A 111,990-nucleotide genomic window follows, 5' to 3' on the forward strand; every position below is an offset into this window, starting at 1 on the left:
CCCCCCCCCCCCCCCCCCCCCCCCCCCCCCCCCCCCCCCCCCCCCCCCCCCCCCCCCCCCCCCCCCCCCCCCCCCCCCCCCCCCCCCCCCCCCCGGCCGCGCCCCGACGCGCGCACGCGCGAGACCCCCGGTATCGTGGATGCCACACCCATCAGGCACGCTCACACAGTGCCGCCCATATCGCTCGAGGAGTACCCCCATGGCCACCATTCCCGACAAGCCCGCCCTGGAAGGCCTCGAGCAGAAGTGGGACGCCGCGTGGCGTGAGCGCGGGACGTACGTGTTCGACCGCATCCGAGCCGCCGAGGCCGGTCGTCAGGGCGTGTACTCCGTGGACACTCCGCCGCCGACGGCATCCGGGAGCCTCCACATCGGTCACGTGTTCTCGTTCACGCACACCGACGTGAAGGTGCGCTTCGAGCGCATGCGCGGCAAGACCGTGTTCTATCCGATGGGCTGGGACGACAACGGCCTGCCGACCGAGCGCCGCGTGCAGAACTACTACGGCGTGCGCTGCGACCCCTCGCTCCCCTACGACGCCGCCTTCACTCCGCCGTTCGCGGGCGGCGACAACAAGAGCAGCAAGGCCGCCGACCAGGTGCCCATCAGCCGCCGCAACTTCATCGAGCTGTGCGAGCAGCTGACGGTCGAGGACGAGAAGCAGTTCGAAGACCTCTTCCGCGAGCTGGGCCTCAGCGTCGACTGGACCCAGACCTACCGCACCATCTCGGACGACTCGATCCGCACCAGCCAGCTGGCGTTCCTGCGCAACATCGAGCGCGGAGAGGCCTACCAGGCCCTCGCCCCGACGCTGTGGGACGTGGACTTCCGTTCCGCCATCGCGCAGGCCGAGCTCGAGGACCGCGACCAGCCGGCGGCCTACCACCGGGTGGGCTTCGCGAAGACCGACGGGTCGGGCGACGTGTTCATCGAGACCACCCGCCCCGAGCTGCTGCCCGCGTGCGTGGCGCTGGTGGCCAATCCCGACGACGAGCGGTACCAGCCGCTGTTCGGCACGACCGTGCGCACGCCGCTGTTCGACGTCGAGGTGCCGGTGCTCGCCCACCCCCTCGCGCAGAAGGACAAGGGTTCGGGCATCGCCATGATCTGCACCTTCGGCGATGTGACCGACATCATCTGGTGGCGCGAGCTCGACCTGCCGAACCGCACCATCATCGGCAAGGACGGCCGTATCGTCGCCGAGGCCCCCGATGTGATCGTGACGGATGCCGCGACGGCGGCGTACGGCGAACTCGCCGGCAAGACGGTGTTCAGCGCCAAGAAGCGCATCGTCGAACTGCTGCAGGAGATCGGCGCCATGGAGGGCGCCCCCAAGCCCTTCACGCACCCCGTGAAGTTCTTCGAGAAGGGCGACCGCCCGCTCGAGATCGTGTCGACGCGTCAGTGGTACATCCGCAACGGTGCGCGCGATGCCGAGTTGCGCGAGCGTCTGGTGGCCCTCGGCCGTCAGATGTCGTGGCATCCCGATTTCATGCGCGTGCGCTTCGAGAACTGGACCAACGGCCTGACCGGCGACTGGCTCGTGTCGCGCCAGCGCTTCTTCGGCGTGCCGATCCCGGTCTGGTACGGCCTCGACGACAGCGGTGAGCGCGACTACTCGCGTGTGCTGACGCCCGACCTCGCGTCGCTGCCGGTCGACCCGACGACAGACGTGCCCCCGGGCTACACCGAAGACCAGCGGGGCGTTCCCGGCGGCTTCGACGCCGAGCGCGACATCCTCGACACGTGGGCGACCTCGTCGCTCACCCCGCAGCTGGCCGGTGGGTGGCAGCGGGATGAGGAGCTGTGGAACCTCGTGTCGCCGTTCGACCTGCGTCCGCAGGGCCAGGACATCATCCGCACGTGGCTCTTCTCGACCATGCTGCGCAGCGCCCTCGAGGACGACCGCAGTCCGTGGACGGATGCCGCGATCTCGGGCTTCATCGTCGACCCCGACCGCAAGAAGATGTCGAAGTCGAAGGGCAACGTGGTCACGCCCGCCGACATCCTGAAGCAGCACGGCTCGGACGCCGTGCGGTACTGGTCGGCCTCGAGCCGCCTGGGCACCGACGCGGCCTTCGACCCGCAGAACCCGACGCAGGTCAAGATCGGTCGGCGCCTGGCGATCAAGCTTCTGAACGCGGCCAAGTTCGTGCTGTCCTTCCCCGTCCCCGAGGGCGCCGAGGTCACTCATGCTCTCGATGCGTCGATGCTGGCGACCCTGGATGCCGTGGTGCGCGACGCCACCGCCGCGTTCGAGGCGTACGACCACGCGCGGGCGCTCGAGATCACCGAGTCGTTCTTCTGGACGTTCTGCGACGACTACCTCGAGTTGGTGAAGGAGCGGGCGTACGACCAGACCGACGTGGGCCAGGCGTCTGCCGCGCTCGCGCTGCGCACGGCCCTGTCGACGCTCGTGCGCCTCTTCGCCCCCGTCCTGTCGTTCGCATCTGAAGAGGTGTGGTCGTGGTTCGACGAGGGCTCGGTGCACACCGCCGCCTGGCCCGAGCCGCTCGGCATCGAGGGAGACCCCGCGGTGCTCACCGCCGTCAGCGCCGCGCTCATCGGCATCCGTCGTGCCAAGACCGAGGCCAAGGCCTCTCAGAAGACGCCGGTCACCTCGCTCACCGTGGCGGGCCCCCACGTCGAGGCGTTGCGCCTCGCCGAGGGCGACCTGCGCGCCGTGGGCCGGATCGAGGCGATCTCGTTCGCCCAGGCCGACACCACCACCGTCACCGACATCGTGTTCGCACCCCAGGAGGCCTGATGCAACTCGGAACCCGCTGGACCGCCCGCGAGCAGCCGCCGAAGGCTGTCCCCGAGGTCCTCCACGCTCAGATCGCCGCCGTCGAAGCAGCGCTGAACCCGGACGGCCTGAGTGCTCCGTCGCCGAAGTGGACGCTGACCTTCCTCGAGGGGCGTCCTGTCGCGGAGCTCGATACCGGGGTCATCGTGAGCCAGGACGCCTCGGGCGAGGTCGTCGTGCGCTACGACGACGACGCCGAGTTCGCCTGAGCCCGTCGGAGCCCTCGGTCCCGCGACGCGGGCGCCTGAGCCCGCCACCGTGCGAGGTCCCCGCGACGCGGGCGCCTGAGCCCGTCGAAGCCCTCGGCCCCCGCGACGCGGGCGCCTGAGCCCGCCGCTGCGCGAGGGTCCTTCGACAGGCTCGGGGACCATCGGCGTGCCTCCGCGCCGTGACCGCGGCAGGCCCGCCGCCTAGGCTGGACCGATGACGGATGCCCCCAATCCCCTCCTCGCCGCCCCCTCGCTCCCCTACGATCTGCCGCCGTACGGCAGCATCCGGGCGGAGCACTACCTCCCTGCCTTCCACGCGGCCTTCGCGGCCCACCGTGCCGAGGTCGACGCCATCACCGCTCAGACCGAGCCCGCGACGTTCGAGAACACCCTCGTCGCCCTCGAGCGCAGCGGAGAGCTGCTCGGTCGGGTCTCCCGCACGTTCTACACGGTGACGGGCGCCGACGGCACCGCCGAGATCCAGGCGATCGAGGCGCAGCTCGCCCCCCTCATGTCGGCGCACCGTGACGCCGTCCAGCTCGATGCCGCGCTGTTCGCGCGCATCGCCGCGGTGCACGATCAGCTCGACGATCTGGACCTGGATACCGAGAGCCGCTACCTGGTGGAACGTCATCACCGCGAAATGGCGCTGGCCGGCGCCGGTCTGGACGCCGCGCAGAAGCAGCGTCTGACCGACCTCAATCAACGGTTGTCGGTGTTGACCACCACGTTCGAAAAGAACCTGCTCGCCGATACGAACGACCTCGCCGTCGTGTTCGACGACGCCGGCGAGCTGGACGGGCTGAGCGACGGCGAGCTCTCGGCCGCCGCGCAGGCCGCGACCGGCCGCGGGCTCGACGGACGTTACGTCGTCGCCCTCACGCTCTACACCGGGCACCCGTACCTGTCATCGCTGACGAATCGCGAGAGCCGCCGACGGTTGCTCGAAGCCTCCCGCGCACGCGGTGCACGCGACAACGCCCACGACAATCGTCCGGTGCTGCGCGAGATCGTGCGCCTTCGCGCCGAGCGTGCGGCGCTGCTGGGGTACCCCTCGCACGCGGCCGCCGTGCTCGCCGACCAGACGGCCGGGTCGCCTGATGCGGTCGAGTCGCTCCTGCGCCGTCTGGCGGCGCCGGCCGCCGCCAACGCTCGAGACGAGCACGCTGCCCTGCAGCGGATCGCCGACGCGGACGGCATCCGCATCGAGGCCCACGACTGGGCGTTCTACACCGAGAAGGTCCGCGCCGAGAAGTACGACCTCGACCGCTCGGCACTGCGCCCGTGGTTCGAGGCGGAGCGGGTGCTGCGCGACGGCGTCTTCCACGCCGCGGAGCTGCTGTACGGCATCCGTGTGACCGAACGGCACGACCTGCAGGGCTATCACCCCGAGGTGCGCGTGTTCGAGGTGCACAACGCGGACGGCAGCGAACTGGGGTTGTTCCTGCTCGACCTGTACACGCGCGACACGAAGCGCGGCGGCGCGTGGATGAACTCGATCGTCACGCAGTCGGCCCTTCGCGGTACGGCTCCCGTCGTGGTCAACAACCTCAACGTGAACAAGCCCGCGCCCGGCACCCCGACGCTGCTGACGCTCGACGAGGTCACCACGCTCTTCCACGAGTTCGGACACGCCCTGCACGGCCTGTTCGCGACGGTCACCTACCCGCACTTCGCCGGGACGGCGGTGTACCGCGACTTCGTCGAGTTCCCCAGCCAGGTGAACGAGATGTGGATCCTCTGGCCCGAGATCCTCGCGCACTACGCGCGTCACATCGACACCGACGAGCCGCTGCCTGCCGAGGTCATCGACCGTCTGCACGCCTCCGAGGCGTTCAACCAGGGCTTCGCCACGAGCGAGTACCTGGCGGCATCCTGGATCGACCAGGCGTGGCACACGCTCTCGCTCGACGAGGCATCGGCCGATATCGATGTCGCGGCCTTCCAGGCGGCGGCCCTCGCGGACATCGGCCTCGACGACCCGGCCGTTCCGACCCGCTACGCCTCGACGTACTTCGCGCACGTGTTCTCGGGCGGCTACAGCGCGGGCTACTACTCCTACATCTGGAGCGAAGTGCTCGATGCCGACACGGTGGAATGGTTCGGAGAGAACGGCGGCCTCACCCGTGCGAACGGAGACCGGTTCCGCCACCGCCTGCTGGGCGTCGGCGGTGCCGGCGACCCCCTGGCCGCCTATCGCGATTTCCGGGGACGGGATGCCGAGATCCAGCCGCTGCTGGAGCGTCGAGGTCTCGCCCGCTGACGACACGGGCGGTGACGCGGCCCGGGGCCGGGTCACCGCCCGTGTGCGGACCGCGTGACCGCGGGCTCGACGTCCAGTCGGCGAGACCCGGCGTGACGCCACGCCGCGGCCCGACCGTGCCCAGGTGCGACGGGCGGACGGGTCAGGCGCTGCGGCGCTTCTGAGCCAGGACGATCGTGGGTGCGACGCGGTCCTCGACGGCGGCGCGGGTGATGACGACCTTGGCGATGTCGTCGGCCGAGGGCACGTCGAACATGATGGGTCCCAGGACGTCCTCGAGGATGGCCCGGAGTCCACGGGCTCCGGTCTTGCGGGCCACGGCGAGGTCGGCGATCGCGCGCAGCGCGTCCTCGTCGAACTCCAGCTGGACGCCGTCGAGCTCGAACATCCGCTGGTATTGCTTGACCAGCGCGTTGCGGGGGGCCGTGAGGATCTCCATCAGCGCGTCCTGGTCGAGCGGCGAGACGGATGCCACGACGGGCAGACGACCGATGAACTCGGGGATCAGACCGAACTTGTGCAGGTCTTCGGGAAGCGCCTCACTGAAGAGATCGGGGGCGTCCTCCTTGCGGTGCAGGGGGGCACCGAAGCCGACGCCGTGCTTGCCGACGCGCGCCGAGATGATCTCTTCGAGGCCCGCGAAGGCTCCCGCGACGATGAACAGCACGTTCGTCGTGTCGATCTGGATGAATTCCTGGTGCGGGTGCTTTCGCCCGCCCTGCGGCGGGACCGAGGCGACCGTGCCCTCGAGGATCTTCAGCAGGGCCTGCTGAACGCCCTCTCCCGACACATCGCGCGTGATCGAGGGGTTCTCGGCCTTGCGGGCGATCTTGTCGACCTCGTCGATGTAGATGATGCCCGTCTCGGCGCGCTTGACGTCGAAGTCGGCCGCCTGCAGCAGCTTCAGCAGGATGTTCTCGACGTCCTCGCCGACGTAGCCCGCCTCGGTCAGGGCCGTGGCATCCGCTACCGCGAAGGGGACGTTGAGGCGCTTCGCGAGGGTCTGCGCCAGATAGGTCTTGCCGCACCCGGTCGGGCCGAGCAGCAGAATGTTGCTCTTGGCGATGTCGATCTCTTCGGCGCGCGCCTCGGCCGGCTGGAGCGTGCCGTGCGACCGGACGCGCTTGTAGTGGTTGTAGACGGCGACGGCCAGGGCGCGCTTGGCGGGCTCCTGACCGACGACGTACTCCTCGAGGAACGAGAAGATCTCGCGGGGCTTGGGCAGGTCGAATTCGGCGACCTCGCCGGCCGAGGACTCGGCCATGCGCTCTTCGATGATCTCGTTGCACAGCTCGACGCACTCGTCGCAGATGTACACGCCGGGACCGGCGATCAGCTGCTGCACCTGCTTCTGGCTCTTGCCACAGAAGGAGCACTTGAACAGGTCGGCGCTCTCACCGATACGTGCCATGGCCGGATCCTCCCGTCACCCGGCCCCCGCCGGTGTGTGATCCGAGCCTAACCCGAGCCCGGGCGAACCGAGGGCATTTGCGCTCTCGGCGGTGTCGTGCTCGCCCGCACCCCCGCGCGCGAGGTGCCAGGACCTGTCGCCTCGGAGCCGTCGGAAGCGACAGAAGGTGGCGCCTCGCGCGCGGCATGACGACGCCCCGCAGGCCGGAATGGTCTGCGGGGCGTCGAGGGTGATGCGTCAGGCGGTGAGAGCCGCCGGCTGGCGCTTGCGGGTCGTGAGGACCTGGTCGACGATGCCGTACTCCATCGCCTCGTGCGCCGAGAGGATCTTGTCGCGATCGATGTCCTTGTTGATCTTCGCGACGTCCTGGCCCGTGTGGCGGGCCATGGTCTCTTCGAGCCACGTGCGCATGCGCAGGATCTCCTGCGCCTGGATCTCGATGTCGGACGCCTGCCCGTGTCCGGCCTCGCCCATAGCGGGCTGGTGGATCAGGATGCGGGCGTTCGGCAGGGCCAGACGCTTGCCGGGCGCGCCGGCGGCGAGCAGGACGGATGCCGCGGACGCGGCCTGTCCGAGCACGACCGTCTGGATCTGCGGCGAGACGTACTGCATCGTGTCGTAGATCGCCGTCATGGCCGTGAACGAGCCACCGGGCGAGTTGATGTACATGATGATGTCGCGGTCGGGGTCCTGCGACTCGAGCACGAGCAGCTGGGCCATGACGTCGTCGGCCGAGGCGTCGTCGACCTGGACGCCCAGGAAGATGACGCGGTCCTCGAACAGCTTGTTGTACGGGTCCTGGCGCTTGTAGCCGTAGGCCGTGCGCTCCTCGAACTGGGGCAGGACGTAGCGGCTCGAGGGCATGTGCGCAGCTGCGCCGCCGAAGGTGGGGATGTTCATGATGGTGTCCTTTTCCTCTCGACTCAGGCCGCGGTTCCGCCGCCGCCGGTGACGTCGGTGGCGTGCTCGCGCATGTGGTCGACGAAGCCGTACTCGAGGGCCTCCTGCGCCGTGAACCAGCGGTCGCGATCGCCGTCGGCGTTGATCTGCTCGACGCTCTTGCCGGTCTGGTTCGCGGTGATCTCGGCGAGACGACGCTTCATGTCGAGGATGAGCTGCGCCTGCGTCTGGATGTCGCTCGACGTTCCCCCGAAGCCGCCGTGGGGCTGGTGCAGCAGCACGCGCGCGTTCGGCGTGATGTAGCGCTTGCCCTTGGTGCCGCTGGTCAGCAGCAGCTGACCCATCGACGCCGCCATGCCGATGCCGACGGTGACGATGTCGTTCGGCACGAACTGCATGGTGTCGTAGATCGCCATGCCGGCCGTGATCGAGCCGCCGGGCGAGTTGATGTAGAGGTAGATGTCCCTCTGCGGGTCTTCTGCCGCGAGCAGCAGGATCTTGGCGCAGATCTCGTTGGCGTTCTCGTCACGCACCTCCGAACCGAGCCAGATGATGCGGTCCTTCAGCAGCCTGTCGAAGACGCTCGTTGCCATAAGGGGTTCGGGCATGTGTGCTCCTCTTCCGGTGATCTGCAACGAATCTACCGGCGGGCTCCGACACCGGATGCCGTGTTCGCCGCGGGCGGATCAGTCGAGATGATCGGCGATTTCTCGCGCGTATCCGGTGACGGAACGGGTATAGCGGGGCAGATGGGGCGCGAGCGCCTGGAGGGCGATGGATGCCGCCCGCTCCGCCTGACCGCTCGAGACGAGTGCGAGGGCGTAGAACGCCGCCGCGGCGTCGTGCAGGGGTCCGCGCGGTTCGCGCTCGTACTCGATCCGCAGCATCTCCAGAGCCTCGTCCGTCTTGCCCAGGTTGCGGATCGTGCTGGCGAGCTGAATCGTCGCCTGCGTGCGGCGCTCGTCGTCGAGACCGACCGACAGGGCGTGGCGATAGAGCACCTCGGCCTCGTCCTCGTCCCCCGCCGAGTCGCGCGCTCCGGCGCGCTCGAACAGGGCGACGGGGTCGTCGGTGGGACGCTCGCCGGCGAGGTCGTCGATGCGGGCGATCACGTCGCGGGGATCGAGCGCGTCATCGGCCCAGACGGCATCCACTCTGTCCTGCCAGTCGTCCATGTGTCGCGTCTCTTGCTCCCCCCCTGTCGAGTGTCCAGGACACGCCGTTGACCGTCCGGACGTGCGGTGTGTCCTGGACACTCGACGGGGGTGGGGGTGGGGGGATGGGGAGCATCGGCATTTGGGGAAGACGAAGGGGGCGGATGCCGTGCACCCGCCCCCTTCGTCATGACTTACTCGCTCGCGGCGGTGTCGTCGGCCTTCTTCTTGGCGGGGGCGCGCTTCTTGGCGGGAGCCTTGGCGGGGGCCTCCTCAGCGGGAGCGTCGGCGTCGGCGGCCTTCTTCTTGGCGGGGGCGCGCTTCTTGGCGGGAGCCTTCGCGGGGGCCTCCTCCGCGGCGGGCGCGTCGTCGGCTGCGGGCACCTCGTCGGCGTCGTCGTCACCCTCGACGGGCTCTTCGCCCTCGACGGCGACGAAGCCGGTCAGGTCGACCGGCTTGCCGGCGGTGTCGACGACGGTGACCTTGCCGAGTGCGATCGCGAGGGCCTTGTTGCGGGCGACCTCTCCGACGAGCGCGGGGAGCTGGTTGCCCTGCTGCAGCGCGTTGACGAAGTCCTGGGGCGCCATGTTGTACTGCGCGGCGGACTGGATGAGGTACTGCGTCAGCTCGTCCTGCGACACCTGCACGTTGGCGTCTTCGGCGATCTTGTCGAGGACCATCTGCGTGCGGAACTGCTTCTCGCTCGCCTCGGTGACCTCGGCGCGGTGCTCGTCGTCCTCGAGGCGGTTCTCGCCCTCGAGGTGCTGGTGCACCTCGTCCTCGATGAGCTGCGGCGGAACGGGGATCTCGACGGCCTCGAGGAGTGCCTCGATGAACTTGTCGCGCGCGGCGGAACCCTGGGTGAAGACGGCCTGCTGCGACACGCGCTCGCTCAGCGACTCGCGCAGCTCGGCGATGGTGTCGAACTCGGATGCCATCTGCGCGAAGTCGTCGTCGGCGTCGGGCAGCTCGCGCTCCTTGACGGCCTTGATCGTGACCGTGACCTCGGCCTCTTCGCCGGCGTGCTCGCCGCCGACCAGCTTCGAGCGGAACGTGGTCTCTTCGTCGGCGGTGAGCGACTCGATGGCCTCGTCGATGCCCTCGAGGAGCTCGCCGGAACCGATCTCGTACGACACGCCCTCGGCGCGGTCGATCTCGTTGCCGTCGATGGTGGCGACCAGGTCGAGCTCGACGAAGTCACCCGTGGCGGCGGGACGGTCGACGGTCACGAGCGTGCCGAAGCGCGCGCGCAGACGGTCGAGCTCGGCGTCGATGCCGGCCTCGTCGGCCTCGGCGGCGTCGACGGTGACCGTGATCGAGTCGTAGGCGGGGAGGTCGAACTCGGGGCGCACGTCGACCTCGACATCGACGATCAGGTCGCCGGAGAAGTCCTTGAGCTCGGGGAGCTCGACGATCTCGGCGTTGGGTCGACCGATCACGCGCAGGTCGTTGGCCTCGACGGCCTGGCGGTAGAAGCCGTCCAGACCCTCGTTGACGGCGTGCTCGATGACGGCGCCGCGGCCCATGCGCTGGTCGATGATGGGGGCGGGAACCTTGCCCTTGCGGAAGCCGGGGATCTGCACGTCGCGGGCGATGTGCTCGTAGGCGTGGGCGATGCTCGGCTTGAGCTCGTCGGGCGAGACCGTGATGTGCAGCTTGACCCGGGTGGGGCTGAGCTTCTCGACGGTGCTGTTGACCATGCGGTTCGTTCTCCTCGTGTGGCCCGCGCGCACGCGGGGGCCGGCTAGGCCTGTGGTCTGTGGGGCCGTGACGTCGGGGCGACAGGATTTGAACCTGCGGCCTCCCGCTCCCAAAGCGGGCGCTCTACCAAGCTGAGCTACGCCCCGGGGCGGCGCGCGGAACGCGCCGACGAAACGACCGCTGAAAGTCTAGTCGATCGGCCTGGATGCGCCGATTTCTCCGGCGGAAGCGTGTCGAACCCGGCCCCGCCGCGTTCGCGAGGCGCTGTCGGGTGTCGTAGAGTAGGGGACGTCCGATGCTTCGCGGCCTCAAAACCGCGGAAATCCGGGGCTGTAGCTTAGTGGTAAAGCCTCTGTCTTCCAAACAGATGATGCGAGTTCGATTCTCGTCAGCCCCTCCACCTTTTGACCATGTCAGATCGTTCAACGATTCAGGCCGATTCCCCCGAGCAGCACGACCGCCGCGGCCACGACGGCGACCGCCGTCCAGATCGATGCGGCCTTCCAGCTCACGGCCGTCGCCGACCAGAGCGCGGTGAGTGTGAGGGCGCCCACGAGAATCCAGCCGGTGAGCGACGTCCACCAGACACCCACCCGACGCGCGTCCGGGGAGCCGGCCATGGTGCGTCCGAAGACCACGACCAGCGTCACGAACCCGGCCACCACCAACACGGCCCACGCGATCCCCACGACCCAGCCCCAGCCCTCCTCGCGCAGCTCGTCGGGTAGCGCGCGAGTGCCGATGGATTCGCGCACCGATGCGGGCAGTTCACGCTCGTCGGCGAGCGCGCTGAAACGCCGCGCGGTCGCCTCGTCGGCGTTCAGGCTCCACAGCATCACGATGTAGGCCCGCAGCTCATCCGCGGACGCCCCCTCGGTCAGGCCGACGGCGTAGCGGCCCGCTTGATCCCGGTGGCCGAGCCGGCGGTAGTGACCGACGAGCTCTTGCCGAGTCGCATCGTCCGCGGGATCGTCACGCAGTCGCGCCTTCCAGTCCCCCACCTCTTTTTTCCCCGCAGGTACCTCGAAAGACCTGTCGTCGGAGGTTTCGGAGGCCATCCCGCCATTATGGACGGGGATGACCGTCACATCCGGGTGGGCTGCGCCTCACCGTGACGCGCGGAGTGCGCGACGTAGATCTCGGCGTTGCGCAAGAGGCGCGAACGCTCCTCGGCGGTGAGCGCCCGACGCACCTTGGCGGGCACCCCCGCGACGAGCGAACCCTCGGGCACGACGGTGTTCTCCAGGACCACCGCTCCCCCGGCGATCAGGCATCCGGCGCCGATCTCGGCTCCTGAGAGGATGACGCAGCCCATCCCGACCAGCGAACCGTCGCCGATCGTGCACCCGTGCACGACCGCGTTGTGCCCCACCGAGACGTCGGCTCCGATGATCGCGGCGTGATCGGCATCCACGTGCACCGAGACGTTGTCCTGCAGGTTGCTGCGGGGTCCGATCGAGATCGCCGCGCTGTCGCCGCGGAGGACGGCGTTGTACCAGACGCTCGCGCCCATGCTCAGGGTGACGTCCCCCACGATCCGGGCTCCGGATGCCACGAACGCGGTCTCGTGCACGACGGGCGCCGCATCGGGCAGCGACAGGACAGCGGCGTCAGGGGCGATCGTCATGCGCCCGACGCTAGCGCTACCGACCGGCTACCGAGAACTACGGATCGCCGCCGAATCCGGTAGGGCGAGCGGGCGGATCGGTAGTGGCGAAGCCTCACCCGACTCCTATTTTCGGTTCACGAAGCCCGCACCCGCCGAGGAGGAACCATGTCGTTGTCGCCCAAGCCGACCACCCGGACACGAGCCACCCGTTCCGGGACCCGCCGACCCCGCGGACAGGCGAAAGCCATCGTGGCGATCGCTGCGGGCACCGCTTTGTTGCTGGGCGGAGCCGGCACGTATGCGTTCTGGTCGACGCAGACCGCCCTCGGGGCCGCGCCCGTCTCGTCGGGAGACCTGGATCTATCCCTCGGCGATGCGGAATGGACGCTCCAGGGTGTCCTCGGTCAGGCGCAGCCGGTCGCGGACGTCTCGGCGGTCCGTATCGTTCCGGGAGACGTGCTGACCCTGACCCAGGCGCTCGACGTCACGCTCATCGGCGACACGATCGAAGCGGACCTCGCGGCATCGCTCGGCGCGACGTTCGCTCAGGGGCTGGGCCAGTACCTCGACGTCGACCTCACCCTCGACAGTTTCGGGACCGAGGTGGACGAAACGACCTACCACCTCGTCGAGGCCGATATCACCGACCCCGACGGGACGCAGGCCGTCACGGCGACCCTGACCATCACCTTCGACCCGGCCACCGCCAACCGCGATGGCGTCAACAGCTCCGTCAACCTGGAGGACGTCGTCTTCACGCTGACGCAGACCGGCAACTGACCTCGCCCCGCCATGCCGAAGCGCGACAACGGCGTCTCGCGTCGCCTCCGCGGGGCGAGCGTGCTCGCGGCGGTCCTCGTCCTGGGGACGGGGACCGCTGCGGCGCACGCGTACTGGCAGCGAAGCGAGACCCTCGGACCCGGATCGGTCGACTCCGGCGACTTGAACGTCACCGCCGCGTGGCTCGGATCGCCCCCCGCGCCGGCTCCGCTGTATCCCGGACAGTTCCGCGACGTGACGCTGTTGGTGACAGAGACCGGGGCATCCGGAACGACGTTGCGATGGCGGCTCACACCCACTGTGACGCTCCCGATCTCGGCGACCGAGGCGACCTTCGTGCAGACGAGCGTCCACGTGCAGACCTGCGGAACCGGCCCCGTGATCCCGCCCGGCTCCTCCTACGCGCCCTCGGGTGGGTTTCTGCCCGGGGATGCGATCACCCTGTGCGTGCGGTTCACGTTGCGCGCCGATGCGCCGAGCGATCTCGACGATGTCGACCTCGACCCCTCCATCCTCCTCGCCGCCGAACAGGTGCTGTCATGAGGGGCGAAACGCGCCCTCGACGCACCGTGGTGATCGCGGTGCTCGCCGCCGCTGCCCTCGGAATCGTGCCGTCGTCGACTCCGGCTGCGGCGTCGTGGCAGGCATCGACGACGGCGCCCGCGTTCGCGCTGTCCACCGGACTCCTCGTCGCGCCCGTGACGAGATGCGATTCGATCTCCTCGCCCAGGGCCGCTCGCATCTCGTGGCCCCAGGTGGAGGGCGCGACCGCCTACCGCGTCGTCCTCGGCAACACGCAGAACGCGAATACGGCCGTTCTGGCCGAGAACCACCCGGGGCTGTCGTTCGATGTCACGGGCACGCTGTTGCTGACCCTCGTGTCCTCCGTTCTCGGGTCGCTGCTGCTCGGCGGCTCGGTGTACGTCGAGGTGCGAGCCAAGAACAACGCGTGGGTCTCGCCGGCCAGCAATCGACAGAACGTGGTCCTCGCGGGTTCTCTGCGCCAGGCTCTCAGTGGAGGCCTCAAATGCCAGGGAACCTGACCCTGCGCCGAGACCGTCGCACGCAGCCCGCGCCGGCACCTCCCCGCTCGAACGGGACCCGCGCTCGGGCGGTCGTGGGCACCGTCCTGCTCGCCTTCGTCTCGCTCTTCGCGCTGATCACGGTGATCATCCCCCTGCTCATGGGCGCACAGACTTACACGGTCCTGACCGGCAGCATGCAGCCGGGCATGCCCCCGGGGACGCTGATCGCCGTCCGTCAGACAGCGATCGACGACGTCCGCATCGGCGACGTCGTCACGTATCAGATCCGCTCCGGTGATCCGGCGGTCGTCACCCACCGCGTCGTCGGCGCGATCCGCTCCACCGGGGGTGAACGACTCCTCGTCACCCGGGGTGACGCCAACGACACCGATGACCCGCCCGTCCAGCGCGAACAGTTGCGAGGGACGGTCGTGCTCGCGGTGCCATACCTGGGGTATCCCGGTGTCCTCCTCGGCGGCCAGGAGCGCGGCGCCGTCGTCGCCGCGGTGGGGGTGGCCGTCGTGGGGTACGGTCTCGCGCTGTTGATCATCGACCTCCTGCGTTCGCGCCGCGGCCGCGGTGCTCCCGTCGCCGCGATCGCCCTCGCCGTCGCGCTGTCGGGCGGCCCGCTGCTCTGGCCACAACCCGCGGCGGCCGCGGAAGACCCTCCGACCCGCCTCCTGGTGAGCGACGACGGGGTCCGCTTCGTCGCCGGCGGCGAGATCAGCGTCTTCGACCCCGCGGATCGGATCGTCCCCGGCGCTGTGCAGCGCTCGACGCTGTGGATCCGCAACACCAGCACCGACCCCGCACGTGCCGCACTGCGTCTCGAGACCGCGCCGGAGACGGCCGATCGCGCCGACCGCGCCCTGGCGGACGCGATGCGATTGGTCGTGGCGACGGCATCCCTGCCCCCGGGAACCTCCTGGGTCAGCGACGTCATCCCGGCCGGTGGGACGCTGCGCGTCGAGATCGGATTGCAGATGGATGCCGCGGCCGACAACGCGTCGCGCCAGGGGGACGCCCTCGTGACGCCGGTGGTCCTGCTCACCGACGCGACCGCCGGGGGCGCGGGATCGGCCGGGGCGTCGACTGGTGTGCTGCCGTGGACCGGGCTGCGGGAAACCCCGCTCGGTGCCGTCGTCGCCGCCGCCGGAGCGATCGTCGCCGGTGGGCTCCTGCTGCGGACCCGGCGGAGTCGAAGAAGGTGAGGATTGCCTATTCACCAGGTATTTAGCCGAGCCTCAACTTGCTTGCGGAATGCGAGGGCGTGAGTACGGTTGCATTCAACAGACTTCGTTCGCTGCGAGAAGGAGCAGACATGAGCACCGTACACACCCCCGCCGCCACCACGGTCGACCCGACGATGGCCGCCGGCACCGCCCAGTTCCTCTCCCCCGTCGTGATCGGCCTCGAGGCCCTGGTCGTCAACGGCAAGCAGGCGCACTGGCACGTGCGCGGCTCGAACTTCATCGGCGTGCACGAGCTGCTCGACGCGGTCGTCGCGCACGCGCAGGAGTGGTCCGACCTGGCCGCCGAGCGCATCGTCGCCCTGGGTCTTCCCGTCGACTCTCGGCTGTCGACCGTCGCCGCCAAGGCCAAGGCCACCGAGGTGCCCGCCGGCTTCGCGCAGTCCGACGTGATCATCCGTGCCGTCATCGCCGACATCGACGCGGTGCTGGTCGACATCGAGGCGGCGATCGAGGGTCTCGACGAGATCGACATGTCGAGCCAGGACGTCGCGATCGAGATCAAGCGCGGACTCGACAAGGACCGCTGGTTCCTCTTCGCGCACCTCGCGGCCTGAGCACCTGGTTTTTCCAGAGGGGGCGGCGCTTCGGCGTCGCCCCCTCTTCGGTTCCCGCCCCGCGCGGGTCGCCAGGATCTGTCGCCTGAGCGTGCGGGGAGGCGACAGGTTGTGGCGGGTCACGCCGGCAGGAGCGGCAGCGATCAGGCCCCGTGCGTCACCCGGCCCGCGAGCAGCGTCGCCCGCACGGGCATGGACCTCAGCGCCCGCTCGTCGGCGGTCCGCGGATCGACACCGACGATGACGAGGTCGGCCACCGCGCCCGGCGCGATCTCGGCCGCGGCGGTCGACCCACCGGAGGTGGAGGCCGCGATGGCGGTGTCGATGTCGACCCGCTGGTGCGGTTGCCACGGCTCGCGCCCGTCCCGCGTGCGGAACACGGCCGATGCCATCGCGGCCCAGGGGTCCAGAGGCGCCACGGGTGCGTCGGAACCGAAGCGCAGGTTCGCGCCGCTGTCGGCCAGGGCCCGCAGGGGGTAGGGCTGTGCGGACTGCGCCGCCCAGATGGCATCCGTCATGTCGCGGTCGTCCAGGGCATGCTCGGGCTGCACGCTCGCCGCGACCCCGAGCCGGGCGAACCGCGGGATGTCCGCGTGGGCGACGAGCTGGGCGTGCTCGATCGTGCCCACCGCGCCCGTCCGCGCGTACGCATCGAGCGCGTGGCTGTTGGCGACGTCTCCGATCGCGTGGATCGCGCAGTCGAGTCCCGCTGCGGTCGCGCGTGTCATCATGTCGACGAGCTCCTCGGGAGGGACGGTCAGCAGCCCGTGATTGGTCGGGTCACCCGGGTAGGGGTGGCCGCACGCGGCTGTGCGGGTTCCGAGCGAGCCGTCGGTGATCGCCTTCAACGGCCCCACGCGGATGAGGCCGTCGCGCGCCCCGCGCACCGGTTCCCCCGTTCGCAGACCCTCGGCGATGGCACGGTCGAGGTGCTGCGGATAGGTGCCGTACGACACGCGCAGCGCGTCGAAGCCGCGCGCCGCACGGCGCTGCCACGGCTCGTCGTTCCACGTCATGTCGAGGTCGACCAGGCCGACGACCCCGCGCGACGCCGCGGCGCGGGCCATGCGTTCGACGGCCGCGTCCGCGGCATCCGGTGCCACCGCGTTCAAGCGACGGGAGATCTCGAACGCGTCCTCTTCGAGCAGCATCCCGGATGCCGTGGGCACGAACCCCTCACGACGGAAGGCCGCCGCGTTCATCCACACGCTGTGCACGTCCGCGTTCACGAGGTAGGTCGGCACCTCGCCCGTCGTGGCATCCAGGATCTCGAGAGTCGGCTCGTCGGGCCAGAGACCATCGCGGAATCCCACACCGACGCGGCGGCCGTCACTCACCGGTGCCACGGCCATGATCCGGGCGGCGTCGCGCGCGGTCGCGACCTCTCCGAGCGGCACGCGGTCGGCGGCGAGGGCCCACTGCAGTGCGTGCACGTGGTGGTCCCACAGGCCCGGCAGCAGCCATCCGCCCTCCGCTTCGAGGATCGCACCCGTCGGGCGCAGGTTGCCGGTGGGGGCGATGTCGGCGATGGATCCGTCGGCGATGACCAGGTCGACGGGTTCGGTGGTGGGCAGCAGCTCGCGCCCCGGTCCCGCCACCCGCACCGCCCGGACGAATCCGACGTGCTCGCCGATCACGGGCGCACCCGCGCGTCGGCCGCTCGCCGCATCTCGGTGGCGAGGGCGGGATTGTGCGGGTGGAGTCCGGCGATGATCGTCTCGACCACCTCGGGACTCCTGTTCTGGCTCAGCTTGCGCTTGGCGGTGACGCGGGTGGGCGTCAGCCGGAAGCCGACCGTCCCGCGCTCGAGACGTTCGACGAACGCGGTGTCGTTCGGCAGCGTGTACAGACCCCGCGCGTCTTCGTCCCGACCCTCGAACCGGTCGACCAATCGATCGAGCACGCGCAGGTTGTCGTCGGCGGAGAGGAGCTCCGGGATGCCGGACAGATGCGCCGACACGAAGTTCCACGTCGGCACGGCCGGCACGTCGCCGTACCACCGCGGCGTGATGTAGCCGTGGGGGCCCTGCACCACGACGAGTAACTCGCGCTGACCGAGACCGAGGATTGCGTCGTCGGGCTTGCCGACGTGTCCGACGATCGTGAGGTCATCGCGGGAGTCGTCGAGCATGACGGCGTAGTGCGAGGCGACGAGGCCGTCGTCGGTGTGGCTGACGAGCGTCACCCACGGGTTCAGGTCGATGAGACGACGGATCTCACCCACATCGGTCATCGCGAAGCTGGGGTTCTGGCGCACCGGATCAGCCTAGAACGCGGGCGGGTCCTGATCGCGTCGACAGGCTCGGCGACCGCCGCACGACGACGCACGCGTGCCCCGGGCCCGGCTCGAGGACCGGCACCTGCGCCTCACGCCTGACAGCGCGGGCACCAGTACAGCTTGCGACCCGCGGCCTCCTCCATCACGATCGCCGTCCCGCACACCCGACACGGCAGGCCCTCGCGGTGGTACACCCAGTGCCGGTCGGCGCGGCGCGCCATCGCGCGACGGTACGCCGCGGGATCGAGGTCGTCCATCGTCATCATCTGCCCGGTCTCGACGCCGATGGGCAGAAGCCTCGCCCAGTCGCGCCACATCCCCCGCACGACCTCTTCGGGCACGTCGCGGCCGGGGGTATGCGGGTTCTGCCGCGCGCGGAAGAGGATCTCGGCGCGGTAGACGTTGCCGATCCCGCCCAAGACCGCCTGGTCCATCAGCAGCAGGCCGATGGGTGTCGGCTTCTTCTTCACCGTGGCGGTGAAGCGTTCCTCGCCCTCGTCGAGATCGTCGACCAGCGGGTCGGGTCCGAGCTTGTCGATCGTCGCCTGCACCTCGTCGGGTGTCTGCAGCACGCACGCGGTCGGACCCCGCAGGTCCGCGCAGGTGGTCTCGGTCAGCAGACGCAGGCGCACCGCGCCCACCGGCGGCGGCGGCCACTCGGACTGCTCCTCGAGCCCGGTGGTCTGCTCCGACATGCGCACCCGGGAGCGCCGAGGCGCGCCGATCGAGCTCAGCGAGTTCTCGCCCGCGGCATCCATGATCGCCTCGTCGACGACGGTGCCGCGCTGGTTCGTCTGCCCCATGCGACCGTTCGACGACGCGATGGTGGCGTCGACCGACACGTCGCCCGAGAAGTCCCACGCGCCGTACATGCCCAGGTGCACGCGCAGCCACACATCGCCGTCGAAGCGCAGGAACATCTGCTTGGCCACCGCCCGTACCTCGACCGCGTCGCGCCCGTCGATGACCTCGGCCCCCTCGACGAAGCGGCCCTGGGGGCTGGATGCCGCGACTGCGCGGCCCACGATGTTCCGCTCGAACTGCCGGGCGATGCGGTGGACGGAATGCCCCTCGGGCATCAGCCTGCCTCTGGGTCGAACGAATCGCTGGCGTCGGTCATCGTGTTCTCGCCTCGACCAGCGCGGGGGTCGGGGAGCAGGACGCCGTCCTGCTCGAATGCGGCGAGCTGGCCGATCCGGCGCGCGTGGCGCTCCTCGCCCGAGAACGGTGTGGCGAGGAAGCGGTCGATGAAGGCCGCCGCCTCGTCGAACGTGTGCTGACGCGCACCGATCGAGATGACGTTGGCGTCGTTGTGCTCGCGGGCCAGCTCGGCGGTGGAGATGTTCCACACGAGTGCCGCGCGGACGCCGAGCACCTTGTTCGCGGCGATCTGCTCGCCGTTGCCCGAGCCGCCGAACACGACGCCGAGCGCCTCGACACCAGCGGCTTGATCGCGCACGACGGCCTGCGCCGCACGGATGCAGAACGCGGGGTAGTCGTCGAGCGGGTCGTACTCGGCCGGACCGTGATCGACGACCTCGTGCCCCTGCGAGGCGAGGTGATGCTGGATCTGAGTGGAGAATTCGAGACCGGCGTGGTCGGTGCCGAGGTGGATGCGCATGGGGCCAATCCTATTGAGGGCCGCCGACACGGCGGGCGAAGACGACGACGCCCCGTCGGCGCCCTCTTCTCGCTATGCTGCGGTCGACAACGTGGCGGCACGGTCTCGCTCTTCGCGGCCGTCCGCGGAGAAAGGCCCCTCGGTGATCGACACCAACAGTGAACCCTCCTCCCTCTCGACTGCACGGTGGGCGACGGTCGCCTCGCGCCTCGAAGAGAGGGACGCGATGCTCTCCTTCATCGGGCGGACCGTGTCCGTGCCGCTGATGGCGATGGATGCCGCGGTGATCCTCGCCTGCGCCGTGCTCGGCGTCACGGCGGCGGTGGCCGCTGTTGCCCTCCTGCAGTGGTTCGCCCTGGCGGGCGTCGCGGTCTACGCGGCCCTCCGGCTCGTGGGGGCACGACGAGAGGCGGACGCGTACGTCAGCCTGAGCACCGAACCGTCGCTGCCCGTCGCGGCCGCCGAGCGCGACGAGCTGCCGGTGGAGCTGACAGCCCCCTGCGACGCCCGCACTCTCGCCGAGCTCGATGCCGTCATCCGGGGGCTGCACCCTGCCGTGCGCCTGGGCATCCGGTCCTGGTTCGGTTTCGGCTTCTGGGTACTGGCCCTCAGGATGATGATCGCCTCGGTGCTCGCCGCAGCGTCCGCCACGACGACCGCGTTCGCCTCCGCGCTGCTCGCCACCGCAGCGGCATCCTGCGTTCCGGTCGCGGTCTGGGCCGTGGTCGGGTGGGCCAATCAGCGCAACATCGACGCGATGTTCGGCGAAGTCGACGCGGTGATCGAGGAGCGAGTCCTGCCGACAGGGAGCCTTCCCGACGATGCCGCCCTGCGTGTCGACGACGACGGCCGCGCCATCTTGCGCCCCGAACTCCTGACGAGGGGTTTCCGACCGCGCCGACGGACAGCGGTGCGTCCTTCGGTCGTGCCAACCCTCGTGATCACCGCCCTCGTGGTGCTCGGCGGCTACTGGCAGGTCACCGTCTGGGGACTCTGATCGACGACGACGCCGCCCGCGCCACGAGGGGGCGGGCGGCGTCGGGAGCCGTCAGGGGCGCAGACCTGCGGCGACGGGCTTGAAGCCGGCGCGGATGTTCTCGCAGCAACCGGGGCGGCAGACGTCGTACCAGGGCCCCAGGTCGGTCAGGTGCGGACGATCCGTCCGGGGGGTGCCCTTCAGACGCTCCTCGACCAGGTCGATCAAGCCCGACACGTACGCGGGATCGATGCCGGGAGTGGGGGTGCGCACGGCCTTGATCCCGGCTTCTTCGGCGGCTTCCATCGCCTCGGTGTCGAGGTCCCAGAGCACCTCCATGTGGTCGCTGACGAAGCCGAGCGGAACGATGACCACGGCCTCGGCGCCTCGGCCGGGCAGCTCGGCGATGACGTCGTTGACGTCGGGCTCGAGCCACGGCTGTGTGGGCGGGCCGGAGCGGGACTGGTAGACGAGCTCCCATTCCACGTCGGCGATGGCGGCGGCGACCTCGGCCATGACGAACGCGGCGACCGCCTTGTGCTGGGCAGCGTACGCGCCACCCTCTCCGAAGTCGACGTCGCGGGGGCCGGAGCGCTCGGCGTCGGCCGTGGGGATCGAGTGGGTGGAGAAGAGCACGCGGATCTTCTCGGGGGCGATGCCGTCGGCGACGTAGGACGACACGGCCTCGGTCACCCCCGTGACGAAGGTCGAGACGAAGCCGGGGTGGTCGAAGAATTGGCGGACCTTGTCGATCGTGACCGTCTCGCCCAGGCCCGTGGCCTCGAGCACGCGCGCGTAGTCCTCGCGGTACTGGCGGCAGCTCGAGAACGAGCTGTAGGCGCTGGTCGCGATCGCCAGCAGCGTCGTGTCACCCGCCTCGGCCGCCTCGGTCACCGCCTCTTCGAGGTAGGGCTCCCAGTTGCGGTTGCCCCAGTAGACGGGGAGGTTCAGTCCGCGGTGGGCGATCTCGGCCTCGAGAGCGGCTTTGAGCTCGCGGTTGTGCTGGTTGATCGGGCTCACGCCACCGAAGTGACGGTAGTGGTGGGCGACCTCTTCGAGGCGCTCGTCGGGGATGCCGCGTCCGCGCGTCACATTGCGCAGGAACGGGATGACGTCGTCCTGTCCCTCCGGTCCGCCGAAACCGGCGAGGAGGATGCCGTCGTAGGCCACGGGGGTCTCGACCCACTTGGGTCCGGACGCCGCCGCGGGCGAGGCGTAGAGGACGGTCTCAGGGCTGGTGTCCGTATCGGTCGTGCTCACGCACACATCTTCCCACTTGCGCACACAGCCTGGACGGGCGGTATCTCGACACTAGGCTTATGTGGTTGTCGTCGTCGCCGACGACGTCCGTCGTCATCCACGCCGGCTCGTCATCCGCGACGATCCCACCCTCATCCCCGGGAGAACGCCAGTGCCAGGAGAGAACCTGACCCGCATCGAGGCGCAGGAGCGCCGCGCGATCGTCGACACGCACGAGTACCACGTGCAGCTCGACCTGACCCGCGGAGACGAGGTGTTCTCCTCGCGCACGGTCGTCACCTTCGCCGCCACCGAGGGCGCGTCCACCTTCATCGACCTCATCGCTCGCGACGTGCACCGTGTCACGCTCAACGGTCGCCCTCTCGACCCGTCGGCGGTCTTCGCCGACTCGCGCATCGCGCTCGACGCCCTCGCGGCCGAGAACGAGCTCGTCGTCGAGGCGGACTGCGAGTACACGAACACCGGCGAGGGCCTGCACCGTTTCGTCGACCCCGTCGACGGCGAGGTGTACCTGTACTCCCAGTTCGAGGTGCCCGACTCGCGCCGCGTCTTCACCGTCTTCGAGCAGCCCGATCTCAAGGCGGCCTTCACCTTCTCCGTCACCGCGCCCGCGCGATGGAAGGTCGTCTCCAACTCCCCCACCCCCGAGCCGGTGCCCGTGTCCGACGACACCGCCCGTTGGGACTTCCCCGCGACCCCGCGGATCTCCTCGTACATCACCGCGCTCGTCGCCGGCCCCTACGAGGCCACGTACAGCGAGCTCACGAGCGCCGACGGCCGCGTCATCCCGCTCGGAGTCTTCGCCCGCAAGAGCCTGTGGCAGCACCTCGACGCCGACTACGTGTTCGACAAGACCCGCCAGGGCTTCGCGTACTTCGAGGAGAAGTTCGGCTTCCCCTATCCCTTCGCCAAGTACGACCAGCTCTTCGTCCCCGAGTTCAACGCGGGCGCGATGGAGAACGCCGGTGCGGTGACGTTCACCGAGACCTACGTGTTCCGCTCGAAGGTGACGGATGCCGTCAAGGAGCGCCGCGTCGTCACGATCCTGCACGAGCTCGCGCACATGTGGTTCGGCGACCTGGTGACCATGAAGTGGTGGAACGACCTCTGGCTGAACGAGTCGTTCGCGGAGTGGGCGTCGACGATCGCCACCGCCGAGGCCACCGAGTGGGAGGCCGCGTGGACGACCTTCAACGCGATGGAGAAGACCTGGGCCTACCGCCAAGACCAACTGCCCTCGACCCACCCGGTCGTCGCCGAGATCAACGACCTCGAAGACGTGCAGGTGAACTTCGACGGAATCACCTACGCCAAGGGCGGCTCGGTCCTGAAGCAGCTGGCCGCGTGGGTCGGCATCGAGCAGTTCTTCGCCGGCGTGGGTGCGTACTTCCAGAAGCACCAGTGGTCCAACACCGAGGTCGGGGACCTGCTCGCCGAGCTCGAGACCACCAGCGGACGCGACCTGGGCGACTGGGCGAAGAAGTGGCTCGAGACCGCGGGGGTCAACACCCTCACCCCGCTGATCGAAGAGGGGGCCGACGGCACCATCTCGCGTTTCGCGATCGTGCAGACCGCACCCAGCGACTACCCCACAATCCGTCCTCACCGCCTCGGTATCGGCTTCTACTCGCTCAACGACGCCGGAGCGCTCGAGCGCGTGCATCACGTCGAGCTCGACGTCGACGGTGACCGCACCGAGGTCGCCGAACTGCGCGGCATCCGTCGTCCCGACCTCGTGCTGCTCAACGACGACGACCTCGCCTACGCCAAGATCCGCCTCGACGAGCGTTCGCTCGCCACCGCGATCGCGCACCTGGGCGACATCTCCGACCCCCTCGCGCGCTCGCTCGTCTGGGGCGCAGCCTGGGATCAGACACGGGATGCCGAGGCCTCGGCCACGGACTACCTCGACCTCGTGCTGCGCAACATCGGCTCCGAGACCGAGTCGACGACCGTGCGCACGACGTTGGCGCAGCTGCAGCAGGCGGCCAACATGTACGTCGCCCCGGCGACCCGCGACGCCGCACGCGCCCGCGTGGCCGACGGCCTGTGGGAGCTCGCGCAGCACGCTGAGGCGGGCAGCGACAGCCAGCTGCAGTTCGTCACCGCGTTCGCGTCGGCGGCCTCCACCCCGGCGCACGCCGAGACGGTCAAGGCCCTGCGCGACGGGTCGCTGTCGCTCGACGGGCTCGAGATCGACACCGACCTGTCGTGGCAGCTGCTCGTCTCGCTCGCCGCGGCCGGTGTGGTCTCCGCCGCCGACATCGACGAGGCCCGGGCGGCCGACAACACGGCCAAGGGCGGCGAGTTCGCCGCGATGGCCCAGGCGTCGCTGCCCTCGCGCGAGACCAAGCAGCAGGCGTGGGACTCCCTCGTCCAGCGCTCCGACGCCCCGAACACGATCGTGCGCTCGACGGCCGCCGGCTTCACCAACCCGACCACCGTCGGCGTGCTGGCGGACTTCGTCGAGCCGTACTTCGAGATGCTGCTGCCGATCTGGGAATCGCGCAGCTACCAGATCGCCAACTACCTGATCGTCGGTCTCTACCCCGCTGCTCTGGCGAACACCGCGCTGCGCGATGCGACCCGGGCATGGCTGTCGGCGAACAAAGACGCCGCGCCCGCGCTGCGTCGCCTCGTCGGCGAGAACCTCGCCGGTGTCGAGCGCGCCCTGGCCGTGCAGGAGCGCGACGCGCAGTGATCCCGTCCCGATGACGGATGCCCTCTCCCCACCCGGGAGGGGGCATCCGTCGTCGGGAGACCTTTACGGCGATGGCGGGTGTTCAGCCGGCGCCGAGGCACCTCTCGTTAGTCTGAAACGGATGTCTGTCCTCGCCGAAGCCCCCGCACCCTCCCCGTCGCCGACCATCACGTCTCCCGCCGACCTGACCGACCCCGCCAACCTCGGGTGGCTGGGCGGTCAGCTGCTCAGTTTCGGCGGCACCATGCTGAAAGTCCTCGGCGTGATCGTCGGGATCGCCGTCGCCGCGTGGATCCTGCGCGTGATCATCCGCCGCGTGGTGGACCGCATCGTCAACGGCGCCAAGAGCAAGGCGCGTGTCGACGACACCCAGGCGCTCGATCGCTCGCCGCTCAGCGCGGTGCGTCTGGTGCAGAGGACCCGCACGCTCGGCACGATCCTGCAGAACATCGTCAACGTGGTGCTCGTCATCGTCGCCCTCGTCTGGGTGGCCTCGATCGTGGCGCCCGACGCTCTGGCATCCTTGACCCTGCTCACTGCGGCGGTCGGCGCCGGCCTGGGCTTCGGCGCCCAGAACATCGTCAAGGACGTCCTGAACGGCATCTTCATCGTCGCCGAGGATCAGATCGGCATCGGCGACGTCGTCGATCTGGGATTGGCGACGGGCATCGTGGAGTTCGTCAGCGTGCGCATCACGCACGTTCGCGACGTCAACGGCACGCTCTGGTACGTCCGCAACGGCGAGATCACACGCATCGGCAACATGTCGCAGGGGTGGTCGCGGGTCATCATCGACCTGGCCGTGCCCACCGACGCCGACATCGCCGACGTCGAGAAGGCGATGCTCGCGGCCGCCAAGACGATGGCGAAAGAGACCAAGTGGCGCTCCCGCATCCTCGAACAGCCCGAGATCTGGGGCCTGGAATCGATCAGCGGAGATGCCATCGTCATCCGTCTGGTCATGAAGACACGATCGAGCGCGAAGGACGACGTGGCCCGCGAGCTGCGCGCCCGTCTCAAGCGCGCCATCGACGACCTGGGCATCGCCTTGCCGCACCTCAACTCGATCGTGCTGACCGGGGCCGAGGGCGCGCAGAGCATCCGGGGGGCCAACCCCCCGCAGACGAAAGAGACGGTGCTGCCCGCCGGGGGCGAGCGCCCCGTGTGGCGACCGCGTCGTCGACCGAAGCCCTCGGCCCCGACGGCGTCCGAGTCGCCCGAGGACGAGCCCCTCGAGCCGGTGAAGAAGAAGCCCGTGCGGGACGCGGCCCCCACCACCACGGTCGATCTGCCCGGCGCCGACACCCCGAAACCCACTCCGCCCGCCGTCCGCGCCGACGAGGAGGACCGCTCATGAGCGAGCCGGTGAGTTTCTACGATCAGGTCGGCGGCATGGACACCTTCCGTCGCCTCGTCGACGCGTTCTACCGGGGCGTCGCCTCCGACGAGGTGCTCAAGCCCATGTACCCCGAAGAGGACCTGGGCCCCGCCGCCGAGCGGCTGACGCTCTTCCTCGCCCAGTACTGGGGTGGGCCGACCATCTACGGCGAGACGCGCGGACACCCCCGCCTGCGCATGCGGCACATGCCCTTCCACGTCGATCCCGATGCGCGCGACCGGTGGCTCTCGCACATGCGGGCCGCCGTCGACGAGATCGCGCTCCCGCCGGCGTTCGAGGCGCCCCTGTGGGACTACCTCGAGCGCGCGGCGTACGCGATGGTCAACACGTTCCAGCCGCGCGGGATCGGCCCGCAGCAGGATGGCCGGCCCGACACGGGGCTCCCCCTGCGTTCGGCGGAGTGAGCCGTCCCGGGCCGGCCGAGCTCAACGTCCCAGGAAGTCGCCGAACCCCGGGATGTCGAAGTTCGACAACTGCTCGCCGAACCCGCTGACCTGGTCGCCGACGCCCGACACCGCGTCCTGCGCACCCCCGGCCCACTCGCCGGCGGCTCCGAGGTCCACGCCCGAGGCGAGCGACTCCAGATCGACACCGGATGCCATCGCCTCCAGGTCCACTCCCTCGGCGAGTCCCGCGAAGTCCACGCCCATCTGACCGGCCTGGGCCAGCAACGGTCCGGCCACGGCGCTGACGACGGCCCCACCGGCCACGGCGGCCAGCAGACCGCCCGCCCCGACCACGCCGGCGCCGACGAGTCCGGTCCTGCCGGCTCGTGCGAACACCTGCGACAGCCGGCCGGGGCGCGCGGCCTCGGCCCGAGCCGCGGTCCGCGCCAGGTCGTCGGGAGCGTCGGAGCGCGGGCGCTCGTGCGCCGAGAACTCGGCATCCATCCGCTCCTTCACGTGCGCACGCTGCGCCGGAGTCAGGCGCGAGAAGGCCTCTCGGTGCATCTGCTCGACTCGGTCGGGGTCGGCCGTGCGCAGCAGGTAGTCGTAGCGGGCGATCGCCGCGCGGTCCTCGGCGGACACAGGGGTCCGGCCGGCGGCGGTCGGCGGGGTGTACCGGCCCGAGGAGGCGGGCGGGGCGAACCGGCCCGACGGCGCACCGGGGTGCCGCGGCGGGGCCGTCTCATCGCGACGGTCGCCGGTCACCGCGTCGGCGGCGGAGCGGACGACGTCGCGCCAATCGCGACCCCCGCCCGAGGGGTTCGCGCCCTTCGACGACGACGCCTTGTCGACGGCCTTGGATGCCAGGGAGATGAGACGGGACAGGTTGACCATGATGAGACCTCACGACGGGCGGCACGCGGCCGCGACGTCAAGGTCTCCTCCGCCCCGCGGGACCGGCGTACCCGGAGCCCAACCGTGGACTCGTACTGACGGATACGTCGCTTCGGGAGTACTCCCCTTGCTGGCCTCATCGTAGAAAGGCCACCTGTGCGTGCGCTGTACTAGCCGCCGGTCGTCCGCACGGCCGTGAGGCCCGAACGCACCGGGCCGCGCACCAGCACGTGCCCCCGGGCCAGGCTCACCCGCGTCCACGCCCCGCTGCGACGCACCGGCGCCTCTTCGGAGCCCGCGATGAAACCGAGGGCGAACGCGGCGAACGCCGTTCCCAGCGGCAGCCCGCCCAGGGCCTCGTCCGGCTGACCCCACACCTGCGCGCGGATGACGCGCACCACGTCCTCCCCCGCGTCGGACGGCAGAGCGTCGGCGACCGCCGCGACCCCGTACTGGGCTCGGGATGCCAGGACGGAGGCGTCGATGGCATCCGTCTGCTCCCATCCGGTTCGCGGAGGGGCGATGCCCGCCCACGCGGGCAGCGAGGCGACGTCCGGCAGGACCACTGCGGTGGCATCGTCCGGCGCGGGAAGGAGGGATGCCGCGTCGACCACCAGATCGCACTCGAGCTCGGGATCGATCGCCGACGCGCGCAGCCCCAGCACCGTCGGCGTCGTGTCGAGCAGACCCCGCGGGGCGAGGGGGGCGGCGGTCGACACCAGCACGCCCGCGTCGGCCCGGAGGCGGACGGCGCCGTCGCCGAGCCGGATGGCACGGGAGGCGAAGGTGAGCAGGTCGGCTGCCGCCTGCGGATCGGGGAACAACAGGCGCGCGGACACCCGCTCTAAACTAGCAAGCGGTGCGCGCTCGGCGTACCGGAACGGGAGTCCGCATGTCCGACGCCGTCGATCCTGTGGCGTCGCTGCTCGCGGTCCTCGACCTCCGCGACGCCGGGGCACGCACCACCGAGGACATCTTCACGGGGGTGTCGCAGCCGATGCCGTTCGGCCGTGTCTACGGGGGGCAGGTGCTCGCGCAGTCGATCGTCGCGGCGTCGCGGACGCTTCCGCCCGAGCGCACCGTGCACTCGATGCACGGGTACTTCCTGCGTCCGGGCGACCCGGCGGACGGCATCACCTTCTCGGTCGACCGCATCCACGACGGGCGATCGTTCTCGACGCGGCGTACGCAGGCCTTCCAGGGTGGGGTGCCCATCTTCTCGATGATCGCGTCGTTCCAGGACGACGATCCCGGCTTCGAGCACGCCGAGCCGATGCCCGAGGGCATTCCTCGGCCCGAAGAACTGACGCCGTTCGATCCCGACGGTCTGCACCCGCTCAGCCGGCGGATGTTCTCGGAGCGTCCGGTCGACGTGCTGCACGTGCCCTCGCCGGTGTACACCTCTGTCGAGGGGCCGCTCGTGCCCCGGCAAGCGGTGTGGATGCGGGTCAGCCGTCCTCTCCCCGACGACCCGGCCGTGCACCGCGCTGCCCTGGCCTACCTGAGCGACCTGACGATCCAAGAGACGATCCTGCGCGCCCACGGCGTCGCATGGAACGCCCCGGGGCTGAAGGTCGCGAGCCTGGACCACGCGATGTGGTGGCATCGCCCGGGACGCGTGGACGACTGGCTGCTCTACGTCCAGGAGTCGCCGAACGCCCGGGGCGGCCGCGGACTGTCGACGGGTCGTATCTACACGCGCACGGGCGTTCTGGTCGCCAGCGTCGCGCAAGAGGTCATGGTGCGGCTGCCCCGCGACTGATCACGGGATGCCGCTCACCTCGCGTACGGCTCAGCTGCGGGCGGTGCGGCGACGGTACTCGATGGGGTCGCCCACGTAGGGGGCCCAGGCGCGGCGCTCGGTGTCGCTCCAGCGGATCGGGCGGCCGCTCGCGGTGTCGACCAGCACGACCACCGCCGTCGCTCGCGCGTACAGCGTCGGCTCCACGTCGCCGACGGGGCTGAACACCTCGAAGCAGATGTCGGCACTGGAGCCGCCCATCGCGCCGATCCACATGCGCACGTCGAGCGGACGCTGGCTGTAGGGCACCGGGCGGAGGTACTCGATCTCTTGCCGGGCGATGAGCGTGGCGCGTTCGCCGCCGCTCTCGAGGACGCTCATGTCGAACACGGCGGTCGGCAGGGCCTCGCCGTCGTGGTCTCCCCGCCAGAACGCCCGGAGGCGCGCCTCTTCGAGCAGCTTGAGCATCGAGGTGTTGTTGACGTGGCCGAGCGCGTCGAGGTCGCCCCACCGCAGGTGGATGGGAACGTGCAGCCGCTCGGGCTCCGCTGCAGCGGAGCCCGAGCCGATGGTCGCGTCCGCGTCAGTCACGCGTGAGCTTGCGGTAGGTCGAGCGGGCGGGGTTGGCGGCATCCGCTCCGAGACGCTCCACCTTGTTCGCCTCGTAGGCCTCGAAGTTGCCCTCGAACCAGTGCCACTGGTCGGGGTTCTCGTCGGTTCCCTCGTAGGCGAGGATGTGCGTCGCGATGCGGTCGAGGAACCACCGGTCGTGCGTGATGACCACGGCGCAACCGGGGAATTCGAGCAGCGCGTTCTCGAGCGAGCTCAGCGTCTCGACGTCGAGGTCGTTGGTCGGCTCGTCGAGGAGCAGCAGGTTGCCGCCCTCCTTCAGCGTGAGGGCGAGGTTGAGGCGGTTGCGCTCTCCACCCGAGAGCACTCCGGCCTTCTTCTGCTGGTCGGGACCCTTGAAGCCGAACTTCGACACGTAGGCGCGTGAGGGGATCTCGGTCTTGCCGACCGTGATGATGTCGAGACCGTCGGACACGACCTCCCACAGCGTCTTCTCGGGATCGATGTTCGCGCGCGACTGGTCGACGTAGCTGATCTTGACGGTCTCGCCGATCTTCAGCGTGCCACCGTCGAGGGGCTCGAGACCGACGATCGTCTTGAACAGCGTGGTCTTTCCGACACCGTTGGGGCCGATGACGCCGACGATGCCGTTCGGGGGCAGGTTGAAGCTGAGGTTGCTGATCAGCGAGCGATCGCCGAAGCTCTTCTCGAGCTTCTTGGCGTCGATGACGATGCTGCCCAGGCGCGGACCGGCGGGGATCTGGATCTCGTCGAAGTCCAACTTGCGCGTGCGCTCGGCCTCGGCCGCCATCTCTTCGTAGCGGGCGAGGCGCGCCTTCGACTTGACCTGGCGCCCCTTCGCGTTCGAGCGGACCCACTCGAGCTCTTCCTTCAGGCGCTTGGCCAGCTTGGCGTCCTTCTTGCCCTGGACGTCGAGGCGCTGCCCCTTCTTCTCGAGGTAGGTCGAGTAGTTGCCCTCGTAGGGGTAGAGGTGGCCGCGGTCGACCTCGGCGATCCACTCCGCGACGTTGTCGAGGAAGTACCGGTCGTGGGTGATGGCGATGACGGCGCCCTTGTAGGCCTTGAGGTGCTGCTCGAGCCAGAGCACGCTCTCGGCGTCGAGGTGGTTGGTGGGCTCGTCGAGCAGCAGCAGGTCGGGCTTCTGCAGCAGCAGCTTGGCCAGGGCGACGCGTCGACGCTCACCACCCGAGAGCGGCACGACCGAGGCGTCGGCGGGAGGGGTGCGCAGGGCGTCCATCGCCTGCTCGAGCTGGGAGTCGAGATCCCATCCGTCGGCGGCGTCGATCTCTTCCTGCAACGTGCCCATCTCGGCCAACAGCGCGTCGAAGTCGGCGTCGGGGTCGGCCATCAGGGCCGAGATCTCGTTGAAACGGTCGAGCTTGGGCTTGATCGCGACGCCGTCCTGGATGTTCTCGAGGACGGTCTTGCTGTCGTCGAGTTCGGGCTCCTGCATCAGGATGCCGACGGTGAAGCCCGGGCTGAGCCGCGCCTCGCCGTTGGAGGGGTTGTCGAGTCCGGCCATGATCTTGAGGATCGTGGACTTACCGGCGCCGTTGGGACCGACCATGCCGATCTTCGCGCCGGGCAGGAACGACATCGTGACGTCGTCGAGGATCAGCTTGTCGCCCACGGCCTTGCGCGCGCGGACCATGGAGTAGATGTACTCAGCCACCGAGGTGTACCACCTTCGAGATTCGGGGATCGGGCCGTCTCGCACCGGGACGCACCGCCGGTGCCGCGGCGGGGTGCTGGTCGAGCGGAAGTCGAGTCGATCCTATCAACCGAGCCGTGCGGGCCCGCGAAGACGCCGCCTCGTTCGTCCGGCAGTCGCCCGTCCGGGCGCTCGCGAGACGAGGGGCCGCGGTCGTCACCAGTCGATCGGTCGGGTCTGTCCGATCAGGCAGCCGCCCGACGACAGCCCGGGCAGCACCGTCGTGACGGGGTCGCCGATCGAGGGCCCGACCTGTCCGACGAGGCAATCCTCCTCCAGGCGCACCGAGAACTCGATGCTCTCGGCGGCATTGCCGATCGTGGAGTAGTCGGCGGTGACCTGCATGGCCGTCTTGTCGAACCCGGCGGCGGCGAGGGCGTCGACGTAGGCCCGGCCGGACACCTGGTCCGGACCCGACCAGACCCCCGCGACGACCTGGGAGAAGAACGGGAGGTTGTCCTCAGCGCTGCCGTCGGGGACGAGCGCGGGAGCGGCGGGGCCGGCGGAAGAGGATGCCGCAGCGCTCGGCGACTGCACCTCCGGCGCCGGCTGGTCCGTCGATGCGGACGGTGCCGGGACCGGCGACTCGCTCGTGCAGCCGGCGAGGCCCAGAACGGCCGCGAGGGCGAGCACGGCGAGGGGACGACCGATGGCGCGAGTCACGGGTCGAGTCTACGAAACGCGACGGGCGGTCTCGAACCGGACCGGCGCGGAGCCGGTCGCCCCCACGGGACTGCTCAGAACGGGCCGTCCTCGGTCGGGGTCCCCGCGCCGACCTCGACGACGGGTCGGACGTGCTCGCCGTCCGCTGCGGTGTCGTCACCCGTGTCCCCCGCGGAGCGTGCGGACGACACCGCCGGCGCGCCCGGTACGGCCCATCCGTCCGTCCCGACGGTCGTCGGCTCGGCCGTGGGGTCCGAAGCCTCGGAATCGGAGCGGTCGCGCCCCTCGTCGCCGGCGCGGGCCGCCCGGGTGAACCGCGTCGTCCCCCACCGCAGATCGTGTCCGATCGCTTCGGCGACGACGTCGGCGCTCACGCCGCGCGCGGTCTCGTTCTCCCATTCGCGCAGCCGCAGCCGCCCGTTCAGGACGACCCGTTCGCCCTTGCGCAACGAGCGCAGCGCGTTGGCGCCGAGCTCGCCGAAGGCCGAGACGGAGTAGAAGCTGGTGTGCCCGTCGACCCACTCGCTGCGCTCCCGGTCGAATCGGCGCTCGCCCACGGCGAGACGGAATGCGGCGACGGGACCCCCGCCGCGCGTGGAGCGCTGTTCGAGTTCTCCGACGATGTTGCCCACGAGGCTGATGTGGTCGCTCATGTGTGTGTCCTCTCGATGTGATGTGTGCTCCGGCACCCGTGTGCCCGACGGATGCCGGAGCCACGCCCAGACTGACCGCCCGCGCCGAGCCGCACGGGCCCGTCGGACGAGATCGGGGGACGGTTCGCCGCTTCTGCGACATGGGGAGGAGGCCGGGTCGAAGCGGCCGCGGTCGATGTCGGAGGTCGGTCGTACGGTCGTCGCATGCACACCGCACTGTGGAACGACCCCGCACCGGCTCCGCGCTCGCTCGGATGGGGCGCGGCGACGCACGTCGCCGCGGGTCTGTGGCGCATCGCCGACCCGCGTGGGATCGTGGTGGGCCATATCCGCGCGATCTCGGCCGACGGCGGGTGGCGTTACGCCGCCGAACGATTCCACACCGCGTCCGGCGGCTTCCGTCGCCTCGGAGAGTTCTGGTCGTCCTCCGACGCCCTCGAGTGCCTGAGGTATGCGCGCTGAGGCCGGCTCACACCACCGTGGCGAAGTCGTCGCGGGCGGCCGCGGTCCCCCCGCCGCGCACGTCGTCCCAGGCCGCACGCAGGATCGCGACCGCGCGCTCGAGCGTCGCGGGCGGCGCGGTGAACGGCACCCGCAGGCGCCGGTCGTGTCCCCCTTCGACCGCGAAACGCGAGCCCGCCGACAGCGCGACGCCCCGCGCGCGGGCGTTCATGACCAGCGGAGTGCTCAACGGCTCGCCCAGCCCGACCCACAGCGACACACCGCCCGACACGTCCGGAACCTCCCACTCGGGCACGGCGGCGCGCAACGCCCGGACGACGGCGTCACGACCGGCGCGCAGCAGGTCGCCGCGCTGGCGGGCGATCTCATCCAGCCGCGGGACGAGCCGCATCGCGATGGCTTGCTCCAGCTCGGGCGTGCCCAGGTCGTGCACCGGTCGCCCGGCCGCGAGGCGCCGCACGATGTCGGGGGCGGCACGCACCCACCCGACGCGCAGCCCGCCCCATACGGTCTTGCCGAGCGATCCGATCCGGATGACGCGCTCGTCGTCGGGGAACGCCGCCGAACCACCCGCCCGGTCGATGTCGAGTTGCGCGGTGGTCTCGTCCAAGACGAGCAGGGTCCCCACCGCGCGGGCGGCCGTGACGAAGGCCTCGACCTCCGCCGCGGTCATCGTGCGCCCGGTCGGGTTGTGGAAGTCGGGCATCAGGTACGCGAGCGAGGGCACCGCCCGTGCGAAGCTCTGCTCGGCGCGAGTCAGATCCCACCCGGTGTCCGACGCCACCGGCACACCGATCAGCCGCGCGCCGACGCGGCGGAACGCGTCCGCGGCGTGCGGGTAGGTCGGCGTCTCGAGCAGCACTCGATCCGCCCGTCCGAGCAGGACGGATGCGATCAGGTGGATCGCACTCTGCGCGCCCGTCGTCACCAGCACCTGATCGGGCGATGTCGGCAGACCGCGGGCCCGGTAGTGCGCGGCGATCTCGGACCGCAGCCCCGCATCGCCCACCACGTCGTAACCGATCCGCGCCACGAGCGCCGGGGCCTCCTGCACGACCTCGGCGATCACGGCCGGCAGACCGGGCCAGGCCGCGGGGCTGGCCTGCTGCAGGTCGATCGCGGCGTCGTCGATCTCGTGGCGACCGGGGTCCGTGCGCCGCAGCGGCAGGGTGACGCTTCCGCTCCCGCGCAGACTCTCAATGTGACGCGTCTCGCGCAGACTGCGATAGGCGGCCGCCACCGTGGTGCGACTGAGCGACAGAGCCGCGGCGAGCTCGCGCTCCGCGGGCAGAGCGGTCGAGGGGGCGAGCCGGTTGTCGAGGCAGAGCAGACGGATGCCGTCGGCCAGAGCCTCGTAGGCGGATCCGCTCCCCCGCCATCCACCGAGGGCCGCGGCGAGGGCCCGGGCGGAGATTCGCGAGTCCATGGGTCCACATTAGGACAATTGGCATCCAGCCATACAGCCAATTAAGTGGTGGGATTGACGCATGCTTTCCCGCGTCACCCGTCTCCTGGTCGGTCTCGTGCTCTACGGCTTCGGTTGCGCGGTCACCGTCGCCGCCGGCCTCGGCGTCGACCCGTGGACCGTCTTCGCGCAGGGCGTCTCCCGCGTGAGCGGGATCGGCCTCGGCTGGATCACCAACCTCATCGGCCTGGGCGTGCTCCTGCTGTGGATCCCCCTGCGTCAGAAACCGGGGGTGGGCACCGTCGCCAACATTCTGCTGGTCGGAACGAGCCTGCAGCTCGCACTCGGCGTCCTCCCCCATCCCCAGGCGTTCTGGGCCCAGGCGCTCATGCTCGTGACGGGTGTGGTGCTGGTCGCCGTGGGCAGCGGCCTGTACATCGGCGCGCACTTCGGACCCGGCCCCCGCGACGGGTTGATGACCGGCCTCAACGCCCGCTTCGGTTGGCCGATCTGGGCGTGTCGGCTGACCGTCGAGGGCAGCGTGCTCATCCTCGGGTGGCTTCTCGGGGGAACGGTCGGCATCGGCACCGTCGTCTTCGCCCTCGGCATCGGTCCCCTGGTCCACGTCGCGCTTCCGCTGCTCGCCTCCCGACGCCCCGGCACGCAGAAGCCTCGCGTCGCCCGCGTGTGAGGCGCGCGTCGACATCGCGATCACGGATCGCGCCTCGACAGCGCGCAGACCGCGCCGACGGCCCCGCGTACGCGGGTCCGCCCGTCCGAACGACGTAGGACCCGCGTCAGCCGTCGGCCCCGGTCAGTGCTCCCGGAACTCCGGGCGATCGCTCCCGGGCTTCAGGTGCGCGTGCAGGGCGTTCTTGGCGATCTCCATCGAGGGGTACACCCCGAGTCGCTCGTCCTTGCCCGCCATGTGGACGCTGTAGCCCTCGGCATCCTTCTGGATCTTCCCGACGACGCCCACGGGTCCGTGGGCGACCCAGAGGCGGCGTGTCACCGTTTCCGACATGAGTGCTCCTTCGCTCTCGTTGGCCCGGAGATTACGCCCCCGCTCCCACCGCCGCCAGGGGCTGGTGCGGCGCCCAGCCGACGGTGGATATCCTGGGGAGGACCCCCAGTAGCTCAGTGGATAGAGCAGCGGCCTTCTAATCCGCCGGTCACACGTTCGAATCGTGTCTGGGGGACCGGGCCCCGCAGCCGGGCGATCACTAGGATGTGGGGATGGTAAACGCCTCCGAGAACGACCGGCTCGTCTGGATCGACTGCGAGATGACCGGGCTCGACCTCGCGGTCGACGAAATGGTCGAGATCGCCGTCGTCGTCACCGACTTCGAGTTGAACGTGCTCGACCCCGGTTTCCAGATCGTCATCAAGCCCGACGCGTCGGCCCTCGCGAACATGGGCGAGTTCGTCACCGATATGCACCGGTCCTCGGGACTGCTCGACGAGATCCCGAACGGGGTGAGCCTGGCGGATGCCGAGTTCCAGACCCTCGAGTACATCCAGCGTTTCGCTCCCGTCGAGGGCAGGGCGCCGCTGGCCGGCAACACCATCGGCACCGACCGTGCATTCCTGGCGAAGTACATGCCGCGTGTCGACCGGTGGCTGCACTACCGCAACGTCGACGTCTCGAGCATCAAGGAGCTCTCGCGCCGCTGGTACCCGCGCGCCTACTTCCAGGCTCCGGCCAAGAACGGCGGCCACCGCGCCCTCGCCGACATCCGCGAATCGATCCGCGAGCTGGCCTACTACCGAGCCGCGGTGTTCGTCCCCCAGCCCGGGCCCACGAGCGACGAGGCCAAGGCCGTGTCGGCGTCGGCCGTGTCGTCGTTCACCCTCGACGTGTGACATAATCTTTCAGTTGTCTTCTTCGGAAGACGCATGGTGGCTATAGCTCAGTTGGTAGAGCACCGCGTTGTGGTCGCGGGGGCCGCGGGTTCAAGTCCCGTTAGCCACCCCAGCATCGACGAAGGCCCGGAAGAGCACCGCTCACCGGGCCTTCGTCGTTCGAGACGGCCGTCCTGGCGCGCCGTAGAATCAGACCGGATGCCGCGCCCCGACACCGCGATCCATCACCGGCCCGAACACCCCGGGAGGCCCGTCATGACCGACGATATCGACGCGCCCCCGGTCCTGGGTCTGGATGCCGCCGCGTTCGAGCGACTCGTCGTCGACGAGCTGGATCGCCTTCCGGACGACATGGTCGACGGCCTCGACAACGTCGTCTTCGTCGTCGAGGACCGCCCCGAGGACGGCTCGCTCGATCTGCTCGGCCTCTACGACGGCTGGGCTCTCACCGAGCGGGAGCGCTACGGCGGCGTCGGGGAGCTGCCCGACCGCATCATCGTCTACCGCGAGCCGCACCTGGCGGTCTGCGCCGATGAGGGCGAGCTCCGTGACGAGATCCACACCACCCTGGTGCACGAGATCGCGCACTTCTACGGCATCGACGACGAGCGCCTGCACGAGCTGGGGTGGGCGTGATGGCGGGCACCGCCGCGCCCGACCTCGACCTCGATCTGGAGGGCCGGGTGCAGTCGTCGCCTCCGTCGGGGTGGCAGACGGTCGTGTGGAACGACCCCGTCAACCTCATGAGCTACGTCACCCACGTCTTCCGCTCCTACTTCGGATTCGACGCGGCCACGGCGCACCGGCTGATGCTCGCCGTCCATCACGACGGCCACGCGGTCGTCGCCCGCGGTCCGCGCGAGGTCATGGAGGCGCACACGCAGGCCATGCACGACTACGGCCTCTGGGCCACCGTCCGGAGGGACCCCGCGTGAGCGAACGTATCGTCGTCCTCGAGATCAGCGGACTCGAGGCGCTGCATCTGGCCGGGATCGTGGGCCAGTTCCGCGACCTGCTCGTCGACTCCCGCTCCGACAGCGACCCCGCGGTCCAGCGCCTGCTCCCCGACGCCTATCCCGACGATGCGGCCTCCAGCCGCGAGTTCCGGCGCCTCACCGGCGGCGATCTGCTGGGCCGGCGCGGTGAGGACGCCGAGACCGTCCTGCGCACGCTCGGTAGCGACGGCGGCGGCCCCGATCCCGAGAGCGACCCCGACGCCACCATCGCCGTGGCGCTCGGCGAGACCGAGGCCCTGGCGTGGATGCGGACCCTCGCGGCCGTTCGCCTCGTGCTGGCGGAGCGGCTCGGCATCCGCACCGATGACGACCACCAGCCCGAGGATCCGCGCTTCGGCGTCTACGACTGGATCGGCTACCGCCTCGACGGCCTCATGACGGCCCTCGACCGCGACTGAGCGCCGACGCGGCGGTCAGGGGACGCGGACGACGACCTGGGCAACGGATGCCGGGTCGTGCGCGGCGATGTGCGCATCCTCTTGGCGCGCCCAGCGCTCCCACTGCGGCCGGTAGGTGTCTCCGTCGCGGTCGAGCGCCCGCGTGCGCCGCGATACCGGGGGCGACTCGACCCAGACGGACACGTCGCACAGGCGTGCCACCTCGGGGGTGAGCAGCCCCGCCCCCTCGACGATCAGGGGGAGCGACGGATCGACGGCATGCGCCTCCGCGCGGGCATCGGCGTCCCAGTCCCACCGCTGCCACACGCCGAGCAGCCCTCGGGCATGCGGACGCAGGATCGTCTCGCACGCGTACTCCACGCCCGCGGTCAGACCGTCCCATCCCGGGTAGACGTCGTCGAGGGCGACCAGCTGGACGCGACCGGGGCCCGGCCAACTCGCCACGAGACGGCGCGCCAGCGAGGTCTTTCCCGCGCCGCTGCGCCCGTCCACGACCACCGCGGGGTTGGACGCGCCGACGGCCTCGACGCACGCCCGCACCGCCGCGACCGCGGCGGAGAGGGCGTCGTCGACCGGGTCCGCGTTACTTCTTGAGGGCGCGGATGACACGGCTGAGGGCGCGACCGGCGACCCACACGAACGGGATGCCGACCGCGAGCAGCGCCACGAGATTCGGGTCGAAGCGCAGGTCGTCGCCTCGGCGGATGTAGGCGCCGAGCGGGAGCGTGTACCCGCCGCCACCGCCGCCGCCGTTGCCCTGCTCGTCGGAACCGCCGCCGTAGCCGGCCCAGGTGAGGGCGACGGGGACGATGCGGACGCCGTCGACGTCCTGCTGCTCGCCGTATGCGGAGGTGACTCCGAAGCTCGTGGCCTGCTTGCCGAGTTCCAGTGCGATGTTGGGCATGGACCCGAGCGTACCGGCCCGCCCGGGTGCGGCCCAGGGGCGTTGCGCGCGGCGTCCGGCCGTGTCAGTGGTCGTACGAGGGTCGAGGGTTGGTGGGCAGCGCTCCCCCACCGCGCGAGGGTCCGAGCAGCGACCCGCGGGTGACCGCTCCGCGTCCGAATCGCGCCGCCGCCCCGTCGAGGGCCCCCTCGACGCGCCGCCATTCGGCATCGTCGTCCCACAGCGTGGCGGCCATCGCCGCCGGCTTCAGCTTCTCGCCCCGCACCCCGACCAGCCGCACCGCCTGGCGTCGGTCGATGGAGTCGAAGAGCTCGATCGCCGCGTCGCCGATGCGCTGGCCGACGGATGTGGGTTCCGGAAGCGTGCGCGAGCGGCTGAGCGTGGTGAAGTCGGAAAAGCGCACCTTGATCGAGATCGTCGACGCCTCGTACTGCTGCGTCCGCAGGCGCGCTCCGACGCGGTCGGCGAGGCGACGCAGTTCGACGTGCAGTGTGCGCGTGTCGGAGATGTCGGCGTGGAACGTCTCTTCGTGTCCGACGCTCTTCTCGCTGCGCCCGGTGTGCACCTCTCGCGCGTCGATCCCCCGCGAGAGGTGCCAGATGCGCTCGCCCATGGCAGAACCGAGCACCCGGTCGAGCGCGGGTCGCGGGGTGTCGAGGATGTCGGAGATGAGCCGGATGCCGCGGGACTCGAGCGCTTCGGCGGCCTTGGGGCCCACTCCCCACAGCGCGCGCACCGAACGCGGTCGGAGGAACGCCTCGGTGTCGGCCTCGGCCACGACGAGCAGCCCGTCGGGCTTGGAGATCGTGGACGCCATCTTGGCGACGTGCTTGGTCGCGGCGACCCCGATGCTGCAGGTGAGGCCGGTCTCCGCCTTCACCCGGGCCCTCAGGTCGCGGGCGATCGTGCCGGGGCTCCCCCACAACCGCCGGGCGCCGCGCACGTCGAGGAACGCCTCGTCGATCGACAACGGCTCGACCAGCGGCGTGACGTCGTGGAAGATCGCCATGACCTGCCGCGACATCTCGGTGTACCGGTGGTAGGGCGGATTGACCACGATCGCGGTCGGGCACAGTCGCAGCGCGATCGACACGGGCATGGCTGATCTGACCCCGTAGCGACGGGCCTCGTACGACGCGCTCGACACCACTCCCCGCCCCTCGGATCCGCCGATGATGAGGGGCTTGCCGGCGAGCGACGGATCGTCGAGCACGGCGACGGATGCGAAGAAGGCGTCCATGTCGACGTGGAGGATTCCGGTGCCCGTGTCATCGGCGTCGGGGCGCGAGACGAGGCGCCCCGTTCCGTCACCGCGTCCCATGGCATCCATTCTCCCCCGGACCACCGACATCGCGCGCGGTCGCCGGGCGCCGGACGGCGCACGCGACGCGGGCGGGATGAAACGCCGCTGCGCGCAGGAAGCGGAACGGATGCCACGGCCCGGCCCCGCGAGGGAGCCGGCGCCGCGGCATCCGGTGTCTTACAGGGCGGCGGCGCGCTCCAGCACGAGCTCGCGCACGCGCGCGGCGTCGGCCTGGCCCTTCATCGCCTTCATCACCGCGCCGATCACGGCCCCGGCGGCCTGGACCTTGCCATCGCGGATCTTCGCGAGCACGTCAGGCTGCGCGACCAGGGCCTCGTCGATGGCGGCGATGAGCGCACCGTCGTCCGAGACGACGGCGAGACCGCGGGCGTCGACGACCTCTTGCGGCGATCCCTCGCCGGCGATGACGCCCTCGAGAACCTGACGGGCGAGCTTGTCGGTGAGGGTTCCGGCATCCACCAGCTTCTGCAGCGCCGCGACGTTCTCGGGCGAGACGAGGTCGGCGGCGTCGCGGTCCTGCGCGTTGGCCACGCGCGTGATCTCGCCCGTCCACCACTTGCGCGCGGCGGCGGGTGCGGCGCCGGCGGCGATCGTGTCGGCGACCGCGTCGAGCAGCCCGCCGTTGGCGACGTCCTGGAACTCCAGATCGGTGAAGCCCCATTCCGCCCTGAGGCGGCGCCGACGCGCGGCGGGCGGCTCGGGCAGAGCGGCGCGCAGCTGCTCGATCAGCTCCGGCGCGGGCACGACCGGCAGCAGGTCGGGCTCGGGGAAGTACCGGTAGTCGTCGGCATCCGACTTGGGACGACCGGGAGAGGTGCGACCGGTGTCCTCGTGCCAGTGACGCGTCTCTTGCGTGATGGTCCCGCCCTTGGCGAGGATCGCGGCCTGACGCTGGATCTCGTAGCGCACCGCGCGTTCGACCGAACGCATCGAGTTCACGTTCTTGGTTTCGGTGCGGGTGCCCAGCTTCTCTTGACCGCGGGGGCGCAGCGAGACGTTGGCGTCGCAGCGCAGGTTGCCGCGCTCGAGACGTGCCTCCGAGATGCCGAGGGCCCGGACGATGTCGCGGATGGTCGCCACGTACGCCTTCGCCAGGGTGGGGGCGGAGTGCTCCGCTCCGAAGATCGGCTTGGTCACGATCTCGACCAGCGGCACACCCGCGCGGTTGTAGTCGACGAGCGAGTACTCCGCGCCCTGGATACGACCGGTCGCCCCACCCATGTGGGTGAGCTTTCCGGCGTCCTCCTCCATGTGCGCGCGCTCGATCGGGACGGTGACGATGGTGCCGTCCTCGAGTTCGACCTCGACGGAGCCCTCGAAGGCGATGGGCTCGTCGTACTGCGAGATCTGGTAGTTCTTGCCGAGGTCGGGATAGAAGTAGTTCTTCCGTGCGAACCGGCTCGACGGGGCGATCGAGCAGCCGAGGGCCAGGCCCAAGCTGATCGACGACCGGATCGCCTCGGCGTTGACCACCGGCAGCGCACCCGGCAGGCCCATGTCGACGGGCGCGACGAGCGTGTTCGGCTCGGCACCGTGGTGCGCCTCGTTCGCCGGGTTGGGTGCGGCCGAGAACATCTTGGTCGCGGTGTTCAGTTCGACGTGCACTTCGAAACCGAGCACGGGCTCGAACATCTCGAGCGCCTCGTCGAAGTCCATCAGGGCGTCTTTCGCCATCAGAGCGACGCTCCGTTCGTGAGAGAGGGGGCCTTGTCCAGCAGCGGAGCGCCCCACTGGTCCACGAGGAGCGCTTCGAGGGCCGCGCCGACGCGATACAGACGCGCGTCCTCGTGGGCGGGGGCGAGGAATTGGATGCCGACGGGCAGACCGTCCTCTTCGGCGAGACCGCTCGGCACCGAGATGCCGGGGACGCCCGCGAGGTTCGCGGGGATCGTCGTGACATCGTTGAGGTACATCTGCAGCGGATCGTCGATCTTCTCGCCGAGGCGGAACGCCGTCGTGGGCGCGGACGGCGTCGCGATGACGTCGACCTGGGCGAACGCGGCGTCGAAGTCCTGCTGGATGAGCGTGCGCACCTTCTGCGCGCTGCCGTAGTAGGCGTCGTAGTAGCCCGCCGACAGGGCGTAGGTGCCCAGGATGATGCGGCGCTTGACCTCGGGCCCGAAGCCCGCGTCGCGCGTGGCGGCCATGACGTTCTCGACGGTGGCGGCACCCTGCGGGTTCACGCGCATGCCGAAGCGCACCGAGTCGAACTTCGCGAGGTTGCTCGAGGCCTCGGCGGGCAGGATCAGGTAGTACGCGGCGACGCCGTACTCGAAGTGCGGGGCGCTGATCTCGACGACCTCGGCACCCTGCGCCTGCATCGCGACGAGCGACGCGCGGAACGAGTCCGACACGCCCCTCTGGAAGCCGCGGTCGTCGAGCTCGCGGATGACGCCCACCTTCAGACCCTTCAGCACCTCGCCGGTCGCACCCTCGCGGGCGGCGGCGGCGAACGAGGGCCATGCGTCGGACAGCGAGGTCGAGTCGTTGGCGTCGTGGCCGCCGATCACGTCGTGCAGCAGGCCGGCGTCCAGGACGGTGCGGGTGACGGGACCGACCTGGTCGAGGCTGGATGCCAGGGCGATCGCGCCGTAGCGGCTCACCCCGCCGTACGTGGGCTTGACGCCGACCGTCCCGGTGACGTGGGCGGGCTGGCGGATCGAACCGCCCGTGTCGGAGCCGAGGGCCAGGGGTGCCTCGAAGGCGGCGACGGCCGCGGCCGAACCGCCGCCGGATCCGCCGGGGATGCGGTCGAGGTCCCACGGGTTGCGCGTGGGACCGTAGGCCGAGAACTCGGTGGAGGAGCCCATCGCGAACTCGTCCATGTTCGTCTTGCCCAGCGGCACGAGGCCCGCGGCGCGCGAGCGCGCGACGACCGTCGCGTCGAAGGGCGACATGTACCCCTCGAGGATCTTCGACCCGCTGGTCGACGGCATGTCGGTGGTGACGAGCACGTCCTTGACGGCGAGAGGCACGCCGGCGAGCTCGTGCAGCTGCTCGCCCGCGGCGCGGCGGCGGTCGATGTCGGCCGCGGCCTCGAGCGCGTGGTCGCTGACGTGCAGGAACGCGTGCACGTCGCCGTCGACGGCGGCGATCCGGTCGAGGTGCGCCTGCGTCGCCTCGACGCTCGACACCTCGCCGGTCGCGAGAGCGGATGCCAGGTCGGCGGCCGTGAGGCGGGTGAGATCGGTCATCGTCCCTGCTCCTTCGCGGTGGCGGCGGGGGTGGGGCGGCTCATGCGGCTCACTGCTCTTCTCCGAGGATCGCGGTGACGCGGAAGCGTCCGTCGGCCTGGTCGGGCGCATTGGACAACGCCTGCTCGCGCGTCAGAGTGGGGCCGACGACGTCGGGGCGGAAGACGTTCTGCAGCGGGATGGGGTGGCTCGTGGCGACGACGTCGGGCGTGGCCACCTCGGAGACCTTCGCGATGTTGTCGACGATGGCGTCCAGCTGGCCGGTGAGGCTCTGGACCTCCTCGTCGCTCAGCTGGATCCGGGCGAGCACACCGAGATGGCGCACGAGATCGGGAGTGATTTCAGACACCCGCCAATCCTAGTTCGCTGCGCCCCTCGCGACCGTCCCCTCACCCGTCATCGGCGCCGTCGCCGCCTGTGGAGGGATCTGCGGGCCGCACTCCGCTCGGCCTAGGCTGACGGGGTGACGAGCTTCGAACCGCCGCGCCCCTGGACCTCGAGTTACGCCCCCGGGGTGCCGCACGACCTGGCCCCCGTGACCGGCTCCCTCGTCGACATCGTCGACGCCTCCACCCGCGACTATCCCGACGCCCCCGCGTTGCAGTTCTTCGGGCGCGAGACCACCTACGCCGAGCTGTCGGCCGACATCGCCCGCGTGGCCGGCGCGCTCGCCGCGCACGGTGTGCGGGCGGGGGATCCGGTGGCGCTCGTTCTGCCCAACTGCCCGCAGCACATCGTGGCCTTCTACGCCGTGCTGCGTCTGGGGGCGGTCGTGGTCGAGCACAACCCGCTCTACACGCCGCGCGAACTGCGCAAGCAGTTCGAGGACCACGGGGCCACGCACGCCATCGTGTGGAGCAAGGTGGTGGCCACGGTGCAGGAGTTCCCGGCCGACCTGCGCATGGACACGCTCGTCTCGGTCGACGTCACGCGAGCGATGCCCTGGGCCACGAGACTGGCCCTGCGGCTGCCGATCGCCAAGGCCCGTGAATCCCGTGCGGCGCTGCACGCCAAGACCCGGGATGCCGTGTCGTGGGACGACCTGCTCCGCCACGCCCCGTTGCCCGAGGCGCATCCGCGGCCGGCTTCCGACGACCTCGCGATCATCCAGTACACCAGCGGCACCACCGGCACCCCGAAGGGCGCGATGCTCACGCACGCGAACCTGCTGGCCAACGCCGCCCAGGCGCAGGCGTGGACGCCGCAGATCGTGCGCGGCGAGGGATGCGTCGTCTACGCGGTGCTGCCGATGTTCCACGCGTACGGCCTGACCCTCTGCCTCACCTTCGCCATGTCGATGGGCGCCCGACTGGTGCTCTTCCCCAAGTTCGACCCCGACCTCGTCCTCGCGGTCACCAAGAAGCACCCCGCGACGTTCCTCCCCCTCGTCCCGCCGATCGCCGACCGGCTGCTGAAGGCCGCGACCGATAAGGGTGTGTCGCTCGCGGGCACCGACATCGCCATCTCGGGTGCGATGGCGCTGCCGCACGAGCTCGTGGTGCCGTTCGAGCAGGCGACGGGCGGCTATCTCGTCGAGGGCTACGGCCTGAGCGAGTGCTCCCCCGTCCTGATGGCCAACCCGGTCGCCGACAACCGGGTGGCGGGGACGGTGGGACTGCCCCTGCCGGGCACCGAGTGCCGCGTCGTGGACCCCGAGGATCCCCGCACCGATGTCGAGCGCGGAGAACTCCTCGTCCGCGGTCCGCAGGTGTTCTCGGGCTACTACGGCAAGCCCGACGAGACCGACGCGGTGTTCGTCGACGGGTGGTTCCGCACGGGCGACATCGTCACGATCGACGACGACGGCTTCGTGCGCATCGTCGACCGCATCAAAGAACTCATCATCACGGGCGGTTTCAACGTCGCCCCGACCGAGGTCGAGAACGTGCTGCGTCAGCATCCCTCGGTGTCGGACGTCGCGGTCGTGGGGCTGCCCGACGCGCACGCCGGAGAGGTCGTCGTGGCCGCCGTGGTGCCGACCACGCCGGAAGAGTTCGACGCCGAGGCCGTGCGAGCCTTCGCGCGCGGCATCCTCACGCCGTACAAGGTCCCCAAGCGACTGGTCGTCGTCGACGATCTGCCGCGCTCGCTCATCGGCAAGGTGCTGCGCCGACAAGTGCGCGAGCGGTTGCTCGCGCACCGTTGACGGGTGCCGGGGTGCCGGACCGACGCCGGGGTACCGGACCGACGCCGGGGTGCCGGACCGACGCCGGGGTCCCGGACCGACGCCGTGGTGCCGGACCGGCGCCGGGGTGCCGGACCGACGCCGTCGGCCGTGCGCCCGCCCGGTCCGTCTGCGGACCGCCGCCGTGCCCGCCCCGGACCTGCTGTCGGACCGTCGGCGCCTTGGCCTCCGGACCGGGAAAGCGGTCCCGGGGCGCCCTCTCACGCCGACGGCGCGGGCTCGCCCTCGGCCGCGGCGTCAAGGGCCGCAGGGCCCTGCTCCACCAGCACCCGGAATTGCGCAGCGTCGAGAATACGCAGCCCCAGCTCTTCCGCCTTGGCAAGCTTCGAGCCCGCTCCCGGCCCCGCCGCGACGAAGTCCGTCTTCTTCGACACGCTCGATGCCGCCTTTCCCCCGGCGGAGATGATCGCCTCTTGAGCGCCCTCGCGCGTGTAGCCCTCGAGTGAGCCCGTCGCCACGATCGTCAGGCCGGCCAGCACTCCCCCCGCTGCCGCCGCCGCGCCCGGTCCGGGGTGACCCGGGATGGCGAAACGCACGCCCGCTGCGGTCCAGCGCTCGACGATCTCGACGTGCCAGTCGACGGCGAACCAGTCGATCACGGCGTCCGCGATGATGCCGCCGACGCCCTCGACGGCGGCGAGGTCTTCGCGCGAGGCGGCGCGGATGGCATCCAGCGACCCGAACCACTGCGCGAGGGCACGCGCGGCCACGGGGCCGACGTGCCGGATGTTCAGCGACACCAGCAGTCGCCACAGGTCTTTGGTCTTGGCCTTGTCGAGCTCGGCGACGAGTTTGGTCGCCTGCTCGGACGGGCGTACCTCGCGATAGTCCTTACGGATGCCGCGGCGCCGCCGCTCCGCCGGGTCGAGGTCCTCGCTGCCCGGCGGGTAGGTCGCGGGCCCCAGCTTCTGGAAGGGCGCGCGGCGGACCAGTTCTCCCGTGTCGGGGTCGACCTTGCGCTCGCCGGTCTCGGCGTCGCGCACGACGACCTGGATCGGCACGAGCTCGGCCACGGTCAGCTCGAACAGACCCGCCTCGGTGTCGAGGGGCGGGCGGTCGGGCACCTCGGGTTGGGTGAGCGCCGCCGCGGTGACCTCGCCGAGGGCCTCGACGTCGAGGGCGCCGCGGGATCCGATGTGCTCGACGCGCCCGCGCACCTGCGCGGGGCACGACCGGGCGTTGGGGCAGCGCAGGTCGATGTCGCCCTCTTTGGCCGGTCGCAGCGGCGTACCGCATTCGGGGCACTCGGCGGGCATGACGAACGCGCGCTCGGTGCCGTCGCGCAACTCGACGACCGGCCCGAGGACCTCGGGGATGACGTCGCCGGCCTTGCGCAGCACCACCGTGTCGCCGATGAGCACCCCCTTGACCTTGACGACGTCCTGGTTGTGCAGGGTCGCCTGGCGCACGACGCTGCCGGCGACCTTGGCCGGCTCCATCACGGCGAACGGGGTCGCCCGCCCGGTGCGACCGACTGACACGACGATGTCGATCAGCCTCGTGTTCACCTGCTCGGGCGGGTACTTGTACGCGATCGCCCAGCGGGGAGCCCGGCTGGTCGCCCCCAGCTCGTCGTGCAGTGCGAGCTCGTCGACCTTGACCACGACCCCGTCGATCTCGTGCTCGACGTCGTGCCGGTGCTCGCCGTGGTGCGCCACGAAGGAGAGCACCCCGTCGATACCGGCCTCGACGCGACTGTACGGCGAGGTCGGCAGCCCCCACCCGGCGAGGAGCTCGTAGATCTCGCTCTGCGTCGCGACCGGGGGGGCGGGCCAGGCGCCGATGCCGTGCACGTACAGCGCGAGGGAGTCGATGCGGGCCAGTCCCGCCTCGCGTTCGAGTCCGCTCTTCTTGTCGATCTGCTGGCGGAGCCCGCCGCTCGCGGCGTTGCGGGGGTTGGCGAAAGCCGGGAACCGGCGCGACGCCGCCTGCTCGGCCTTGTCGAGGTCGAAGGAGCGCCCACCGCGGCGAGAAGACGCGCGCTCTCGCGCCTCGGCGACTGCGCGCTCGCGCAGTTCGCCCTGCAGACGGTTGAGGTCTTCGAAGGCGGCCACCGGGATGAAGACCTCGCCCCGCACCTCGACCAGCGCCGGGTGACCGCTGCCCGCCAGCTCGCGGGGCACGCCGGCGACGCGCAGCGCATTGTCGGTGACGATCTCGCCGACCCGTCCGTCTCCGCGGGTGGCCGCCGACGTCAGCACGCCGTTCTCGTACCGGAGGCTGATGGCCAGTCCGTCGATCTTGAGCTCGCTGAGCCAGCGCACCGTGCGCCCGGCCGAGGCCTCGGTCTTGACGGCCCAGTCGCGCAGTTCATCGGGAGAGAAGACGTTGTCCAGGCTCAGCATGCGCTCGGCGTGCTCGATCGTGGCGAGATCGGTCACCTCGGCCGCGCCCACCGACAGCGTCGGGCTGTCCTGCCCCTGGAGCTCGGGATGAAGGCGCTCGATGGCCTCGAGCCGCTGCATCCACCCGTCGTAGGTGGCGTCGTCGACGAGCTCCGCATCGCGCCCGTAGTACGCCTCGCGTGCGTCGATGATGCGCTGCGTGAGACCGGCCGCTTCGGTGCGGGCCTGGTCGAGGGACAGGTCGGGAAGCTGGTCGAGCTCGGTCACTCCCCCAGCTTAGGCAGGGGCTCCGACATCGTTCACGGGCCTTGCGATCGACCGCGCGACGTCGCCGCGCGGAGGTCAGGCCTCGACGGGCACCGCCGACACCGTGCGGTCGATGGTGAACTGTCCCAGGACGCGGGTGCCGTCGTAGAGCACCGCGGTCTGCCCGGGGGCGACGCCGTCGAACGGCGTCTCGGGCCGGACGGTGAGCACGCCGTCGGCCAGCTCGGCCACCGCGGGCACGGGCTCGGCATGCGCACGGATCTGCGCGTGACAGGCGAAGCGGTCCGCGCGGGGCGCGCGGCCGGCCCAGGTGAAGCGCTCCCCCGCGATCTCGGCGCAGGCCAGGGCCTCTTTCGGGCCGACGACCACCGTGTTGTCGACCGGGCGCACCGCCAGCACGAACCGCGGCTTGCCGTCCGCGGCGGGCACGCCCAGCTGCAGTCCGCGTCGCTGGCCGACGGTGAAGGCGTGGGCACCCTCGTGCGTGCCGACGACCGCGCCGGTGCGGTCGAGGATTTCGCCGCGCTCCGCGCCCACCTTGTCGGCGAGCCAGCCGCGGGTGTCGCCGTCGGGGATGAAGCAGATGTCGTGGCTGTCGGGCTTCTGCGCCACGGTCAGCCCGCGCTCCTCGGCCTCGGCGCGCACGAGCGCCTTGGAGGGGGTCGAGCCGAGCGGGAAGTAGGTGTGGGCGAGCTGCTCGGTCGTCAGCACCCCGAGCACGTAGGACTGGTCCTTGGCGTTGTCGGACGCGCGGTGCAGTTCGCGCCCGTCGGGCGTGTCGACGAGGGTGGCGTAGTGGCCCGTGCACACCGCGTCGAAGCCGAGCTCGAGCGCCCGCTCGAGCAGGGCCGCGAACTTGATCTTCTCGTTGCACCGCATGCAGGGGTTGGGCGTGCGCCCCGCCCGGTACTCGGCGACGAAGTCGTCGATCACGTCATCGCGGAACCGCTCCGAGAAGTCCCAGACGTAGAAGGGGATGCCCAGCCGATCGGCCGCGCGACGGGCGTCCATCGCATCCTCGATCGTGCAGCATCCGCGACTGCCCGCGCGCAGCGTCCCGCCCGCGCGCGACAGCGCCAGGTGCACGCCGACCACGTCGTGGCCGGCGTCGACAGCCCGCGCCGCGGCCACCGCGGAATCGACGCCACCGCTCATCGCCGCCAGAACTCGCATGATCCCAGTCTACGAAGGGCCCGCTGAACGGGCGCCGGATGCCACGGCCCGCGCGTACGCGGGCGCCACGCGGGTGAGCACGGCGTCGACGTCCTCTGCGGTCGAGGTGTGTCCGAGGGTGAATCGCAGCACCGACCGAGCGGCCCGGTCGTCCCGCCCGAGGGCGCGTACGACGTGCGACGGCTCGGCGACGCCCGCCTGACACGCCGACCCGGTCGACACGGCGATGCCGTCCATGTCGAGCAGGAACAGCAGCGTCTCGCCCGCGGCATCCGGGAACAGCATGTGGGCATTGCCGGGCAGGCGCTCTCTCGGATCGCCGAGCAGCTCCGCTTCGGGGATCGCGGAACGGATGCCGGCCACCAGCCGATCGCGCAGACCCGCGACTCGCGCGGTCTCGGCCTCGCGCTGCGCCTCGGCGGCACGGACGGCCGCGGCGAACGCCGCCGCTCCGGCGACGTCCTGCGTCCCGGCGCGGAGCCCCCGCTGCTGTCCCCCGCCGTGCACGAGCGGGGTCACCCGGGCATGGCGGGACACGACCGCGGCACCCACCCCGACGGGACCGCCGACCTTGTGCGCCGACACCGACAGCGCGACCAGACCGTCACCGCTCGAGCCCGCCCCGCGCCACCCGGCGAAGTCCACGGGCACCTGCCCCAGGGCCGACACCGCATCCAGGTGCAGGGGGACACCGGCCTCGGATGCCGCGGACGCGAGCGCTGCGGCATCCTGCAGCGTTCCGACCTCGTTGTTGGCGACGAGCGCGGTCGCCGCGGCGGCGCCCGGCAGCGCCGCGGCGAAGACCTCGGGCACGATGCGCCCGAGCGGATCGAGCGGCACCGGCCGCACCCGTGCGCCCTCGGCCGCGGCGAGCCACTCCACCACGTCGAGGGTCGCGTGGTGCTCGCCGTCGGGGAGCACGACCGCGTGGGTCCCCGCGGAACGCGACCACCACAGACCCTTGAGTGCGAGATTGGCGGCCTCGGTACCGCCCGAAGTGAACACGACCTCGATGGGCTGACATCCCAGGACCACGGCGACCTGCTCGCGTGCGTCCTCGAGCAGGCGACGGGCGTCCTGACCCGCCCCGTGGATGGACGAGGGATTGCCCAGCACCTCGTGCGCGGCCAGCCATGCGTCGCGCGCCTCGGGACGCAGCGGCGTGGTCGCCGCGTGATCGAGGTACACCCGCACCTGGTCCTCCCGACGTCGACGGCCGCTGTCACTAGCCTAGGACGCATGGTCCGCCCCGCGCCCGTCCCGCCCACCCGTCCCGGCCTGCTCAGCCCCGCCCTGGACGATCTGGGGGTGCGTCCGGGCCCGGACGGCGGCACGCTGCGCGTGTGGTCGGGGTCGGCCGACGCGATGCAGCTGCTCATCTTCGACGACGTCGACCTCGACTGGGCCACCGAGACCGTCACGATGACCCCCATCGGCGACGGAGTGTTCGAGGCCTCGTCGCCCCTGCTGCGCCCCGGCGCCCGCTACGCCGTCCGCGTCGGCGGTCCCCACGGACCCGGGCACACCTTCAACCCGCAGTCGCTGCTCATCGAGCCCTACTCGCGGGGACTGGTCTCGGGCAGCTTCGGCGACTGGCGCTCGGTCGTCGTCGACGGCACGTTCGACTGGGGCTCCTCGGTCAAGCCGCGCGTGCCGTTGGACCGCACGGTCGTGTACGAGGGCCACGTGAAGGGGCTGACCAAACGGCATCCGTTCATCCCTCCCGCCCTGCACGGCACCTATGCGGGACTGGCCCACCCGGCGATGATCGACCATCTGCTCGGCCTGGGCATCACCAGCGTCGAACTGCTGCCGGTGCACGCCTTCGCCACCGAACCCCGCCTGCTGCAGCTCGGACTGACGAACTACTGGGGCTACAACTCCCTGAACTTCTTCACCCCGCACGCCCCCTACGCCACCGCCGCCAGTCGCGCCGAGGGACCCGAGGCCGTGCTGCGCGAGTTCAAGGGCATGGTCAAACTGCTGCACGAAGCGGGGCTCGAGGTGATCCTCGACGTCGTCTACAACCACACCGCCGAAGAGGGCATCGGCGGTCCGCGCACGAGCCTGCGCGGCATCGACAACCGCGCCTACTACCGCCAGAGTGCCGAGGGCGCGTACATCGACGAGACCGGGTGCGGCAACGCCGTGAACACCTCGACGGATGCCGCGGCCCGCCTCGTGCTGGACTCGCTGCGGTACTGGTCCGACGAGGTGCAGATCGACGGCTTCCGATTCGATCTGGCCGTGACCCTCGGTCGCGACGAGAACCACTCCTTCACGCCCGACCACCCGCTGCTCTCAGCGATCCGCGCCGACGAGGCGCTCGCGGGCGCCAAGCTCATCGCCGAGCCCTGGGACGTCGGCATGGGCGGCTGGCAGACCGGCAACTTCGGCGACGGCTGGCTCGAGTGGAACGACCGCTACCGCGATCGCGTGCGCAACTTCTGGCTGAGCGACATCGACTACGCCCGGCGGGCCAGTACCGCCCCCGTGGGCATCGGCGGTTTCGCCACCCGCCTGGCCGGATCCTCGAACACCTTCAGCGAGGAGCGCGGTCCGCTCGCGAGCGTCAATTTCGTCACCGCGCACGACGGCTTCACGCTGCGGGACCTGGTCTCGTACGACGTCAAGCACAACCTCGGCAACGGTGAGCAGAACCGCGACGGCGCCGACACCAACCGCTCCTTCAACCACGGCGCCGAGGGCAAGACCACCGACGAGCGCGTGCTCGCGACCAGGCGCAAGGCCATGCGCAACCTCATGGGAACGCTGTTGACCTCGGCGGGCGTCCCCATGATCACCGCCGGTGACGAGATGGGACGCACCCAGCGCGGCAACAACAACGCCTACTGCCACGACTCCGCCCTGACGTGGTTGTCCTGGGAGCTCGCCCCCTGGCAGCACGACCTGTTCGCGCACACCCGACGCCTGCTCCAGCTGCGCCGCGAGAACCCCGCGCTGCGCCCGCGCCGCTTCGCGCGCCTGGGTGAGCGGATCCCCTCGGCCTCGGTCATGGAGTGGTTCGACGAGCGCGGAGAGACGATGTCGAGCGACCGGTGGAACGATCCCGCGCACCGGACGCTGCAGTACCTGGCGACCTCGACCCCCGAAGAAGAGGCGCCCAACCGCGTCCTCGTCGTCATCCACGGGACCGAGGACCCCACCCGGATCGTTCTACCCGCGCTCGCGGACGCCGTGTTCGTGGATCTGTGGTCGAGCGCCGACGAGGCCCCGTCCGAGGTCGAGCGACGCTTCGCGCCCGGCGATGTCGTCGCCATCCCGGGAGCGTCGATGCGCCTTTTCCGCGTCGACTGATCGCCGTCGGGGAACCGACTGACGCTGTCAAGGCCGAACGAAACGATGGGGCAACGTCGTCGGCCCGCGGTAGGTTCGGACCGTGGCCACCACGACGACTGAAACGCCCCAGCTGCCCTGGCGCAGCGCCTCTTCGATCCCGGTGCGTCCGGTCAAACCGACGCCCACCTCGCGCAGCGTGGTCACCCCGCGCATCCCCATGGCGCTGCCGCATCCGAGTGTCCCCGGAGGGCGTTTCCGCCCGTCGGCCTTCGTCGGCGAGGCCGTGCCGTTCACCGTGACGGCCTTCCGCGAGGGGCACGACCGCATCGGCGTGAACGTCCGCCTCTTCTCGCCGTCGGGCGACGAATCGCTGCACCGGCTGAGCCCTCTCAACGACGGTTTCGACCGCTGGTCGACCCTCGTGGCTCCGCTCGAGCAGGGTGTGTGGCGCTTCCGCTTCGAGGCGTTCGCCGACGACTACGCCACCTGGGAGCACGCGGCCGAGCTCAAGATCGCGGCGGGGGTCGACGCGGCCCTCATGCGCGAGATGGGGGCGCAGCTGTTCGACCGCGCCCGGGGCGAGAAGAAGCGTCCCGGCACCGACAAGGATGCCCTGTACGACGCTGCGCGGACGCTGCGCGACCCCGACGTGCACGACGACGTCGCCCTTCAGATCGTGCGCGATCCCGCGATCGCGGCCCTTTTCGCGGCCCGGCCGATGATGGGGCTCGTCTCGGTCGGCAGGGACTCCGAGCTGCTGGTCGAGCGCGAGCGCGCGGGAGTCGGCGCCTGGTACGAGTTCTTCCCCCGCTCCGAAGGCGCCACGCGCGCCGAGGACGGCAGCGTCGTCAGCGGGACCTTCCGCACCGCGATCGATCGACTCCCCGGCGTCGCCGGCATGGGTTTCGACGTGCTCTACCTGCCGCCCATCCACCCCATCGGCGTGACCAATCGCAAGGGCCCCAACAACACCCTGGTGACGCAGCCCGGCGACCCCGGCTCGCCGTGGGCGATCGGTGCGGCAGCGGGTGGGCACGACACGGTCCACCCCGACCTCGGGACGCTCGACGACTTCCGCGCCTTCGTCGCCGCGGCGCGCGACAACGGCATGGAGGTCGCGCTCGATCTGGCCCTCCAGGCCTCCCCCGACCACCCCTGGGTGGCCGAGCACCCCGAGTGGTTCACCACGCTGCCCGACGGCTCGATCGCGTTCGCCGAGAACCCGCCCAAGAAGTACCAGGACATCTATCCGGTCAACTTCGACAACGACCCCGACGGCATCCGTGCCGAGGTGCTGCGCATCGTCCGTCACTGGATCGCGCAGGGGGTCACGATCTTCCGGGTCGACAACCCCCACACCAAGCCGCTGCAGTTCTGGGAATGGCTGATCGCGACGGTCAGCGCCGAAGAGCCCGACGCCGTCTTCCTGGCCGAGGCGTTCACGCGCCCGGCCCCGCTGCAGGGACTGGCGATGGCCGGGTTCCAGCAGAGCTACACCTACTTCACCTGGCGCAACACGAAGGAAGAGCTGGAGGAGTTCCTCGGCGGGCTCGCGCATGACACCGACGACTTCCTGCGCCCCAATCTGTTCGTGAACACCCCCGACATCCTCACCGAGTACCTGCAGTTCGGCGGTCGGCCGGCGTACAAGGTCCGGGCCGCCCTCGCCGCCACCGCGGCGCCCACCTACGGCGTCTACGCGGGCTACGAGCTGTACGAGAACGTCGCGCGTCCCGGTTCCGAAGAGAACATCGACAACGAGAAGTACGAGTACAAGTTCCGCGACTGGGAGGCCGCGGAGGCGTCCGGTGATTCCCTCGCGCCGTACCTGCGCATGCTCAACGCCGCACGCCGCGCCCACCCGGCGCTGCGCCAGCTGCGCAACCTGTCGGTGCACTGGAGCGATGACGACGCGATCCTCGTCTACTCCAAGCACCTGACGGCCGAGCTCTCGCCGACCGGTGCGTCCGACACCCTGATCGTCGTCGTCAACGTCGATCCGCACTCGGCCCGCGAGACCACCGTCCACCTCGACACCACCGTGTTCGGCATCGAGCCGGGTGCGTCCTACGACGTCGAAGACCTGGTGACCGGCCAGGTGTTCACGTGGGCCGACCACAACTTCGTGCGCCTCGACGCCTTCGTCGAGCCCGTGCACATCCTGCACGTCAAGGAGAACCGATGAGCACCCTTCCCCCCGAGATCCTGGATGCCGTCGCCCACGGCTCGCACCACGACCCGCACAGCGTGCTGGGCGTGCACCAGACCGGCGAGGGCTGGGTGATCCGGTCCCGCCGGCCCCTGGCGCGCGAGGTCACGGCCGACCTGGCGGACGGGACCCGCGTCCCGCTGTCGCACGTCCACGGCGGCATCTGGGAGGCCCCGGTCGACGCCTATCCCGGTGCGTACGCGGTCCGCGCGCGCTACGACGACGCCGAGCACGTCGCCGACGACGGGTACCGCCACGCTCCGTCGGTGGGCGAGCTCGATCTCCACCTCATCTCCGAAGGACGTCACGAGGAGCTCTGGCGCATCCTGGGTGCGCACGTGCGCGAACTCGACGGTTCCTCGGGTACCGCGTTCACCGTGTGGGCCCCCGACGCCCGCGCGCTGCGCGTCATCGGCGACTTCAACGGCTGGGACGGCACCGGCAGCGCGATGCGCTCCATGGGCGGGAGCGGCGTGTGGGAGCTGTTCGTCCCCGGCATCGGCGTCGGCACGCGCTACAAGTTCGAGATCCTCACGCGCGGGGGGCAATGGATCGAGAAGGCCGACCCCATGGCCCGCCTCGCCGAGACGCCGCCGGCCACGGCATCCGTCGTCACCGAGTCGACCTACGAGTGGGCCGATGCGGCATGGATCGACGAGCGCGCGCGCACCGCGCCGATCGATCGTCCGATGTCGATCTACGAGCTGCACCTCGCGTCGTGGAAGCCCGGGTTGTCGTACCGCGACGCCGCGGACGAGATCATCTCCTACGTCGGCGCCCAGGGCTTCACGCACGTGGAATTCCTGCCCCTCGCCGAGCACCCGTTCGGTGGGTCGTGGGGTTACCAGGTGTCGGGCTATTACGCCCCCACCAGCCGGTTCGGCTCCCCCGACGACCTGCGCTACCTGATCGACCGTCTGCACCAGGCGGGCATCGGCGTCATCATGGACTGGGTCCCCGGGCACTTCCCCAAGGACGAGTTCGCCCTCGCCCGCTTCGACGGCGAGCCCCTCTACGAGCACCCGGATCCGCGTCGCGGGGAGCACAAGGACTGGGGCACGCTCATCTTCGACTACGGACGCAACGAGGTGCGCAACTTCCTCGTCGCGAACGCGCTGTACTGGTTCGAGGAGTTCCACGTCGACGGCCTGCGGGTGGATGCCGTGGCCTCGATGCTGTACCTGGACTACTCGCGCAACGACGGCGAGTGGGCCCCCAATCAGTTCGGCGGCCGCGAGAACCTCGAAGCGATCCGCTTCCTCCAGGAGGTCAACGCGACCTCCTACAAGCGGTACCCGGGCATCGCGCTCATCGCCGAGGAGTCCACGAGCTTCCCCGGTGTGACCGCGCCCACCTCGCACGCGGGGCTCGGCTTCGGCTTCAAGTGGAACATGGGCTGGATGAACGACTCGCTGCAGTACATCGGGCGCGATCCGATGTACCGCTCGCACCACGAGGGCGAGCTGTCGTTCTCGTTCGTGTACTCGTTCAGCGAGAACTTCGTCCTCCCCATCAGCCACGACGAGGTCGTTCACGGCAAGGGCAGCCTCTTCGGGCGGATGCCGGGAGACCACTGGCAGAAGCTGGCGAACATGCGCGCGTTCCTGGCGTACATGTGGGGCCACCCGGGAAAGCAGCTGCTGTTCATGGGCCAGGAGTTCGGCCAGATGTCCGAGTGGTCCGAATCGCGCGGCCTGGACTGGTGGATGCTCGACCAGCCCTCGCACGCGCAGCTGCAGTCCTTCGTCGCCGAGCTCAACCGGGTCTACAAGGACCAGGCGGCACTGTGGTCGCGCGACCACGACGGAGCAGCGTTCTCGCGGTTGGGCGCCCCGGCGTGGAACCCCAACGTGCTCGCGTTCGCGCGGCGCGACCATCACGGCAACACCATCGCCGTCGTCTGCAACTTCTCGGGCGTGCCCCTGACGGCGTTCCCCCTCGACCTCCCCGAGTCGGGCGAGTGGACCGAGGTGCTCAACAGCGACGCCGAGGCGTTCGGCGGCTCCGGTCAGGGCAACCTCGGCACCGTCACGACGGACGGCCGCGGCTGTGCCACGCTGACCCTCCCGCCCCTGGGCGTGCTGTGGTTGCACCACCGCGCCGGCGTCTGACACAGGAAAGAGACAACGCCCCGCCCCGTTCGACGGGGCGGGGCGTTGTCCTGTGGATGGCGCACGGTCCCCTCACGGGGCGGAGTGCGCGGGCCACTCAGAACAGCAGGGACGCCAACCGCGCGCGGGCGCGGATGACGCGGGCGTCATCGTCGCCGACGATGCCGAACAGCCCGAGCAGGCGCTCGCGCACCGGCGCACGCTCCTCGCCGGGGAGCGCCGCGAAGAGGTCGAGCAGCCGACCGAAGGCGTCATCGACGTGACCACCGACCACGTCGAGATCGGCGACGACGAACTGGGCGGCGATCCCCGTCGGCTCGGCCGCGGCGGCCGCGCGCGCCGCCTGCAGGTCGGCGCCCTGCACGCGAGCGAGCAGCCGCACCTGGCCGAGACCGGCGCGGGCCTCGACGTCGCGGGGATTCTCGACGAGAGCCTGCTCGTAGGCCGAGATCGCCCGGGCGTAGTCACCCTCTTCGATCGCGGCGAACGCCTCGGCGTGCAGCGGCGGCAGCGGCGGCTCCTCGGGAGCGGCCGCGGCGTCGCCACCGGCGACGGGGACCGTTCCGGTCACACCGTGCTGGGCGGCCAGCTGCAGCAGTTGCGCGAAGACATCGCGCACCTGCTGCTCGGGCACCGCGCCGGTGAACAGCGGGACGGGCTGACCCGCGACGAGCGCGAGCACCATCGGGATCGACTGCGCGCGGAAGCCCTGCGCGAGCTGGGGGTTCGCGTCGACGTCGACCTTGGCCAGCACCAACCGACCGGCCAGCTCGGTCACGACCTTCTCGAGGACGGGGCTGAGCTGCTTGCACGGCCCGCACCACTCGGCCCACAGGTCGATCACGACGGGGACCGTGCGCGACAGCTCCAACACCTCGCCGAACGTCGCGTCGGTGACGTCGAAGACGAGGGGAAGGGCGCCCGCGGGCGCGTCCGACGTCGGGGCTCCCGTGGGCGGCGGCGACGCCGGGGCGGCGGGTCGATGACGCAGCGACGACAGGTCGACGGCGCCGCGCATGACGGAACCGGGTGCGGCGGGAATGCTCACGGGGACACCTTCGCTTCGAGGAGGCTGGATCGGTAGCCGAGCAGGCGGATCTGGTCATCGGAGCCCTGGCTGGGCACGTAGAAGAACACCTGGTCGGAATAGGTGGTGGTGAACCCCGTCGCCGATTGGTCGACGCCCGTGAGCGCCTTGACGGCGGGGTTGTTGTCGAGCTTGATCACCGCGTCGGCGTTCGTGGGCTTGGCCGTGTCGCTCTCGTAGACGTTGACCGCCACGATCGCGCCGGTGTCGAGCGTCGCCAGGGCGATGGGCGAGGCGGGCCCGGCCGACGCCTCGAAGCTGATCTGCGCCGTTCCGGCACCGGTCTGGTTGAGCTCGTCGGTGCGCTTGGTCTTGTTGTCCTGGATGGCGGCCAGCAGCAGGTCGTTCGCCGTGTCGAACAGCGCGTACGAGGCGCTGTTCTCGCCGTTGTTGATGATGTCGGCGTAGGCGGCGGCCACGTCCTCGGGCGCCATGACCAGGAACGACGAGTCCGGCGGAACCTGCGTGGCTCCGACGTAGGCCGCGGCGAGTTCGGGCAGGTTCGTCGAGGCCTCGAGGTTGCCGACGTAGGACGCCTTGTACTCCTCCCACGGCGTCTGCTGCGTCATCATCATGATCGTCGTGGTCGGGGTCGCGGCATCCGTCGACTCGACCACCGTCATCAGGGTGCGCGGCCACGTGCCGGTGGTCTGCGGCAGGACGATCTGCACCGGCTCGGACGGGATCGCGGGCAGCGCCGGGCGGTCGGGGATGGCGGCGCGCAGCGTGTAGTTGGTCTGACGTTCGGCGAGGGCGGGACCCGACAGGCGCTGAGCCGCCGCGTCCTGGTCGAGGGCGGCGTCGGCCTGGGCGACCGTCTGCGAAACGCGCGAGACGATGCGCTGCGCCTGCGCCTCGGTGACGGCGGGCGGGAACTGCCCCTCGGGCACGATGACGGTGGGCGTGGGACTGGGCGACTCGGATACCGCGAACTGCGGCCAGGCGTCGGCGGAGCAGCCCGCGAGAAGGGCCATGGACAGCCCCAGCGCGGGAACGGCGACGAGTGCGCGTCGCGTGCCCGCCGATCCGCGTCCGCGGCGCCCGGGGGTCGCGCTGATGACACCCTTGGACTCGGCATCCATGTCGACCGTCGAGATGGGCTCGGTCACCGGCAGGGGCAGACCCTTGCGGCGCGGTCGGCGCTGACGACGCACGTGCCGGATGCCGAGCACGTACAGCACCAACCCGATCAGCAGCACGATACCGCCGCCCACGATCAGCGGCCCCGACAGCGGGGTGGAGTTGTCGATCGGCCAGGTGACGCTCACATTGGCGGGAGCGGGAGCGGTGCCGTCGGAGGCGATGAGCACGCTCATGTCGCTCGGCAGCTGCAGAGTGGTGGACAGGGTCCCGGTCTGCTCGTACTCGTCGAGCCACAGATCGGAATCCACCGGCGAGCGGCCCGTCGAGGCCGGGCTGACGCTCGGCTCGACCGTCGAGGTCTGCACGATGCCCTCACCGTCCACCGTCACGGCCGTGTAGGGCACGTCGGCCAGCCAGGCCGTGACGTCGGCGGTCCGCCCGTACGAGGCGAAGACCGTCCCGTCGCCCTCGACGCGCAGCGTCTGCGCTCCCGGGACGCTCGTCAGCACGGCGCCGTCGATGAGGGTGAACGCGGTCGTCCCGTCGGTCTGCACCGTCGCCGAGGTTTCGGCCGGCCCCTGGAACACGGTCCGCTGGGCGATCCCGGCACCGATCATGGCGGCGGCGATGACGAACGCCACCACGGCCCAGACGAATCTCACGCTTCACACCATCCCCACCGGCGGCTCGGGTGCCACCGAAGAATCGACGTTTCAGACTATCCGAGGGCGCCTGAAAGTTCTCGGCATGGTCGGACCCGTGCGCCGTGCACGGCGACGCTGCGCCCGTCAGTATCCTGACCACACGGGCACGACCGCCCGGCTGAGGTGGGAGTCGTTCGGCATGAAGATCCACAATCCCTTCCGGGTGGCGCTGTTGGCGACCCTCGGCGTGGGCGTCGGCCTGCTCATCATCGGCAGCGTCCAGAACCTGTCGACGATCCTGCTGTACGTCGGCACCGCCCTCTTCCTCTCGCTGGGCCTGGACCCGGTCGTGTCCTTCCTCGAACGGCGGGGCCTGCCCCGCTGGGCCGCGGTGCTGCTGACGATCCTGGCGGTTCTCGGCGTCTTCGCCGGGATCATCTTCATGGTCGTCCCGGTCATCGTCAGCCAGATCGCCCAACTGGTCTCGCAGATCGAACAGCTCTTCCGCCCGGGCCGGTGGAACGAGGTCGTGGCGCAGGTGCAGACGTGGGCTTCCGACACGTTGCCGTGGCTCAAGATCGACGACGTGTGGGCGAGCATCCAGAGGTGGTTCACCACGCTCGACGTCGGATCGATCTCGACCATGATCGGCAACAGCCTGCTCACCGGTGCCGGCGCGATCGCCGCCGGGCTGGGCGGCGCGTTCATCGTGCTCATCCTGACGATCTACTTCACGGCATCCACCCCGTCGCTGAAGTCGGCCGTGTATCAGCTGGTGCCGGCGTCGAAGCGGGCGCGCTTCATCGAGCTGGCCGAGAAGATCACCGATTCCGTCGGCTACTACGTCATGGGCCAGGTGAGCCTGGGTGTGATCAACGGCGTGCTCAGCGCGATCTTCCTGTCGATCATCAACGCGCCGTTCCCGGCCGTGCTGGCCGTGGTGGCGTTCTTCTTCTCGCTGATCCCGCTGGTGGGGACACTGACCGGGTCGACGATCATCGTGCTGACCTGCCTGCTCCCGGGGCTCGGCTCGCCGACCACCGCCCTGATCGCACTGGTCTACTACCTCGTCTACATGCAGATCGAGGCGTACGTCATCTCGCCGCGCATCATGAGCCGCGCGGTGTCCGTGCCGGGTTCGGTGGTGGTCATCTCGGCGCTGGCGGGCGGGGCGCTGCTCAACCTGCTCGGCGCGCTCATCGCCATCCCGGTGGCGGCCAGCATCCTCATCATCTACCGCGAGGTCGTCATTCCGCGGCAGAACGAGCGCTGACCCGTCTCAGGCGTCGTCCCACTCGGTGGGCAGGGGCAGGGCGTCGGGGTTGACCGCCGCGACGATCTCGGTGAGCACGCGTCGGGTCTGCGTCTCGCCGACCCACAGGTGCTTCGCTCCGTCGACGGGGATGAGCGTGGCCTCGGGCACCGACGCGAACCGTTCCCGTGCCTCGTCGGGGCGCAGGTAGTCGTCGAACTCGGGCACGAGCACGATCATCCGACGACGCTCACCCGCCCACGCAGCGACCTCGTCGTCCGTGGCGCGGTGCAGCGGGGGCGAGAGCAGGATGACGCCCTCGATGTCATGGTCGCGCCCGTACTTCAGGGCGAGCTCGGTGCCGAACGACCACCCCACCAGCCACGGCCGGGGAAGTCCGCGCTCGTGGACGAAGTCGACCGCCGCGGCGACGTCGAAGACTTCGTTCGCCCCACCGTCGAAGGTGCCCTCGCTCGTTCCCCGCGGCGAGGTCGTGCCGCGCGTGTTGAAACGCAGCACCGCCAGATCGGCCACGGCCGGCAGGCGCCCGGCGGCTTTGCGCAGGATGTGCGAGTCCATGAACCCACCCGCCGTCGGCAGCGGATGCAGCGTCACCAGGGTCGCGACCGGCTCGCGCTCGAGCGGCAGCGCCAGCTCGCCGACGAGGGTCAGCTCGTCGACCGTACGCAGTTCGACGTCTTCTCGCCGCGCGGGCAGAAGGACGGGTCCGCGGATTTCCATCAGGCGATCCTCCAACAGTGCGAGTGCCAGTGACGGCGGGCGGCGAGGTCGGCGGCGTCGCCGAGCACGCCGTCGGCGCGCCACACGACCAGGTGCGGGGTCCCGGCGGGCACGGTCCGACCGCACCCGGGACAGATGTAGTCCTTCAACGCCTGCGAGCCGGCGAGCGGCTGCACGGTCCACTCGGCCCCGCGCTTGACCTCGGTGCGCTTCCAGCCGGCGATCAGACGGTCGAGGGAGTCATCGCCGCGGCCCGAGTCGGGCCGACGTTTTCGAGAACGGGGCATGGATGCCGCTCACCACCAGTGGTTGCTGGTCCAGAACGCGTACGCGCCCGACCAGCTGCCGTAGCGACCGACGGCGTAGCCGGTCGCCCACCGCAGGTTGTCGACGGGGTCGTAGCCGTTGCCCGGGACCTTGCTGCACGGCAGAGCCTGCACGAGTCCGCAGGCGCCGGAGGAGCGGTTCGTCGCGTTCGGGTTCCAGCCGCTCTCGCGACTGACGATGTAGTCGACGTAACCCATGTCCGCCTCGGAGATGCCGGCGGCGGCCATCCACTCGGCCGGTGCTCCCCCGCCCGTGTAGTACAGCGGGCCGCTGCTCGACGCGGACGACCCGGAGTCGTCGTCGTCGGTCGTGCGCGATGAACGGGGGGTGGGCGTCGGGGTGGGGGTGGGCTTGGGCGTGACGTAGACGTTGTAGCTGGAGCGGTCGAGCTGCGGCGCCTGCTTCTCGCCCGCGGTCGACACGGCCTGCACGTCGTCGAGACCCTCGGCGTAGAGGGTCACCGTACGCGGTTCCTCGGCCTGCGCGGGCTGCAGCGCAGCGCCCATGGGACCGACGTAGGCCCCCGCGAACAGCACGGCCGCGCAGGCGGCGAAGACGCCCACGACACCCCGGCGCCGCGACCAGCGCGGTGCCGTGCGGGCCGGGAGCCTCGGCGGGATCACGTCGAGCTCCGCACCACCCCGGCGGGCGATGCGAGAGGCGCGCGAAGAGTCCGGACCGGTCACAGTGCCCTCGAGTCTACCGACGCCGCGCGAGCGGTTTCCAACCGGGCGGGTCATCCGACGGCGAGCATCACTTCGACGACGGAGTCGAGCACGGCATCGACCTGCGTCTCTCGGTAGCCGCCGCGCTGCAGGCGGAACGCCACCGCACGCACCTGCTCGGGCGTCACCGGATCACCGGCGGCGAGGTAGCGCGCCACACGGTCGGCGACGACATCGACCTCGTCGACCCGGTAGCCGTAGCGCCAGAGGCCCACGCGCTCGAAGCGCGCCCCCCGCGGACGACGCAACCGGTCCAGGACGACCTGCGCGGTGTCGCGCGTCTCGGCCACCCATGCCCGGGCGCCCAACCTCGACAGGGCGTGCTCGCGCTCGCGCGCGGCGAAGGTGTCCTCGATGCGGCCGAGGGCGGCATCCACCGCCGTCACCGCATACCCCCCGCGCACCAGGGGAAAAGCGACCGTCCGCACCTCGGTCGAGCGCATCGTCCCGACCTCGTCGGCTTCGAAGGCCTCGCGGGCGCGCGCGAGGAAGGTGTCGACCGCGCGCTTCTCGTAGCCCTTGGCGCGGCCGGAGTCCGGGAACGGCGAAGAGGTCATGACACTCCCAACGGCGACAGCAGGTAGTACATCACGAGCGCCGCGGTCGCCGACGGCAGGATCGAATCGAGTCGGTCGAGGACGCCGCCGTGACCGGGCAGCCACGAGCTCATGTCCTTGATGCCGAGGTCGCGCTTGACCATCGATTCACCGAGGTCGCCGACCGTGGCCGTCGCCACGATCACCGCACCGAAGATCAACCCGGCCCACCAGGGCACCTGCAGCATGAAGGCGGCGAGCAGAGCACCGGCGACGAGCGCCGCGACGCATGCCCCGGCGAAGCCCTCCCACGTCTTCTTCGGGCTGATGCGGGGGGCCATGGGATGCCGCCCGCCCCGCCCGAAGGTGAGACCCGACACGTAGGCGCCGGTGTCGGCCGCCACCGCGAGGATGAGGAACGCGAGCACCCACCACTCGCCGCGGGACTGCGCGAGCAGGATCATCGCCACACTGGTCAGGAATGGCACGTACATCTGCACGAACCCCGCCACCAGGACGTCGCCGATCACGTCGATCGGCGCACGATCGTCCGCGGCGAACAGCTGGGCGACCAGGCGCCACACGATGACCACCACGACGGCGACGAGGGTGGCGATCCAGTGCACCCACGCGCCGAAGAAGAACCCGCTGAGCAGCAGCACGAAGCCCATTGCGAGCTGCGGCACCACGTCGACGCGGCGTCCCGCGTTCTGCAGGGCGCGCGAGAACTCCACCACCCCGAGCACCATCGCCGCCGCGGCGAACAGCACGAACGCCCACTTGACGAAGACCAGCGAGGCGACGACGATCACGCCGATGCCCACCCCGATGAGGGTGGCGACGATCAGGTCACGCCCGGTGCGCTGCTTGATGCGTTCGTTGGCCTGGTCGAATTCGGCGCGGGCGTGGGCGATGTGCTGCTCGGCGTCCGTGCGCATCGCGCGCAACTGGGACTCGATGGCGGTGACGCCTTCGCCCGTGATCGGCGAACGGCGCGCCGCGTCGTCCCGACGGGAGGTCGGCGGATCGACCGGCGCGCTGTCGCCGATTTCAGGGGCGTCGGGCATGACGGTCAGACCTCGAGAAGCTCGGCCTCTTTGCGCTTGAGGGCCTCGTCGATCAGGTCGACGTGCGTGCGCGTGACGGCGTCGAGCTCCTTCTCGGCGCGGACGAGCTCGTCCTCGCCGACATCGCTCTTGAGGGCGTCGAGGTCATCCTTGGCCTTGCGGCGCAGGTTGCGCACCTGCACCTTGGCGTCCTCGCCCTTGCCGCGCACGATCTTGACGTACTCTTTGCGGCGGTCCTGGGTGAGTTCGGGCATGGTGACCCGCACGATGGTGCCGTCGTTCGTCGGGTTGACCCCGAGGTTGGGCATGTCGCGGATGGCCTGCTCGATCGCCTTCAGCGCCGACTTGTCGTACGGGTTGATGACGAGCGTGCGAGCCTCGGGGTTGTTGAGCGAGGCGAGCTGCGCGAGAGGGGTCGGCGAGCCGTAGTAGTCGACCAGGACCTTCTGGAACATCTGGGGGTTCGCGCGTCCGGTGCGGACGGTCGCGAAGTCCTCCTTGGCGGCCTCCACGGCGCGATCCATGCGCGCTCCGGCATCGGCGAGGACATCGGCGATCACGGTGACTCCATTCGTTGGGACTGACGACTCAGTCTAGTCGCGTGCGGACCCGGCACCCCGGGCCCGCACGGCGCGTCACGCGGTGACCAGGGTGCCCATCGTCTCGCCGAGCAGCGCGCGGGTGACGTTGCCCGCGGGCTCCATGCCGAACACGCGCATGTCGATGCCGTTGTCCATGCACAGGCTGAACGCGGTGGAGTCGACCACCTTCAGCCCCTGCTGCAGCGCGTCGATGTAGGTGATGTGGTCGAGCTTGGTCGCGTCCGCGTCGGTGCGCGGGTCGGCCGTGTAGACCCCGTCGACCCCGTTCTTGGCGACGAGCACCTCGGTCGCTCCGATCTCGAGGGCGCGCTGGGCGGCGACGGTGTCGGTGGAGAAGTACGGCAGACCCGCGCCGGCCCCGAAGATCACGACGCGCCCCTTCTCGAGGTGGCGCACGGCGCGGCGCGGGATGTAGGGCTCGGCGACCTGGGTCATCGAGATGGCGGACTGCACGCGGGTCGCGGCACCGGCCTGCTCGAGGAAGTCCTGCAGCGCGAGGGCGTTCATCACCGTACCGAGCATGCCCATGTAGTCGGCCCGCCCGCGGTCCATGCCGCGCTGGCTCAACTCGGCGCCGCGGAAGAAGTTGCCACCGCCCACGACGATCGCGATCTCGACGCGGTCCACCGCCTCGGCGATCTCTCGGGCGATCTGGCTCACGACGTCGGGGTTCACGCCCAATTGGCCCCCTCCGAACGCCTCCCCCGACAGCTTCAGCAGTACGCGGCGGCGCTTGGTGGCTTCATCGATCACGTGTGGTGTCCTCTCGTCTTGAACAAACTAGCGTCCCGCCAGCGGTGGCCGATATGCGCGCGGCGACAATCGGTTGCGACCGCGGTGCGGGCAGGGAAAAGGCCCGGGATGCCGTGGCATCCCGGGCCTGAGGACGGACTCGCGGCCCGTCGAGGGGTGCTCGCCGAGCCCGTCGAAGGGTTACGCGCCGACCTTGAAGCGGGCGAAGTCGGTCAGCGTGAGACCGGCGTCGGACGCGACCTTGGCGACGGAGAGCTTGTTGTCCTTGGCGTAGTCCTGGTCGAGCAGGGCGACCTGCTTGAAGAACGCGTTGACGCGGCCCTCGACGATCTTGGGCAGGGCGGCCTCGGGCTTGCCCTCGTTGCGCGAGATCTCGGTGACGATCTCGCGCTCCTTCTCGACGTCGGCCTCGGGGACGGCGTCGCGGGTCAGGTAGGAGGGGTTGGCGAACGAGATGTGCTGCGCGATCGAGCGCGCGGTCTCGGCGTCGTCACCGGTGTAGGCGAGAACCACGCCGACCTGCGGGGGGAGGTCCTTGCTGGTCTTGTGCAGGTACACCTCGAACTTGTCGCCCGAGATGGTGCGCACGCGACGGAGCTCGACCTTCTCACCGATGATCGCGGCCTCGTCCGAGATGAGCTGCTCGACGGTCTTGCCGTCGGCGTCGGCGGCGAGGGCGGCCTCGACGGAGTCGGCGGAAGCGGCGGAGGCGGCATCCACGACCTTGTCGGCCAGCGCGATGAACCGCTCGTTCTTGGCGACGAAGTCGGTCTCGCACGCGAGCTCGAGGAGCGTGACCGAGCCGGCGTTCTCGCGAGCGACGACGAGGCCCTCGCTGGTCGAACGGTCGGCGCGCTTGGCGTTGCCCTTGGCGCCCTTGAGGCGCAGGATCTCGACGGCCTTGTCGACGTCGCCGTCGGCCTCTTCGAGCGCCTTCTTGGTGTCGACCATGCCGGTGCCGAGCTGCTCGCGCAGCGCCTTGATGTCGGCGATCGTGAAGTTTGCCATGGTGTGGCGGTCTCCTTGTCGTTTGCGTTGTAGATGTGAGCCCGGCGGGGCCGTGTCACCCCTCGCGCAGAGGGGAGTTCACGACCCCGCCGGATCGTAGCCTGTGCGGGTGACCGGGACGCCACCCGGAGGTGACACCACGGTCGCGCGGCTTACTTGCTGTCGGTGGCCTCAGCCTCGGTCGGCTCGGCGGCCGGAGCGTCGGTCGACTCGGCCGTGGCCTCGGTCGACTCGGCGGCGGGAGCGTCGGTCGACTCGGCGGCGGGAGCCTCGGCGGTCTCGGCGGGGGTCTCGAGCAGCTCGCGCTCCCACTCGGCGAGGGGCTCGGCGGCCTCTTCTTCACCGGCGGGCTGGTGGCGCTGGATCAGGCCCTCGGCGGCGGCGTCGGCGATGATGCGCGTGAGCAGGCTCACCGAGCGGATCGCGTCGTCGTTGCCGGGGATCGGATACTGGAACTCGTCGGGGTCGGCGTTGGTGTCGAGGATGCCGATCACGGGGATGCCGAGCTTCTTGGCCTCGTCGACCGCGAGGTGCTCGCGCTTGGCGTCGACGACCCAGATCGCCGAGGGGGTCTTCTGGAGGTTGCGGATACCGCCGAGCGACTTGTGCAGCTTGTCGAGCTCGCGCTTCTTCAGCAGCAGCTCCTTCTTGGTGAAGCCGCTCTCTGCCGGGTTCTCGTAGTCGAGCTCCTCGAGCTCCTTCATGCGGGCCAGACGCTTCGAGACCGTCTGGAAGTTGGTCAGCAGACCACCGAGCCAGCGCTGGTTGACGTAGGGCTGGCCCACCCGGGTCGCCTGCTCGGCGAGGACTTCCTGCGCCTGCTTCTTGGTACCGACGAAGAGGATGGTGCCGCCGTGCGCGACGGTCTCCTTGACGAACTCGTACGCCTTGTCGATGTACCCGAGCGACTGCTGCAGGTCGATGATGTGGATGCCGCTGCGCTCGGTGAGGATGAAGCGCTTGACCTTCGGGTTCCACCGGCGGGTCTGGTGTCCGAAGTGAACGCCGCTGTCGAGCAGCTGGCGGATGGTGACGACGGCCATGGTCGTACTCCTGTTTCTGGGCGCCCGGGGCGCCGTGGTTGTGGTTGATCGCGTCGAACGGAGCGTCCGACGAGCCTGGTGCCCGGCGCACACCCGCCACCCGCCGGAGCGGAGGACCATGGGGTGTGGATGCCGCGCGGTGCGACCTCTGGGGAGAAGACGCGGTGCGCTGTGGGCACGCGGAGTCATCTCGACTGGCGAGATGCATCACCCAGCATACAGGACGCCTCCTCCCGCCCGTGTGCCCGTCCACGGACGGCGCCGGGAGAGGTCGCTTCCCCGCGGTCCCCCGGCAGACTGCCCGGATGAGATCGGCATCCCCTCTCCTGCGTCTCGGGGCGAGCCTGCTCGCGGCGCTCCTCGTCGCGCTTCCTCCGGCCGGTGGACCCGTCGACCCGCTCGCGGACCGGGGCTGGACCTGGCCCACCGCGCCCGTGCGGATGCTGCGCCCCTTCGTGGCTCCCGCCCACGCGTACGGCCCGGGACACCGCGGTCTCGACCTCGGCGGTGACGGCGACGTGCGCGCACCCGCCGACGGGCGAGTGGCGTTCGCGGGTCGGGTGGCGGAGCGCAGCGTGCTGACGATCGATCACGGCGACGGGCTCGTCTCGTCGTTCGAACCCGTCGACACCGATCTCGCCGTGGGCGAGGTGGTGGGGCGGACCCAGATCGTCGGACGGGTGAGCGACGGGGGGCATGCCGGAGCCGGCTCGCTGCACTTCGGCGTGCGCCTCGACGGGGAGTACATCAACCCGCTCCGCCTGCTGGGAGGTGTGCCGAGAGCGGTGCTCCTGCCGTGCTGCGAGCCGCTCGCGGACCGGGGCGGCTGACGCGCGGGCGGCCGGCGACGGCCGGGCGCCCGCCGCGCGGACCGGCCGTGCGCGATGCGGGCGGGGCGCGACGTGGGGCGGGGCGCGATGTGGGGTGGGGCGCGACGCGGGGTGGGCGCGATGCCGGGCGGGGCGCGATGCCGGGCGGGGCGCGATATGGGGCGGGGTGCGATGCGGGCGGGGCGCGACGTGGGGCGGGGCGCGATGTGGCGGGGCGCGATGCGGGCGTCGCGTCAGCGGATCTGGTTGCCGCGGCCCTCGACGGTCGCCGATCCGACGCCGAGACCGGACTGCACGACGTTGTCCTGACCGCGCACGACCACCGCGGCGATCGCCCCGTCGGCCTGCACGGTCGCGCGGTCACCCGACACGTCGACGCTGTCCATCGCCGCCGCCGAGGTGACGCTGTCGTCGTTGCCCTGGATCCGGAGGACCGCGACGGACGCCGCCCGCACGCGCAGGCGGTCTCCCGACAGGCGGAGCGTTTCGATCGTCGCGTCCGTGGCATTCACGGTGAGAGCCGATCCGGACATCGTCAGCTCGGCGCACGTGCCCACGACGGTGAATGCCCGCTCCGACCCCGAGAGCGCCTGGGTTCCTCCCTCGCCGCACGACACGACGTCGTCGCCGACGACCGGGGCGGACGGCGCGGCGTCACCCGTGACGGTCGGGCTCGAAGAGGGGGAAGGGGCGGGAGTGGTGGGCGCAGGGGTCACCGCCGACGTCGGCGCGACCGCGGGCGGAAGGCGCGTCTCGACGGGCTGGGGCGTGAGGGCGCATCCCGAGACCAGGCTCGAGAGGAAGACGACCCCGAGGAGCGCAGGAACCGGACGCAGACGTGACACCCCTCAACGCTAGGCCGCTGGCGAGGTCGACGCCAGCACGCGAGCGGGCGGAATCAGCCGCACCGGGTCTGGGGATCAGGCGCGCGGGTGGGCGAGGCGGTACGCGTCACGCAGGCGGTCGGTCGAGACGTGCGTGTAGATCTGGGTGGTCCCCAGGCTCGCGTGCCCCAGGATCTCCTGGACGGCGCGCAGGTCGGCGCCGCCGTCCAAGAGGTGCGTCGCGGCGGAATGCCGCAGGGCGTGCGGCCCGAGCGCCTCGACACCGACGGCCGCACCGACCGTGCGCGTGACGAGCGCGTGCACGGCGCGTGGACCGAGCCGACCTCCGCGCGCGCCGAGGAACACCGCTCGGGTGGCCGGTGGGACCGGGGCACGGGATGCTGTCGCACCCGACGCGACGGTGTTCGCGGCGGTGTCCGCGACGGCCCGCGCCGACAGCACCGGACGGCTCCTGACCAGGTAGGCCTGGAGCGCACGCTCGGCGGGCAGGCCGAAGGGGACGATGCGTTCCTTGTCTCCCTTTCCCCGAAGGCGCATCGTGCGGCGTTCGTGGTCGATGTCGTCGAGGTCGAGGGCGCACAGCTCCGCGACGCGCGCCCCCGACCCGTACAGCGTCTCGAGGAGCGCGTGGTCGCGAAGCGCGATCGCATCCCCCTCGCCCGCGGCCTGCTCGACGGCGCGCAGAACGGATGCCAGCACCTCGGCCGTCGCCACGGTCGGCAGCGTGCGGCCGCGCTTGGGCGAGACCAGACGCAGCGACACGTCCTCGTCGAGCAGCCCTTCCTCCTTCGCCCAGCCGAAGAAGCCGCGCACGCTCGACACCCGCCGCGCCGAGGTGGATTTGGCCTGGCCCGCTTTGGCCGCGTGCCACTGCCATTCGCGCAGGCCCTCGAGGTCGATCGCGGCGAGGTCCGGACCGTCGAGGAAGTCGACGAGATCGTAGAGGTCGGCGCGATAGGCGCGCACGGTAGCGGGCGACAGGCGGCGTACCTCGCCGAGGTGGGCGAGGTAGCCCTCGACGGCATGTCCGGCGCGCATGCGTCCAGCCTGCGGGATGCCGACGCGGATGCGGGTCGACACGCGTGCCGCCGCTCACCTCGTCTCCCGTGCGGACCGACGTCCGGGGGTGCGCCACCCACCCTCGCCGTCGCGCTCGACGCGCCCCTCGAGCGCGGCGAAGCCCAGGAGCACCGCGGCGTCGTCCGCCGCGAGACCGCTCCGACGCGCCACCTCGTCGACGGTGCGCGAGACCCGCGGGGACAGCGCGTCGAGCACCCGGGTGGTGTCATCGGTCTGCGCCGCGCGATGGGGAGCGCCCGATCCGCCGCCCCGAGCGGGCGCGACCGCAGACGCCGCATCACCCGCCGGTCGTGGCGTCTGCGGTGTCGTGACGACGACCGCGGCGCGTCCCGACGGAGATCCCGCACGCGCCCGCTCCCCCGTTGCCACCGTGGCGACGCGGTCGCCCGCCCGTTCCGAGCCGAGGAGTTCGAGCACGTCCTCGGCCGACGTCACGCACGTCCCCCCGAATTCGCGCAGGACGCGATGACACCCGGCCGAGGCGGCACTCGTGATCGGCCCCGGCACCGCTCCGAGGGCGCGGCCGAGGCTCGCCGCGTGTGCCGCCGTGTTCAAGGAGCCGCTCCGCCACCCGGCCTCGACGACGACGACGACGTCGGCCATCGCCGCGATCATCCTGTTCCTGGCGAGGAAGCGCCACTTGGTGGGTGCCGTCCCGCACGGCACCTCGCTGTAGACGGCTCCCGCCTCGACGATGCGCGCGAGCATCGCCTCGTGGCCGCGCGGGTAGGCCCGATCCACTCCGCCGGCCAGGAAGGCGACCGTTCGCCCGCCCGCCGCGAGGGCTGCCCGGTGCGACGCCCCGTCGATGCCGTACGCGGCGCCCGAGACGACCACCGCCCCGTCGGCGACGAGGTCGGCGGCGAGATCCGCGGCCACGCCCTCGCCGTAGGCCGTCGCCGCCCGCGCGCCGACCAGGGCCACGGCGGGAGGGGGCGGCTCGACCGCACGTCCGCGGGCCCACAGGGCCACGGGTGCGTGTGTCCCGAGGTCATCCAGTCCCGGCGGCCACTCCTCGTCCGAGGGCAGGAGCAGACGGGCCCCGCAGCGGCGCGCGGCGTCGAGGGCGCCCGAGACCGCGTTGGGGCGCAGGCGCGGCATCCACCGTGCCCGGGCCGCGTCGAGCTCCGGCGCACCCTCGGCGGTGACGGCCCGGAGCGCCTCGAGAGGGCCGAGGGCCGCGATGACGGCCCCCGCATCGCCGTCACCGGGCTCGGCGAGCACACTCCACACGGCGCGGGCCGTCGCGCCGAGCGGGTCGGGGTCGTTCGCGGCGCGGATCCCGCGCAGAGCCTCGCGCGCGGCCGCCTCTGTGCGCAGGACGGGGATCACGCGACGGCCCCCCGACGCAGGAACAGCGCGCGGCCCACGTCGTCGCGGAGCAGCCGGTCGTGACCGGCGATGTCGGCGACGGTCCACGCGACCCGCAGCAGCCGGTCGTAGCCGCGCAGGGTGAGAGCCCCGCGCCGCAGGGCCGTGTCCAGGGGGTGGAGCACCTCGGGTCCGGGCGCCGCCGGTCCGCGCAACCACGTACCCGGTACATCGGCGTTGCGATGCCAGGGGGTCTCGCGCCACCGATGCATCGCGCGCTCGCGGGCGCCTCCGACGACGTCTCGGGCCTGCGCGGTGGTGACGGTGCGCGAATCGGCTCCGCGGCGCGCGGAGGACACGCGGTTCAGGCGCAGGTCGATGTCGATACGATCCAGCAGGGGCCCCGACAGTCGACGCGTGTAGCGGCGGATCGCCTGCGGGGCGCATTCGCACACCCCGCCGGGGACGCCGTGCTGGCCGCACGGGCACGGGTTGGTCGCCACCACGAGCTGGAATCGGGCCGGATACGTGGCCGCGGCACCCGAGCGATGCACGTGGATGGTCCCGCTCTCGAGCGGTTGACGCAGCGCGTCCAGCACGGAGGCGGGGAACTCGCCCCCCTCATCCAGGAACAGCACCCCCTCGCTCGCCCGGGCGATCGCCCCGGGGCGGATCACCCCCGAGCCGCCGCCGATGAGCGCCGCCGCCGTCGCTCCGTGATGCGGGCTCTCGAACGGGGGGATGCGGGAGAGCCGCGTCACCGTCTCACCCGACAGCGATCGCACGGAAGCCACCGAGAGGGCCGCCTCGTCGTCGAGCGCGGGCAGGATGCCGGGCAGGCGGCGGGCGAGCATGGTCTTGCCCGCCCCCGGAGGCCCGCTCATCAGCACGTGGTGACCGCCCGCCGCGGCGATGACGAGGGCGTCCACCGCCTCGGGCTGGCCGACCACGTCTCCGAGCTCGAGGGCGGTGTCGTCGGGTGCGGGCAGCGAGGCCGCGGCGACGGCGATCAGGTCGGGGGCGTCGCAGACCCCGCCGTGCCAGCGCACCACCTCGGCCAGACACGTCGCGGCGAAGACCTGCACCCCCTCGACCAGGGCCGCCTCCTCGGCGTTCGCGGCCGGCACGACCACGTGCGCGATCCCCGCGCGGTGCGCGGCGACGACGGCGGGCAGTACCCCCGGCACGGGCCGCAGGCGCCCGTCGAGACCCAATTCGCCGATGTGCACGGTGGCGGCGACGTGAGCGGCATCCATCGGCGAGGTCGTGGCGAGCGCCGCGACGGCGATCGCCACGTCGAAACCCGAGCCGCGTTTGGGCAGGCTCGCCGGGGAGAGGTTGACCGTGATGCGGCGCTTGGGCAGGTCGAGACCGCGGTTCGCGCAGGCGTTGCGCACACGGCGACCGGCTTCGCCGAGCGCTTTGTCGGCGAGGCCGATGATCGAGAACTCGGGCGTCTGCGACGAGACGTCGGCCTCGACCTCGACCAGGTCGCCGCGCAGTCCCGTGAGGGCGACCGCCCAGGTCCGCGCGACGCTCACAGGGCGTCCTCGAGGTGCTCGAGCCGCGCGGTCCGCGCATCGGGGCCGACCAGGCCGACCGCGTCGATGCGCAGGCGCTTGCCGCGCGCCTCGTCGGGGTGGGCGGCCAGCCACGCCATCGCCAGCCGCCAGAGCCTCTGGGCCTTGCGTTTGTCGATCGCCTCGAACGGGTGCCCGTACAGCTCGCTGCGCCGGGTCTTCACCTCGACCACGACGAGCGTGTCGTCCCGCTCGGCGACGACGTCGATCTCGCCCTGCGGGCATCGCCAATTGCGGGCGATGATGCGGTAGCCGTCGCCGATCAGATGGTCGACGGCGCGGTCCTCCCCGGCTCTGCCGAGGTCGTCTTTCGCTGCCATGCCCGAGAGCGTGGCATCCGCGTCGACGGACGCGCGGGCCTCAGGGCTTCATCCGTGGATGACGTCGCCCGCACTCCCGATGGGGAGGAGACGTCAGTTGTCGAGCGACAGCTCGTCGGGCAACTGGAAGTCGTGCCGCGACAGCTCTTCGACGTTGACGTCCTTGAACGTCAGCACGCGCACCGACTTGACGAAGCGGTCGGCGCGGTAGATGTCCCAGACCCACACGTCGGTCATCGAGATCTCGAAGTAGAAATCGTGCTCGGTGTCGCGGCGCACGACATTGACGTCGTTGGCGAGGTAGAACCGGCGCTCGGTCTCGATCACGTAGGTGAACTGGCGCACGACATCGCGGTACTCGCGGTACAGGGCCAGTTCGAGCTCGCGGTCGTAGTCCTCGAAGACGTCGTCATCCATGGTCCTCCCATCCTAGGCGGGGACGGTCCCGCGGGTCGCACGGGCCCGGCGCCCGGGCGCGCCGATGTGCGGGACGCTCAGAACAGCGTCGGTGCCGCCGCGATCGCCCACGAGTGACGATGGTGCCTGCTCATCCCGTGCGTCGAGATCGCGTCACGGTGATCCAGGCTCGCATAGCCCTTGTTGCGCGCCCACCCGTAGGCGGGAAGGTCGTCGTGCAACCCCGTCATGAGCGTGTCCCGGGCGACCTTGGCGATGACGGATGCCGCGGCCGCGCTCGCGCAGTCCCGATCGGCCTTGACGATGGGGGTGACCCTCAGCCCGGACTCCCCCGCCGGGGTGATGTAGTCGTGGTTGCCGTCGAGGATGACCAGCGCCTCTTCGGGAACCACTCCGTGGGCGCGCAGGTCGGCGATCGCCCGGACCGCGGCGAGGCCGAGGGCGCGGATGATGCCGATCTCGTCGATCTCGACCGAGCTGGCCCACCCGACCGCGCTGTGCTGGACGAACGCGGCGGCGCGCGCGGCGACCTCGGGCCGTCGCGCCTCGGGCACGAGCTTGGAGTCCCGCAGACCGGCGGGCACCCGCTTTCGCGAGCGCGCAGGATCAATGACCGCCGCCCCCACGGCCACCGGTCCCGCGAGGGCTCCGCGCCCGACCTCGTCGCACGCGATGATGATCGCGTGCTGCTTCAGCGCGCGGCGTTCGAGGGTGAGGGTGGGTTCGATCACTTCGCCGCCGGCGCGGGGACCCCCGCGAACACCTCGTGGTGGAAGTCGATGAGCCCGAACCGATCGAACGGCCAGGTGATGAGGAAGGCCCGGCCCACGACGTTCTCGACCGGGACGAAGCCCTGGCCCGGCTGATCCTGGTTGTAGCGCGAATCGCGCGAGCTGTTGCGGTTGTCGCCGAGCACCCAGAGCGAGTCGTCGGGCACGGTGACGTCGTAGGGCACCGGGGACGGAGAGGTGGCACCGGGTGCCAGTCGCACGTAGCTCTCGTCGATGGGCACGTCGTTGACCGTCGTCTGACCCAGCGCATTGCAGCAGACGACGTGGTCGCCCTCGACGCCGATCACGCGTTTGATGAGGTGGTCGTCGCTGTCGGGGGCCGACAGACCGAAGAGCGACAGCACCCAGTCGACGCCCTCGACGACCGGGGAACGCGGGGGCTCCGGGGTCTGGTCGAGCCAACCGCCCGGGTCGCGGAAGACGACGACATCCCCGCGCTCGTACGCACCGAACCGGGGCGTCAGCTCGTCGACGAGGATCCGATCCTTCACCATCAGCGTGTTCTCCATCGACGCCGACGGAATGTAGAACGAGCGGACCACGAAGGTCTTGACGAGGAACGACACCAGCAGCGCGATCACGACGATCACGAGCAGGTCGCGGAAGAAGGCGCCCCACCCGCGGCGACGCCGCCCGGCGGGAGTGGATGCCGCGGCATCCGAGGTGGAGGCGGTCTGGTCGCTCATGTGTTCCTTCATCGGGTTCCCGCGCATCGGGAAACCGCACGAACCAGGGTCGCACACCCGGAGCGGATGCCGTGACCGTCGCGCCCGCGAAAACGCCGAACGCCCCGCGGGTCAGACCCACGGGGCGTTCAAGAGAGTCGACTCAGCGGTCGCGCTTCTCCTTGATCTTGGCCTTCTTGCCACGCAGGCTCCGCAGGTAGTACAGCTTGGCGCGACGCACGTCACCTCGGGTGACGACCTCGATGTGGTCGATCACGGGGCTGTGGACCGGGAAGGTGCGCTCGACGCCGACCTGGAAGCTGACCTTGCGGACGCAGAAGGTCTCGCGCACGCCGTCGCCCGAGCGGCCGATGACGACGCCCTGGAACACCTGGATGCGCGAGCGGTTGCCTTCGGTGATGTTGACGTGCACCTTGACGGTGTCGCCGGGGGCGAAGACGGGGATGTCGGAGCGCAGCGACGCTGCGTCGACGGAGTCGAGGATCTGCATGATCATCACTTCCTGCGACCGCCACAGGTCGATCGCACGATAAAAGGGGAAAAGGTGAGGCGTACCCGAGGCCGCGGGATGCGGCGGACTCCCCTGAGGCAGAGCCGGTCAGGGCACAAGCGTCCATTCTGCCACGCACTCCCCCCGGGACCAAACCGCGGGAGCCGCCCCCGCTCCGGCTCCACCGCCCTCACTCGGGTCGGCGCACCTCGGGCACCACGATGACGTCGCCGTCACCCCGGACGGGGGGATGCTGACGCGACTGCGACGGCTCGCGCTGCGGCGGGATGTACGGCGTGCCGTCGGAGGAATGCAGCACCGTGACCGCACCGCGCGCCTCGTTCCAGAGCTGGGCGAGCGACGACCAGAACAGCACGAGGGCCCCGACCACCGAGAGCACGAGCAGCGGGAAGAAGATGCGCGAGTCGAACAGACCGAGGGCGACGATCACCGCCTGCCAGAGCCCCACGCCGGCGACGTCCCGCCACGAAGCCGCCCGCACCGTGCGCACGCTCGCGCGCGCCCGGACGAGGAAGGCGATCAGCACCTGGGACACGAACACGGTGGGCATCGCCACGAGCAGCCACAGCAGCGCCCACCCGCTCCCGCCCGAGAACACGATCCAGCCGACGAACAGCCAGAGCGGGAGGACGAACGCGGCCGGGAACAACCAGCGGAGGAACAGTCGGCGCAGCACCATGGACCGATGCTAGATCGCGTCGATGTGCGCCTGCTTTGAGATGGCCATGACCTGGACGTCCGGCATCCATGGGCGAGAATGGAAGTCCGACCGAGAGGACCCCCCATGATCGAATTGCGTACGCCGGCCGAGATCGACGCGATGCGCCCCGCGGGCCGCTTCGTCGCGGAGGTGCTCGCGACGCTGCGTGACGAGACGAAGGTGGGCACGAACCTCCTGCACCTCGACCGTCGCGCGCACGACATGATCCGCAAGGCCGGGGCGCAGTCGTGCTACATCGACTACCACCCCTCTTTCGGCGCGAGCCCGTTCGGCAAGGTGCTGTGCACCTCGATCAACGACGCGGTCCTGCACGGCCTCCCCCACGACTACACCCTGCGTGACGGCGACCTGGTATCGCTCGACTTCGCCGTCTCGGTGGATGGATGGGTCGCCGACTCGGCGGTGTCGTTCGTGGTCGGAACGCCCCGCGACGAGGATCTGGCGCTGATCGACACGACCCGGCGCGCCCTCGCCGCGGCGATCGACGCGGCCACGGTCGGGCACCGGATCGGCGACATCTCGGCGGCCGTCGCCGCCGTCGCCCGCGCCGAGGGCCTGCGCATCAACACCGACTTCGGCGGACACGGCGTGGGACGCACGATGCACGGCGACCCGCACGTCGCCAACGACGGAAAGGCCGGTCGCGGCTACCCGCTGCGCGAGGGCCTCGTCGTCGCCCTCGAGCCGTGGTTCCTGCAGACCACCGACGAGCTCATCACCGACCCCGACGGGTGGACCCTGCGCAGCGCCGACGGTTCGCGCGGCGCGCACTCCGAGCACACCGTCGCGATCACCGCCGACGGCCCGATCGTCTTGACGGACCGTTCCTTCCTCGGCGTCGACTGACAGGGGATCGACGGATGCCGCGGCCCCGCCGGGTCGCGGCATCCGTCGTCTCGCGGGCTCGACGGGGCCGGCGCCGCCCGCCCGGACCGGCGAGCCGGTCCCCGCGGCGTGCACGGCCGACCGCGACGGAACGGGGCGGTGTCCACCACCCGCGCGACGAGGGGCGAGGGGGCGCGTCAGTCGGCGAGCAGATCGGGACGGCGCAGGCGCGTGCGCTCGAGCTGCTGCTCGCGACGCCACGCGGCGACCGCCCCGTGATTGCCGCTGAGCAGGATCGGGGGGACTTCGCGCTCGCGCCAGACGGCGGGTTTGGTGAACGAGGGGTACTCCAGCAGCCCGTCCTCGTGGGACTCCTCGACGAGGCTCTCGGGATTGCCGACGACGCCCGGGACGAGACGGCCGATGGCCTCCACCATCGCCATGACGGCGACCTCTCCCCCGTTGAGGACGTAGTCGCCGAGCGAGAGGAGGCGGACGTCGCCGAGGTCGGCGGCGTAGTCGAACACGCGCTCGTCGATGCCCTCGTACCGGCCGCAGCCGAACACGAGGTGCGCAGCGGCCGAGAGGTCACGGGCGATCGACTGTGTGAAGCGCTCCCCCGCCGGGGACGGGAAGACGATGACGGGCCGCTCGGTGACCGATCCGGCGATGTCGTCGAGTGCTGCGCCCCACGGCTCCGGCTTCATCACCATGCCGGCGCCGCCGCCGTACGGGGTGTCGTCGACCGTCCGATGCCGGTCGTGCGTGTAATCGCGCAGGTCGTGGACGCGGACGTCGAGAAGACCGCTCTGCCGGGCCTTGCCGAGCAGCGACACCTCGAGCGCGTCGAAGATCGTCGGGAAGATCGACACGACGTCGATGCGCACGTCAGTCCTCGCGGTCGGCAGGGGCGGCGGGCGCCTCGTCGTCACCCGACGCGGACGCGTCGGCGGGCGCCGGCTCGTCGTCGGGCTCGGCCGGAAGCTCTTCGAACAGGCCCGTCGGAGGGGTGACCACGACCCGGCCACCGGCGATGTCGACCTCTGGGACGATGGCGCTGACGAAGGGGACGAGGACCTCGCGCTCGTCGCCGCGCGGCGTGACGATCAGCAGGTCCTGCGCGGGGAAGTGATCCACCCGCGCGACGCGGCCGATGACAACGCCGTCGCGCACGACGTCGAGCCCCACGAGCTGGTGGTCGTACCAGGCGTCGTCCTCCGCGGGGGCGGCCTCGGTGTCCTGGTCGATCCAGAGGATCGCCTTGACGAGCTCCTCGGCCGCGTTGCGGTCGTCGATGCCCTCGAAGAAGATCACGGGGTGGGAGTTCATCCAGCGGAACTCGCGGACCGTCAACTCGCGGCCGCGCCACGGAGAGGATTCCGGGACCTGAAGGGTGAACGTGCTCCCGGGCACGAACCGGCCGTCGGGATCGTCGGTATAGAGCTCGAGCTTGAAGGCGCCCTTCAGGCCGTGGGCCTTGACGAGGCGGCCCACTCGGAGCTGGGTCTTGGCGGGTGGCGCACCCGCGGTCTCATCGCTCGCCATCAGTCGTCGGCGACGTCGACGCGCACGCGGCGGCCGTCGGCGAGAGCGGAGATGAGCGTGCGCAATGCCTTGGCGGTGCGTCCACCGCGCCCGATCACGCGACCCCGGTCATCGGGGTGCACGCGAACCTCCAGCACCTCTCCGCGCGGAGACGAGCTGGCACGGATGGTCACGGCATCCGGGTGATCGACGATCCCCTTGACGACGTGTTCGAGCGCGGTGGACAGCACGGGACTTACTCGGCCGAGGTCTCGGCGGCGTCCTCAGCGGGCGCCTCGGCGGGAGCGTCGGCCTTCTTCTCGGCCTTCGGCTTGACGACCGACTTCTTCGAGGCGTCGGCCTCGAATGCGGCCTTGGGCTCGCGGACCTTGACGGTCGAAACGGCGTCCTTGTCGCCCTTGAACTTGCCCCAGTCGCCCGTGAGCTTGAGGATGGCGGCGACCTGCTCGGTGGGCTGGGCGCCGACCGAAAGCCAGTACTGGGCGCGCTCCGAGTCGACCTCGATGAACGAGGGCTCCTCGGTGGGGTGGTACTTGCCGATCTCTTCGATGACACGACCGTCGCGCTTGGTGCGCGAGTCGGCGACGACGATGCGGTAGTAGGGCGCACGGATCTTTCCGAGGCGCTTGAGACGGATCTTGACAGCCACGATGACTCCTGATGATGAAGATGAACGAACCGGTCGCCTGGAGCGTGGGGTGCACACCCGGCGGAAGCTCAAAAGAGTGGACCGACACTGGATAGAGGGTCGAGTGGCGGGTCCAGCCCTCTATTCTGCCAGATCCCCGGACCTCGACGTGACAGCGACGGTGAACCGACACGGATCGGCGCGCAGCGTAGCGGAACGTCCCGCGCGAGAGGCGCCGTGTCAGACTGACCGCATGAGGCTGCCGTTCGCTCCGTCGACGCGTTCGTCCGTGGGTCTGGAGTGGGAGCTGATGCTCGCCGACCGCGACAGCGGAGACCTCGTTCCCCGCGCGCCCGAGATCCTCGACGAGATCGAGGACGACAGCGCGCTCGAACGCTTCACCGTCACTGGCGAGCTCCTCACCAACACGGTGGAGGTCACCAGCGGCGTGGGGCACACCGTCGCCGAGGCGGTCGACGACATCGGGGACGCCATCTGCGCCCTGCGCGAGCAGACCGAGCCGCGCGGGGTGGAGCTGCTGTGCGCCGGCAGCCACCCCTTCGCGCAGTGGTACGACCAGCAGGTCACCGACAAGACGCGCTACCACACCCTGATCGAGCGCACGCAGTGGTGGGGGCGCAACATGATGATCTGGGGCATCCACGTGCACATCGGCGTCGACGACGTCGAGAAGGTCATGCCGATCGTGAACGCGCTGACGGTCTACCTCCCCCACCTGCAGGCACTGTCGGCATCCAGCCCCTTCTGGGCCGGTGAGCGCACCGGATACATGTCGAATCGCGCCCTGGTCTTTCAGCAGCTGCCCACGGCGGGATTGCCCTGGCAGCTCGAGACGTGGGGCGACTTCGAGCGCTATCTCGACGACATGACGCGGACCGGAGTCATGGCGGATGCCAGCGAGGTGCGCTGGGACATCCGTCCGGCGCCCCGGTGGGGAACGGTCGAGATCCGCGCCTGCGACGGCATGTCGACCCTGCCCGAGCTCGCCGCCGTCGCCGCTCTCGCGCAGACCCTCGTGGAGCACTTCTCGCGGCTGATCGACGAAGGGCGGCCGCTCCCCGGCATCCCGCCCTGGTACGCGCGCGAGAACAAGTGGCGCGCCGCCCGTTACGGCCTCGACGCCCGCGTCATCGTCGACTGCGAGGGCACGCAGCGGCCCGTGGTCGAGCACCTGCGCGAGACCATGGAGGAGCTCGCCGAGGTCGCGGTCGAGCTCAAGTGCGCGCGCGAGTTCGCCAGCCTCGAGACCATCCTGGCCACCGGGGGCAGCTCGGCGCGGCAGGTCGCGATCGCCGAGGCGGCCGACGGAGACCTCCGCGAGGTGGTGCACCATCTGATCCGCGAGTTCCGGGGCGGCCCCACCCTGCGCGAGCATCTCGCCGCTCTCCGAGCGTGAACTGAGGGTCTTCTGCAGCGCCGCACAAGCGGGCGTCCCTAGGATCGCGTCATGAGGTTCGGACGGCGCGGGAGGGCGGTCGCGGCCGCTGTCGCGGCCCTGGGACTGCTGGGGGCGCTGTCAGACTGCAGCGGCATCCCCCAGGACGGCCCCACCGCCGCCTTCGCCGCTCCCCTGGTCCCCCCGACGTCGTCGCCCGCATCGTCGGCCGTGTCGCGGGTGGTGACCCTCGGCGACTCTGTCATGTCCGGCTACAACCTGCCACCCGAGCAGGCGTGGCCGGTGCTGCTGGGTGCCCGCGCGCGCGTGGCGGTGACGAACCTCGCCTGCCCCGGAATGGGCTTCGTCGTGCCGGGCGACTGCGGCACCTCGTTCGAGGGGTTCGTGCCGGCCGTGGCCGCCTTGCAACCGCAGGTGCTGCTGGTGGAATCCTCGAGCAACGACTTCTGGGAGGACGGCGACGAGATCCGCGACGACACCGCCGACACCGTGGATGAGCTGCACGCGGCCGCCCCCGATGCGCTCATCGTCGGGCTGAGCACGATCTGGAACGACGATCCCGACGTGCCCGACGACACCGCCGTGACCTCGGACGCCCTGCGAGACGCCGTCCAGGCGGTCGGGGGAACGTTCGTCGACGTCGGTCAGCCCCTCGCGGGCCACCCCGAATGGATGCAGGAGGACGGCGTGCACCCCACCGCGCGCGGACAGCGCGCGATCGAGCAGACGGTCATGTCCGCTCTGCAGAGAGCCGGCGTCCTGCCCTGAGCCCGAGCGACCTCAGCCGCGGCCCAGCATCTTCTGCAGCTCGGCCAGGTCGGCCTCGCTCGGCGCGTTCTTGCCACCCAGACCGAAGCCGGAGCCCGTGGCCGGAGCGGACGCGGCGATGCCGGCGTTCTCGGCGGCGCGCTTGGCGGGGTTCCCCGAGCGCGAGCCCTTCGCCTTCTGCTGCTTGCCGCGCTTGGAGGAGGCGCCCGGCTTGCCGCCGACGGGCCCCATGCCCGGGATGTTGGGCACTCCGCCACGCGCGACGGTCTTCATCATCTTGGCGGCCTGGTCGAAACGCTGGACGAGCTGGTTGACGTCGGTGACGGTCATTCCCGAACCGCGCGCGATGCGCAGGCGACGGGAACCGTTGAGGATCTTGGGGTTGCGCCGCTCGGCGAGGGTCATCGACCGGATGATGGCCTCGGTGCGGTCGATCTCGCGCTCGTCGAAGTCGTCGAGCTGCTGCTTCATGTTGCCCATGCCCGGGAGCATCCCGAGCATCTTCTTCATGGAGCCCATCTTCTTCATCTGCTGCATCTGCTCGAGGAAGTCCTCGAGCGTGAAGGTCTCCGTCGCGATCTTCTCGGCGACCTTCATCGCCTCGGCCTCGTCGAAGGCCGACTGCGCCTGCTCGATCAGCGTGAGGATGTCACCGAGGTCGAGGATGCGGGATGCCATGCGATCCGGGTAGAAGGGTTCGACGTCGTCGAGGCCCTCGCCGGTGGAGGCGAAGATGATGGGCCGGCCCGTGACCGAGGCGACCGACAGGGCGGCACCGCCGCGGGCGTCTCCGTCGAGCTTCGACAGGACCACGCCCGTGAAGTCCACGCCGTCCTGGAACGCCTTGGCCGTGTTGACGGCATCCTGACCGATCATGGCGTCGATGACGAAGAGGACCTCGTCGGGCTGGGTCGCCTTGCGGATGTCGGCGGCCTGCTTCATCAACTCGGCGTCGACACCGAGACGACCGGCGGTGTCGATGATGACGGTGTCGTACTGCTTCTGCTTCGCGTATTCGACGCCGTCGCGGGCGACCTTCACCGGGTTGCCGACGCCGTTGCCGGGCTCGGGCGCGTAGATGGCGGCACCGGCGCGCTCGGCGACGACCTGCAGCTGGTTGACGGCGTTCGGGCGCTGGAGGTCGCACGCGACGAGCAGGGGGGTGTGGCCGTCCTTCTCGAGCATCTTGGCGAGCTTGCCGGCAAAGGTGGTCTTGCCCGAGCCCTGGAGGCCGGCGAGCATGATGACGGTCGGCGGGTTCTTGGCGAACTCGAGGCGTCGCTGCTGTCCGCCCAGGATGCCGATCAGCTCGTCGTTGACGATCTGCACGACCTGCTGCGCCGGGTTGAGGGCCCGGTTGACCTCGTCGCCGAGGGCGCGCTCGCGCACGGCGGCGGTGAACTCCTTGACGACGGGCAGGGCGACGTCGGCGTCGAGCAGCGCGCGGCGGATCTCGCGCACCGTCCCGTCGACGTCGGCGGGCGTGAGCTGGCCCTTCTTCCGGAGGTTGCGGAAGGTCTCTGTGAGCCGGTCGGAGAGGGTGCCGAAAGTCGCCATGATGAGACGAGTTTACGCGGGCGCGCACCGACGCGCTGCCGTCCGCCGGGCGGCCCTGCGCCGAGCCCGCGCGTTCCACGCCCCGGCCCGATCCGCGCGGATGCCGGGAACACCGCGCGCCGCGCCGCGCCGCGACCGCGAGGGTCAGTCGTCGGCCAGCGCGAGGGCCGCCGCGAGCACGTCGGCGAGGGGCCCGCCGGTCGCCGTGCGATCGGCCCAGGCCCACACCGCCGCGAGGACCGCCGCCGCGAGGGCACCGGCGCGCACCTCGGCCGCGAGCGACGGCATGCCGTCTCGTGTGAAACGCGACGCGATCTCGCGCTGCAGCCGGAACTGCCGGACGGCGCGGTCGCGATCGAGCTCGGGGCCGATGCCCATCGCCTCGACGTTGGTGATCGCCAGGGCGAGGGCGTCGGGGGTCAGACCCGTGCCGATGGCGGAGAGGGCGGTGGCGACGTCGGCCTCGCCGCGGAGCAGGGCGACGCCGGCGCCCACCTGTGCGTCGAACCCCGACCACAGCACGTCGCTCTTGGCGGCGAAGTAGTTGAAGAAACTCGAGCGGCTCACGCCCGCGCGGCGCGTGATGTCGGAGACGGACGTGGCGTCGTAGCCCTGCTCCAGGAACAGTTCGCACGCCGCCTCGGCGAGCACCTCGCGAGAGGAGACGCGGGGACGCCCGCTACGGGATTCGAAGGGCACGGAGTCAGCCTACGGCGGCGGGCGATGTGTATTGTTGGACGCAATCCAACATCGGAGGCGTCGATGATCGACATCCACCACCTGGGCCTGGCTCCGCAGTACGTCCCCTACCTCGACGGCTGGGCCCACCAGCGCCGCATCCACGCCGACGTGGTCGCGGGCGCACGGCCCGACACGCTGCTGCTGCTGGAGCACGAGGCCGTGTACACCGCGGGCACGCGCACCGAGGCGCACGAACGCCCCGATGACGGTACGCCCGTGGTCGACGTGGATCGCGGGGGCAAGATCACCTGGCACGGACCCGGGCAGCTCGTCGGCTATCCGATCGTGCGCCTGCCCGAACCGATGGACGTCGTCGCGCACGTGCGGCGACTCGAGCGGCTGCTCATCTCCGCGCTCCGCTCGCACGGGGTGGACGGGTTCCAGGTCGAGGGACGCAGCGGCGTCTGGGTACGGCGCCCCCTCGGTGTCGACAAGGTCGCGGCGATCGGAGTCCGCGTCGAGAAGGGAGCGACCATGCACGGCTTCGCCGTCAACTGCGACAACAGCCTCGCGGGGTTCCGCCGCATCGTGCCCTGCGGGATCTCGGATGCCGGCGTCACCACCGTCAGCGAGGTCCTCGGCGCCGGGGTCTGCCCCGCCGACCTCGTGCCGGCGATCGAACGAGAGTTCCGCGCCGAGTACGCGGCGGTGGCCGCGTGAGCGCCTGCGGGACCGGGACCGGCAGCGCCGGGGCACCGGCATCCACCGCTCCCAACGGGCGCAAGCTGCTGCGCCTCGAGGTGCGCAACGCCGAAACGCCCATCGAGCGCAAACCCGAGTGGATCAAGACCAAGGCCCGGATGGGGTCGGAGTACACCGCGCTGCAGAATCTGGTGAAGACCGAGGAGCTGCACACCGTCTGCCAGGAGGCCGGCTGCCCGAACATCTTCGAGTGCTGGGAGGACCGCGAGGCCACGTTCCTCATCGGCGGTTCGCAGTGCACCCGCCGGTGCGACTTCTGCCAGATCGACACGGGCAAGCCCGCCGACTACGACCGCGACGAACCGCGTCGCGTCGCCGAAAGCGTCACCCGGATGCAGTTGCGCTACGCCACCGTCACCGGCGTCGCCCGCGACGACCTGCCCGACGAGGGCGCCTGGCTGCACGCCGAGACCGTGCGCCGCATCCACGCCGAGAACCCCGGAACGGGCGTGGAGATCTTGGCGACCGATTTCTCGGGTGATCCCGCGCTGCTCGACGAGGTGTTCTCGTCGCGTCCCGAGGTGTTCGCACACAACGTCGAGACGGTGCCGCGCATCTTCAAGCGGATCCGCCCCGCCTTCCGGTACGAGCGCTCCCTCGGCGTGCTGACGGCGGCACGGGACGCGGGGCTCATCACGAAGTCGAACCTCATCCTGGGCATGGGCGAGGAACCGGAAGAGGTCGTCCAGGCGCTGCGCGACCTGCGCGAAGCGGGCACCGACATCATCACGATCACGCAGTACCTGCGCCCGACACCGCGCCACCTCCCGGTGCAGCGCTGGGTCAAGCCCGCCGAGTTCGTCGCGTTCAAGGAGGAGGCGGAGCGGATCGGCTTCCTCGGTGTGCTCGCCGGACCGCTCGTGCGTTCGTCCTACCGCGCCGGACGCCTCTGGGCGCAGTCGATGGTGTCGAAGGGTCGGGAGATCCCGCCGCACCTCGCCCACCTCGCGAAAGACATCGTCGCCGCCGACGCGGGCTTCGCTCAGGCCGTGTGACGCGCGGCGACGGTCGCCGCCTCCGGCCCACGCCGGCGGCGCGGGTCCGGTTCAGACCGGCCAGACGTACGGGAGGTCGTCGGCGACGTCGCCGAAGCGGGGGACGTAGAACTCGGGGTCCTTACGGACGAGGTTGGACCGGTGCGCGAGATGGAAGGCCTCGTCGCCGAGCCACGGCGGCAGATCGAGCCGGTCCTGGGCGACACCGTCGACCTCGGGTGCGAAGACGCGGATCTTCTCGCGCACCGTGTCGGCGCGTCCCTGGGCGATCCACTCGTCCGTCATCACCAGACCGTACGACACGAGCGCCGGCAGGTGCCCGTCCCACATCTTCGCGGCGGGATGATGCCGCCAGCCGTGGTCCGGCACGGTCAATGCGCGCAGGAGCTGAAACGTCTCGACGCGCTGCTTGCCCAGGCGCTTGAGGTCGAGCACCCGGGCGGACTCTACGAACGAGGGATACGGCAGAAAGGTCTGCACGATTCAGTCGGCACTGGTGACCGACTGCACCCGGCCGTCGGACGCGAGGTTGACCAGCAGGACGTCGTCGGTGGCGTCGGGGTCGAGAGCGTACTCGAGCACCGCGAACGGGTCGGCCCCGCCGTGCTCGTCGGCCAGGATCGTCATGCTCATCAGCTGCAGCGCCTTGATGACGTCGATGTGGGTGTCACCGGACGCATCGACCAGGAAGTCCTCGAGCTCGTCGCCGAGGGTCGCCTGCTGCTGCAGGATGTACTCGGTCACCTCGCTCGTGCGCGAGCCGAGCTCGTCGACCATCGCGTTGCGCGCGGCGAGGTCGATCGACTCCAGGGACGAGATGAGGGATGCCGCGACGTCCAGCGCCTCGACGGACACGTCGTCCTGGTCGGGAGCGGTGAGGTCGACCGTCACACTCTGATCGCCGAACTCGACGTTCTCGCTCCAGAAGATCGACCCGTCCGGGCCCGACTCGAGGAGTCCGAAGAAATCGTGCTCGATGGCCATGCGTCCATAAAACCAGCCCACCCGGTCTACGGGAAGCCGACCCGCCCGTGGGGCGCGGTGCGCTAAGGGCTCAGTCGACGAGCGAGGCCGCGAACACGTGCGGGGTGAAACCGGTGAGGTCGTTGATCCCCTCGCCCTGGCCGAGCAGCTTGACGGGGATGCCGGTACGCTCCTGCACCGCCAGGACGAAGCCGCCCTTGGCGGAGCCGTCGAGCTTGGTGAGCACCAGCCCGGTCACGCCCGCGCTGTCGAGGAACGCCTGCGCCTGCATCAGGCCGTTCTGCCCGGTCGTGGCATCCAGGACCAGAAGGACCTCGGCGATCGGCGCCTGCTTCTCGATCACGCGCTTGATCTTGCCGAGCTCGTCCATCAGGCCGCCCTTGGTGTGCAGCCGCCCCGCGGTGTCGATCAGGACGATCTCGGTCGCGGTCTCTTTGGCGTGCGCGACGGTCTGGAAGGCGACGGATGCCGGGTCCTGTCCCTCGTGCTGGGGACGCACGATCGTGGCTCCCCCGCGCTCCGCCCACGTCGCGAGCTGGTCGACGGCCGCGGCGCGGAACGTGTCGGCGGCCCCGACGGTGACGGTGCGGCCGTAGCGCTGCAAGAACTTCGCGAACTTGCCGATCGTCGTGGTCTTGCCCACGCCGTTGACGCCGACGACGAGGACGACAGCCGGGCGCTCGGTGAGCCGCAGGGTCGTGTCGAACTTCGCGAAGTGCTCTTCGAGCGTCTCTTTGAGCATGCGCTGCAGGTCGCGCGGGTCGGTCGTGCGATAGCGCTCGACCTTCTCGCGCAGCTCCTCGACGAGCCGCTCGGTGACGTCGGGACCGAAATCGGCGGTCAGCAGCGCGGTCTCGAGGTCGTCCCACGTGGTGTCGTCGATGGTGGGTTTGACGAACAGCCCGCGCAGTGCGCGGCCCAGCGACCAGGAGTTCTCAGCCATTGCTTCAGCTTACGGGCGCGGCTTCGTCACGGGCGGCCGGGACGCCGGCGCGCGAGGCCGCGCGGTCGCCCACGCGCTGACCCACCACCGCCGAGACGCCGTCCTGCCGCATCGACACGCCGTACAGGGCGTCCGCGATCTCCATCGTGCGCTTCTGGTGCGTGATGACGATGAGCTGACTGTTCGCGCGGAGCTTCTCGAACACCCCGAGCAGCCGCCCGAGGTTGGCGTCGTCGAGGGCGGCCTCGACCTCGTCGAGGATGTAGAACGGGCTCGGGCGCGCGGTGAAGATCGAGGTGAGGAAGGCCACCGCGGCCAACGACCGCTCTCCGCCCGACAGCAGAGACAGACGCTCGATCTTCTTGCCGACCGGGCGCACCGCGACCTCGATGCCGGTCGTGAGCGGGTTGTCGGGATCGGTGAGCGAGATGCTCCCGGTTCCGCCCGGGAAGAGGATCGGGAAGATGTCGGTGAACGCGGCGCGGGTGTCTTCGAACGCGGCGACGAAGATGGTCTGCATCCGCTCGTCCAGCTCGGCGATGATCGTCTGCAGGTCGGCACGGGTCTGCTGCAGGTCGGCGAGCTGCTCGGTGAGGAACGCGTGCCGCTGCTCCAGGGCCGCGAATTCCTCGAGGGCGAGCGGATTGACGCGTCCCAGCTGCGCCAGCTTGCGCTCGGCGTCCTGCAGTCGACGCTTCTGCGCGGTGCGGTCGTAGCGCACGCCCTCGCCCTCGCCGTCCGCGGGGATCAGCTGGTCGGGACCGTATTCGGCCACGAGGACGGCCTCGTCGAGCGCGAGTTCGGACTGCACCCGTTCGAGAAGGCTCGTCACGTGCAGCTTCTTCTCGTGCATCTGCAGCTCGAGTCCGTGGACGCTCTCGGTGAGGCGGGCCAGCCGCTCGCGCACCGCCGCCTCATCGGCGCGGGCACGGGCGAGCTCCTCCGTGACGGCCGCGCGCGCCGACTCCGCCGCCGCCAGCTCCACCCGCGCCTGGCTCACCGAGCGGTCCACCGAGTCCAGCAGCGGCGGCAGGTGACCCGCCACCTCGGCCGCGACGGCACGCTGCGCGCGACGGATCACGGCCCGGCGCGCGGCCTCGGCGGCGGCGGCGCGCTCGCGCTCCCGCTGCTGCTCGAGCTGGACGATGCGCACCTCGCCCGCACGGACGCGCTCCTTGAGCGTCTCGATATCCAGCCGCGCACGCAGCTCGCGCTCCCGGGCGGCGTCGACCTCGGCGGCCAGGCCCGTGCGCGCGGACGCGTCGAGCAGGGGTCGAGGGGCCTCGAGCGCCCGGTTCAGCTGCTCTTCGGCGCGACGCGCCGCCTCTTCGGCGTCGACGACCAGCGCCTGGGCCTGGCCGAGCCCCGCCTCGAGACGCTCGCACTCGGCCACGGCGGACTCGTGCTGCACGGTGACGCGGTTGGTCTTCTCGGCCTGGGCGGCGAGGGCCGCGTCGTGCGCGCGCAGGGTCGACAGTGCTTCCTTCGTCCGCTGGCGCGCGTCGGTGAGCACCCGCTGCTCGTCGGTAAGGGCCTCGCGCAGCGAATCCGCGACGACGACGATCTCGGCCAGACGCTCCTCGGCGGCGTCGCGTTCGGCGGCGAGTTCGAGTCGCGATCGACCCGACCCCGAGCCGGCCCGCACGGTCAGGGCCGTGAGCACCTCGCCCGCGCGGGTCACCAGCGTCACCTCGGGGGGCAGTCCTGCCTGGAGCGCTCGACCCGCGGCGAGGTCGTCTACGACGAAGGTGCGGGACAGGATGCCGCGCACCCCCGCCGACGCGGTGACGACGTCGATGGCCGCGGCCGTTCCCTCCACCTCGGGCACGGTCGTCGGCGCGTCGGCTGCGGCGATCGCGATCTCGACGACCCCCATGTCGGCCGAGGCCGCCGTCCGCGCGGCGTTGAAAGCCGCCGCGGTGTCGTCGACGAGTAGTCCCTCGGCGAGCGAGCCGAGCGCCGCGGCGATGGCCGCCTCGTACCCGGCGGTGACCTTGACGTCGTCGCCGACCAGACCCCGTACACCCGGGCCGCCCGCGGCCAGCAGGTCGGCGGCCGCGTTGCGCACGTCGAGGGCGCGCCCCAGCGCCGTGGTCTGGGCCGTCAGGGCGTCACGCTCGCGCTCGGCGGCGTGGAGTCGGTCGCGCATGCCCGTGACCGCGCTCTCGCGGTCGTTGGCGTCGCGCTGCGCGCGCTCGTATGCGGCTGCCTGCTCGGCGCTCGATGCGCCGGCGACGACCTCGGGATCGAGCTCGGCGCGGGCCCGCTCGGTCTCGGCACGCCGCAGCAGGGCGGCGTCGAGGGCCCGCTGCTGCCGCTCGACACCCGCACGGACCGCCGCGAGGGCCGAGCCGGCCGCCTCGGCGGTTCCCCGCAGGGCCTGGATGCGCATGTCGTGCTCCGAGACCAGCGCGCTCTGCGCGGCGATCTCGACGTCGAGCGCGTCGAGGTCCGCGCGCGCACGCGCCACCGCCCTCGTCGCCTCGGCCGCGGCATCCTGCGCCTCTCCGAGACCCGCCGCGATCTCGTCGATCTCGGCGCGCAGGTCGTCGATGGCGTGCTGCCCGACCGTGGGTGTCAGCGTCGCCGCGTCGGCGCCCTCGTCACCGAGCAGGGTCAGCCGCTGGCCGGCCAGCGAGTACAGACCCCGCAGCCGTTCCTGCACCTGCTCGAGCGCGAAGGCGACGCGGCGCGCGCGGTCCACCGCTTCGGAACGCTGGTCGTTCTCGAGCCGCTCGACACGGCCGCGCAGTCCCTCGGCCTGTTCCTGCAGTCCCAGCCGCTCGGTATGGCGCTCGGTCTCGGCGCGAGCCGCGTCGGCGAGTTGTGCGCGCAGACCCACGAGATCGTCCGCGTAGAGCCGGGCCTTCGCGTCGCGGACGACCGCGGCGATGGTCGCGGCCTCGCGCGCGATCTCGGCCTGCTTGCCCAGGGGCTTGAGCTGACGACGCAGCTCGCCCGCCAGGTCGCTCAGGCGGGTGAGATTGGTCTCCATCGCCTCGAGCTTGCGCGCGGTCTTCTCTTTGCGACGGCGGTGCTTCAAGATGCCGGCGGCCTCTTCGATGAAGCCGCGCCGGTCCTCGGCGGTGGCCTGCAGCACCGTGTCCAAGCGTCCCTGGCCGACGATGACGTGCATCTCGCGTCCCAGGCCGGAGTCGCTCAGCAGCTCCTGCACGTCGAGCAGTCGGCAGGTCTGCCCGTTGATGGCGTACTCGCTCGCGCCGGTGCGGAACAGCGTGCGGCTGATCGTCACCTCGCTGTAGTCGATCGGTAGGGCACCGTCGGCGTTGTCGATGGTGAGCTGCACCTCGGCGCGTCCCAGCGGCCCGCGCGTCGAGGTGCCGGCGAAGATGACGTCTTCCATCTTGCCGCCGCGCAGGGTCTTGGCCCCCTGCTCCCCCATGACCCACGCGAGGGCGTCGACCACGTTGGACTTCCCGGAGCCGTTGGGGCCGACGATGCAGGTGACCCCGGGTTCGAGAGCGAACGTCGTCGACTGCGCGAACGACTTGAAGCCCTTGAGCGTGAGGCTCTTCAGATGCACTCGCCGCTCCTCTCCTGTCGCCCGACGGGCACTGCGCCTCACGCTAGCCGAGGAACCGCGGAATTCCGCGGTGGCGAGCCGCGCGGTCGCCGCCGACGCGCCCGAGAGTCCATCGATTCTGAGCGAAAGCTTGACATTCGCTGAGCGCCTCCGCTAGCGTCGGGGGTCGCAATCGACGTCGAAAGGAGGTCCTCCCATGATTCGCACCATCACCGGCTTCACCGCCACCGGCTTCATCGCCGTGCCCGTGCTCTCCGCACCCGTCACCGGAGTGACCACCGCCGTCGGCATGCCCCTCCGTCAGGGCTGACCGGTCGCGTCGAGACGCCTCGCGTCTCCGCCTCCCGTCGAGCGTTCGTTCGCTCGCCCGGACCGTCACGGTCCTCCACGCGCTCGTCGCGTCATCCATTCGTCTTCTCTTCCTCACGGAGCCTCCGCATGAACGCCCTGTTCACGCGCGCGCCGCAGCACGCCTCGGCCGCGCCTTCCACCCCTCCCGCCCCTTCGACCGTCACGTTCGACACGACCGCCTACCGCCCGCTGGGCCTGCTGGACCGGCTGTCGCTGCGCGTCGGGCTGTGGCTGCTCGCCCGCCACGCCGATCGCGCCCGGGCACTCGACCATCGGACCGTCGCGGGGTACCGCGCGCACGAGGCGCGGGTCGAACGCGAGCGGCGCGAACGCGCGTGGCAGAGCGCCGCCGCGTTCAGCCGCCCGCCCCTCTGATCGGTGGGGCCGATCTCGAGTCGGCCCCACCGGCATCCTCTCTTCTTCGACACGAAAGCACCGGCATGACCTCCCTTCCACCCGGCGTCGAACTGCGCCGCCTGCACGTCCCCACCCGCATCGACGATCCGGATGCCGCGGACTTCGGCGAGATGGTGCGCGTGCGCAACCTCGTCTACCGCGAGATCTCGGGTCACGACGACCACGCGATGACGCCCGCAGAACTGCTGCCGTCCTATCAGCCACGTCGCGAGATGGAGCGCTTCTCGTGGATCGTCGTCGATGACGGCACGGTCGTCGGCCGGGTGGGGCTCGACCTCCCCCAAGAAGAGGATGCACGCACCGGCTTCTGGTTGATCGAGCTGCGCCGCTCAGCCTGGGGACGTGGCATCGGCCGCGCCGCCTTCGCCGAGATCGAACGCGTCGCCCGCGCCCACGAGCGCCCGGTTCTGCAGTCGTGGGCCGAGCACCCGGCCGCGGAGGGCGACCGCATCGACGCGCCCACCGGCTTCGGGTCGGTGCCGCGCGATCACGCGGCGCGGTTCCTTCTGGCCTCCGGGTGCACGCTCGAGCAGATCGTTCGCGTCAGCGCGCTCGATCTTGCCGGCATCCGCCCGCACCTCCGAGAGCTGCTCGCCGAGGCCGAGGCTCAGGCGGCGGGCTACCGCATCATCCAGTGGACGCTCCCGACGCCCGAGGAGTTCGTCGATGCGTTCGCCTCGATGAAGGCGCGCATGGTCACCGACGCTCCCTCGGCCGGTCTGGTATTCGACGAAGAGGCGTGGGATGCCGCGCGCCTGCGCCGCTACGAAGCGGACTACCTCGACGCGGGGCGTCACATGCTCGTCACCGCCGCGCAGAACGTCGACTCCGGTGAACTGGCGGCGTTCAACGAACTGGTCATCGGCACGGACCGTTCGAGGGCGACCAGTCAGGAGGACACCCTCGTGGTGGCCGCCCATCGCGGTCACCGCCTGGGCATGCTCGTCAAGTGCGCGGGACTTCTCGCCTGGCACGACATCGCCCCGGACTCTCCCCGCGTGATCACGTACAACGCCGAGGAGAACCGTCCCATGCTGTCGATCAACGAAGCGATCGGGTTCGCCCCGATCTCGTACGAGGGGGCGTGGAAGAAGGTGCTCGCCTGACCGTGTGAGTCGCCGGTGAGTGCCGCCGCGGACCCGCCTCGAGCGACGATCCGCGGCGACCCACGCGGGGGGACGTCAACGCCGCTTCTGACAGTGCGGGCAGAAATGGCTCGAGCGGTTCATGAACGACACCCGCACGATCGGGCGACCGCACCGCGGGCACGGCTGACCGGTGCGACCGTAGGCGTTGAGCGAGTGCGCGAAGTACCCCGCCTGCCCGTTGACGTTGACGTACTGCGCGTCGAAGCTCGTGCCGCCCTCGGCCAGCGCCTTCTCGAGCACCGCCCGCACCTCGGCCAGCAGACGGTTGACGGCCCGGGTCGGCAGGGCGGAGCCGGCGGTCTCGGGGTGGATGCGCGCCGCCCACAGCGACTCGTCGGCGTAGATGTTGCCGATGCCGCTGGCGACGGTCTGGTCCAGCAGCACGCGCTTGATCCCCGACGACGTCCGCGCGACCCGTGCGCGGAAGCGGCCCTCGTCGAACGCCGGGTCGAGGGGGTCCCGCGCGATGTGCGCGACCTGCGAGGGCACCCGGGCGAGAGTGGAACCCCGACCGCCGGCGGCCTGATCGGGGGTGTCGACGAGGGGATCGATCGCGAGCGAGCCGAAAGTGCGCTGGTCGGCGAAGACGACCGACAGTGACCCGTGTACCGGGTGCTCCAGCTCGACGCGGATGCGTTCGTGCCGTTCCTCGGGCGCCCCGGGGGTACGCAGCAGCATCTGACCGCTCATGCCCAGATGGGTCACGATGGCCTCCTCGTCGGAGACCGGCATCCACAGGAATTTGCCACGGCGCGCGGCAGCCGCGATGCGCCGACCCGTGAGCTCGGCTTCGAAGTGCGCCGCTCCCCCGGCGTGGCGGGTGAGAGCGCGCTCGTCGCGCACGTCCACGGACGTGATGAGCGCACCCGTCACGGCGGGCTCGAGGCCGGCACGGACGACCTCGACCTCGGGGAGCTCAGGCACGCGCGTCGAGCTCGCGCCAGGCCGTGAGCGCGGCGGCCATCTCGGCCTGCTTCTTGCTCGAGCCCGGACCGGTCGTCACGACGTCACCGACCGTCACCGTCGCGACGAAACGACGGTCGTGATCGGGGCCGGTCGACTCGACGCGGTAGACGGGCGCGGAGAGCCCGAGCCGAGCGGCGATCTCCTGCAGGCTCGTCTTGGGATCCATTGCGGCGCCGTAGCGCTCGGGGTCGGCGAGCAGGGGCTCGACCAACCGCAGCACCATCCGCGTCGCCGCATCGGGCCCGGCCGAGAGGTAGGTCGCGCCGATGAGGGCTTCCATGGTGTCGGCGAGGATCGAGTCCTTGTCGCGACCACCCGTGAGGATCTCACCGCGCCCGAGACGGACGTACTCGCCGAGGCCGATGGTGCGTGCCACCTCCGCGAGGGCCACGGTCGACACCACGCTCGCGCGGCGCTTGGCGAGACTGCCCTCGTCGAGGTCGGGGTGCCCGGTGAACAACCGTACGGTGACGGCCTGCCCCAGCACCGAATCGCCCAGGAACTCCAGACGCTCGTTGTGCGGGACCGCGCCGTTCTCGTAAGCGAAGGAGCGGTGCGTCAGGGCCAGCGAAAGAAGCTCGGGGTCGATGTCGACCCCGAGCTTCTCGGTGAGCGCCTGGCGCTCGGTGGTGTTTCGCGTCACGTCACCGATCAGACGTCGGCGACCTTGCGGCCCTTGTACTCGAGGAAGAGCTCGGTGCCCTGCGAGTCGGTGACGACCTTCGCCTGGTGGGGGCGGCTGTAGACGACCTTGCCGTTCTCGATGGTCTTGACCAGCGTGGGGGCCTCGGCCTTCCACTGCGCGCGGCGCGAGCGGGTGTTCGAGCGGGAGACCTTCCGCTTCGGGGGGTTACCTGCCATGACTAGCTCTTCTCTGTCTTGGGGGCGGCGCGGAGCGCATCGCCGTCGTCTGGGGTGTACTGCTGGAGCGCAGCCCATCGAGGATCAACGGACGTCTGCTCCGATTCGCCGGGGCTTTCCGTCAGCCTCTCGCCCGTGTTCGGGTCGAGCCCGGGGCAATCCGGCTGACACACCGGCTGGAACGGAAGCGACAGGACGATGGCGTCCCGGACCAGGTTTTCAAGATCCACGTGGTCGTCTTGAACGCCGAAGTCACTCGCTTCGTCCCCAGGATACGTGAAAAGTTCCTGGAACTCGACTTCGACAGGCTCGGTGATGTCGATCAGGCAGCGTCCGCACACTCCGGTGGCCGTGGTGTCGACCGTGCCCGAGACGAGGATTCCCTCGTGCACGGACTCCAGGCGCACGTCGAGCTCGAGGATCTCGCCCTCGGGGATGGCCACGAGCCCCTCGCCCCACTTCTCGGGCGTGGGCAGATCGAGGCTGTGCTCGCGCATCTCCCCCGGGTGGCGCTCGATGTCGCGCACGGGGAGTTGGAAAGGTCCGGGTCGGTGGGTTCTCACGGTCGACAATGCTACCCGCGCGCCCCTGGACCGGGGCCGGGCGCCGCGACCGCGCGAGGACGGCGGGTCAGAGGCCCCGGGCCCCCGTGTCGAGGAAACGCGATACCGCCGGCGGCACGTAAGGCGAGACATCGCCCCCCAGCCCCGCCACCTGACGCACGAGCGAGCTCGAGACGAGGGCGTGCGCGGGATCGGGGAGCAGGAAGACCGTCTCGACGTGCGCGAGGTCGCGGTTCACGATCGCCATGGGCGTCTCGTAGGCGACGTCGACCTGCGAGCGGATGCCCTTGACCAGGACCCGTGCGCCCACGTCCGTGGCGTAGTCGACGAGCAGACCCATGCTCCACGCGGCGACGATCACGTCGCCCTCGATGCCGGCATCCTGGATCGACTGCTCCAGCAGGCTCTGCCGCTGGGCGATCGGCAGCATCGCCTCTTTGCCCGGGTTGTGCACGACCAGCACGTGCAGCTGGTCGAACAGCCCGGCGGCGCGACGGATGACGTCGAGATGGCCGAAGGTGGGCGGGTCGAACGAGCCGGGGACGACGGCGATCCGGGGGTCCATGCCGTCAGCCTACCGACGCCCTCGCACGCCCGGCCCGCCCGTCACGACTTCGCCAGCGCCGCGCGCTCCTCGACTCCGACCCGTCGCTCGAGGGCCGCGGCGAGGGCGGGGTGCCGCGACAACGCCGGATCGTCGGCCAGCAGCCTCTCGCTCTCGGCCCGCGCCTCGGTGATGAGCGCGGCGTCGGTGACCACGCGCAGCAGGCGCAGGGACGACCGCGCGCCGGACTGCGCCCCGCCGAGCACGTCGCCTTCTCCGCGCAGGTCGAGGTCGATCTCGGCGAGGGCGAAGCCGTCGAGGGTGGAGGCCACGGCTTCGACTCGCGAGCGGGCCGACGTGCCGGGCGCCGCCTCGGTGACCAGCAGGCACAGTCCGGGCAGCCCGCCGCGTCCCACGCGTCCGCGCAGCTGGTGCAGCTGCGACACCCCGAAGCGGTCCGCCTCCAGGATGACCATGGTCGAGGCGTTGGGCACGTCGACGCCGACCTCGATCACCGTCGTGGCGACCAGGACGTCGATGTCGCCGCGCGCGAAGGCCTGCATGACGGCATCTTTCTCGTCCGAGGGCATCTTGCCGTGCAGGATCTGCACGCGGATGTCGCGGAACGACGGCAGGTTCGACAGCAGCGCATCGACCTGCACCACGCCCCAGCGGGTGCGGTTGCCCTCGCCCGCGGCGGGCTCGGGGGCGTCGGGCGCGTCGGCGGGCTCGTCGCTCTTGCCGTCGGCGGCGAGCTGGTCGGAGTCGATCGCCGGACACACCACGAACGCCTGGCGTCCCAGCGCGACCTCTTCGGCCACGCGGTCCCATACGCGCGCGAACCACCCCGGCTTCTCGGCCAGCGGGGCGACGAAGGATTGGATGCCGGCGCGCCCGGCCGGCATGGTGCGGATCGTCGACACGTCGAGATCCCCGAACACCGTCATCGCGACCGTTCGCGGAATGGGCGTCGCCGTGAGGACGAGGGTGTGGGGCGCCTCGCCCTTGGAGCGCAGGGCGTCGCGCTGGTCCACACCGAACCGGTGCTGCTCGTCCACCACGACGAACCCCAGGTCGGCGAAGGTCGTGCTCGCGCTGAGCAGGGCGTGCGTGCCCACGACGATGCGCGCCTGGCCGGATGCCACGCGCAGGGCCGCGCGGCGCCGCTCGGCCGCGGGCATCTGCCCGGTCAACAGCGTCGGCATCAGCTCGGGGGCGAGCTCGGGGCCGAGCATCCGCGCGATCGATCGCAGGTGCTGACCGGCGAGGACCTCGGTGGGGGCGATGAGCGCGGACTGCCCGCCGGATTCGGCGACCTGCAGCATGGCGCGAAGGGCCACGAGGGTCTTGCCCGAACCCACCTCGCCCTGGACGAGCCTGCTCATCGGCCAGTCCCCCACCAGGTCGGCGGCCAGCTGCGCGCCCACGCTCTGCTGGTCGGGGGTGAGTTCGAACGGCAGGATCGCGTCGAAGCGCTCGAGCAGACCGCCCGCAGCGGCGGGGCGCGTACGGGCCGAGAGCGCCCGGACGAACTGGCGCTGCTGCAGCAGAGCGGTCTGCAGCACGAATGCCTCGTGCATGCGCAGGGTCTCGACCGCCGGCGGGATGTCGTCGTCGTGGGCGGGACGGTGGATGTTCTCGAGCGCCTGCCGGGCGGAGAGAAGGCCCCGCCGCTGCCGAAGGTCGTCGGGGAGGGGGTCATCGACCTCGCCCAGGCTGTCGAGCACCAACGAGATCGTCTTCTGGACGAGCGTGCTCGGCACGCTGCTGGTCGCGGGATAGATGGGGATCGGTCGCTTGGCGGTGATCTCGGCCTCGGCCATCGCCTCGGCCATGTCGTCGAACAGCTCGTAGTCGGGGTTGGTCAACTGGGTCTGGCGCCGGTACTCGCCGACCTTGCCCGAGAAGATGCCGCGTCGACCGGGGGTGAGGTCTTTGAGCCGCCACGGCTGATTGAAGAAGGTCAGCGACATGCGCCCGTCGCCGTCGCTGATGACGACCTCGAGCAGAGAGCCGCGCCGATTCTGCATGCGCCGCTCGCTGGCGCTCACCACCTCGGCCACGATCGTGACGGGCTCGCCCAACGGGAGCGAGGCGATGGGGGTGAGCTCGCCCCGCCGCGCGTAGCGACGCGGGTAGTGCTCGAGCAGCTCGCCGACCGTCGTGACACCGAAGGCCTTGTCGAACGCGGTCGCGGTCTTGCCGCCGATGGCACCGTCGAGCCGCGAGGCGAGCGAGAGACCGGGCATGATCCGAGTCTAGGCAGGGGCCCCGACAACGCCGGCCGCACCCGCAGAGACCGCGGCCACGACCGGTGGCCCGCCCTAGGCTGGGGAGGTGACCCGCATCATCTCGGGCCGCGCCGGCGGCACGGTCCTCGACGTCCCCCCGAAGGGCACCCGCCCCACGAGCGATCGCGTGCGCGAGTCGCTGTTCGGCGCGCTCGAGGCCGCGGGGCTCATCGACGATGCCCGTGTCGCCGACCTCTACGCCGGGTCCGGCGCCCTGGCCCTCGAGAGCCTGAGCCGCGGCGCGGCCTCGGCCGACCTGGTCGAGCTCTCTCCGACGGCCGCGACGCTGATCAAGAAGAACGCCGACCGCGTGCGTGCCGCCGGGGTGAAGGCCCCCGCGCGCGTGCACCGCGCGCACGTCACGCCGTACCTCATGGCATCCGCCCAGGTGTGGGATCTGGTGTTCCTGGACCCGCCGTACGACGTCTCGGACGACGACCTGACCCGGGCGCTCGTCGCCCTCGCCCCGCGGCTCAGCCCCGACGCCGTGGTGATCGTCGAGCGGTCGTCGCGTTCCGCGGCCCCCGCCTGGGCGTCCGCCGGTCTCGAGCCCGAGCGCGACCGCGCCTACGGCGACACGACCCTGTGGTGGGGACGTCCGCTCCTCGCCGCCGGCTGACCGACGTCAGCCCCGCCCGGCATCCCAATCGCGATAGGGGTCCCAGCCGCCGGGTCCGTCCCAGGGGCGACCGTCGACGGTCACCGCCTCGGACGCGCGCTCCACGATCGTTCCCACCCGCCGGCCGAGCGGTGCGGCATCCGCGGGGAAGGTCACGAGGAAGCCGTGGTCCTCTCCCCCGTCCAACGCGCGGGCGGGTTCGTCGCCCAGGGTCGCCGCGTCCAAGGCGACCGTGACGCCCGAGGCGTCGGCGAGGCGGGTCGCGTCCAGCACGAGGCCGTCGGACAGGTCCATCATGGCCGTCGCCCCGGATGACGCGGCCCGTATCGCCTCGGCGAGCGGAGGTCGCGGCGTCAACTGACGCGACAGGGCGCGGGCCTCGCCCGGGGGCAGCGCCGCGCGCGCCTCGGGCGTGAGCACGAGGGGGGCGCCCGTGGCATCCGTGAACCGCTCGAAGAGCAGGGCGAGGCCGCGCGCCGCCTCGCCGAGCTCGCCGATGACGTACACGCCGTCGCCGACGCGGGCCCCTGATCGACGAACGGGATCGCGGCCGTCGAGACTGCCGAGGGCCGTGACGGCGATCGTCAGGGTGTCCGACACCGTCAGGTCGCCGCCCTCGACGGCGCATCCCGGTGCGAGCTCCGCACACGCGGCGCCGAGACCGTCCGCGAAGCCGCGGACGAAGGACACCGGCGTCTTATCGGGCATCGCGAGGGCCACCAGCAGGGCGATCGGCCGGGCGCCCATCGCCGCCACGTCGGCGAGGTTGACCGCGGCCGCCTTGAACCCGAGGTCGAACGGCGACGACCACGCCAATCGGAAGTCGGGGCCGTGCACGAGCGTGTCGGTCGTGGCGACCACCCGGCCGTCCGGAACGGAGAGCACGGCGGCGTCGTCACCCGGTCCCACCGGGGCCGTCGACGGCGGAAGGCGGTCCAGGATGCCGCGCAGGATCTGCCCCTCGGACAGCTCCCCCACGGTGGTCTCGGCGTCTGTCACCCTCCCACGCTATTAGCCTGGAGGGGTGTCCCGCTCCTTCCGCCCCCTCGCGCTGATCGCCGCCCTCGCCCTTCTGCCGGGCCTCGCCGCGTGCAGCACGACGGTCGCGATGCAGCCCGCCGAGGACGCGAACGACCCGGCGTGCGCCGAGGTGATCTCGCGCCTGCCCGACTCGATCTCGGGGCTGGTCCGCCGCTGGACCGACGCCCAGTCCACTGGCGCCTGGGGGGACCCGGCCGCCATTCTGTTGACCTGCGGGCTCGAGACCCCGGGGCCCTCGACGCTGCCCTGCCGTTCGTTCGACGGCGTGGACTGGCTGGTCGACGAGTCGCAGGCGGCCGACAACCGCTACACGCTCACGACGTTCGGTCGCAGCCCGGCCCTGCAGATCTTCCTGGACTACGAGTCCGCGAGCAGCGCCGACGTCGCGCAGGCCATCGGCCCCCTCGTGCGCGACTACCTGCCCGCGACGGGGTCGGTCTGCACCTCGGCCGCCGACGCGACGCCCGCCCCCTGATCCCACGGCCCGGCGCCTCTGCTCCGCGGCGCTTCTGTTCCGGGCGTCGTCAACACCCCGTCCGCCGCCGCCGCCGTGCACAACGGCGGGCGCCAAGCGCGACACGCCGGCCGAACGACCCCACCGCACGGCGCGTTGCACGAAATCCCCGCCGTTGTGCACACCCCGCCGCGGCGGGAGCCTCCGCGACGCACGGGCCGCCGCGGTCGACCACCGCCCGTGCACAACGGCGGGCGCCGAGCGCAACACGCCGGCCGAACGACCCCACCGCCCGCCGCGCCGCACAAACCCCCGCCGTTGTGCACACCCCGCCGCGGCGGAGACCTCCGCGACGCACGGGTCGCCGCGGTCAACCATCGCCCGTGCACAACGGCGGGCGCCGAGCGCGACACGCCGGGCGAACGACCCCACCGCGCGGAGCGCCGAGCAAAAACCCCGCCGTTGTGCACACACCCACCGCGGCCGGCCGGAGCACGCGGCTCCCGGCGACCGGGGTCACCCCTTGTCGAGCGCCGCCTCCAGCAGATCGCTGATCAGGTCGGGGTAGGACAGCCCCGAGGCGATCCAGCACGTGGGGAACATCGAGATCGGCGTGAAACCGGGCATGGTGTTGACCTCGTTCACGTAGAACTCGGCACCGGTGTAGAAGAAGTCCACCCGCGCGAGACCCTCGCCTCCGATGGCCTCGAACGCCTGCGCGGCGATGCGCTGCATCTCGGCGAGCTCACCGTCGCCGAGGTCGGCGGGGCAGACGAGCTCCACCCCGGGGGCGTCGAGGTACTTCGCCTCGAAGTCGTAGAAGTCCCGGCCCGTCACGACGATCTCACCGGCGACGCTCACTCGGATCGGCCCCCCGTCCCGACCGGGCAGCACCCCGCACTCCACCTCGCGGCCGACGATCGCCTTCTCGACGAGCGCCAGGGCGTCCTCGGCGAAGGCGGTGTCGAGAGCGGCATCCAGATCCTCCCAGCGCGAGACCTTCGTCACGCCCACGCTGGATCCGGCCTCGTTCGGCTTGACGAACACCGGCAGGTCGAGCGCGCGGATGCGGCGCTCCCACAGGGCGCGATCGCGATCGAGGTCGGCGCGGGTCACGGCGACCCACGGCACGACCGGCACGTTCGCCGAGCGCAGCACGCGCTTGGTGACGTTCTTGTTCATGCCGATCGCCGACATGAGCACTCCGCCGCCGGCGTACGGGATGCCGAGCAGCTCGAGCAGGCCCTGCACGGTGCCGTCCTCGCCGAAGCGGCCGTGCAGGATGGGCAGCACGACGTCGACGTGCCCGAGGGAGCGTTCGCCCTCGGCATCCGTCACCGTCCATTCGCGCGAGAGCGTCGAATCGGGCAGACGCACGCGCGTGCCGTTGTCGACCACCTCAGGCAGCGCCTCCGGGCGCAGCGCGAACTTGTCGGGGTCGTCGTCCTCGAGGACGAAGGCGCCGTCGCGGGTGATGCCGACCGGGATCACCCGGTAGCGGTCACGGTCGATCGCGCGAAGGACCCCGCCCGCCGTGGCGGAACTGATCGAGTGCTCGCTGGAGCGCCCGCCGAAGAGCACCACCACCACCGGTCTGGTCATTCTGCGTCCTCTCGCCCTGCGGCTGGTCGTCGTCGGTCGTCAGGTGGGGCGCGATGTCGCGCGGATCCATGGTGCCGTCGAGCACCATCTTCACCTGTTGCACGATGGGCATGTCGACGCCGACCTGCTTCGCGAGCTGAAGGACCGGGGCGACGGATGCCAACCCCTCGGCCGTCTGGTTCATCTGTGCGACCACGTCTTGGAAGCCGTACCCCTGCCCCAGCAGGCGCCCGGCGGTGTTGTTGCGGCTGAGCGGCGACTGGCACGTGGCGATGAGATCGCCGAGGCCCGCGAGCCCCTGCAGGGTCTCGGGCTGCGCGCCCTGCGCCACGGCGAAGTCGGTCATCTCGACCAGACCCCGGGTGATGATCGAGGCCTTGGTGTTCTCGCCGTATCCGACCCCGTCGACGATCCCGATCGCGACGGCGATGAGGTTCTTCAGCACCCCGCCGAACTCGGTGCCGATGACGTCGGTGTTCACGAACGAGCGGAAGTACGTGTTGCGCGCGCGCCGGGCCACCGCCTCGGCGGTCTCGGGGCTGAGCGAGCTGATCACGGCGGCCGTGGGCTGTTCGCGGGCGATCTCGAGGGCGAGGTTCGGACCGGATGCCACGGCGATGCGCGCCGGATCGCACTCGAGCACCTGCTCGATGACCTGGCTCATGCGCAGCCCGGTCGACTTCTCGACGCCCTTCATGAGCGACACCAGCGGAACGTCGGTGTCTTCGACGTGGGGCCGGATCGCCGCGAGGTTCTCGCGCAGCGACTGACTGGGCACCGAGAGGTAGATCTGCTCCGCGCCGCGCAGCGCCTCGGCGAGGTCGGTCGTCGCGGTCATCGACCGCGGCAGGTTGACACCGGGCAGGTAGCGGCTGTTGCGCTTGGACTCGGTGATCTCGGCGGCGAGCTCGGGCCGGCGGGCCCACATGACCACGCTCGCTCCCCCGTCGGCGAGGATCTTGCCGAAGGTCGTGCCCCAGCTGCCGGCGCCGACGACCGCGACCTTCGGTCCCGGGACGGGCGCGGCGTTCTTACGACTCAAGGCGGCCCGTCTCGTTCTGCCCGTGCTGCGACGGGTTCCAGCGCTGTGCGGGAGCCGGCAGGCCCCGGATGCTGGACAGCATCGCCGTGATCCGGTTCATCATCGCGTCGGTCGCCCTCGTCAGTGTCGCGGGCTGCGTCGGCGCGTCCGCGTAGGCGGTCATGTCCATCGGTTCGCCGATCTCGACGATCACGTGCGCGCGCCGGGGGAACCGGAGCTTGCCGTAGCGCGGCAGGATCTGCTGCACACCCCACTGCGCCATCGGAATGAGCGGAAGGCCACCGGCGAGGGCGAGCCGCACGGCTCCGGTCTTGCCGCGCATCGGCCAGAGGTCGGGATCGCGCGTCAGCGTGCCCTCGGCATAGACGATCACGCCGCGACCGTCGCGGGCGATCTGCTCGGCCGCTTTCATCGACTGGTTCGCGCTCGTCGAGCTGCGCGGCACCGGCACCATTCCCGTCGCCTTCAGCGCGGCGCCCAGGACGGGCACCGCGAACAGGCTCTCCTTCGCCATGAACCGCGGGGCGCGGCCCAGCCGCCACACGGCGACCGCGACGATCACCGGGTCGAACTCCGAGTTGTGGTTGGGGGCGAGGACGTACGCCCCCTCGCGCGGGAGGTTCTCGGCGCCGCGGATCTCGATGCGTGCGAAGAGTCCCGTCACGGGCACGATGATCGCCGCGAGCGGCCAGAAGGCGCTCGGCCGGCTCTTCTCAGGCGAAGCGGCCACGGGCTCAGCCGACGACGTCGAAGTCGGCGTCGACGGCCGTGAGCTTCTCGAGGAACTTCTCGTAGCCACGACGGATGATGCCGATGTTGCGCACCGTCGACTCGCCCTCGGCGGCGAGGGCCGCGATGACGTAGCTGTAGCCGCCGCGCAGGTCGGGGACCTCGACGTCGGCGCCGCGCAGCGGCGTCGGACCGTTGATGACGGCCGCCTGCTCGAGATCGCGACGCGGCACGCGGCGATCGGCGCTGTCGAGGCCCTTCGGGTGCACGACGATGTCGGCGCCCATCTTGTTCAGCGCCGCGGTGAAGCCGAGCCGGTTCTCGTAGACCGTCTCGTGCACCGTCGAGGTGCCGGGGGCCTGCGTCAGCGCTACGATGAGGGGCTGCTGCCAGTCGGTCATGAATCCGGGGTGGACGTCGGTCTCGACCATGACGGGCTTGAGCGCGTCACCGCGACGGAACAGGATGCCGTCCTCGCGCACGTCGAACCACCCGCCGGCCTTGCGGAAGACGTTGAGGAAGGTCAACATGTCCTGCTGGCGCGCGCCCTTGGCGAAGATCTCGCCGTCGGTGGCCAGAGCGGCGCAGGCCCACGACGCGGCCTCGTTGCGGTCGAAGATCGCGCGGTGATCGTAGCCGACGAGCCGGTCGACGCCCTCGATGAAGATCACGCGGTTGGGCTCGTAGGAGATGATCGCGCCCATCTTCTGCAGGACGGCGATGAGGTCCATGATCTCGGGCTCGATCGCGGCGTTGCGCAGCTCGGTGACGCCCTTCGCGCGCACCGCGGTGAGCAGGACCTGCTCGGTCGCACCGACGCTGGGGTACGGCAGCGTGATGTTCGCGCCGTGCAGCCCGTTCGGCGCGGTGATGCGGATGCCCTCGTAGCTCTTGTCGACGACCGCGCCGAAGGCGCGCAGGGCGTCCATGTGGAAGTTGATCGGACGGTCGCCGATGCGGCATCCACCGAGATCGGGGATCAGCGCCTCACCGAGCAGGTGCAGCAGCGGGCCGCAGAACAGGATCGGGATGCGGGAGGCACCCGCGTGCGCGTCGATCTCTTCGAAGTGCGCGGCGACGGCGCCCGAGGGGTCGAGGTGGAACGTGCCCTCCTCGTCGCCCTCGGTCACCGTGACGCCGTGCACCTCGAGCAGCGACCGCACGACCTTGACATCGCTGATCATGGGGACGTCGCGCAGCGTGCTCGTGGTCTCGCCCAGCAGGGCCGCCACCATCGCCTTGGTCACGAGGTTCTTCGCGCCCTTCACCTCGACGGTGCCGCGCAGGGGCCGCCCGCCGCGGATGGTGAGGGTCTCGGCCGCCTCCCAGTCCGGCTGTCCGGGGTTCTGGTCTCCGGAATCGGTGACGAGTGTGCTCATAGGGGGGTGGACCTCACTTCGTGGACGAGGGGCGGCAGAACGACCCGATCGGGTCGATCGGGCTCAGCGGACCGGGAGGGTCCGCGGCCGCCATGCCTCGCGGCGCGCCTCGAACCGCGTGATCTTGTCTTCGTCACGCAGCGTGAGCCCGATGTCGTCGAGCCCTTCGAGAAGCCGCCACCTAGTGTAATCGTCGATCTCGAACGACACCTGGAGGTGGGGCCCCGAGCCTGTCGCGCAATCGCCGACCGTGGCGGTCTTGGCGCCGAGGTCGACGGTCATCGCGATGCCGGGGTTCGCCTCGAGGATCGCCCAGATCTGCTCGACCTCGTCTTCGCTGATGACGCCCGTGACCAGGCCTTGCTTGCCGGCATTACCGCGGAAGATGTCGGCGAACTTCGGGCTCAGCACGACCCGGAAGCCGTAGTCGCGCAGCGCCCACACGGCGTGCTCACGGCTGGAACCCGTTCCGAAGTCGGGACCGGCCACCAGGACGGATGCCGAGCGGTAGGCGTCCTGGTTCAGGATGAAGTCCGGGTCCTGGCGCCAGTTGGCGAAGAGGGCGTCGTCGAAGCCCGTCTTGGTGACGCGCTTGAGGTAGACCGCGGGGATGATCTGGTCGGTGTCCACGGCCGATCGCTTCAGCGGGGCGGCGACACCGGTGTGCGTGGTGAACGTGTCCATGTCAGGCCTCCGCCCCGGTCGAAACGGCCTCGGTCCCCGAGCCCGCCGGGGCGGCCCCGTCGTCCGTCGGCGGCTCGAGGTCCGACGGACTCGACAGCGTTCCCCGCACGGCCGTCGCGGCCGCCACCAGCGGGGACACCAGGTGGGTGCGACCGCCCTTGCCCTGGCGCCCCTCGAAGTTGCGGTTCGAGGTCGAGGCGCAGCGCTCCCCGGGGGCCAACTGATCGGGGTTCATGCCGAGGCACATCGAGCATCCGGCGAAGCGCCACTCGGCGCCGAAGGCCTCGAACACCTTGTCCAGCCCCTCGGCCTCGGCCTCGAGGCGCACGCGCGCCGAGCCGGGAACGACCATCACGCGGACGTTCTCGGCCTTGGTGCGGCCCCGGATGACGCCCGCGAAGGCGCGCAGGTCTTCGATGCGGCTGTTAGTGCATGAGCCCATGAACACGGCATCCACCGGGATGTCCTTCATCGGGGTGCCCGCCGCCAGGTCCATGTACTCCAGTGCACGCTCGGCGGCCGCCCGCTCGTTCGGATCGACGATGTCGGCAGGGGTCGGCACGACGTCGCTCAGCGACACGCCCTGCCCGGGGTTGGTGCCCCAGGTGACGAAGGGCTCGAGCTCGGCGGCATCCAGGAACACCTCGGCGTCGTAGACGGCGCCCTCGTCGCTGGGCAGCGTGCGCCAGTACGCGACCGCCTCGTCCCAGTCCCGCCCCTGCGGGGCGTGGGGCTTGTCCTTGACGTAGGCGAACGTGGTCTCGTCGGGTGCGATCATGCCCGCGCGCGCGCCGGCTTCGATCGACATGTTGCACATCGTCATGCGCCCCTCCATCGAGAGGGAGCGGATGGCGCTGCCGCGGAACTCGAGCACGTAGCCCTGACCGCCGTTCGCGCCGATCTTGGCGATGATCGCGAGGATGATGTCCTTCGCGGTGACACCGGGCCGCAACTCGCCCTCGACGGTGATCGCCATGGTCTTGAAGGGCTTGAGCGGCAGCGTCTGCGTCGCGAGCACGTGCTCGACCTCGCTGGTGCCGATGCCGAACGCCATCGCGCCGAAGGCGCCGTGGGTGGACGTGTGCGAATCGCCGCACACGACCGTGATGCCGGGCATGGTCAGTCCGAGCTGAGGACCGACGACGTGGACGATGCCCTGTTCCTTGTCGCCGAGCGAGTGGATGCGCACCCCGAACTCGTCGGCGTTGCGGCGCAGCGTCTCGATCTGCGTCCGGCTGGTCAGATCCGCGATCGGCTTGTCGATGTTCAGCGTCGGGGTGTTGTGGTCCTCGGTCGCGATCGTCAGGTCGAGGCGGCGCACGGGACGACCCTCGCCGCGCAGACCGTCGAACGCCTGGGGGCTGGTCACCTCGTGCACGAGGTGCAGGTCGATGTAGATGAGGTCGGGCTGTCCGTTCTCGCCCTTGACCACGAGGTGGTCGTCCCAGACCTTCTCGGCCAGGGTGCGCGGGCGATCCGGAATATGGATGCCGTCGATCGATGGGGTGCTCATGTCTGGCGTTTCTCCTCGGAAGGGGTGTGGGCCCGCGACGAACTCCGCGACGAGAAAGGCCTAGAACAAGGTCTCGTCGCGGCCGCTAAGGAGGAGGCGAGCGATCCGCACCCGGTCACGATACCACCGGGTGCGACGGGGCTCCTCGCGTAACACGGCGCCGCACGTTTCGTCGCCCGGACGGCGCGCGTGCGAGTCTGTCCCGACCCGAACACCTCTCTCGGAACCGGACCCACCGCACGGATCCGTCCGACACCGCAGGAAGGAGCGCGCCCATGACCGCAGGCGACGACACCGGATTCTCGACCCGTCAGGTCCACGCCGGCTCCGCGACCTCGCCGGCGACGCCACGCGCCACCCCCATCTACCTGACGGCCGGCTTCACCTTCAGCGACCTCGACGAGTCGGCCGCGCACTTCGGCACCGGCGCCGGCTTCGGTTACAGCCGCACCGGCAACCCGACGGTCCACGCCGTCGAAGAACGTCTCGCCTCGCTCGAGGGCGGCGATCAGGCGGTCCTGGTCTCGAGCGGACAGGCGGCCGTCACGGTCGCCCTCCTTGCCCTCGCGGGAGCGGGCGACCACGTCGTCGTGTCGGAACACATCTACGAGGGCACCCGGGGCCTGCTGCTCGACAACCTGGCGCGTCTGGGGATCGAGACGACCTTCGTCGACGTCTCGGACCATGCCGCCGTCCGCGCCGCGATCACCCCGCGGACCAAGGCCCTCTTCGCCGAGACCCTCTCCAACGCCCGCAACGACGTCCTCGACGTCGCGGCCGTCGCGGGCATCGGCGCGGAACGCGGAATCCCCCTCGTCGTCGACAGCACCTTCACGACCCCCTACCTGCTGCGCCCTCTCGAGCACGGCGCGGCGATCGTGGTGCACTCGGCGAGCAAATTCCTCGCCGGGCAGGGCGCGGTGCTGGGCGGCGTCATCGTCGACGACGGACGCTTCGACGCGGCGGCATCCGGTCACCTGTTCCCCCACCTCGTGCAGGCCGACCGGCTCGGCGGCGCCAGCTTCGCCGAGAAGCACGGGCGCCGGGCGCGCGGCGCCTACATCCGCGAGAGCGTGGCCCCGCGGTTCGGCCCTTCCCCGTCGCCGTTGAACGCGTTCCTGATCGGCCAGGGCATCGAGACGCTGAGCCTGCGCGTCGAGCGGCAGTCGCAGAACGCGCTCGCCGTCGCGACGTGGCTCGAGCAGCGACCCGAGGTCGAACGCGTCGACTACGTCGGCCTGCCCTCGCACCCCCACCACGAGCTGGGCGGGCGGTACCTGCACGGCGGCAGCGGTTCGGTGTTCACGCTCACCCTGCGCGGGGGGCTCGAGGCCGCCCGCCACGTCGTGCAGTCGGTGCGGCTGATCACCCACATGACGCACCTGGGCGACGTGCGCTCCCTGGTCCTGCACCCCCAGAGCACCTCGCACGCGGCGCGGTCGGTCCCCGAGCGCGAGCACGCGGGTGTGTTCCCCGGCACCATCCGCCTGTCGATCGGGATCGAGGACGTCGCCGACATCCTCGCCGATCTCGAGCAGGCCCTCGTGGGCGTGCCCGTCGCCGAGCGCGAGACGGTCGTCCTGTGAGCCGGCTGCAGCACTTCGGCTGGTTCCTCGCGCGCGGTTTCGGCCCGCACGGCTGGGGGCATCCGTACCTGCGGTGGAACCACCGCTGGACCGAGCCCGGGCTCTACCAGGACTCCGCCCGCACCCTCGAACAGGCGGGCTTCGACCTGCTGATCATCGAGGACGCCCCCTCGCTCGGCAGCGCCGAGACGATCGACCTGCGGGTGCGGCACGCCTTCGGCGGGCCCAAGCACGATCCCCTGCTGCTCGCCCCCTACCTGTTCGGTGCCACGCGACACCTCGGCGTGGTGCCCACCGTCAACCCCGCGGCGTACCTGCCCTACACGGCGGCCCGGCAGTTCGCGACGCTCCAGCACCTCAGCGGTCATCGCCTGGGCCTGAACGTCGTCACCGACACCGGCAGCGCCCGCCATTTCTCGGCCGCGCCGCAGCTCGGGCACGACGCGGCGTACGACCGCGCAGAGGAGTGGCTCGACGGCATCCGTCAGCTCTGGCGCAGCTGGGGAGAGGGAGCGCTCGTCGCCGACGAGGAATCGGGGGTCTATGCCGACGGGACCAAACTGGATGCCGCCCGCCACCGCGGCGAGTACTTCGGGTTCGACGGGCCCCTGAACGCTCTTCCGTTCACCGACGGCGAGCCGGCGATCGTCTCACCCGGAGGGTCGGGGCGCGGCCTGGCGTTCGCCGGGCACAACTCCGACGTGCAGCTGGCGCTCGCGTCCCTGGACGAGCAGAGCATCCGCGCCTATCGCGGGCGCATCCACGCCGCCGCGGAAGCGGCGGGTCGGGCGGCCGACGACATCAAGATCCTCTTCGCGATCCAGCCCGTCCTCGTCTCGTCGTCCGAAGAAGCGGACCGCCTGGTAGCGGCATCCGCGAATCCCGCCGACGACGCGCTGGTGGCCATCGCCCGCAAGCAGTCGAGCGATCTCGAGACCGACCTGACCGGTCTCGACCTCGACAGGCCGCTGGACCGGTCGATCTTCGGCGAGCACGTGTCCGAGGGCAGCATCCGCCGTCTGATCGGCGCGCACGACGCCGACGCACCGCTGCGGACGCTGCTCGCCGCGCACGCGCGCCTCGGGCGTCTGAACGACGGCTCCGGGTTCGTCGGCACCGCCGACGAATTCGCCGACCGTATCGACGAGCTCGGCGAATGGGGCAACGACGGCGTCCTGCTGTGGGGAGACCTGCATCCGGTCACCGTGCACCGCGTGCTCGACGACCTCGTCCCGATCCTTCGGCGTCGTGGGATCCTGCGCGAGGAATACGTCGACGGCGGTCTGCAGGCGAACCTGCGCGCGTTCTAGGGCGAGGCGGGCGCCCGAGAGGCGCCTCGGCCCGTCGCCGGCGTCTCTCGAGCAATCAGTCGTGTTCGGGGTGCCGCACCGTCGAGGGGGTGCCCTTCTCGTCCGCCACCTCGGCCGCGGCATCCTGCGCTCCTTGGGCAGAGGGCTCGCGGCGCGCCGCCACCAGGCTGGCGATGGTCGCGACCGCCATCGACACCAGGATCACCGCGAGCGACACCCACGTCGAGATCTCGGGCGCCCACTCGATGGGCTCTCCACCGTTGATGAAGGGCAGTTCGTTGACGTGCATGGCGTGCAGGATGAGCTTCACGCCGATGAAGGCGAGGATGAACGCGATGCCGAAGTGCAGGTATTTCAGACGGTCGAGCAGGTCGCCGAGCAGGAAGTACAGCTGTCGAAGTCCCATCAGCGCGAACAGGTTCGCCGTGAAGACGATGAACGGGCTCTGGGTGATCCCGAAGATGGCGGGGATCGAGTCGATCGCGAAGAGCAGGTCGGTGACGCCGATCGCGACGAAGACGATGATCATCGGCGTGAACAGCTTCTTGCCGCCGACCCGGGTGATGACCTTCTTGCCGTCGTACGAGTCGCTCATGGGCAGCACGCGGCGCAGGGTCCGCACGATGAGGTTCTCTTTCTGCGCGTCGCCGTCGTCGTCGCCGGGGAAGGCCTGGCGGATCGCGGTGTAGATCAGGAACAGGCCGAAGAGGTAGAAGATCGGGCTGAAGTTCTCGATGATCGTCGCACCGACGAGGATGAACGCGCCGCGCAGGACGAGCGCGATGATGATGCCCACCATCAACACCTCCTGCTGATAGCGGCGCGGCACGGCGAACTGCCCCATGATCAGCACGAAGACGAAGAGGTTGTCGATCGACAGGCTGTATTCGGTCAGCCAGCCCGCGACGAACTGCCCCGCGACCTCTCCCCCGGCCACGATCCACAGGACGCCCGCGAAGATGAGAGCGAGCGTGACGTAGAACACCACCCAGAGCGTCGACTCCTTCGGCGCGGGGATGTGCGGCCGTTTCAGGATGATCAGCAGATCGGCGATCAGGATGACGACGAGCACCACCAGCGTGATGGTCTGGAAGAGCGGGTCGAGCTGCAGCTCCATCGCGGGGGCCTTTCATCGGGGAAACGCTCGAGTCTATCCGCCGCCCCGGCCCTGCAGCCGGTTGTGCACGTAGTGCTCATTGCGCGACTTTCCCGAGACGATCCGCCGCGCCCGGACACCTCTCAGTGAGAGAGTGCTCGCAGGGCGTGGCCCCTGACCGAACGGATGCCGATGACCGACGACGTGATCGACGACAGGGCGCTGGTCGCGCGCGCCGCCGGCGGCTCCGAGGCGGCGTTCCGGTCGCTCTACCGGGCGTACGCCCGCCCGGTGTTCTGGGTGGCGGTCGGCTTGTTGGGCGACACCGCCGATGCCGAGGACGTCCTGCAGGAGACCTTCGTCGTCGCGTGGCGGAAGATCCCGTCGCTGCGGCTCGAGGGCGATTCGCTGCTGCCGTGGCTGGCCACCGTCTGCCGCCTGCAGGCGCAGAACCGCCTGCGGGCGCGACGACGCCACGGTTCGCACGCGC

At 70.8% G+C, this 111,990-nt stretch carries 111 protein-coding genes and 4 tRNA genes (1 of these 115 only partly in view); 40 read left to right on the forward strand and 75 right to left on the reverse strand.

Annotated features, from left to right (window positions below; all coding sequences use genetic code 11):
* Window positions 1-199 precede the first annotated feature (199 nt).
* The 3 genes from valS to ACIPVB_RS13065 all read left to right on the forward strand — a co-directional run bounded on the left by valS (window position 200) and on the right by ACIPVB_RS13065 (window position 5,278).
* The gene (valS, locus tag ACIPVB_RS13055; protein WP_400369455.1) at window positions 200-2,767 is read left to right on the forward strand and encodes a valine--tRNA ligase; all 2,568 of its coding nucleotides are present in this window, start codon (window positions 200-202) and stop codon (window positions 2,765-2,767) included.
* The gene (locus ACIPVB_RS13060; protein ID WP_400369457.1) at window positions 2,767-3,015 is read left to right on the forward strand and encodes a hypothetical protein; all 249 of its coding nucleotides are present in this window, start codon (window positions 2,767-2,769) and stop codon (window positions 3,013-3,015) included. Before valS ends, ACIPVB_RS13060 begins: the two co-directional genes overlap by 1 nt.
* A gap of 214 nt (window positions 3,016-3,229) precedes the next feature.
* Window positions 3,230-5,278 (forward strand): M3 family metallopeptidase, encoded by a 2,049-nt coding sequence (locus ACIPVB_RS13065; RefSeq protein WP_400369459.1) that lies wholly within the window; start codon window positions 3,230-3,232, stop codon window positions 5,276-5,278.
* Between the two features lie 142 nt (window positions 5,279-5,420).
* Here ACIPVB_RS13065 and clpX read toward each other — a convergent pair whose 3' ends face one another.
* The 6 genes from clpX to ACIPVB_RS13095 all read right to left on the reverse strand — a co-directional run bounded on the left by clpX (window position 5,421) and on the right by ACIPVB_RS13095 (window position 10,590).
* A complete protein-coding gene (gene clpX / locus ACIPVB_RS13070) occupies window positions 5,421-6,689 on the reverse strand; it encodes an ATP-dependent Clp protease ATP-binding subunit ClpX (RefSeq protein ID WP_400369461.1) in 1,269 nt (422 codons plus the stop codon).
* Window positions 6,690-6,926: 237 nt separating this feature from the next.
* The gene (locus ACIPVB_RS13075; protein WP_400369463.1) at window positions 6,927-7,589 is read right to left on the reverse strand and encodes an ATP-dependent Clp protease proteolytic subunit; all 663 of its coding nucleotides are present in this window, start codon (window positions 7,587-7,589) and stop codon (window positions 6,927-6,929) included.
* Between the two features lie 23 nt (window positions 7,590-7,612).
* Window positions 7,613-8,197 (reverse strand): ATP-dependent Clp protease proteolytic subunit, encoded by a 585-nt coding sequence (locus ACIPVB_RS13080; RefSeq protein WP_400369465.1) that lies wholly within the window; start codon window positions 8,195-8,197, stop codon window positions 7,613-7,615.
* Between the two features lie 78 nt (window positions 8,198-8,275).
* A complete protein-coding gene (locus ACIPVB_RS13085) occupies window positions 8,276-8,764 on the reverse strand; it encodes a tetratricopeptide repeat protein (protein ID WP_400369467.1) in 489 nt (162 codons plus the stop codon).
* 173 nt (window positions 8,765-8,937) lie between these two features.
* Window positions 8,938-10,443, reverse strand: a complete 1,506-nt coding sequence (gene tig, locus ACIPVB_RS13090; protein WP_400369469.1) for a trigger factor — start codon at window positions 10,441-10,443, stop codon at window positions 8,938-8,940.
* Window positions 10,444-10,516: 73 nt separating this feature from the next.
* Window positions 10,517-10,590: transfer RNA gene (locus tag ACIPVB_RS13095), tRNA-Pro, on the reverse strand.
* Between the two features lie 180 nt (window positions 10,591-10,770).
* Between ACIPVB_RS13095 and ACIPVB_RS13100 the strand changes: the two genes are divergently transcribed.
* Window positions 10,771-10,844, forward strand: a tRNA-Gly gene (locus tag ACIPVB_RS13100).
* A gap of 22 nt (window positions 10,845-10,866) precedes the next feature.
* Here ACIPVB_RS13100 and ACIPVB_RS13105 read toward each other — a convergent pair.
* The gene (locus ACIPVB_RS13105; protein ID WP_400369471.1) at window positions 10,867-11,502 is read right to left on the reverse strand and encodes a hypothetical protein; all 636 of its coding nucleotides are present in this window, start codon (window positions 11,500-11,502) and stop codon (window positions 10,867-10,869) included.
* 26 nt (window positions 11,503-11,528) lie between these two features.
* Window positions 11,529-12,071, reverse strand: coding sequence for a gamma carbonic anhydrase family protein (locus ACIPVB_RS13110; protein WP_400369473.1), 543 nt, complete (start codon window positions 12,069-12,071; stop codon window positions 11,529-11,531).
* Window positions 12,072-12,218: 147 nt separating this feature from the next.
* Here ACIPVB_RS13110 and ACIPVB_RS13115 point away from each other — a divergent pair, with 147 nt between their 5' ends.
* The 5 genes from ACIPVB_RS13115 to ACIPVB_RS13135 all read left to right on the forward strand — a co-directional run bounded on the left by ACIPVB_RS13115 (window position 12,219) and on the right by ACIPVB_RS13135 (window position 15,665).
* A complete protein-coding gene (locus ACIPVB_RS13115; protein ID WP_400369475.1) occupies window positions 12,219-12,833 on the forward strand; it encodes an alternate-type signal peptide domain-containing protein in 615 nt (204 codons plus the stop codon).
* A gap of 12 nt (window positions 12,834-12,845) precedes the next feature.
* A complete protein-coding gene (locus tag ACIPVB_RS13120; protein ID WP_400369477.1) occupies window positions 12,846-13,376 on the forward strand; it encodes a hypothetical protein in 531 nt (176 codons plus the stop codon).
* Window positions 13,373-13,876 (forward strand): hypothetical protein, encoded by a 504-nt coding sequence (locus ACIPVB_RS13125; RefSeq protein ID WP_400369479.1) that lies wholly within the window; start codon window positions 13,373-13,375, stop codon window positions 13,874-13,876. The genes ACIPVB_RS13120 and ACIPVB_RS13125 overlap by 4 nt, the downstream gene beginning before the upstream one ends.
* On the forward strand, window positions 13,861-15,069 hold the full coding sequence (locus tag ACIPVB_RS13130; RefSeq protein WP_400369480.1) for a signal peptidase I: 1,209 nt from the start codon (window positions 13,861-13,863) through the stop codon (window positions 15,067-15,069). The genes ACIPVB_RS13125 and ACIPVB_RS13130 overlap by 16 nt, the downstream gene beginning before the upstream one ends.
* A gap of 110 nt (window positions 15,070-15,179) precedes the next feature.
* Window positions 15,180-15,665: a Dps family protein gene (locus tag ACIPVB_RS13135; protein WP_400369482.1), complete on the forward strand. Its 486-nt coding sequence runs from the start codon at window positions 15,180-15,182 to the stop codon at window positions 15,663-15,665.
* A gap of 143 nt (window positions 15,666-15,808) precedes the next feature.
* Here the strand turns inward: ACIPVB_RS13135 and ACIPVB_RS13140 are convergent, their stop codons facing one another.
* From ACIPVB_RS13140 to ACIPVB_RS13155, 4 genes are all read right to left on the reverse strand, one after another.
* The gene (locus ACIPVB_RS13140) at window positions 15,809-17,302 is read right to left on the reverse strand and encodes an amidohydrolase (RefSeq protein WP_400369484.1); all 1,494 of its coding nucleotides are present in this window, start codon (window positions 17,300-17,302) and stop codon (window positions 15,809-15,811) included.
* Window positions 17,299-17,922, reverse strand: a complete 624-nt coding sequence (locus ACIPVB_RS13145; RefSeq protein ID WP_400369486.1) for an FMN-binding negative transcriptional regulator — start codon at window positions 17,920-17,922, stop codon at window positions 17,299-17,301. Before ACIPVB_RS13145 ends, ACIPVB_RS13140 begins: the two co-directional genes overlap by 4 nt.
* A gap of 110 nt (window positions 17,923-18,032) precedes the next feature.
* Window positions 18,033-19,022, reverse strand: coding sequence for an Fpg/Nei family DNA glycosylase (locus tag ACIPVB_RS13150; protein ID WP_400369488.1), 990 nt, complete (start codon window positions 19,020-19,022; stop codon window positions 18,033-18,035).
* Window positions 19,022-19,564: a ribose-5-phosphate isomerase gene (locus ACIPVB_RS13155; protein ID WP_400369489.1), complete on the reverse strand. Its 543-nt coding sequence runs from the start codon at window positions 19,562-19,564 to the stop codon at window positions 19,022-19,024. Before ACIPVB_RS13155 ends, ACIPVB_RS13150 begins: the two co-directional genes overlap by 1 nt.
* A 226-nt stretch (window positions 19,565-19,790) precedes the next feature.
* Between ACIPVB_RS13155 and ACIPVB_RS13160 the strand changes: the two genes are divergently transcribed.
* On the forward strand, window positions 19,791-20,561 hold the full coding sequence (locus ACIPVB_RS13160; protein WP_400369490.1) for a hypothetical protein: 771 nt from the start codon (window positions 19,791-19,793) through the stop codon (window positions 20,559-20,561).
* A gap of 51 nt (window positions 20,562-20,612) precedes the next feature.
* Here the strand turns inward: ACIPVB_RS13160 and ACIPVB_RS13165 are convergent, their stop codons facing one another.
* Complete coding sequence (locus ACIPVB_RS13165; protein WP_400369492.1) at window positions 20,613-21,800, reverse strand: ferrochelatase; 1,188 nt, start codon at window positions 21,798-21,800, stop codon at window positions 20,613-20,615.
* Window positions 21,801-21,951: 151 nt separating this feature from the next.
* On the opposite strand from ACIPVB_RS13165, the gene pepN reads away from it, so the two are divergent.
* From pepN to ACIPVB_RS13180, 3 genes are all read left to right on the forward strand, one after another.
* Window positions 21,952-24,501 carry an aminopeptidase N gene (gene pepN, locus ACIPVB_RS13170; protein ID WP_400369494.1) on the forward strand — a complete coding sequence of 850 codons (2,550 nt, stop codon included), beginning with the start codon at window positions 21,952-21,954 and terminating at the stop codon, window positions 24,499-24,501.
* 121 nt (window positions 24,502-24,622) lie between these two features.
* Entirely contained in the window at window positions 24,623-25,858 is a 1,236-nt protein-coding gene (locus ACIPVB_RS13175) for a mechanosensitive ion channel family protein (protein WP_400369495.1), read from the forward strand.
* On the forward strand, window positions 25,855-26,304 hold the full coding sequence (locus ACIPVB_RS13180; RefSeq protein ID WP_400369496.1) for a globin: 450 nt from the start codon (window positions 25,855-25,857) through the stop codon (window positions 26,302-26,304). Before ACIPVB_RS13175 ends, ACIPVB_RS13180 begins: the two co-directional genes overlap by 4 nt.
* 21 nt (window positions 26,305-26,325) lie before the next feature.
* Here ACIPVB_RS13180 and ACIPVB_RS13185 read toward each other — a convergent pair whose 3' ends face one another.
* Window positions 26,326-27,180, reverse strand: a complete 855-nt coding sequence (locus tag ACIPVB_RS13185) for a cation-transporting ATPase (RefSeq protein ID WP_400369497.1) — start codon at window positions 27,178-27,180, stop codon at window positions 26,326-26,328.
* 170 nt (window positions 27,181-27,350) lie between these two features.
* Window positions 27,351-28,019: a hypothetical protein gene (locus ACIPVB_RS13190; protein WP_400369498.1), complete on the reverse strand. Its 669-nt coding sequence runs from the start codon at window positions 28,017-28,019 to the stop codon at window positions 27,351-27,353.
* A 53-nt stretch (window positions 28,020-28,072) separates the two neighbouring features.
* Here ACIPVB_RS13190 and ACIPVB_RS13195 point away from each other — a divergent pair, with 53 nt between their 5' ends.
* Window positions 28,073-28,942, forward strand: coding sequence for an acyl-CoA thioesterase (locus ACIPVB_RS13195; RefSeq protein WP_400369499.1), 870 nt, complete (start codon window positions 28,073-28,075; stop codon window positions 28,940-28,942).
* 30 nt (window positions 28,943-28,972) lie between these two features.
* On the opposite strand, the gene ACIPVB_RS13200 is transcribed toward ACIPVB_RS13195, so the two are convergent.
* The 4 genes from ACIPVB_RS13200 to ACIPVB_RS13215 all read right to left on the reverse strand — a co-directional run bounded on the left by ACIPVB_RS13200 (window position 28,973) and on the right by ACIPVB_RS13215 (window position 32,539).
* Window positions 28,973-29,512 carry an acyl-CoA thioesterase gene (locus ACIPVB_RS13200; RefSeq protein ID WP_400369500.1) on the reverse strand — a complete coding sequence of 180 codons (540 nt, stop codon included), beginning with the start codon at window positions 29,510-29,512 and terminating at the stop codon, window positions 28,973-28,975.
* The gene (gene ettA / locus ACIPVB_RS13205; RefSeq protein ID WP_400369501.1) at window positions 29,505-31,184 is read right to left on the reverse strand and encodes an energy-dependent translational throttle protein EttA; all 1,680 of its coding nucleotides are present in this window, start codon (window positions 31,182-31,184) and stop codon (window positions 29,505-29,507) included. The genes ACIPVB_RS13200 and ettA overlap by 8 nt, the downstream gene beginning before the upstream one ends.
* Before the next feature lie 195 nt (window positions 31,185-31,379).
* On the reverse strand, window positions 31,380-31,886 hold the full coding sequence (locus ACIPVB_RS13210; RefSeq protein WP_400369502.1) for a DUF6993 domain-containing protein: 507 nt from the start codon (window positions 31,884-31,886) through the stop codon (window positions 31,380-31,382).
* Window positions 31,887-31,960: 74 nt separating this feature from the next.
* Complete coding sequence (locus tag ACIPVB_RS13215) at window positions 31,961-32,539, reverse strand: single-stranded DNA-binding protein (RefSeq protein ID WP_400369503.1); 579 nt, start codon at window positions 32,537-32,539, stop codon at window positions 31,961-31,963.
* A gap of 204 nt (window positions 32,540-32,743) precedes the next feature.
* On the opposite strand from ACIPVB_RS13215, the gene ACIPVB_RS13220 reads away from it, so the two are divergent.
* Complete coding sequence (locus ACIPVB_RS13220; RefSeq protein WP_400369504.1) at window positions 32,744-33,001, forward strand: hypothetical protein; 258 nt, start codon at window positions 32,744-32,746, stop codon at window positions 32,999-33,001.
* Window positions 33,002-33,008: 7 nt separating this feature from the next.
* On the opposite strand, the gene ACIPVB_RS13225 is transcribed toward ACIPVB_RS13220, so the two are convergent.
* On the reverse strand, window positions 33,009-34,427 hold the full coding sequence (locus ACIPVB_RS13225) for a PLP-dependent aminotransferase family protein (RefSeq protein ID WP_400369505.1): 1,419 nt from the start codon (window positions 34,425-34,427) through the stop codon (window positions 33,009-33,011).
* Window positions 34,428-34,488: 61 nt separating this feature from the next.
* Between ACIPVB_RS13225 and ACIPVB_RS13230 the strand changes: the two genes are divergently transcribed.
* Window positions 34,489-35,097 carry a YitT family protein gene (locus ACIPVB_RS13230; RefSeq protein ID WP_400369506.1) on the forward strand — a complete coding sequence of 203 codons (609 nt, stop codon included), beginning with the start codon at window positions 34,489-34,491 and terminating at the stop codon, window positions 35,095-35,097.
* Window positions 35,098-35,220: 123 nt separating this feature from the next.
* On the opposite strand, the gene ACIPVB_RS13235 is transcribed toward ACIPVB_RS13230, so the two are convergent.
* A complete protein-coding gene (locus ACIPVB_RS13235; RefSeq protein WP_400369507.1) occupies window positions 35,221-35,430 on the reverse strand; it encodes a methyltransferase in 210 nt (69 codons plus the stop codon).
* Window positions 35,431-35,532: 102 nt separating this feature from the next.
* On the opposite strand from ACIPVB_RS13235, the gene ACIPVB_RS13240 reads away from it, so the two are divergent.
* From ACIPVB_RS13240 to ACIPVB_RS13265, 6 genes are all read left to right on the forward strand, one after another.
* A tRNA-Arg gene (locus tag ACIPVB_RS13240) sits at window positions 35,533-35,605 on the forward strand.
* Window positions 35,606-35,642: 37 nt separating this feature from the next.
* On the forward strand, window positions 35,643-36,269 hold the full coding sequence (gene orn, locus ACIPVB_RS13245) for an oligoribonuclease (protein WP_400369508.1): 627 nt from the start codon (window positions 35,643-35,645) through the stop codon (window positions 36,267-36,269).
* Window positions 36,270-36,305: 36 nt separating this feature from the next.
* Window positions 36,306-36,381 (forward strand) — tRNA-His (locus ACIPVB_RS13250).
* Window positions 36,382-36,524: 143 nt separating this feature from the next.
* Window positions 36,525-36,905 (forward strand): metallopeptidase family protein, encoded by a 381-nt coding sequence (locus ACIPVB_RS13255; protein WP_400369509.1) that lies wholly within the window; start codon window positions 36,525-36,527, stop codon window positions 36,903-36,905.
* A complete protein-coding gene (gene clpS / locus ACIPVB_RS13260) occupies window positions 36,905-37,204 on the forward strand; it encodes an ATP-dependent Clp protease adapter ClpS (RefSeq protein WP_400369510.1) in 300 nt (99 codons plus the stop codon). The genes ACIPVB_RS13255 and clpS overlap by 1 nt, the downstream gene beginning before the upstream one ends.
* Complete coding sequence (locus ACIPVB_RS13265; protein ID WP_400369511.1) at window positions 37,201-37,683, forward strand: DUF2017 family protein; 483 nt, start codon at window positions 37,201-37,203, stop codon at window positions 37,681-37,683. Before clpS ends, ACIPVB_RS13265 begins: the two co-directional genes overlap by 4 nt.
* Window positions 37,684-37,698: 15 nt before the next feature.
* On the opposite strand, the gene ACIPVB_RS13270 is transcribed toward ACIPVB_RS13265, so the two are convergent.
* The 6 genes from ACIPVB_RS13270 to gatC all read right to left on the reverse strand — a co-directional run bounded on the left by ACIPVB_RS13270 (window position 37,699) and on the right by gatC (window position 43,454).
* Window positions 37,699-38,292, reverse strand: coding sequence for a hypothetical protein (locus tag ACIPVB_RS13270; RefSeq protein WP_400369512.1), 594 nt, complete (start codon window positions 38,290-38,292; stop codon window positions 37,699-37,701).
* Window positions 38,267-38,587 (reverse strand): hypothetical protein, encoded by a 321-nt coding sequence (locus ACIPVB_RS13275; protein ID WP_108318698.1) that lies wholly within the window; start codon window positions 38,585-38,587, stop codon window positions 38,267-38,269. Before ACIPVB_RS13275 ends, ACIPVB_RS13270 begins: the two co-directional genes overlap by 26 nt.
* Before the next feature lie 64 nt (window positions 38,588-38,651).
* The gene (locus tag ACIPVB_RS13280; protein ID WP_400369513.1) at window positions 38,652-39,908 is read right to left on the reverse strand and encodes a DNA polymerase IV; all 1,257 of its coding nucleotides are present in this window, start codon (window positions 39,906-39,908) and stop codon (window positions 38,652-38,654) included.
* 159 nt (window positions 39,909-40,067) lie between these two features.
* Window positions 40,068-41,585 (reverse strand): Asp-tRNA(Asn)/Glu-tRNA(Gln) amidotransferase subunit GatB, encoded by a 1,518-nt coding sequence (gene gatB, locus ACIPVB_RS13285; RefSeq protein WP_400369514.1) that lies wholly within the window; start codon window positions 41,583-41,585, stop codon window positions 40,068-40,070.
* Window positions 41,585-43,105, reverse strand: a complete 1,521-nt coding sequence (gatA, locus tag ACIPVB_RS13290) for an Asp-tRNA(Asn)/Glu-tRNA(Gln) amidotransferase subunit GatA (RefSeq protein ID WP_400369515.1) — start codon at window positions 43,103-43,105, stop codon at window positions 41,585-41,587. The genes gatB and gatA overlap by 1 nt, the downstream gene beginning before the upstream one ends.
* A 49-nt stretch (window positions 43,106-43,154) precedes the next feature.
* Window positions 43,155-43,454, reverse strand: coding sequence for an Asp-tRNA(Asn)/Glu-tRNA(Gln) amidotransferase subunit GatC (gene gatC / locus ACIPVB_RS13295; RefSeq protein ID WP_400369516.1), 300 nt, complete (start codon window positions 43,452-43,454; stop codon window positions 43,155-43,157).
* 114 nt (window positions 43,455-43,568) lie between these two features.
* Between gatC and ACIPVB_RS13300 the strand changes: the two genes are divergently transcribed.
* Window positions 43,569-45,251 (forward strand): long-chain-fatty-acid--CoA ligase, encoded by a 1,683-nt coding sequence (locus ACIPVB_RS13300; RefSeq protein ID WP_400369517.1) that lies wholly within the window; start codon window positions 43,569-43,571, stop codon window positions 45,249-45,251.
* 239 nt (window positions 45,252-45,490) lie between these two features.
* On the opposite strand, the gene ligA is transcribed toward ACIPVB_RS13300, so the two are convergent.
* The 3 genes from ligA to ACIPVB_RS13315 all read right to left on the reverse strand — a co-directional run bounded on the left by ligA (window position 45,491) and on the right by ACIPVB_RS13315 (window position 50,269).
* Window positions 45,491-47,902 (reverse strand): NAD-dependent DNA ligase LigA, encoded by a 2,412-nt coding sequence (gene ligA, locus ACIPVB_RS13305; protein WP_400369518.1) that lies wholly within the window; start codon window positions 47,900-47,902, stop codon window positions 45,491-45,493.
* A 75-nt stretch (window positions 47,903-47,977) separates the two neighbouring features.
* Window positions 47,978-49,075: a tRNA 2-thiouridine(34) synthase MnmA gene (gene mnmA / locus ACIPVB_RS13310; protein WP_400369519.1), complete on the reverse strand. Its 1,098-nt coding sequence runs from the start codon at window positions 49,073-49,075 to the stop codon at window positions 47,978-47,980.
* Window positions 49,076-49,084: 9 nt separating this feature from the next.
* A complete protein-coding gene (locus ACIPVB_RS13315) occupies window positions 49,085-50,269 on the reverse strand; it encodes a cysteine desulfurase family protein (protein ID WP_400369520.1) in 1,185 nt (394 codons plus the stop codon).
* A 45-nt stretch (window positions 50,270-50,314) separates the two neighbouring features.
* Between ACIPVB_RS13315 and glgX the strand changes: the two genes are divergently transcribed.
* From glgX to glgB, 3 genes are all read left to right on the forward strand, one after another.
* Window positions 50,315-52,393: a glycogen debranching protein GlgX gene (glgX, locus tag ACIPVB_RS13320; RefSeq protein ID WP_400369521.1), complete on the forward strand. Its 2,079-nt coding sequence runs from the start codon at window positions 50,315-50,317 to the stop codon at window positions 52,391-52,393.
* 199 nt (window positions 52,394-52,592) lie between these two features.
* Window positions 52,593-54,560, forward strand: a complete 1,968-nt coding sequence (locus ACIPVB_RS13325; protein ID WP_400369861.1) for a maltotransferase domain-containing protein — start codon at window positions 52,593-52,595, stop codon at window positions 54,558-54,560.
* On the forward strand, window positions 54,557-56,695 hold the full coding sequence (gene glgB / locus ACIPVB_RS13330) for a 1,4-alpha-glucan branching protein GlgB (RefSeq protein ID WP_400369522.1): 2,139 nt from the start codon (window positions 54,557-54,559) through the stop codon (window positions 56,693-56,695). The genes ACIPVB_RS13325 and glgB overlap by 4 nt, the downstream gene beginning before the upstream one ends.
* A gap of 97 nt (window positions 56,696-56,792) precedes the next feature.
* Here glgB and ACIPVB_RS13335 read toward each other — a convergent pair whose 3' ends face one another.
* Both ACIPVB_RS13335 and ACIPVB_RS13340 read right to left on the reverse strand, forming a co-directional pair.
* Window positions 56,793-57,743, reverse strand: a complete 951-nt coding sequence (locus ACIPVB_RS13335; RefSeq protein WP_400369523.1) for a tetratricopeptide repeat protein — start codon at window positions 57,741-57,743, stop codon at window positions 56,793-56,795.
* Window positions 57,740-59,527 (reverse strand): glycosyl transferase, encoded by a 1,788-nt coding sequence (locus ACIPVB_RS13340; RefSeq protein ID WP_400369524.1) that lies wholly within the window; start codon window positions 59,525-59,527, stop codon window positions 57,740-57,742. The genes ACIPVB_RS13335 and ACIPVB_RS13340 overlap by 4 nt, the downstream gene beginning before the upstream one ends.
* Window positions 59,528-59,708: 181 nt before the next feature.
* Between ACIPVB_RS13340 and ACIPVB_RS13345 the strand changes: the two genes are divergently transcribed.
* A complete protein-coding gene (locus ACIPVB_RS13345; protein ID WP_400369863.1) occupies window positions 59,709-60,782 on the forward strand; it encodes an AI-2E family transporter in 1,074 nt (357 codons plus the stop codon).
* 6 nt (window positions 60,783-60,788) lie between these two features.
* Here ACIPVB_RS13345 and ACIPVB_RS13350 read toward each other — a convergent pair whose 3' ends face one another.
* The 9 genes from ACIPVB_RS13350 to rpsB form a co-directional block, all read right to left on the reverse strand.
* Entirely contained in the window at window positions 60,789-61,502 is a 714-nt protein-coding gene (locus ACIPVB_RS13350) for an alpha/beta hydrolase (protein ID WP_400369525.1), read from the reverse strand.
* A complete protein-coding gene (locus ACIPVB_RS13355) occupies window positions 61,502-61,789 on the reverse strand; it encodes a hypothetical protein (protein ID WP_400369526.1) in 288 nt (95 codons plus the stop codon). Before ACIPVB_RS13355 ends, ACIPVB_RS13350 begins: the two co-directional genes overlap by 1 nt.
* A gap of 9 nt (window positions 61,790-61,798) precedes the next feature.
* The gene (locus ACIPVB_RS13360; protein ID WP_400369527.1) at window positions 61,799-62,515 is read right to left on the reverse strand and encodes a transglycosylase SLT domain-containing protein; all 717 of its coding nucleotides are present in this window, start codon (window positions 62,513-62,515) and stop codon (window positions 61,799-61,801) included.
* A gap of 50 nt (window positions 62,516-62,565) precedes the next feature.
* Window positions 62,566-63,111, reverse strand: a complete 546-nt coding sequence (locus ACIPVB_RS13365; RefSeq protein WP_400369528.1) for a DivIVA domain-containing protein — start codon at window positions 63,109-63,111, stop codon at window positions 62,566-62,568.
* Window positions 63,108-64,157, reverse strand: coding sequence for a phosphatidate cytidylyltransferase (locus tag ACIPVB_RS13370; protein ID WP_400369529.1), 1,050 nt, complete (start codon window positions 64,155-64,157; stop codon window positions 63,108-63,110). The genes ACIPVB_RS13365 and ACIPVB_RS13370 overlap by 4 nt, the downstream gene beginning before the upstream one ends.
* A 5-nt stretch (window positions 64,158-64,162) precedes the next feature.
* Window positions 64,163-64,717, reverse strand: coding sequence for a ribosome recycling factor (frr, locus tag ACIPVB_RS13375; protein WP_076675969.1), 555 nt, complete (start codon window positions 64,715-64,717; stop codon window positions 64,163-64,165).
* Window positions 64,718-64,792: 75 nt separating this feature from the next.
* Complete coding sequence (pyrH, locus tag ACIPVB_RS13380; protein ID WP_400369530.1) at window positions 64,793-65,512, reverse strand: UMP kinase; 720 nt, start codon at window positions 65,510-65,512, stop codon at window positions 64,793-64,795.
* A 180-nt stretch (window positions 65,513-65,692) separates the two neighbouring features.
* Window positions 65,693-66,520 carry a translation elongation factor Ts gene (tsf, locus tag ACIPVB_RS13385; RefSeq protein ID WP_400369531.1) on the reverse strand — a complete coding sequence of 276 codons (828 nt, stop codon included), beginning with the start codon at window positions 66,518-66,520 and terminating at the stop codon, window positions 65,693-65,695.
* A gap of 152 nt (window positions 66,521-66,672) precedes the next feature.
* Window positions 66,673-67,563: a 30S ribosomal protein S2 gene (rpsB, locus tag ACIPVB_RS13390; protein WP_400369533.1), complete on the reverse strand. Its 891-nt coding sequence runs from the start codon at window positions 67,561-67,563 to the stop codon at window positions 66,673-66,675.
* 305 nt (window positions 67,564-67,868) lie between these two features.
* Between rpsB and ACIPVB_RS13395 the strand changes: the two genes are divergently transcribed.
* A complete protein-coding gene (locus ACIPVB_RS13395; protein WP_400369534.1) occupies window positions 67,869-68,393 on the forward strand; it encodes a murein hydrolase activator EnvC family protein in 525 nt (174 codons plus the stop codon).
* Between the two features lie 233 nt (window positions 68,394-68,626).
* Here the strand turns inward: ACIPVB_RS13395 and ACIPVB_RS13400 are convergent, their stop codons facing one another.
* The 10 genes from ACIPVB_RS13400 to ACIPVB_RS13445 form a co-directional block, all read right to left on the reverse strand.
* Window positions 68,627-69,238 (reverse strand): hypothetical protein, encoded by a 612-nt coding sequence (locus ACIPVB_RS13400; RefSeq protein WP_400369536.1) that lies wholly within the window; start codon window positions 69,236-69,238, stop codon window positions 68,627-68,629.
* 75 nt (window positions 69,239-69,313) lie between these two features.
* A complete protein-coding gene (locus ACIPVB_RS13405) occupies window positions 69,314-70,276 on the reverse strand; it encodes a tyrosine recombinase XerC (protein ID WP_400369537.1) in 963 nt (320 codons plus the stop codon).
* A gap of 54 nt (window positions 70,277-70,330) precedes the next feature.
* Window positions 70,331-71,647 carry a DNA-processing protein DprA gene (gene dprA, locus ACIPVB_RS13410; protein ID WP_400369864.1) on the reverse strand — a complete coding sequence of 439 codons (1,317 nt, stop codon included), beginning with the start codon at window positions 71,645-71,647 and terminating at the stop codon, window positions 70,331-70,333.
* On the reverse strand, window positions 71,647-73,170 hold the full coding sequence (locus ACIPVB_RS13415; protein WP_400369538.1) for a YifB family Mg chelatase-like AAA ATPase: 1,524 nt from the start codon (window positions 73,168-73,170) through the stop codon (window positions 71,647-71,649). The genes dprA and ACIPVB_RS13415 overlap by 1 nt, the downstream gene beginning before the upstream one ends.
* A complete protein-coding gene (locus ACIPVB_RS13420; RefSeq protein WP_400369539.1) occupies window positions 73,167-73,529 on the reverse strand; it encodes a YraN family protein in 363 nt (120 codons plus the stop codon). The genes ACIPVB_RS13415 and ACIPVB_RS13420 overlap by 4 nt, the downstream gene beginning before the upstream one ends.
* Window positions 73,530-73,622: 93 nt before the next feature.
* On the reverse strand, window positions 73,623-73,946 hold the full coding sequence (locus ACIPVB_RS13425; RefSeq protein WP_055836674.1) for a DUF2469 family protein: 324 nt from the start codon (window positions 73,944-73,946) through the stop codon (window positions 73,623-73,625).
* A 77-nt stretch (window positions 73,947-74,023) separates the two neighbouring features.
* A complete protein-coding gene (locus tag ACIPVB_RS13430; RefSeq protein WP_400369541.1) occupies window positions 74,024-74,677 on the reverse strand; it encodes a ribonuclease HII in 654 nt (217 codons plus the stop codon).
* The gene (lepB, locus tag ACIPVB_RS13435) at window positions 74,674-75,423 is read right to left on the reverse strand and encodes a signal peptidase I (RefSeq protein WP_400369542.1); all 750 of its coding nucleotides are present in this window, start codon (window positions 75,421-75,423) and stop codon (window positions 74,674-74,676) included. Before lepB ends, ACIPVB_RS13430 begins: the two co-directional genes overlap by 4 nt.
* 142 nt (window positions 75,424-75,565) lie before the next feature.
* Window positions 75,566-75,913 carry a 50S ribosomal protein L19 gene (gene rplS, locus ACIPVB_RS13440; protein WP_094736597.1) on the reverse strand — a complete coding sequence of 116 codons (348 nt, stop codon included), beginning with the start codon at window positions 75,911-75,913 and terminating at the stop codon, window positions 75,566-75,568.
* Between the two features lie 190 nt (window positions 75,914-76,103).
* A complete protein-coding gene (locus ACIPVB_RS13445) occupies window positions 76,104-76,613 on the reverse strand; it encodes an MFS transporter permease (RefSeq protein ID WP_400369543.1) in 510 nt (169 codons plus the stop codon).
* Window positions 76,614-76,718: 105 nt separating this feature from the next.
* Here ACIPVB_RS13445 and map point away from each other — a divergent pair, with 105 nt between their 5' ends.
* Window positions 76,719-77,501: a type I methionyl aminopeptidase gene (map, locus tag ACIPVB_RS13450; RefSeq protein WP_400369544.1), complete on the forward strand. Its 783-nt coding sequence runs from the start codon at window positions 76,719-76,721 to the stop codon at window positions 77,499-77,501.
* A gap of 176 nt (window positions 77,502-77,677) precedes the next feature.
* Here map and trmD read toward each other — a convergent pair whose 3' ends face one another.
* Genes trmD through rpsP form a run of 4 tightly spaced genes read right to left on the reverse strand, consistent with a single transcriptional unit; the run spans window position 77,678 to window position 79,674 of the window.
* Window positions 77,678-78,367: a tRNA (guanosine(37)-N1)-methyltransferase TrmD gene (gene trmD / locus ACIPVB_RS13455; RefSeq protein ID WP_400369545.1), complete on the reverse strand. Its 690-nt coding sequence runs from the start codon at window positions 78,365-78,367 to the stop codon at window positions 77,678-77,680.
* A gap of 1 nt (window position 78,368) precedes the next feature.
* The gene (rimM, locus tag ACIPVB_RS13460) at window positions 78,369-79,025 is read right to left on the reverse strand and encodes a ribosome maturation factor RimM (protein ID WP_400369546.1); all 657 of its coding nucleotides are present in this window, start codon (window positions 79,023-79,025) and stop codon (window positions 78,369-78,371) included.
* On the reverse strand, window positions 79,025-79,255 hold the full coding sequence (locus tag ACIPVB_RS13465; RefSeq protein WP_400369548.1) for an RNA-binding protein: 231 nt from the start codon (window positions 79,253-79,255) through the stop codon (window positions 79,025-79,027). The genes rimM and ACIPVB_RS13465 overlap by 1 nt, the downstream gene beginning before the upstream one ends.
* Window positions 79,256-79,260: 5 nt before the next feature.
* Window positions 79,261-79,674 (reverse strand): 30S ribosomal protein S16, encoded by a 414-nt coding sequence (rpsP, locus tag ACIPVB_RS13470; protein WP_116538114.1) that lies wholly within the window; start codon window positions 79,672-79,674, stop codon window positions 79,261-79,263.
* A gap of 232 nt (window positions 79,675-79,906) precedes the next feature.
* Here rpsP and ACIPVB_RS13475 point away from each other — a divergent pair, with 232 nt between their 5' ends.
* Both ACIPVB_RS13475 and ACIPVB_RS13480 read left to right on the forward strand, forming a co-directional pair.
* The gene (locus ACIPVB_RS13475) at window positions 79,907-81,070 is read left to right on the forward strand and encodes a glutamate--cysteine ligase (protein ID WP_400369550.1); all 1,164 of its coding nucleotides are present in this window, start codon (window positions 79,907-79,909) and stop codon (window positions 81,068-81,070) included.
* A 51-nt stretch (window positions 81,071-81,121) separates the two neighbouring features.
* Window positions 81,122-81,838: an SGNH/GDSL hydrolase family protein gene (locus ACIPVB_RS13480; RefSeq protein WP_400369551.1), complete on the forward strand. Its 717-nt coding sequence runs from the start codon at window positions 81,122-81,124 to the stop codon at window positions 81,836-81,838.
* 12 nt (window positions 81,839-81,850) lie between these two features.
* Here the strand turns inward: ACIPVB_RS13480 and ffh are convergent, their stop codons facing one another.
* Together ffh and ACIPVB_RS13490 are read right to left on the reverse strand one after the other, a co-directional pair.
* Window positions 81,851-83,395, reverse strand: a complete 1,545-nt coding sequence (gene ffh, locus ACIPVB_RS13485) for a signal recognition particle protein (protein WP_400369552.1) — start codon at window positions 83,393-83,395, stop codon at window positions 81,851-81,853.
* 144 nt (window positions 83,396-83,539) lie between these two features.
* The gene (locus ACIPVB_RS13490) at window positions 83,540-84,094 is read right to left on the reverse strand and encodes a TetR/AcrR family transcriptional regulator (RefSeq protein ID WP_400369553.1); all 555 of its coding nucleotides are present in this window, start codon (window positions 84,092-84,094) and stop codon (window positions 83,540-83,542) included.
* 63 nt (window positions 84,095-84,157) lie between these two features.
* Between ACIPVB_RS13490 and lipB the strand changes: the two genes are divergently transcribed.
* Together lipB and lipA are read left to right on the forward strand one after the other, a co-directional pair.
* On the forward strand, window positions 84,158-84,796 hold the full coding sequence (lipB, locus tag ACIPVB_RS13495; protein WP_400369554.1) for a lipoyl(octanoyl) transferase LipB: 639 nt from the start codon (window positions 84,158-84,160) through the stop codon (window positions 84,794-84,796).
* A complete protein-coding gene (gene lipA, locus ACIPVB_RS13500; protein ID WP_400369555.1) occupies window positions 84,793-85,833 on the forward strand; it encodes a lipoyl synthase in 1,041 nt (346 codons plus the stop codon). Before lipB ends, lipA begins: the two co-directional genes overlap by 4 nt.
* 51 nt (window positions 85,834-85,884) lie before the next feature.
* On the opposite strand, the gene ACIPVB_RS13505 is transcribed toward lipA, so the two are convergent.
* The 4 genes from ACIPVB_RS13505 to smc form a co-directional block, all read right to left on the reverse strand.
* The gene (locus ACIPVB_RS13505) at window positions 85,885-86,313 is read right to left on the reverse strand and encodes an MSMEG_6728 family protein (protein ID WP_400369556.1); all 429 of its coding nucleotides are present in this window, start codon (window positions 86,311-86,313) and stop codon (window positions 85,885-85,887) included.
* Window positions 86,314-86,316: 3 nt separating this feature from the next.
* Window positions 86,317-86,817: a DUF2004 domain-containing protein gene (locus ACIPVB_RS13510; RefSeq protein ID WP_108318319.1), complete on the reverse strand. Its 501-nt coding sequence runs from the start codon at window positions 86,815-86,817 to the stop codon at window positions 86,317-86,319.
* Between the two features lie 70 nt (window positions 86,818-86,887).
* Window positions 86,888-87,760 carry a signal recognition particle-docking protein FtsY gene (gene ftsY / locus ACIPVB_RS13515; RefSeq protein ID WP_400369558.1) on the reverse strand — a complete coding sequence of 291 codons (873 nt, stop codon included), beginning with the start codon at window positions 87,758-87,760 and terminating at the stop codon, window positions 86,888-86,890.
* A gap of 4 nt (window positions 87,761-87,764) precedes the next feature.
* Window positions 87,765-91,304, reverse strand: coding sequence for a chromosome segregation protein SMC (smc, locus tag ACIPVB_RS13520; RefSeq protein WP_400369559.1), 3,540 nt, complete (start codon window positions 91,302-91,304; stop codon window positions 87,765-87,767).
* A gap of 438 nt (window positions 91,305-91,742) precedes the next feature.
* Between smc and ACIPVB_RS13525 the strand changes: the two genes are divergently transcribed.
* Together ACIPVB_RS13525 and ACIPVB_RS13530 are read left to right on the forward strand one after the other, a co-directional pair.
* On the forward strand, window positions 91,743-92,030 hold the full coding sequence (locus ACIPVB_RS13525) for a hypothetical protein (protein WP_400369560.1): 288 nt from the start codon (window positions 91,743-91,745) through the stop codon (window positions 92,028-92,030).
* A gap of 65 nt (window positions 92,031-92,095) precedes the next feature.
* Window positions 92,096-93,178: a GNAT family N-acetyltransferase gene (locus ACIPVB_RS13530; protein WP_400369561.1), complete on the forward strand. Its 1,083-nt coding sequence runs from the start codon at window positions 92,096-92,098 to the stop codon at window positions 93,176-93,178.
* A gap of 75 nt (window positions 93,179-93,253) precedes the next feature.
* On the opposite strand, the gene mutM is transcribed toward ACIPVB_RS13530, so the two are convergent.
* From mutM to ACIPVB_RS13560, 6 genes are all read right to left on the reverse strand, one after another.
* Window positions 93,254-94,144 (reverse strand): bifunctional DNA-formamidopyrimidine glycosylase/DNA-(apurinic or apyrimidinic site) lyase, encoded by an 891-nt coding sequence (gene mutM, locus ACIPVB_RS13535; RefSeq protein WP_400369563.1) that lies wholly within the window; start codon window positions 94,142-94,144, stop codon window positions 93,254-93,256.
* Window positions 94,137-94,829 carry a ribonuclease III gene (rnc, locus tag ACIPVB_RS13540; protein ID WP_400369564.1) on the reverse strand — a complete coding sequence of 231 codons (693 nt, stop codon included), beginning with the start codon at window positions 94,827-94,829 and terminating at the stop codon, window positions 94,137-94,139. The genes mutM and rnc overlap by 8 nt, the downstream gene beginning before the upstream one ends.
* 8 nt (window positions 94,830-94,837) lie before the next feature.
* Window positions 94,838-95,047 carry a 50S ribosomal protein L32 gene (rpmF, locus tag ACIPVB_RS13545; RefSeq protein WP_019179169.1) on the reverse strand — a complete coding sequence of 70 codons (210 nt, stop codon included), beginning with the start codon at window positions 95,045-95,047 and terminating at the stop codon, window positions 94,838-94,840.
* Between the two features lie 2 nt (window positions 95,048-95,049).
* Window positions 95,050-95,544: a YceD family protein gene (locus tag ACIPVB_RS13550; RefSeq protein WP_400369866.1), complete on the reverse strand. Its 495-nt coding sequence runs from the start codon at window positions 95,542-95,544 to the stop codon at window positions 95,050-95,052.
* Window positions 95,545-95,677: 133 nt separating this feature from the next.
* Window positions 95,678-96,175, reverse strand: coding sequence for a pantetheine-phosphate adenylyltransferase (gene coaD, locus ACIPVB_RS13555; protein WP_400369565.1), 498 nt, complete (start codon window positions 96,173-96,175; stop codon window positions 95,678-95,680).
* Window positions 96,176-96,216: 41 nt separating this feature from the next.
* A complete protein-coding gene (locus ACIPVB_RS13560) occupies window positions 96,217-98,403 on the reverse strand; it encodes an ATP-dependent DNA helicase RecG (protein ID WP_400369566.1) in 2,187 nt (728 codons plus the stop codon).
* Between the two features lie 88 nt (window positions 98,404-98,491).
* On the opposite strand from ACIPVB_RS13560, the gene rsmD reads away from it, so the two are divergent.
* Window positions 98,492-99,064, forward strand: a complete 573-nt coding sequence (rsmD, locus tag ACIPVB_RS13565; protein WP_400369568.1) for a 16S rRNA (guanine(966)-N(2))-methyltransferase RsmD — start codon at window positions 98,492-98,494, stop codon at window positions 99,062-99,064.
* 6 nt (window positions 99,065-99,070) lie between these two features.
* On the opposite strand, the gene thiL is transcribed toward rsmD, so the two are convergent.
* Window positions 99,071-100,063, reverse strand: coding sequence for a thiamine-phosphate kinase (thiL, locus tag ACIPVB_RS13570; RefSeq protein ID WP_400369569.1), 993 nt, complete (start codon window positions 100,061-100,063; stop codon window positions 99,071-99,073).
* Between the two features lie 25 nt (window positions 100,064-100,088).
* Between thiL and ACIPVB_RS13575 the strand changes: the two genes are divergently transcribed.
* Window positions 100,089-100,580, forward strand: coding sequence for a DUF3515 family protein (locus tag ACIPVB_RS13575; protein WP_400369570.1), 492 nt, complete (start codon window positions 100,089-100,091; stop codon window positions 100,578-100,580).
* A gap of 495 nt (window positions 100,581-101,075) precedes the next feature.
* Here the strand turns inward: ACIPVB_RS13575 and ACIPVB_RS13580 are convergent, their stop codons facing one another.
* The 6 genes from ACIPVB_RS13580 to leuC all read right to left on the reverse strand — a co-directional run bounded on the left by ACIPVB_RS13580 (window position 101,076) and on the right by leuC (window position 107,508).
* Complete coding sequence (locus tag ACIPVB_RS13580; protein ID WP_400369572.1) at window positions 101,076-102,161, reverse strand: D-alanine--D-alanine ligase family protein; 1,086 nt, start codon at window positions 102,159-102,161, stop codon at window positions 101,076-101,078.
* The gene (locus tag ACIPVB_RS13585; RefSeq protein WP_400369573.1) at window positions 102,061-103,203 is read right to left on the reverse strand and encodes an NAD(P)H-dependent glycerol-3-phosphate dehydrogenase; all 1,143 of its coding nucleotides are present in this window, start codon (window positions 103,201-103,203) and stop codon (window positions 102,061-102,063) included. Before ACIPVB_RS13585 ends, ACIPVB_RS13580 begins: the two co-directional genes overlap by 101 nt.
* Window positions 103,193-103,933, reverse strand: coding sequence for a lysophospholipid acyltransferase family protein (locus tag ACIPVB_RS13590; protein ID WP_400369575.1), 741 nt, complete (start codon window positions 103,931-103,933; stop codon window positions 103,193-103,195). Before ACIPVB_RS13590 ends, ACIPVB_RS13585 begins: the two co-directional genes overlap by 11 nt.
* 4 nt (window positions 103,934-103,937) lie before the next feature.
* Entirely contained in the window at window positions 103,938-105,311 is a 1,374-nt protein-coding gene (gene murA, locus ACIPVB_RS13595) for a UDP-N-acetylglucosamine 1-carboxyvinyltransferase (RefSeq protein WP_400369576.1), read from the reverse strand.
* Window positions 105,312-105,374: 63 nt separating this feature from the next.
* The gene (gene leuD / locus ACIPVB_RS13600; protein ID WP_400369577.1) at window positions 105,375-105,995 is read right to left on the reverse strand and encodes a 3-isopropylmalate dehydratase small subunit; all 621 of its coding nucleotides are present in this window, start codon (window positions 105,993-105,995) and stop codon (window positions 105,375-105,377) included.
* 1 nt (window position 105,996) lies between these two features.
* A complete protein-coding gene (leuC, locus tag ACIPVB_RS13605) occupies window positions 105,997-107,508 on the reverse strand; it encodes a 3-isopropylmalate dehydratase large subunit (RefSeq protein ID WP_400369579.1) in 1,512 nt (503 codons plus the stop codon).
* A 275-nt stretch (window positions 107,509-107,783) separates the two neighbouring features.
* Between leuC and ACIPVB_RS13610 the strand changes: the two genes are divergently transcribed.
* Both ACIPVB_RS13610 and ACIPVB_RS13615 read left to right on the forward strand, forming a co-directional pair.
* A complete protein-coding gene (locus ACIPVB_RS13610; RefSeq protein WP_400369580.1) occupies window positions 107,784-109,094 on the forward strand; it encodes an O-acetylhomoserine aminocarboxypropyltransferase/cysteine synthase family protein in 1,311 nt (436 codons plus the stop codon).
* Window positions 109,091-110,404, forward strand: coding sequence for an LLM class flavin-dependent oxidoreductase (locus ACIPVB_RS13615; protein ID WP_400369581.1), 1,314 nt, complete (start codon window positions 109,091-109,093; stop codon window positions 110,402-110,404). Before ACIPVB_RS13610 ends, ACIPVB_RS13615 begins: the two co-directional genes overlap by 4 nt.
* Before the next feature lie 55 nt (window positions 110,405-110,459).
* Here the strand turns inward: ACIPVB_RS13615 and ACIPVB_RS13620 are convergent, their stop codons facing one another.
* A complete protein-coding gene (locus tag ACIPVB_RS13620; protein ID WP_400369582.1) occupies window positions 110,460-111,521 on the reverse strand; it encodes a TerC family protein in 1,062 nt (353 codons plus the stop codon).
* A gap of 171 nt (window positions 111,522-111,692) precedes the next feature.
* Between ACIPVB_RS13620 and ACIPVB_RS13625 the strand changes: the two genes are divergently transcribed.
* A protein-coding gene (locus ACIPVB_RS13625) for an RNA polymerase sigma factor (protein ID WP_400369583.1) crosses the window boundary here: on the forward strand, window positions 111,693-111,990 show its 5' portion. The gene runs 257 nt beyond the window's last position; only the first 298 of its 555 coding nucleotides appear in the window; it begins with the start codon at window positions 111,693-111,695; the stop codon falls past the right edge of the window.

Source organism: Microbacterium sp. NPDC090007 (genome assembly GCF_044748345.1).
Taxonomy (GTDB): domain Bacteria; phylum Actinomycetota; class Actinomycetes; order Actinomycetales; family Microbacteriaceae; genus Microbacterium.

Bases quoted from the DNA above. Each gene is read 5' to 3' on its own strand.
- valS (WP_400369455.1), top strand. From the start codon at position 200: ATGGCCACCATTCCCGACAAGCCCGCCCTGGAAGGCCTCGAGCAGAAG.
- ACIPVB_RS13060 (WP_400369457.1), top strand. From the start codon at position 2,767: ATGCAACTCGGAACCCGCTGGACCGCCCGCGAGCAGCCGCCGAAGGCT.
- ACIPVB_RS13065 (WP_400369459.1), top strand. From the start codon at position 3,230: ATGACGGATGCCCCCAATCCCCTCCTCGCCGCCCCCTCGCTCCCCTAC.
- clpX (WP_400369461.1), bottom strand. From the start codon at position 6,689: ATGGCACGTATCGGTGAGAGCGCCGACCTGTTCAAGTGCTCCTTCTGT.
- ACIPVB_RS13075 (WP_400369463.1), bottom strand. From the start codon at position 7,589: ATGAACATCCCCACCTTCGGCGGCGCAGCTGCGCACATGCCCTCGAGC.
- ACIPVB_RS13080 (WP_400369465.1), bottom strand. From the start codon at position 8,197: ATGCCCGAACCCCTTATGGCAACGAGCGTCTTCGACAGGCTGCTGAAG.
- ACIPVB_RS13085 (WP_400369467.1), bottom strand. From the start codon at position 8,764: ATGGACGACTGGCAGGACAGAGTGGATGCCGTCTGGGCCGATGACGCG.
- tig (WP_400369469.1), bottom strand. From the start codon at position 10,443: ATGGTCAACAGCACCGTCGAGAAGCTCAGCCCCACCCGGGTCAAGCTG.
- ACIPVB_RS13105 (WP_400369471.1), bottom strand. From the start codon at position 11,502: ATGGCCTCCGAAACCTCCGACGACAGGTCTTTCGAGGTACCTGCGGGG.
- ACIPVB_RS13110 (WP_400369473.1), bottom strand. From the start codon at position 12,071: ATGACGATCGCCCCTGACGCCGCTGTCCTGTCGCTGCCCGATGCGGCG.
- ACIPVB_RS13115 (WP_400369475.1), top strand. From the start codon at position 12,219: ATGTCGTTGTCGCCCAAGCCGACCACCCGGACACGAGCCACCCGTTCC.
- ACIPVB_RS13120 (WP_400369477.1), top strand. From the start codon at position 12,846: ATGCCGAAGCGCGACAACGGCGTCTCGCGTCGCCTCCGCGGGGCGAGC.
- ACIPVB_RS13125 (WP_400369479.1), top strand. From the start codon at position 13,373: ATGAGGGGCGAAACGCGCCCTCGACGCACCGTGGTGATCGCGGTGCTC.
- ACIPVB_RS13130 (WP_400369480.1), top strand. From the start codon at position 13,861: ATGCCAGGGAACCTGACCCTGCGCCGAGACCGTCGCACGCAGCCCGCG.
- ACIPVB_RS13135 (WP_400369482.1), top strand. From the start codon at position 15,180: ATGAGCACCGTACACACCCCCGCCGCCACCACGGTCGACCCGACGATG.
- ACIPVB_RS13150 (WP_400369488.1), bottom strand. From the start codon at position 19,022: ATGCCCGAGGGGCATTCCGTCCACCGCATCGCCCGGCAGTTCGAGCGG.
- ACIPVB_RS13155 (WP_400369489.1), bottom strand. From the start codon at position 19,564: ATGCGCATCCACCTCGGCACCGACCACGCCGGTCTCGAATTCTCCACT.
- ACIPVB_RS13160 (WP_400369490.1), top strand. From the start codon at position 19,791: ATGCTCTCCTTCATCGGGCGGACCGTGTCCGTGCCGCTGATGGCGATG.
- ACIPVB_RS13175 (WP_400369495.1), top strand. From the start codon at position 24,623: ATGTCTGTCCTCGCCGAAGCCCCCGCACCCTCCCCGTCGCCGACCATC.
- ACIPVB_RS13180 (WP_400369496.1), top strand. From the start codon at position 25,855: ATGAGCGAGCCGGTGAGTTTCTACGATCAGGTCGGCGGCATGGACACC.
- ACIPVB_RS13185 (WP_400369497.1), bottom strand. From the start codon at position 27,180: ATGGTCAACCTGTCCCGTCTCATCTCCCTGGCATCCAAGGCCGTCGAC.
- ACIPVB_RS13195 (WP_400369499.1), top strand. From the start codon at position 28,073: ATGTCCGACGCCGTCGATCCTGTGGCGTCGCTGCTCGCGGTCCTCGAC.
- ACIPVB_RS13215 (WP_400369503.1), bottom strand. From the start codon at position 32,539: ATGAGCGACCACATCAGCCTCGTGGGCAACATCGTCGGAGAACTCGAA.
- ACIPVB_RS13220 (WP_400369504.1), top strand. From the start codon at position 32,744: ATGCACACCGCACTGTGGAACGACCCCGCACCGGCTCCGCGCTCGCTC.
- ACIPVB_RS13225 (WP_400369505.1), bottom strand. From the start codon at position 34,427: ATGGACTCGCGAATCTCCGCCCGGGCCCTCGCCGCGGCCCTCGGTGGA.
- ACIPVB_RS13230 (WP_400369506.1), top strand. From the start codon at position 34,489: ATGCTTTCCCGCGTCACCCGTCTCCTGGTCGGTCTCGTGCTCTACGGC.
- ACIPVB_RS13235 (WP_400369507.1), bottom strand. From the start codon at position 35,430: ATGTCGGAAACGGTGACACGCCGCCTCTGGGTCGCCCACGGACCCGTG.
- orn (WP_400369508.1), top strand. From the start codon at position 35,643: ATGGTAAACGCCTCCGAGAACGACCGGCTCGTCTGGATCGACTGCGAG.
- ACIPVB_RS13255 (WP_400369509.1), top strand. From the start codon at position 36,525: ATGACCGACGATATCGACGCGCCCCCGGTCCTGGGTCTGGATGCCGCC.
- clpS (WP_400369510.1), top strand. From the start codon at position 36,905: ATGGCGGGCACCGCCGCGCCCGACCTCGACCTCGATCTGGAGGGCCGG.
- ACIPVB_RS13275 (WP_108318698.1), bottom strand. From the start codon at position 38,587: ATGCCCAACATCGCACTGGAACTCGGCAAGCAGGCCACGAGCTTCGGA.
- ACIPVB_RS13280 (WP_400369513.1), bottom strand. From the start codon at position 39,908: ATGGGACGCGGTGACGGAACGGGGCGCCTCGTCTCGCGCCCCGACGCC.
- gatB (WP_400369514.1), bottom strand. From the start codon at position 41,585: ATGGCGAAAGACGCCCTGATGGACTTCGACGAGGCGCTCGAGATGTTC.
- gatA (WP_400369515.1), bottom strand. From the start codon at position 43,105: ATGACCGATCTCACCCGCCTCACGGCCGCCGACCTGGCATCCGCTCTC.
- mnmA (WP_400369519.1), bottom strand. From the start codon at position 49,075: ATGCGAGTTCTGGCGGCGATGAGCGGTGGCGTCGATTCCGCGGTGGCC.
- glgX (WP_400369521.1), top strand. From the start codon at position 50,315: ATGGTCCGCCCCGCGCCCGTCCCGCCCACCCGTCCCGGCCTGCTCAGC.
- ACIPVB_RS13325 (WP_400369861.1), top strand. From the start codon at position 52,593: ATGGCGCTGCCGCATCCGAGTGTCCCCGGAGGGCGTTTCCGCCCGTCG.
- glgB (WP_400369522.1), top strand. From the start codon at position 54,557: ATGAGCACCCTTCCCCCCGAGATCCTGGATGCCGTCGCCCACGGCTCG.
- ACIPVB_RS13345 (WP_400369863.1), top strand. From the start codon at position 59,709: ATGAAGATCCACAATCCCTTCCGGGTGGCGCTGTTGGCGACCCTCGGC.
- ACIPVB_RS13350 (WP_400369525.1), bottom strand. From the start codon at position 61,502: ATGGAAATCCGCGGACCCGTCCTTCTGCCCGCGCGGCGAGAAGACGTC.
- ACIPVB_RS13355 (WP_400369526.1), bottom strand. From the start codon at position 61,789: ATGCCCCGTTCTCGAAAACGTCGGCCCGACTCGGGCCGCGGCGATGAC.
- ACIPVB_RS13365 (WP_400369528.1), bottom strand. From the start codon at position 63,111: ATGACCTCTTCGCCGTTCCCGGACTCCGGCCGCGCCAAGGGCTACGAG.
- ACIPVB_RS13370 (WP_400369529.1), bottom strand. From the start codon at position 64,157: ATGCCCGACGCCCCTGAAATCGGCGACAGCGCGCCGGTCGATCCGCCG.
- tsf (WP_400369531.1), bottom strand. From the start codon at position 66,520: ATGGCAAACTTCACGATCGCCGACATCAAGGCGCTGCGCGAGCAGCTC.
- rpsB (WP_400369533.1), bottom strand. From the start codon at position 67,563: ATGGCCGTCGTCACCATCCGCCAGCTGCTCGACAGCGGCGTTCACTTC.
- ACIPVB_RS13395 (WP_400369534.1), top strand. From the start codon at position 67,869: ATGAGATCGGCATCCCCTCTCCTGCGTCTCGGGGCGAGCCTGCTCGCG.
- ACIPVB_RS13405 (WP_400369537.1), bottom strand. From the start codon at position 70,276: ATGCGCGCCGGACATGCCGTCGAGGGCTACCTCGCCCACCTCGGCGAG.
- ACIPVB_RS13420 (WP_400369539.1), bottom strand. From the start codon at position 73,529: ATGGCAGCGAAAGACGACCTCGGCAGAGCCGGGGAGGACCGCGCCGTC.
- ACIPVB_RS13425 (WP_055836674.1), bottom strand. From the start codon at position 73,946: ATGGATGACGACGTCTTCGAGGACTACGACCGCGAGCTCGAACTGGCC.
- lepB (WP_400369542.1), bottom strand. From the start codon at position 75,423: ATGAGCGACCAGACCGCCTCCACCTCGGATGCCGCGGCATCCACTCCC.
- rplS (WP_094736597.1), bottom strand. From the start codon at position 75,913: ATGCAGATCCTCGACTCCGTCGACGCAGCGTCGCTGCGCTCCGACATC.
- ACIPVB_RS13445 (WP_400369543.1), bottom strand. From the start codon at position 76,613: ATGGTGCTGCGCCGACTGTTCCTCCGCTGGTTGTTCCCGGCCGCGTTC.
- map (WP_400369544.1), top strand. From the start codon at position 76,719: ATGATCGAATTGCGTACGCCGGCCGAGATCGACGCGATGCGCCCCGCG.
- rimM (WP_400369546.1), bottom strand. From the start codon at position 79,025: ATGGCGAGCGATGAGACCGCGGGTGCGCCACCCGCCAAGACCCAGCTC.
- ACIPVB_RS13475 (WP_400369550.1), top strand. From the start codon at position 79,907: ATGAGGCTGCCGTTCGCTCCGTCGACGCGTTCGTCCGTGGGTCTGGAG.
- ACIPVB_RS13480 (WP_400369551.1), top strand. From the start codon at position 81,122: ATGAGGTTCGGACGGCGCGGGAGGGCGGTCGCGGCCGCTGTCGCGGCC.
- ffh (WP_400369552.1), bottom strand. From the start codon at position 83,395: ATGGCGACTTTCGGCACCCTCTCCGACCGGCTCACAGAGACCTTCCGC.
- lipB (WP_400369554.1), top strand. From the start codon at position 84,158: ATGATCGACATCCACCACCTGGGCCTGGCTCCGCAGTACGTCCCCTAC.
- ACIPVB_RS13510 (WP_108318319.1), bottom strand. From the start codon at position 86,817: ATGGCCATCGAGCACGATTTCTTCGGACTCCTCGAGTCGGGCCCGGAC.
- ftsY (WP_400369558.1), bottom strand. From the start codon at position 87,760: ATGGCTGAGAACTCCTGGTCGCTGGGCCGCGCACTGCGCGGGCTGTTC.
- ACIPVB_RS13525 (WP_400369560.1), top strand. From the start codon at position 91,743: ATGAACGCCCTGTTCACGCGCGCGCCGCAGCACGCCTCGGCCGCGCCT.
- ACIPVB_RS13530 (WP_400369561.1), top strand. From the start codon at position 92,096: ATGACCTCCCTTCCACCCGGCGTCGAACTGCGCCGCCTGCACGTCCCC.
- rpmF (WP_019179169.1), bottom strand. From the start codon at position 95,047: ATGGCAGGTAACCCCCCGAAGCGGAAGGTCTCCCGCTCGAACACCCGC.
- ACIPVB_RS13550 (WP_400369866.1), bottom strand. From the start codon at position 95,544: ATGCGCGAGCACAGCCTCGATCTGCCCACGCCCGAGAAGTGGGGCGAG.
- coaD (WP_400369565.1), bottom strand. From the start codon at position 96,175: ATGGACCCCCGGATCGCCGTCGTCCCCGGCTCGTTCGACCCGCCCACC.
- ACIPVB_RS13560 (WP_400369566.1), bottom strand. From the start codon at position 98,403: ATGCCCGGTCTCTCGCTCGCCTCGCGGCTCGACGGTGCCATCGGCGGC.
- ACIPVB_RS13580 (WP_400369572.1), bottom strand. From the start codon at position 102,161: ATGACCAGACCGGTGGTGGTGGTGCTCTTCGGCGGGCGCTCCAGCGAG.
- murA (WP_400369576.1), bottom strand. From the start codon at position 105,311: ATGAGCACACTCGTCACCGATTCCGGAGACCAGAACCCCGGACAGCCG.
- leuD (WP_400369577.1), bottom strand. From the start codon at position 105,995: ATGGACACGTTCACCACGCACACCGGTGTCGCCGCCCCGCTGAAGCGA.
- leuC (WP_400369579.1), bottom strand. From the start codon at position 107,508: ATGAGCACCCCATCGATCGACGGCATCCATATTCCGGATCGCCCGCGC.
- ACIPVB_RS13610 (WP_400369580.1), top strand. From the start codon at position 107,784: ATGACCGCAGGCGACGACACCGGATTCTCGACCCGTCAGGTCCACGCC.
- ACIPVB_RS13620 (WP_400369582.1), bottom strand. From the start codon at position 111,521: ATGGAGCTGCAGCTCGACCCGCTCTTCCAGACCATCACGCTGGTGGTG.